This window comes from Enterococcus sp. DIV0175, assembly GCF_050529075.1.
Lineage (GTDB): Bacteria > Bacillota > Bacilli > Lactobacillales > Enterococcaceae > Enterococcus_B > Enterococcus_B thailandicus.
On record NZ_CP172880.1, the window covers coordinates 1,211,103 to 1,326,445 of the forward strand.

The 115,343-nt window shown below is 36.0% G+C and carries 102 protein-coding genes, 5 pseudogenes, 1 CRISPR repeat array and 2 riboswitches (2 of these 110 cut by a window edge); of the genes and pseudogenes, 96 read left to right on the forward strand and 11 right to left on the reverse strand.

Annotation, left to right across the window (positions count from 1 at the left end; genetic code table 11):
• Positions 1-701, reverse strand: partial view of a GNAT family N-acetyltransferase gene (locus IGJ76_RS05765; protein ID WP_430596813.1) — the 5' portion only. It extends 520 nt beyond the left edge of the window; the window shows 701 of its 1,221 coding nt (coding positions 1-701); the start codon lies at positions 699-701; its stop codon lies off the left edge, out of view.
• 147 nt (positions 702-848) lie between these two features.
• Here IGJ76_RS05765 and lepA point away from each other — a divergent pair, with 147 nt between their 5' ends.
• From lepA to IGJ76_RS05880, 23 genes are all read left to right on the forward strand, one after another.
• Positions 849-2,684: a translation elongation factor 4 gene (gene lepA / locus IGJ76_RS05770; protein ID WP_430596814.1), complete on the forward strand. Its 1,836-nt coding sequence runs from the start codon at positions 849-851 to the stop codon at positions 2,682-2,684.
• 195 nt (positions 2,685-2,879) lie between these two features.
• Entirely contained in the window at positions 2,880-3,791 is a 912-nt protein-coding gene (locus IGJ76_RS05775) for a helix-turn-helix domain-containing protein (RefSeq protein ID WP_430596815.1), read from the forward strand.
• A 91-nt stretch (positions 3,792-3,882) separates the two neighbouring features.
• Positions 3,883-7,110 (forward strand): fibrinogen-binding MSCRAMM adhesin Fss3, encoded by a 3,228-nt coding sequence (gene fss3, locus IGJ76_RS05780; RefSeq protein ID WP_311801635.1) that lies wholly within the window; start codon positions 3,883-3,885, stop codon positions 7,108-7,110.
• Between the two features lie 112 nt (positions 7,111-7,222).
• Positions 7,223-7,537, forward strand: coding sequence for a YdcP family protein (locus IGJ76_RS05785; protein ID WP_311801636.1), 315 nt, complete (start codon positions 7,223-7,225; stop codon positions 7,535-7,537).
• 12 nt (positions 7,538-7,549) lie between these two features.
• Positions 7,550-7,924 (forward strand): YdcP family protein, encoded by a 375-nt coding sequence (locus tag IGJ76_RS05790; RefSeq protein ID WP_227326734.1) that lies wholly within the window; start codon positions 7,550-7,552, stop codon positions 7,922-7,924.
• A gap of 9 nt (positions 7,925-7,933) precedes the next feature.
• Positions 7,934-8,269: a damage-inducible protein J gene (locus IGJ76_RS05795; RefSeq protein ID WP_227326733.1), complete on the forward strand. Its 336-nt coding sequence runs from the start codon at positions 7,934-7,936 to the stop codon at positions 8,267-8,269.
• Between the two features lie 68 nt (positions 8,270-8,337).
• On the forward strand, positions 8,338-9,681 hold the full coding sequence (locus IGJ76_RS05800; RefSeq protein WP_430596816.1) for an FtsK/SpoIIIE domain-containing protein: 1,344 nt from the start codon (positions 8,338-8,340) through the stop codon (positions 9,679-9,681).
• Positions 9,682-9,766: 85 nt separating this feature from the next.
• Positions 9,767-10,441: a zeta toxin family protein gene (locus IGJ76_RS05805; protein ID WP_311801638.1), complete on the forward strand. Its 675-nt coding sequence runs from the start codon at positions 9,767-9,769 to the stop codon at positions 10,439-10,441.
• Positions 10,434-10,601 carry a hypothetical protein gene (locus IGJ76_RS05810; protein ID WP_002390863.1) on the forward strand — a complete coding sequence of 56 codons (168 nt, stop codon included), beginning with the start codon at positions 10,434-10,436 and terminating at the stop codon, positions 10,599-10,601. Before IGJ76_RS05805 ends, IGJ76_RS05810 begins: the two co-directional genes overlap by 8 nt.
• Before the next feature lie 78 nt (positions 10,602-10,679).
• Complete coding sequence (locus IGJ76_RS05815; RefSeq protein WP_376168371.1) at positions 10,680-11,822, forward strand: DNA cytosine methyltransferase; 1,143 nt, start codon at positions 10,680-10,682, stop codon at positions 11,820-11,822.
• Positions 11,812-12,102 carry a hypothetical protein gene (locus IGJ76_RS05820; RefSeq protein ID WP_311801640.1) on the forward strand — a complete coding sequence of 97 codons (291 nt, stop codon included), beginning with the start codon at positions 11,812-11,814 and terminating at the stop codon, positions 12,100-12,102. The genes IGJ76_RS05815 and IGJ76_RS05820 overlap by 11 nt, the downstream gene beginning before the upstream one ends.
• A 258-nt stretch (positions 12,103-12,360) precedes the next feature.
• A complete protein-coding gene (mobT, locus tag IGJ76_RS05825) occupies positions 12,361-13,545 on the forward strand; it encodes a MobT family relaxase (RefSeq protein ID WP_311801641.1) in 1,185 nt (394 codons plus the stop codon).
• The gene (locus IGJ76_RS05830) at positions 13,542-13,679 is read left to right on the forward strand and encodes a DUF3789 domain-containing protein (protein ID WP_311801642.1); all 138 of its coding nucleotides are present in this window, start codon (positions 13,542-13,544) and stop codon (positions 13,677-13,679) included. The genes mobT and IGJ76_RS05830 overlap by 4 nt, the downstream gene beginning before the upstream one ends.
• A 4-nt stretch (positions 13,680-13,683) precedes the next feature.
• Positions 13,684-13,905 carry a hypothetical protein gene (locus IGJ76_RS05835; RefSeq protein ID WP_002298822.1) on the forward strand — a complete coding sequence of 74 codons (222 nt, stop codon included), beginning with the start codon at positions 13,684-13,686 and terminating at the stop codon, positions 13,903-13,905.
• Between the two features lie 12 nt (positions 13,906-13,917).
• Complete coding sequence (locus IGJ76_RS05840) at positions 13,918-14,421, forward strand: antirestriction protein ArdA (protein WP_311801643.1); 504 nt, start codon at positions 13,918-13,920, stop codon at positions 14,419-14,421.
• Positions 14,422-14,493: 72 nt separating this feature from the next.
• The gene (locus IGJ76_RS05845) at positions 14,494-16,656 is read left to right on the forward strand and encodes an AAA family ATPase (RefSeq protein ID WP_311801644.1); all 2,163 of its coding nucleotides are present in this window, start codon (positions 14,494-14,496) and stop codon (positions 16,654-16,656) included.
• A 33-nt stretch (positions 16,657-16,689) separates the two neighbouring features.
• Positions 16,690-17,079 (forward strand): conjugal transfer protein, encoded by a 390-nt coding sequence (locus tag IGJ76_RS05850; RefSeq protein ID WP_002297349.1) that lies wholly within the window; start codon positions 16,690-16,692, stop codon positions 17,077-17,079.
• Positions 17,066-19,513, forward strand: a complete 2,448-nt coding sequence (locus IGJ76_RS05855) for an ATP-binding protein (RefSeq protein ID WP_430596817.1) — start codon at positions 17,066-17,068, stop codon at positions 19,511-19,513. Before IGJ76_RS05850 ends, IGJ76_RS05855 begins: the two co-directional genes overlap by 14 nt.
• Positions 19,514-19,517: 4 nt before the next feature.
• Positions 19,518-21,641 (forward strand): CD3337/EF1877 family mobilome membrane protein, encoded by a 2,124-nt coding sequence (locus IGJ76_RS05860; RefSeq protein ID WP_430596818.1) that lies wholly within the window; start codon positions 19,518-19,520, stop codon positions 21,639-21,641.
• The gene (locus tag IGJ76_RS05865) at positions 21,638-22,642 is read left to right on the forward strand and encodes a lysozyme family protein (RefSeq protein ID WP_430596819.1); all 1,005 of its coding nucleotides are present in this window, start codon (positions 21,638-21,640) and stop codon (positions 22,640-22,642) included. Before IGJ76_RS05860 ends, IGJ76_RS05865 begins: the two co-directional genes overlap by 4 nt.
• 18 nt (positions 22,643-22,660) lie before the next feature.
• Positions 22,661-23,572 carry a conjugal transfer protein gene (locus tag IGJ76_RS05870; protein ID WP_227326724.1) on the forward strand — a complete coding sequence of 304 codons (912 nt, stop codon included), beginning with the start codon at positions 22,661-22,663 and terminating at the stop codon, positions 23,570-23,572.
• A gap of 82 nt (positions 23,573-23,654) precedes the next feature.
• Positions 23,655-24,485 carry a hypothetical protein gene (locus IGJ76_RS05875; RefSeq protein ID WP_227326723.1) on the forward strand — a complete coding sequence of 277 codons (831 nt, stop codon included), beginning with the start codon at positions 23,655-23,657 and terminating at the stop codon, positions 24,483-24,485.
• Complete coding sequence (locus tag IGJ76_RS05880; protein ID WP_430596820.1) at positions 24,482-25,285, forward strand: hypothetical protein; 804 nt, start codon at positions 24,482-24,484, stop codon at positions 25,283-25,285. The genes IGJ76_RS05875 and IGJ76_RS05880 overlap by 4 nt, the downstream gene beginning before the upstream one ends.
• A gap of 64 nt (positions 25,286-25,349) precedes the next feature.
• Here IGJ76_RS05880 and IGJ76_RS05885 read toward each other — a convergent pair whose 3' ends face one another.
• A complete protein-coding gene (locus IGJ76_RS05885; RefSeq protein ID WP_430596821.1) occupies positions 25,350-26,876 on the reverse strand; it encodes a helix-turn-helix domain-containing protein in 1,527 nt (508 codons plus the stop codon).
• A 161-nt stretch (positions 26,877-27,037) separates the two neighbouring features.
• Between IGJ76_RS05885 and IGJ76_RS05890 the strand changes: the two genes are divergently transcribed.
• From IGJ76_RS05890 to IGJ76_RS05960, 15 genes are all read left to right on the forward strand, one after another.
• Positions 27,038-27,556, forward strand: coding sequence for a hypothetical protein (locus IGJ76_RS05890; protein WP_159723529.1), 519 nt, complete (start codon positions 27,038-27,040; stop codon positions 27,554-27,556).
• Between the two features lie 41 nt (positions 27,557-27,597).
• Entirely contained in the window at positions 27,598-28,248 is a 651-nt protein-coding gene (locus IGJ76_RS05895; RefSeq protein ID WP_016171833.1) for a hypothetical protein, read from the forward strand.
• An 8-nt stretch (positions 28,249-28,256) separates the two neighbouring features.
• Positions 28,257-28,565 carry a hypothetical protein gene (locus IGJ76_RS05900; RefSeq protein WP_016171834.1) on the forward strand — a complete coding sequence of 103 codons (309 nt, stop codon included), beginning with the start codon at positions 28,257-28,259 and terminating at the stop codon, positions 28,563-28,565.
• A complete protein-coding gene (locus IGJ76_RS05905; protein ID WP_430596822.1) occupies positions 28,552-30,681 on the forward strand; it encodes a hypothetical protein in 2,130 nt (709 codons plus the stop codon). The genes IGJ76_RS05900 and IGJ76_RS05905 overlap by 14 nt, the downstream gene beginning before the upstream one ends.
• A 69-nt stretch (positions 30,682-30,750) precedes the next feature.
• Positions 30,751-31,515 (forward strand): AP2 domain-containing protein, encoded by a 765-nt coding sequence (locus tag IGJ76_RS05910; RefSeq protein ID WP_075492083.1) that lies wholly within the window; start codon positions 30,751-30,753, stop codon positions 31,513-31,515.
• Positions 31,516-31,569: 54 nt separating this feature from the next.
• On the forward strand, positions 31,570-32,031 hold the full coding sequence (locus tag IGJ76_RS05915; RefSeq protein ID WP_075492081.1) for a hypothetical protein: 462 nt from the start codon (positions 31,570-31,572) through the stop codon (positions 32,029-32,031).
• A gap of 52 nt (positions 32,032-32,083) precedes the next feature.
• Positions 32,084-32,491, forward strand: coding sequence for an RNA polymerase sigma factor (locus tag IGJ76_RS05920; RefSeq protein WP_075492091.1), 408 nt, complete (start codon positions 32,084-32,086; stop codon positions 32,489-32,491).
• Positions 32,492-32,573: 82 nt separating this feature from the next.
• The gene (locus tag IGJ76_RS05925) at positions 32,574-32,765 is read left to right on the forward strand and encodes a helix-turn-helix domain-containing protein (protein ID WP_081123249.1); all 192 of its coding nucleotides are present in this window, start codon (positions 32,574-32,576) and stop codon (positions 32,763-32,765) included.
• A gap of 1,892 nt (positions 32,766-34,657) precedes the next feature.
• Positions 34,658-36,502: a DNA/RNA helicase domain-containing protein gene (locus tag IGJ76_RS05930; protein ID WP_430596823.1), complete on the forward strand. Its 1,845-nt coding sequence runs from the start codon at positions 34,658-34,660 to the stop codon at positions 36,500-36,502.
• Between the two features lie 12 nt (positions 36,503-36,514).
• Positions 36,515-36,850, forward strand: a complete 336-nt coding sequence (locus tag IGJ76_RS05935) for a nucleotide pyrophosphohydrolase (protein WP_159723536.1) — start codon at positions 36,515-36,517, stop codon at positions 36,848-36,850.
• Positions 36,851-36,900: 50 nt separating this feature from the next.
• The gene (locus tag IGJ76_RS05940) at positions 36,901-38,643 is read left to right on the forward strand and encodes a DNA/RNA helicase domain-containing protein (protein ID WP_430596824.1); all 1,743 of its coding nucleotides are present in this window, start codon (positions 36,901-36,903) and stop codon (positions 38,641-38,643) included.
• Positions 38,644-38,829: 186 nt separating this feature from the next.
• The gene (locus IGJ76_RS05945; protein ID WP_081129552.1) at positions 38,830-42,519 is read left to right on the forward strand and encodes an ATP-binding protein; all 3,690 of its coding nucleotides are present in this window, start codon (positions 38,830-38,832) and stop codon (positions 42,517-42,519) included.
• A 93-nt stretch (positions 42,520-42,612) separates the two neighbouring features.
• Entirely contained in the window at positions 42,613-43,743 is a 1,131-nt protein-coding gene (locus IGJ76_RS05950) for an FRG domain-containing protein (protein WP_430596825.1), read from the forward strand.
• Between the two features lie 509 nt (positions 43,744-44,252).
• Positions 44,253-44,444, forward strand: coding sequence for a DUF3173 domain-containing protein (locus IGJ76_RS05955; protein ID WP_016171849.1), 192 nt, complete (start codon positions 44,253-44,255; stop codon positions 44,442-44,444).
• Positions 44,444-45,592, forward strand: coding sequence for a site-specific integrase (locus IGJ76_RS05960; protein ID WP_081123808.1), 1,149 nt, complete (start codon positions 44,444-44,446; stop codon positions 45,590-45,592). Before IGJ76_RS05955 ends, IGJ76_RS05960 begins: the two co-directional genes overlap by 1 nt.
• Positions 45,593-45,795: 203 nt before the next feature.
• Here IGJ76_RS05960 and IGJ76_RS05965 read toward each other — a convergent pair.
• Positions 45,796-46,187: pseudogene (locus IGJ76_RS05965) on the reverse strand (tyrosine-type recombinase/integrase); the annotation flags it as partial.
• Positions 46,188-46,262: 75 nt separating this feature from the next.
• Here IGJ76_RS05965 and IGJ76_RS05970 point away from each other — a divergent pair.
• The 17 genes and pseudogenes from IGJ76_RS05970 to IGJ76_RS06050 all read left to right on the forward strand — a co-directional run bounded on the left by IGJ76_RS05970 (position 46,263) and on the right by IGJ76_RS06050 (position 59,173).
• On the forward strand, positions 46,263-46,868 hold the full coding sequence (locus tag IGJ76_RS05970) for a hypothetical protein (protein ID WP_143139918.1): 606 nt from the start codon (positions 46,263-46,265) through the stop codon (positions 46,866-46,868).
• 49 nt (positions 46,869-46,917) lie between these two features.
• The gene (locus IGJ76_RS05975) at positions 46,918-48,300 is read left to right on the forward strand and encodes a DUF6270 domain-containing protein (RefSeq protein ID WP_071868436.1); all 1,383 of its coding nucleotides are present in this window, start codon (positions 46,918-46,920) and stop codon (positions 48,298-48,300) included.
• A 54-nt stretch (positions 48,301-48,354) separates the two neighbouring features.
• Positions 48,355-48,576 (forward strand): hemolysin XhlA family protein, encoded by a 222-nt coding sequence (locus tag IGJ76_RS05980; RefSeq protein WP_071868435.1) that lies wholly within the window; start codon positions 48,355-48,357, stop codon positions 48,574-48,576.
• Positions 48,577-48,588: 12 nt separating this feature from the next.
• Positions 48,589-48,786: pseudogene (locus IGJ76_RS05985) on the forward strand (phage holin).
• 113 nt (positions 48,787-48,899) lie between these two features.
• Positions 48,900-49,178, forward strand: a complete 279-nt coding sequence (locus IGJ76_RS05990) for a helix-turn-helix domain-containing protein (protein ID WP_075492146.1) — start codon at positions 48,900-48,902, stop codon at positions 49,176-49,178.
• A 179-nt stretch (positions 49,179-49,357) separates the two neighbouring features.
• A pseudogene (locus IGJ76_RS05995) lies at positions 49,358-50,020 on the forward strand (IS3 family transposase); the annotation flags it as partial.
• Positions 50,021-50,612: 592 nt separating this feature from the next.
• Positions 50,613-51,170, forward strand: coding sequence for a biotin transporter BioY (locus IGJ76_RS06000; protein WP_157729249.1), 558 nt, complete (start codon positions 50,613-50,615; stop codon positions 51,168-51,170).
• Positions 51,167-52,495, forward strand: coding sequence for an AMP-binding protein (locus tag IGJ76_RS06005; protein WP_270345514.1), 1,329 nt, complete (start codon positions 51,167-51,169; stop codon positions 52,493-52,495). The genes IGJ76_RS06000 and IGJ76_RS06005 overlap by 4 nt, the downstream gene beginning before the upstream one ends.
• On the forward strand, positions 52,477-53,622 hold the full coding sequence (locus IGJ76_RS06010) for a thiolase family protein (RefSeq protein ID WP_311817800.1): 1,146 nt from the start codon (positions 52,477-52,479) through the stop codon (positions 53,620-53,622). Before IGJ76_RS06005 ends, IGJ76_RS06010 begins: the two co-directional genes overlap by 19 nt.
• Entirely contained in the window at positions 53,619-53,966 is a 348-nt protein-coding gene (locus tag IGJ76_RS06015) for a hypothetical protein (protein WP_067481818.1), read from the forward strand. The genes IGJ76_RS06010 and IGJ76_RS06015 overlap by 4 nt, the downstream gene beginning before the upstream one ends.
• Entirely contained in the window at positions 53,917-54,243 is a 327-nt protein-coding gene (locus tag IGJ76_RS06020; RefSeq protein ID WP_140444191.1) for a hypothetical protein, read from the forward strand. The genes IGJ76_RS06015 and IGJ76_RS06020 overlap by 50 nt, the downstream gene beginning before the upstream one ends.
• A complete protein-coding gene (locus tag IGJ76_RS06025) occupies positions 54,236-55,030 on the forward strand; it encodes an SDR family NAD(P)-dependent oxidoreductase (protein ID WP_197485197.1) in 795 nt (264 codons plus the stop codon). Before IGJ76_RS06020 ends, IGJ76_RS06025 begins: the two co-directional genes overlap by 8 nt.
• A complete protein-coding gene (locus IGJ76_RS06030; protein WP_067481824.1) occupies positions 55,023-55,826 on the forward strand; it encodes an NAD(P)H-dependent flavin oxidoreductase in 804 nt (267 codons plus the stop codon). The genes IGJ76_RS06025 and IGJ76_RS06030 overlap by 8 nt, the downstream gene beginning before the upstream one ends.
• Positions 55,827-56,485: 659 nt before the next feature.
• Entirely contained in the window at positions 56,486-57,367 is an 882-nt protein-coding gene (locus IGJ76_RS06035) for a LysR family transcriptional regulator (protein ID WP_218658226.1), read from the forward strand.
• 160 nt (positions 57,368-57,527) lie between these two features.
• The gene (locus tag IGJ76_RS06040; RefSeq protein WP_086270972.1) at positions 57,528-57,941 is read left to right on the forward strand and encodes a cupin domain-containing protein; all 414 of its coding nucleotides are present in this window, start codon (positions 57,528-57,530) and stop codon (positions 57,939-57,941) included.
• A gap of 15 nt (positions 57,942-57,956) precedes the next feature.
• Positions 57,957-58,271 (forward strand): carboxymuconolactone decarboxylase family protein, encoded by a 315-nt coding sequence (locus IGJ76_RS06045; RefSeq protein ID WP_071869340.1) that lies wholly within the window; start codon positions 57,957-57,959, stop codon positions 58,269-58,271.
• 44 nt (positions 58,272-58,315) lie between these two features.
• The gene (locus IGJ76_RS06050) at positions 58,316-59,173 is read left to right on the forward strand and encodes an aldo/keto reductase (RefSeq protein WP_218658227.1); all 858 of its coding nucleotides are present in this window, start codon (positions 58,316-58,318) and stop codon (positions 59,171-59,173) included.
• Positions 59,174-59,351: 178 nt separating this feature from the next.
• Here the strand turns inward: IGJ76_RS06050 and IGJ76_RS06055 are convergent, their stop codons facing one another.
• Complete coding sequence (locus tag IGJ76_RS06055; RefSeq protein ID WP_071869339.1) at positions 59,352-59,942, reverse strand: DUF4352 domain-containing protein; 591 nt, start codon at positions 59,940-59,942, stop codon at positions 59,352-59,354.
• A gap of 1,199 nt (positions 59,943-61,141) precedes the next feature.
• Positions 61,142-61,693, reverse strand: coding sequence for a TetR/AcrR family transcriptional regulator (locus IGJ76_RS06060; RefSeq protein WP_067481836.1), 552 nt, complete (start codon positions 61,691-61,693; stop codon positions 61,142-61,144).
• Between the two features lie 166 nt (positions 61,694-61,859).
• Here IGJ76_RS06060 and IGJ76_RS06065 point away from each other — a divergent pair, with 166 nt between their 5' ends.
• The 5 genes from IGJ76_RS06065 (at position 61,860) to IGJ76_RS06085 (ending at position 69,953) form a co-directional block, all read left to right on the forward strand.
• Positions 61,860-62,561 carry an ABC transporter ATP-binding protein gene (locus IGJ76_RS06065; protein ID WP_430596826.1) on the forward strand — a complete coding sequence of 234 codons (702 nt, stop codon included), beginning with the start codon at positions 61,860-61,862 and terminating at the stop codon, positions 62,559-62,561.
• Positions 62,562-62,571: 10 nt separating this feature from the next.
• Entirely contained in the window at positions 62,572-65,310 is a 2,739-nt protein-coding gene (locus tag IGJ76_RS06070) for an FtsX-like permease family protein (protein ID WP_311798155.1), read from the forward strand.
• 479 nt (positions 65,311-65,789) lie between these two features.
• Positions 65,790-65,957, forward strand: a riboswitch (M-box (ykoK) riboswitch).
• Positions 65,958-66,072: 115 nt separating this feature from the next.
• Positions 66,073-67,221: an FtsW/RodA/SpoVE family cell cycle protein gene (locus IGJ76_RS06075; protein WP_071869336.1), complete on the forward strand. Its 1,149-nt coding sequence runs from the start codon at positions 66,073-66,075 to the stop codon at positions 67,219-67,221.
• The gene (locus IGJ76_RS06080; RefSeq protein WP_430596827.1) at positions 67,193-68,371 is read left to right on the forward strand and encodes an FtsW/RodA/SpoVE family cell cycle protein; all 1,179 of its coding nucleotides are present in this window, start codon (positions 67,193-67,195) and stop codon (positions 68,369-68,371) included. Before IGJ76_RS06075 ends, IGJ76_RS06080 begins: the two co-directional genes overlap by 29 nt.
• Before the next feature lie 16 nt (positions 68,372-68,387).
• Positions 68,388-69,953: a phosphatase PAP2/LCP family protein gene (locus IGJ76_RS06085; RefSeq protein WP_067481846.1), complete on the forward strand. Its 1,566-nt coding sequence runs from the start codon at positions 68,388-68,390 to the stop codon at positions 69,951-69,953.
• A 150-nt stretch (positions 69,954-70,103) separates the two neighbouring features.
• Here IGJ76_RS06085 and IGJ76_RS06090 read toward each other — a convergent pair whose 3' ends face one another.
• A complete protein-coding gene (locus IGJ76_RS06090) occupies positions 70,104-70,853 on the reverse strand; it encodes a MurR/RpiR family transcriptional regulator (protein ID WP_067481850.1) in 750 nt (249 codons plus the stop codon).
• A gap of 120 nt (positions 70,854-70,973) precedes the next feature.
• On the opposite strand from IGJ76_RS06090, the gene IGJ76_RS06095 reads away from it, so the two are divergent.
• The 12 genes and pseudogenes from IGJ76_RS06095 to IGJ76_RS06150 all read left to right on the forward strand — a co-directional run bounded on the left by IGJ76_RS06095 (position 70,974) and on the right by IGJ76_RS06150 (position 88,931).
• Positions 70,974-72,659, forward strand: coding sequence for a sugar phosphorylase (locus IGJ76_RS06095; RefSeq protein ID WP_430596828.1), 1,686 nt, complete (start codon positions 70,974-70,976; stop codon positions 72,657-72,659).
• Entirely contained in the window at positions 72,656-73,813 is a 1,158-nt protein-coding gene (locus IGJ76_RS06100) for a glycerate kinase family protein (protein WP_430596829.1), read from the forward strand. Before IGJ76_RS06095 ends, IGJ76_RS06100 begins: the two co-directional genes overlap by 4 nt.
• A complete protein-coding gene (locus tag IGJ76_RS06105) occupies positions 73,800-75,776 on the forward strand; it encodes a fructose-specific PTS transporter subunit EIIC (protein ID WP_430596830.1) in 1,977 nt (658 codons plus the stop codon). The genes IGJ76_RS06100 and IGJ76_RS06105 overlap by 14 nt, the downstream gene beginning before the upstream one ends.
• Before the next feature lie 15 nt (positions 75,777-75,791).
• Positions 75,792-78,443, forward strand: coding sequence for a glycoside hydrolase family 38 C-terminal domain-containing protein (locus IGJ76_RS06110; RefSeq protein WP_067481858.1), 2,652 nt, complete (start codon positions 75,792-75,794; stop codon positions 78,441-78,443).
• Positions 78,444-78,462: 19 nt separating this feature from the next.
• On the forward strand, positions 78,463-80,181 hold the full coding sequence (locus IGJ76_RS06115; RefSeq protein WP_430596831.1) for a class I mannose-6-phosphate isomerase: 1,719 nt from the start codon (positions 78,463-78,465) through the stop codon (positions 80,179-80,181).
• Positions 80,182-80,362: 181 nt separating this feature from the next.
• Positions 80,363-81,346: a LacI family DNA-binding transcriptional regulator gene (locus IGJ76_RS06120; RefSeq protein WP_270344537.1), complete on the forward strand. Its 984-nt coding sequence runs from the start codon at positions 80,363-80,365 to the stop codon at positions 81,344-81,346.
• A 135-nt stretch (positions 81,347-81,481) separates the two neighbouring features.
• Positions 81,482-82,876: pseudogene (locus IGJ76_RS06125) on the forward strand (sucrose-specific PTS transporter subunit IIBC); the annotation flags it as partial.
• 41 nt (positions 82,877-82,917) lie between these two features.
• Positions 82,918-84,303: a glycoside hydrolase family 32 protein gene (locus IGJ76_RS06130; RefSeq protein ID WP_270492551.1), complete on the forward strand. Its 1,386-nt coding sequence runs from the start codon at positions 82,918-82,920 to the stop codon at positions 84,301-84,303.
• Positions 84,304-84,888: 585 nt separating this feature from the next.
• On the forward strand, positions 84,889-85,458 hold the full coding sequence (locus IGJ76_RS06135; RefSeq protein ID WP_067481867.1) for an RNA polymerase sigma factor: 570 nt from the start codon (positions 84,889-84,891) through the stop codon (positions 85,456-85,458).
• Positions 85,455-86,846, forward strand: a complete 1,392-nt coding sequence (locus IGJ76_RS06140) for a hypothetical protein (protein ID WP_095803608.1) — start codon at positions 85,455-85,457, stop codon at positions 86,844-86,846. Before IGJ76_RS06135 ends, IGJ76_RS06140 begins: the two co-directional genes overlap by 4 nt.
• A gap of 537 nt (positions 86,847-87,383) precedes the next feature.
• Positions 87,384-88,085, forward strand: coding sequence for a YcjF family protein (locus tag IGJ76_RS06145; RefSeq protein WP_270492553.1), 702 nt, complete (start codon positions 87,384-87,386; stop codon positions 88,083-88,085).
• Between the two features lie 486 nt (positions 88,086-88,571).
• Entirely contained in the window at positions 88,572-88,931 is a 360-nt protein-coding gene (locus IGJ76_RS06150) for a YxeA family protein (protein WP_067481871.1), read from the forward strand.
• A gap of 116 nt (positions 88,932-89,047) precedes the next feature.
• Here the strand turns inward: IGJ76_RS06150 and IGJ76_RS06155 are convergent, their stop codons facing one another.
• On the reverse strand, positions 89,048-89,530 hold the full coding sequence (locus tag IGJ76_RS06155) for a MepB family protein (RefSeq protein ID WP_270345488.1): 483 nt from the start codon (positions 89,528-89,530) through the stop codon (positions 89,048-89,050).
• A 495-nt stretch (positions 89,531-90,025) separates the two neighbouring features.
• Here IGJ76_RS06155 and IGJ76_RS06160 point away from each other — a divergent pair, with 495 nt between their 5' ends.
• The 9 genes from IGJ76_RS06160 to IGJ76_RS06200 all read left to right on the forward strand — a co-directional run bounded on the left by IGJ76_RS06160 (position 90,026) and on the right by IGJ76_RS06200 (position 98,659).
• Positions 90,026-90,388, forward strand: coding sequence for a DUF2620 domain-containing protein (locus IGJ76_RS06160; RefSeq protein WP_270345486.1), 363 nt, complete (start codon positions 90,026-90,028; stop codon positions 90,386-90,388).
• A gap of 21 nt (positions 90,389-90,409) precedes the next feature.
• Complete coding sequence (locus tag IGJ76_RS06165) at positions 90,410-91,726, forward strand: YhfT family protein (protein ID WP_071868315.1); 1,317 nt, start codon at positions 90,410-90,412, stop codon at positions 91,724-91,726.
• Positions 91,727-91,741: 15 nt separating this feature from the next.
• Complete coding sequence (locus IGJ76_RS06170; protein WP_413130677.1) at positions 91,742-92,614, forward strand: phosphotriesterase family protein; 873 nt, start codon at positions 91,742-91,744, stop codon at positions 92,612-92,614.
• A 12-nt stretch (positions 92,615-92,626) separates the two neighbouring features.
• On the forward strand, positions 92,627-93,724 hold the full coding sequence (locus tag IGJ76_RS06175) for an aminotransferase class I/II-fold pyridoxal phosphate-dependent enzyme (protein ID WP_284591134.1): 1,098 nt from the start codon (positions 92,627-92,629) through the stop codon (positions 93,722-93,724).
• A 10-nt stretch (positions 93,725-93,734) separates the two neighbouring features.
• Positions 93,735-94,658 carry a GntR family transcriptional regulator YhfZ gene (gene yhfZ / locus IGJ76_RS06180; protein WP_284591135.1) on the forward strand — a complete coding sequence of 308 codons (924 nt, stop codon included), beginning with the start codon at positions 93,735-93,737 and terminating at the stop codon, positions 94,656-94,658.
• A 61-nt stretch (positions 94,659-94,719) separates the two neighbouring features.
• A complete protein-coding gene (locus IGJ76_RS06185; RefSeq protein WP_071868319.1) occupies positions 94,720-95,073 on the forward strand; it encodes a hypothetical protein in 354 nt (117 codons plus the stop codon).
• Between the two features lies 1 nt (position 95,074).
• A complete protein-coding gene (locus tag IGJ76_RS06190; RefSeq protein ID WP_284591136.1) occupies positions 95,075-96,229 on the forward strand; it encodes a YhfX family PLP-dependent enzyme in 1,155 nt (384 codons plus the stop codon).
• Positions 96,230-96,236: 7 nt separating this feature from the next.
• Positions 96,237-97,466, forward strand: coding sequence for a phosphopentomutase (locus IGJ76_RS06195; protein ID WP_430596832.1), 1,230 nt, complete (start codon positions 96,237-96,239; stop codon positions 97,464-97,466).
• Positions 97,467-97,624: 158 nt separating this feature from the next.
• Positions 97,625-98,659, forward strand: coding sequence for an amidase family protein (locus tag IGJ76_RS06200; protein WP_071868322.1), 1,035 nt, complete (start codon positions 97,625-97,627; stop codon positions 98,657-98,659).
• A gap of 167 nt (positions 98,660-98,826) precedes the next feature.
• On the opposite strand, the gene IGJ76_RS06205 is transcribed toward IGJ76_RS06200, so the two are convergent.
• A complete protein-coding gene (locus IGJ76_RS06205; protein ID WP_430596842.1) occupies positions 98,827-99,852 on the reverse strand; it encodes an NADP-dependent oxidoreductase in 1,026 nt (341 codons plus the stop codon).
• A gap of 346 nt (positions 99,853-100,198) precedes the next feature.
• Here IGJ76_RS06205 and IGJ76_RS06210 point away from each other — a divergent pair, with 346 nt between their 5' ends.
• The 8 genes from IGJ76_RS06210 (at position 100,199) to IGJ76_RS06245 (ending at position 104,696) form a co-directional block, all read left to right on the forward strand.
• Positions 100,199-100,582 (forward strand): VOC family protein, encoded by a 384-nt coding sequence (locus IGJ76_RS06210; protein ID WP_270607709.1) that lies wholly within the window; start codon positions 100,199-100,201, stop codon positions 100,580-100,582.
• A gap of 326 nt (positions 100,583-100,908) precedes the next feature.
• Positions 100,909-101,178, forward strand: a complete 270-nt coding sequence (gene rpsN, locus IGJ76_RS06215) for a 30S ribosomal protein S14 (RefSeq protein WP_067481874.1) — start codon at positions 100,909-100,911, stop codon at positions 101,176-101,178.
• Positions 101,179-101,210: 32 nt separating this feature from the next.
• On the forward strand, positions 101,211-101,384 hold the full coding sequence (rpmF, locus tag IGJ76_RS06220; RefSeq protein WP_270607707.1) for a 50S ribosomal protein L32: 174 nt from the start codon (positions 101,211-101,213) through the stop codon (positions 101,382-101,384).
• A 12-nt stretch (positions 101,385-101,396) separates the two neighbouring features.
• Positions 101,397-101,774, forward strand: a complete 378-nt coding sequence (locus IGJ76_RS06225; protein WP_067481878.1) for a hypothetical protein — start codon at positions 101,397-101,399, stop codon at positions 101,772-101,774.
• A 7-nt stretch (positions 101,775-101,781) separates the two neighbouring features.
• Complete coding sequence (gene rpmG / locus IGJ76_RS06230) at positions 101,782-101,946, forward strand: 50S ribosomal protein L33 (RefSeq protein ID WP_256869270.1); 165 nt, start codon at positions 101,782-101,784, stop codon at positions 101,944-101,946.
• A 28-nt stretch (positions 101,947-101,974) separates the two neighbouring features.
• The gene (locus IGJ76_RS06235) at positions 101,975-103,021 is read left to right on the forward strand and encodes a CobW family GTP-binding protein (RefSeq protein ID WP_430596833.1); all 1,047 of its coding nucleotides are present in this window, start codon (positions 101,975-101,977) and stop codon (positions 103,019-103,021) included.
• Positions 103,022-103,034: 13 nt separating this feature from the next.
• A complete protein-coding gene (locus tag IGJ76_RS06240; protein WP_086270960.1) occupies positions 103,035-103,154 on the forward strand; it encodes a putative metal homeostasis protein in 120 nt (39 codons plus the stop codon).
• Between the two features lie 18 nt (positions 103,155-103,172).
• Positions 103,173-104,696 carry a zinc ABC transporter substrate-binding protein AdcA gene (locus tag IGJ76_RS06245; protein ID WP_430596834.1) on the forward strand — a complete coding sequence of 508 codons (1,524 nt, stop codon included), beginning with the start codon at positions 103,173-103,175 and terminating at the stop codon, positions 104,694-104,696.
• Between the two features lie 52 nt (positions 104,697-104,748).
• On the opposite strand, the pseudogene IGJ76_RS06250 reads toward IGJ76_RS06245, so the two are convergent.
• Positions 104,749-105,325 (reverse strand): annotated as a pseudogene (locus IGJ76_RS06250) (TraX family protein).
• Between the two features lie 340 nt (positions 105,326-105,665).
• Positions 105,666-105,966: direct repeats of the CRISPR family, unit length 37 nt; unit sequence GTTTTAGAGCTATGCAGTTTTGAATGCTTCCAAAACT.
• Positions 105,967-106,620: 654 nt separating this feature from the next.
• On the opposite strand from IGJ76_RS06250, the gene IGJ76_RS06255 reads away from it, so the two are divergent.
• Entirely contained in the window at positions 106,621-107,229 is a 609-nt protein-coding gene (locus IGJ76_RS06255; RefSeq protein WP_430596835.1) for a hypothetical protein, read from the forward strand.
• Positions 107,230-107,326: 97 nt separating this feature from the next.
• Positions 107,327-107,584, forward strand: coding sequence for a hypothetical protein (locus IGJ76_RS06260; RefSeq protein WP_430596836.1), 258 nt, complete (start codon positions 107,327-107,329; stop codon positions 107,582-107,584).
• 347 nt (positions 107,585-107,931) lie between these two features.
• On the opposite strand, the gene IGJ76_RS06265 is transcribed toward IGJ76_RS06260, so the two are convergent.
• Both IGJ76_RS06265 and IGJ76_RS06270 read right to left on the reverse strand, forming a co-directional pair.
• A complete protein-coding gene (locus IGJ76_RS06265; protein WP_067481888.1) occupies positions 107,932-109,722 on the reverse strand; it encodes an ABC transporter ATP-binding protein in 1,791 nt (596 codons plus the stop codon).
• Between the two features lie 4 nt (positions 109,723-109,726).
• Positions 109,727-111,445, reverse strand: coding sequence for an ABC transporter ATP-binding protein (locus IGJ76_RS06270; protein ID WP_067481890.1), 1,719 nt, complete (start codon positions 111,443-111,445; stop codon positions 109,727-109,729).
• A gap of 79 nt (positions 111,446-111,524) precedes the next feature.
• Here IGJ76_RS06270 and IGJ76_RS06275 point away from each other — a divergent pair, with 79 nt between their 5' ends.
• The 5 genes from IGJ76_RS06275 to IGJ76_RS06295 all read left to right on the forward strand — a co-directional run.
• On the forward strand, positions 111,525-112,298 hold the full coding sequence (locus IGJ76_RS06275) for a MerR family transcriptional regulator (protein WP_095803616.1): 774 nt from the start codon (positions 111,525-111,527) through the stop codon (positions 112,296-112,298).
• Positions 112,299-112,398: 100 nt separating this feature from the next.
• Positions 112,399-112,761: a hypothetical protein gene (locus tag IGJ76_RS06280; protein WP_430596837.1), complete on the forward strand. Its 363-nt coding sequence runs from the start codon at positions 112,399-112,401 to the stop codon at positions 112,759-112,761.
• Positions 112,762-112,833: 72 nt separating this feature from the next.
• Positions 112,834-113,136, forward strand: coding sequence for a hypothetical protein (locus IGJ76_RS06285; protein WP_095803618.1), 303 nt, complete (start codon positions 112,834-112,836; stop codon positions 113,134-113,136).
• A 43-nt stretch (positions 113,137-113,179) separates the two neighbouring features.
• Positions 113,180-113,245: riboswitch (Fluoride riboswitch) on the forward strand.
• Between the two features lie 106 nt (positions 113,246-113,351).
• Complete coding sequence (gene eno, locus IGJ76_RS06290; RefSeq protein WP_095803619.1) at positions 113,352-114,626, forward strand: phosphopyruvate hydratase; 1,275 nt, start codon at positions 113,352-113,354, stop codon at positions 114,624-114,626.
• A 497-nt stretch (positions 114,627-115,123) separates the two neighbouring features.
• Positions 115,124-115,343, forward strand: the 5' end (the start) of a protein-coding gene (locus tag IGJ76_RS06295) for a histidine phosphatase family protein (protein WP_067481901.1). Its footprint extends 650 nt past the window's final position; the window shows 220 of its 870 coding nt (coding positions 1-220); the start codon lies at positions 115,124-115,126; its stop codon lies off the right edge, out of view.

The following is a 115,343-nucleotide window of genomic DNA, read 5'->3' on the forward strand; positions in this document are numbered from 1 at the left end:
GCAACCCAATAGAACAAGACACCAAGTGGTTCTTGATTGGCTCCATAGTAGACAGCAGCCGTTCGTTCTTCTTCATTTTCAAAGCGCCAATATTCTTCCCAGTGAAAACCACTGCGAAAAAGTGCGCCATGATTTTGACGTGCAAATTTTTCATAGACAGCATAAACATCTTCGTGATCCACTGGTAAGCGTTCAACCATTCCGTTAACGGGAACTTGTTTAGGCAATTGTGTATCACGTATTTTAAAGGAAAGTTTATCTGACATGATTTCCCAACCTTTACGACGATAATACGGAATATTATAAGGGTAAAGATAAGAAATCCATTGTTTCTTTTTTCTCATATTATCTAAAGCAACGACAATCAAGTCTTGCATTAAACCGTGGTTCGCATACTCTGGATAAGTACCGACTCCTGTGACACCACCCATTAAATAAGGCGTACCATGAATGTTGACTTCACAAGGGTAGATAGCGATTTGTGAAATCAATTGGTTATCATAGAACCAACCAAATACTTCGGATAGTTCTAAGATAGGGCGTTTTGATTTGATGAATTCTCGTTTACTTTCAAATCCACTTTCCTCAATATCAGACTCTGTTACTTGAAAAACATAGGACAACAATTCGTTAAATTGATCTACGTTTTCCTCCGTAACTGATTTTAACTCAAGATTTTCTCTGAAATCTTTTTGATCCATTCTTTCATCTCCATTTATTTGATTGATTTAAGTATAACAAAACTTAGGAAAAAAAACTTCTAAACGGTCACTAATGAAAAAGGCTTTAAATTCCTGTATTTCGTTGGTATAATGGAAAGTGCTGATTAAATGAAAAGAGGAGACGCTATGGATATAAATAAAATGAAGCACCGCCAAGAGCAAATTCGTAATTTCTCGATTATTGCTCACATCGACCATGGAAAATCAACGTTGGCCGATCGTATTTTAGAAATGACGCACACTGTGACGTCTCGTGAAATGCAAGATCAGCTGTTAGACTCAATGGATCTCGAACGTGAACGTGGTATCACGATAAAACTTAATGCAGTTGAATTAAACTATACAGCAAAAAATGGAGAAACATATATTTTCCATTTAATCGACACACCAGGACACGTCGACTTCACCTATGAAGTTTCACGTAGCTTGGCTGCCTGTGAAGGGGCAGTGTTGGTCGTGGATGCAGCGCAAGGGATTGAAGCACAAACATTAGCCAATGTTTATTTAGCTTTAGATAACGATTTGGAAATTTTACCAGTTATCAATAAAATTGATTTACCTGCGGCAGATCCAGAACGCGTGCGTAAAGAAATCGAAGATGTAATCGGAATTGATGCCAGTGAAGCTTTACTAGCTAGCGCGAAAGCTGGAATTGGGATTGAAGATATTCTTGAACAAATCGTAGAATACGTTCCTGCACCGACTGGTAACTTAGAAGCACCGCTGAAAGCATTGATTTTTGACTCTGTTTACGACAGTTATCGTGGTGTCGTTCTAAATGTTCGGATCACTGACGGAGTAGTAAAACCTGGTGATAAAATTCAAATGATGAGTAATGGGAAAACTTTTGATGTAACAGAAGTTGGTGTCTTTTCACCGAAAGCAGTTGCCAGAGATTATTTGATGGTCGGCGATGTAGGTTACATTACTGCCAGCATCAAAACTGTGCAAGATACACGTGTTGGGGATACAGTTACACTTGCTGACAATCCAGCTGAGGAAGCTCTTCCAGGTTATCGTAAAATGAATCCAATGGTTTATTGTGGTTTGTACCCGATAGAAACTTCTCGTTATAATGATTTACGTGAAGCATTGGAAAAACTGCAATTAAACGATGCTGCGTTACAATTCGAGCCAGAGACGTCACAAGCACTTGGCTTTGGATTCCGTTGTGGCTTTTTAGGATTGCTGCACATGGATGTAGTGCAAGAACGATTGGAACGTGAATTTAATTTAGAATTAATTACAACGGCACCATCTGTAATTTATCATGTGAACAAGACAGACGGTTCAACGATTGTTGTAGATAATCCGGCTGACTTTCCAGAACCTGTCACTATTCAAGATGTTGAAGAACCTTTTGTAAAAGCACAAATCATGGTTCCTAATGAGTTTGTTGGCGCAGTTATGGAATTGTCGCAACGCAAACGTGGTGAATTTATTACAATGGATTATCTAGATGATTATCGTGTGAATGTTGTTTATAACATTCCATTGTCTGAAATCGTGTTTGATTTCTTTGATAAATTAAAATCAAGTACGAAAGGTTATGCCTCTCTTGATTATGAAATGTCAGGTTATCAAAAGAGCAAGCTAGTGAAAATGGACATCTTATTAAATGGTGAGAAAGTCGATGCACTTGGCTTTATCGTCCATCGTGACTTTGCCTACGAACGTGGAAAAGCAATCGTTGAAAAGCTGAAAAAACTGATTCCAAGACAACAATTCGAAGTCCCAATCCAGGCTGCAATTGGCCAAAAAATCGTGGCTCGTTCGGACATTAAAGCTTTGCGTAAAAACGTCTTAGCAAAATGTTACGGTGGGGATGTTTCTCGTAAGCGTAAGCTTCTTGAAAAACAAAAAGAAGGTAAGAAACGAATGAAACAAATCGGTAGTGTCGAAGTCCCTCAGGAAGCCTTCATGGCTGTTCTGAAAATGGATGACCAGGATAACGCGAAATAGCTTGTTTCCAACGGAAAATCCTATTAAATCAATCTTTTCGAGTGGTGCGAAATTCGTGATTTACCCGTTTAAAAAAGTTTAAACTGTCATACGGTTGTCACGGTAGTATTGAAATTAACAAAAATGGAATATTTTCCTTGAAGGTTTTTAACCGTCAGCGTATGATGAAAGCATCTCATAGGAGGTGCTTTTTTCATGTCTGAAAATATAAGTGGAGAATTTCTTAAATCTTTAAGGAAAGAGAAAAAAATGTCTCAAAAGAATCTAGCCGACTTAGCGGGGATTTCGCAAAGTGCTTTAGTCAAGTATGAAAAAGGAACAAGGAAAATTCCAAAAGATGTAGATGATACACTAAGTAAAATTCTGAATGTAGAAACTCTATTAAAAGATGAGAAGAATAGAGTTGGGCTTCTTATTGATCAACTAATTGCATACAGAGACATGAACAAGTTACTCAATAAAGAGTTGGCTACTAAAGTAGGGACTAGTGAAGTATCACTTAGTTATGTTTTAAACGGAAAGAGAAAACCATCGAAGGAAATGCAACAAAAAATTGCTGTATTCCTCTCTAACGATGGTAAAGAAATTTTGATGGATATAAAACAAGTTGACGGTTCGTTTAAATTACCCATCGTCGATAAAATATCGATGGGAAAACGAATCCAAGAGATTCGGAAAAATCGAGGTGAGACACTGGAAAAATTTGGTAAGAACTTTACTCGACTAGCAGGTAAGAATGTTGTGAATAGATGGGAAAAGGGTGCGAACATTCCTGATATTGAAAGATTAATGAATGTTGCCTATCTTGGGAAAGTGACTGTCCCTTATATTTTGTATGGGGAGACTTTTTGCAAGATGTTGAAAAGGGGAAATACGATTAACCAATTTGAAAAGTTGGATCCTTTCCGAATGGGACTAAGATTCAGGAAGATTCGAAGGGATTATCGTTTAGAAAGAGAAGCCTTTGGAAAGTTTTTTTCACCGCCTATTACAAAATGGTCAATGGACAAATACGAGAACGGAAAAGATATCCCAAATACGGATCGCATTATTCAGTATGCCTATATAGGAAGAGTCTCTTTGGAGTTTTTGATATACGGTATCTGATAATTTTTGAAAAGAATAGTTTTAAACATTCGAGACATTCAGAGGTGGATGTCTCTTTTTTATTGCCCAAATGGGAAAGGAGATTAATTATATGAAAAAGCTGAGATTTAAAAATTGGCGATTATTTGTGACTTTGGCTCTATTAGGACAAACAATTGGCGGAGCGATTGGTCCTACGATTGTTTTAGCCGATGAAATCACACATCCACAAACGGTAACCGTAGAGCTTGATTTGGCACATCAGTATGCTGTCGAAGGAACCTTTAGTGACGGCCGTCCAATGTCAGAAGTCACTGTTCCACATTATGCGGTGTACAACGGTGTAAAACAAGATATTTTCTGTATTGAACCAGGAGTGCCAATTTACAATGAATTCACTCCAGGTTATGAAAAAAATCCATTGCCTGATATGTCGGAGAAAGCGAAACTAGTTTCCGTTTTATGGAAGAAAGCCGGTACAGATGTAGATACCCATATTGTGGCACAGAAGATGATCTGGCAAGAAGTGAATGGGTATACCCTCCACTCAATCAAACGATCGGATGGTAGTACCGTAAATATCGCAGCCATTGAGGCAAAAATTAATCAAGCTATTGCCGATTATCAGAAGAAACCAAGTTTCCATAATAGCACAGCTAAAACTATGTTAGGTCAATCGACTACTGTAACGGATACAAATAATTTGAATTTGTCAGAATTCGATGAGGTTGTGGAAAATACTGCAAACATTGATTATCGTGTCAATGGCAATCAATTGGTCATCACACCGAATGCCAATTCTAAAGAAAATGGTGTGCTGACGCTTAAGAAATCTGCTGGAACTGGAACACCGGTTGCTTATAAGATGGCTGGTCAACAAACCTTGATGGCCGGGGCAATTGATAAACCGAACACTTACACGATCAAAATTGATGTGGAAACGGAGGGTTCTTTAAAGATTAAAAAAGTCGATAAAGAATCAGGTGATGTTGTACCGGGAACGGTTTTCCATTTAGACTTTGGGAAAACTTTGTCTGCGAAAGACGTGACTACCGATAAAGAAGGCATTGCGACATTGGATGGGATTCCCCATGGTACAAAGGTAACCATTACTGAAAAATCAGTGCCGGCGCCTTATACGATTGATACCACACCTATGACTGCTACGATTAAAGCGGGCGAGACCATTTCAGTGACTTCAAAAAATACGCGAGAAAAAGGTCAAATCATTCTGGATAAAACCGGGATTGAAACAGGAAGTGATCTTTGGAACGACAATTACTCTTTAGCTGGAAACACGTTTGCTATTCGCAAGGACAGTCCCACTGGTGAAATTGTTCAAGAAATGACCACGGATGAAAAAGGCCATGCGGAAACACCAAAAGAGATTGCTAACGCGTTGGAATTGGGAACTTACTACGTGACAGAAACCAAAGCATCTAATGGTTTCGTGAATACTTTCAAACCTGTAAAAGTCGAATTGAAGTATGCCAATCAAACCGTGGCCCTCGTTACCAGTAACGTAAAAGGACAAAACCAAGAAATTACTGGAGAAACCACTTTGACGAAAGAAGACAAAGACACTGGGGATAAAACACAAGGCAAGGCAGTCTTTGAGGGTGCTGAATACACCTTGTTTACTGCTAAGGATGGAAAAGCGGTTAAATGGAGTGAGGACTTTAAACCAGAATTAGTGAAGGGAACGAAAGCTTCTGACGAAACGATAACTTTGACTTTAGACGAAAAGAATCAAGTTGCGGTTAAACACTTAGCCATCAACGAGTATTACTGGCAAGAAACCAAAGCACCTGAAGGATATACCTTGGATGAAACGAAGTATCCTGTATCCATCAAAAAGGTGGATGATAGCGAAAAAAAAGCCGTGATTACCCGAGATGTTACGGCAAAAGAACAAGTGATTCGCTTTGGCTTTGATTTCTTCAAATTTGCCGGATCAGCCGCTGGCACTGCCGAAACTGGCTTCAATGATCTAACCTTTAAAGTGTCACCATTGGAAGGAACGAATGAGATTACAGGCGCTGAAGATGAAGCGACCACAGCTCATAACGAGCAACTAGGTTTTGATGGCTATGGCAAGTTTGAAAATCTTCCTTATGGGGATTATTTACTTGAAGAAGTAGAAGCGCCAGAAGGATTTCAAAAGATTACACCATTAGAAATTCATTCTACTTTTAAAGAAAATAAAGAGGATTACGCGAAGAGTGAGTATGTCTTTACCATTACCGAACAAGGTCAAAAACAACCAATTAAAACGGTGACCGTTCCTTACGAGAAACTGACGAACAAAGCATTTTCTGTTAGTTTGAACCGTTTAATGCTCTATGATTTACCCGAGGAAGAAGATAGCTTGACTTCCCTTGCGACTTGGAAAGATGGAGACAAAGAATTGACTACCCTTGATTCTACCGAGCTAGTTGATAAGTTGAGTTATAACTTGCATGAAATCAAAGAAGACTGGTATGTGGTAGCGCAAGCCATTGATGTGGAAGCCACAAAAGCTGCCCAAGAAAAAGATGAAAAAGCCAAACCAGTGGTAATTGCCGAAACAACGGCCACCTTGGCTAACAAAGAAAAAACAGGAACTTGGGAAATTCTGCATAAATTAACCGCCGAGCAAGTTTTGGATAAAACCATTGTTTTGTTCAACTATGTCTATAAAAACAAGGAAGCCTTTGAAGCAGGTGACGAGCCAGTAGCGAAGGATGCTAGTTTGAATAATCAAGCTCAAACTGTCAATTGCACAGTGGAACGTCATGTTTTCATCCAAACAAAAGCGCACTTAGAAGACGGTTCTCAGACCTTTACTCATGGTGACGTGGTGGATATGTTTGATGATGTATCGATTACCCATGATGTACTGGATGGCTCAAAAGAAGCTTTTGAAACAATTCTGTACGCCTTATTACCAGATGGCACGAACAAAGAAATTTGGAAATCTGAAAAAATTGATTACGAAGTGAATGACAAAGAATTTACCAAAACCGTGCTTGCAGAAAAAGTAGACACCGGAAAGTATCCAGAAGGAACCAAGTTTACTTTTGCGGAAATCAATTACGATAAAGATGGGAATATCAATGGAAAACACAATGAAGATTTGAAAGAAAAATCCCAAACCTTAACGCCAAAAAAAGTGCCAACCACACCAAGTACACCGGAACAACCGGAAACACCAACTGTTCCAAGTGACTCTCAAGAATCTAGTCCTACAGTGAAGACATTCCCACAAACTGGGGAGAAAAGTTCCAATGTGTTACTGTTCGTTGGCTTTACTTTGATCTTTGCGACGGCGGGTTATTATTTCTGGAATCGCCGGAACTAAGGTGATGAGATGAAACAAGTAAATTATAAGAAACAACGTGCGCGACCGCCTCCTAAAAAAGTGGTCGCGCTATTTTTGTATCCAAAACTAACAATGAAAAGAGGAAAAGAAGATGGAATTGAAATTTGTTGTGCCAGATATGGCTGAAACCTTTGGAAAGATAAGTTATGCCGGCGAAGGCGAAGTTTTAACAGAAGGATATGGACGGAATACCACAGTAATTGGTCGTAGTTACCATTTGTATTCCAGTAAGCAACGGGCCGATGATATTGAAGTGGTAGTAGCTGCGGAAGCCGGCGAAAAGGATTTTGACCAAGACCAACCGATAAAAGCCGTGAATCCCCACTTGGTTGCCAAAGGCTATGAGATTGAGAATCGTGGGTTTACCGATTACGTGTTGTATGTCGATGATTTAGTGAAAGCATAGGAGGAAAAGAAGATGAGATTAACAGAAGGTATTGTTGTAGATTCAGGACTAACATTTGGGAAGTTGCGCTTTTCTGCATTACGTCGAGAAGTACGGAAGCAAAATGAGGATGGAACGGTTAGTAACGAGGTAAAAGAACGAACTTATAATTTGAAATCCTCCGCGCAAGGTCGAATGATTCAAGTTAGTATCCCGGCCAATGTACCCTTACGCGAGTTTGCTTATGACACAGAGGTAGAGATAGTCAATCCTATCGTGGATACGGTCGCTAATTATGTTTTTCGGGAAGGAACCACCGTTAATTGGTTTATCAAGGCAGATGATTTAGTCTTGAAACGACAACCGACTCAAGGAAATCCTACAAACCAAAATGAAGGAAAGAAATAGGTGAAAAGAATGGAAATTAATGTTGAGCATATTTTAGATTGTCTCGATCGTTATAACAAAGGAGAACTAACCAAAGAACAAGTCAACGATAAATTGACGATAGACGAAAAAGTATTTCTTATTATGAATCAGGATTTTTTTGAAACCAATGAGGAAGATTTTGACGTACGCAAATGGTTGGATGAGGAAGAGTCCTTCTTTATGGTTGTCGAAGTAAATGAAAACTTATGTCGGCAGGCGGAATCTGTCTTGGAAGAAATTGGTGTGGAGATGCCGGATGCCATTGAAGGTTTCTTAACGCAATTGGTTGAAACAAAACAACTCTCCGTAGCAGTAAATGACTAGCATAACTTTTTGAAATTGCCCAATGAAATCCTATTGGGCTTTTTCGACTGGAGGTGGAAACCATTAAAATGTACAAAGGACATCGCATACGCGCAGGAGATCAACACTTGGTTTATCACTTTGTTATTGGCTGGCTAATCGTTTTATTCATCGGTTGGATGGGCGTCTTTTATTTTCAAGAGCTTAGACAACTTGAGACTTCTAAGCTATCACTTTCCACTATTGAAATCGTTTGGTCCATGAAAGATTTAGTATGTCTGCTTGGAAGTCTCGTTTTGTCAGGAAGTATGCTGTTGCTTTATATGTACTTTTTTCAGGACCATTGGCGAAGTTTGTGGCATCGACAAAAGCTAGCCCGGATGATTCTAGAAAACCATTGGTATGAAGTGAAACAAACTCAAAGTGAAGGTTTTTTCAAAGATTTGAATAGTAGTCGGACCAAAGAGAATATCAGTTACTTCCCCAAAATCTATTATCGAATGAAAGATGGCTTACTTTCTATTCGCGTTCAAATTTCACTAGGAAAATATCAAGATCAACTATTGAAGCTAGAAAAGAAGTTAGAAAGCGGACTGTATTGTGAGTTAGTAGAGAAGGAACTCAAAGACTCCTATGTGGAATACATCTTGTTATACGATATGATTGCCAATCGAATTGGAATTGAAGAAGTAGTGGCAGAAAACGGGACTCTGCGATTGATGAAAAATCAAGTATGGGCGTATGATTCCTTGCCCCATATGTTAATTGCTGGTGGGACAGGTGGTGGGAAGACTTATTTTTTACTCACCATTATCCAAGCTTTATTGAAGTCGGATGCCGAGCTTTTTGTTCTTGATTCCAAAAATGCGGACCTTGCCGATTTAGGTACGGTAATGCCCCATGTTTATTCTAAAAAGGAAGAAATTTCTGCTTGTGTGGAAGACTTTTACGAACGCATGATGGCTCGTAGCAAGGAAATGAAAGAAATGCCAAACTACAAAACAGGAGAGAATTATGCGTATCTTGGACTTCCGCCCAACTTTTTAATCTTTGATGAATACGTGGCTTATATGGAAATGTTAACGACTAAGGAGAGTGCGGTGATTTTGAATAAGCTCAAACAAATCGTGATGTTAGGTCGTCAATCTGGTTTCTTTCTGATTTTGGCTTGTCAAAGACCAGATGCGAAATATCTAGGAGATGGGATTCGCGATCAGTTTAACTTTCGTGTAGCTTTGGGGCGTATGAGTGAGCTCGGGTATTCCATGATGTTTGGGGAAGTTGATAAAAACTTCTTTATGAAACGCATCAAAGGTCGAGGTTATGTAGATACAGGGGGCAGTGTGATTAGTGAGTTTTATACGCCATTTGTATCAAAAGGGTATGATTTCTTGGAATCCATCAAACAAGTAACGCAATCAAAAGAAAAATGACAGCTACAGAGAAATTTAGTCTTCTAGGGTATCGGACTAAAAGTATGATAAACTAATGATGAAAGCGTCAGGAGGTGCAATAAAAATGACAGAGGATTATTCTTTACAGTATGCTAAAGAGAACAAAAAAGTATTAATTTCTTCTATTACTGATGGGAAAGAAAAAGAGGAAGAAAAGACTGCCATTTTTATGGCTGGAAGTCCTGGGGCTGGAAAGACTGAGGCTGCACAAACTTTGACGGCATTGAATAGTAATCTTTGTGTAATCGATGCTGATAAATTTCGTGAATTATTCCCAGGCTATGTTGGGAATAATTCAGATGAATTTCAACGAGGATCAGCACTTTTGGTAGATGCGGCTCTCGATTTAGTTCTTAAAAAGGGTTATAGTTTTATTCTTGATGGGACTTTTGCGACTTTTAAGGTAAATCAAAATATTGAACGGGCACTCAAAAAGAATTATAATGTGCTTGTCTATTATGTTTATCAAGATCCATTTATTGCTTGGGACTTTACTAAAAAACGAGAAGAAGTTGAAGGCCGTTTTGTTCCTAAAGAACGTTTTATCAATGCTTTTTTTCAATCGAGAAAAAATTTGATGCAGGTGAAAAAGCAATTTCAAGAGAAAGTAACCATCAATATCTTAGTGAAGGACTTTCAAAATACGATTTCTGATTTTCTAATGGATATTGATAATGTTGAATTAGCATTACCAATCAGTTATACGAAAGAAAGATTGGAGGAAGAGTTACATGACTGAGAAAGAAAAAGTTGAGGAAATTATGGCAAAGTATAACCGCAACTTTTCTACACTACAAAAGAATGCCTCTGCGAAAGAGCTGAAGACAGTCTTTAAATTTGTAGCAGATGAATCCAACCGAAAACAACGGGAATTGATTGGTTTGGATAAAGAAAAATAAATTTGAAATTGAAATATTTTTAAGAGCCAAGAGCAAAAATGTTCTTGGCTTTTTTCTTTGCAATGAATGAGGTGATGTATGACATTTTTAGATTTATTCGCCGGGATTGGGGGCTTTCGCTTAGGTATGGAACAAGCCGGTCACCACTGTATCGGCTTTTGTGAAATTGATGAATTTGCTCGGCGGAGTTATAAGGCAATCCATGATACAAGTAAGGAGGTGGAAATGCATGACATCACAAGTGTATCAGACGAGTTTGTTCAATCCTTCGGACCAGTGGACATCCTTTGCGGCGGATTTCCGTGCCAAGCTTTTTCAATTGCGGGAAAGCGGCAAGGATTTTCCGATACTCGAGGTACTTTATTCTTTGAAATCGCTCGGTTCGCCGCTCTTCTCCAGCCTAAGTTTCTATTCCTTGAGAACGTCCGGGGATTGCTCAATCACGAAGGAGGGGCTACGTTCGAGACGATCCTCCGAACGCTGGATGGATTGGGGTATGATGTGGAATGGCAGGTGCTTAACTCAAAGGCCTACGTTCCCCAAAGCCGCGAGCGGGTCTTCCTTATCGGACATTCTCGAGACGCATGTACCGAACAAGTATTTCCTATCATTGGATCGTCTCCAACACCTGATCAAAACATCAGAAACTTGTTAAATATCAACCCTTCCAATCGAGGAATGGGTGGCCAAGTTTATGGATCAGATGGTGTAGCGCCAACCTTAACCGGTGATGAAGGAATTAAAATCGCCTTACCGGTAAAGGATGGGATTTCTGTAGCGGGTATGCTGTCGGGAAATTTTGAACAAGGTAATCGGATTTATGAGGTAACCGGAACAGCCCCGACCTTGTCAACGAAACAAGGGGGAACGAAGATTATGATTCGAAAAAATAAAACAGAATATCAAGAGGTGAAGCCAGGGGACAGTGTGAACCTGGCTTTTCCTAATTCCACAAGTCGCCGAGGTCGTCTTGGGAAACAAAGTGTTCATACCTTACTAACGGGAGACCAACAAGCAGTCGTCACAGATCAATGTCAGATTCGGAAGCTAACACCCAGGGAGTGCTGGCGACTTCAAGGATTTCCCGATTGGGCCTTTGACCGGGCCTCTCAAGTCAATTCAGATAGTCAGTTGTATAAGCAAGCCGGAAACTCTGTAACAGTTCCGGTCATTTTTGATATTGCTAGAAGATTAAAGGAGGTAAAACTAGTTGATTTATGATGAGTTGATTGGGGAAATCTACTGGGTGATTGGCAAGATTCAGTCAGATCCGGAATTGCAAGAAGAACTGTACCGGCTCAATTTTGATATTCGAAAAAACGGGGTGAAGGTCCCTGGGGATTCGTATGTACTGGATGAGGAAACCGATGCTCGAATTGAGCTGAATCAAGTCATCAGTGAATTGGAACGGATTGCAGACCTTGCCAAAGAACCAGATATCCGCCAATACTTATTTGAGATAAAAGCAGAATTGGAAATTGAGGGCATTACCGCGGAGTAACGGCTAAATAAACCACTACTGATAGGCGCTGACCGCGGGGGATTTGCGAAGCAGAAATCCTCCGTGGTGCTGTGCCTGTTCATGGACGGCGTCAGCCGGCCATGATGTCTCACCCCCCGTATCTAACAGGGGGGTACAAAAACCCAAAAAATAAGCAAGCAACCATTAAGAATAGTTGTCATATCAAGAATAGTAAGCAACTTGTATAGGTGTTAACTCATTTGAAAAAGTTAACACTTAGAATTTGGAGGTGAGAACTTGGCACAACGGAATTTAGATTATCGGTTATTAAAAGACCGACGCAACGAATATGGTGTTTCACAAAATAAACTGGCTACCGCCTGTGGACTCAGTCGTCCCTATTTAAATCAGGTAGAAAATGGCGGCGTGACAGCATCTACAAAGACAATGAGGAAAATTTTTGACCAACTGGAAAGTTTCAATCCCGATTTGCCTTTGACGTTACTGTTTGACTATGTAAGAATTCGTTTCCCCACAACGAATGCACGAAAAATCATTCAAGAAATTCTCCATTTGAAATTTGAGTATATGCTTCATGAAGATTACGCCTTTTACTCCTATCAAGAACAATATGTCATGGGAGATATTGTGGTGATGTTGTCCCATGAAGAAGATAAAGGCGTTCTTTTAGAATTAAAGGGTCGTGGTTGTCGGCAGTTTGAAACTTTTTTACTCGCTCAAAAACGTAGCTGGTACGACTTTTTCGAAGATTGTCTAAAGGCCGGTGGCGTGATGAAACGCTTGGATTTAGCAATCAATGATCGAGTGGGCTTATTGGATATTCCTGAGCTAACGAAAAAATGTCAGAAGGAAGAATGTATTTCCTTGTTCCGTACCTTTAAAAGCTATCGTTCCGGAGAACTTTTAAAAGCTGATGAAAAGGACGGCATGGGCAATACCTTATATATCGGCAGTCTCAAAAGTGAGGTTTACTTCTGTTTGTACGAAAAAAATTATGAACAATATATCAAGTTAGGGATTCCATTAGACCAAACTGAGACGAAAAATCGTTTTGAGATTCGACTGAAAAATGACCGTGCCTATCATGCGATTCAAGATTTGTTAAAAGGTCGTAGCATTGAGAGCACCACGTTTTCCATTATCAATCGTTACTTGCGATTTGCGGATAAGGTGGAAGGAAAACGGCGAACCAACTGGCCCTTGAATGAACAATGGGGGCGCTTTATTGGACGGAATCGGAAGGAAATTCAATTAACTTCTGAACCGAAACCTTATACTATCGAACGAACCTTGAATTGGCTTGGACGCCAAGTCGCCCCTACGTGGAAAATGGCTAAGGAGTTGGATCGATTGAATCAAACAACGTATATCCAGGATATGGTACAGAATGCGCGGTTATCAGACCGGCATAAAAAGATTTTGGAGCAACAAAGTATGGCAATTGAAGACTTGATTATATGAAAAGAGGCATCATCATGGGAATTGTAAAAGATATTTTATTGGTATTTGGTGGCAGTATGCTTGGTGTTACTGTGATGTGCTTGATGCATGCAAGTGCAGCAGCGGATCGAGCAATGGAAAAGAAAGGAAAGTGATGGAATGAATTTCGGACAAAATTTATATCAATGGTTTTTAACCAATGCCCAATCTTTAGTCTTACTGGCAATTGTGGTCATTGGTTTATTTTTAGGATTTAAGCGGGAGTTTTCCAAATTGATTGGTTTTTTGGTGATTGCCTTGATTGCGGTAGGTCTAGTCTTTAATGCTTCTGGTGTGAAGGATGTCTTACTCAATTTGTTTAATCGAATTGTCGGTGCCTGAGGGGGAATCACAATGGAACAGATGCGTGTTTATATTGCGAACCTTGGAAAATACAATGAAGGTGAGTTGGTGGGGGCATGGTTTACCCCACCTGTCGATTTTGATGAAGTGAAAGAACGGATTGGATTAAATAATGAATATGAGGAATATGCGATTCATGATTATGAGTTACCTTTTGAGATTGATGAGTATACGCCAATTGAAGAAATTAATCGGTTGTGTGGCTTAGCAAAGGAATTAGAAGGAACCCCAGTTGGTGAAGTTGCTTTAGAGATTCAACACGCTTTCTTTAATTCTTTTGAGGAAATGGTAGAGCATGTGGATGATATTGTCTATTATCCAGATTGCGATGATATGAGTGATGTAGCGTATTTCTTGATTGTTGAAAATGGTGATTTTGGCGAAGTACCAGAACACTTGATGACGTATATTGATTTTGTTGCGTGTGGTCGAGACTTGGAGATTGGGGGAAATTATTTGGTAACGAGTCGAGGTGTTTTTGAGTATTCTGTTTAAAAGAATCCTTGTTTTTCATTACTGTAAGGGAGATAATATTGTGAAGGAATTTTCAATGTTAGGAGAATAGTCATGACAATTAACAAGATTAAAATTCATAATATTGCAACTTACAGAGATCCTGTCGATTTTGAGCCTAGGAAAATAAATTTTATATTTGGAAGCAATGGCTGTGGTAAAACAACGATTTCAAATTTGCTAGGTGATTATATTAAATCTGAAGATTGTCAAGTTGATAAGGATGCTGACAGTGTTCTTGTTTACAACAAAAAATTCGTAGAATCAAATTTTTCTTCACAAGTGAAAGGAATTTTTTCTTTAGGAGAAGATTCAGTTTCAGTTCAAAGTCAGGTTCAAGAGTTAAACACCCAAATTGAAGAAAAAAAACAAGAAATCAGCAAAAAAGAAAGGAAAATTCGAGAATACCAAAGTGTTATTACAGAAAATAGAGAATATCTTAAAGAAGAATGCTGGAAGATTCAACAAAAATTGGGACCTGTTTTTCCTGAATCTTTAACAGGTGTTAGAAACAGCAAAGAAGCATTTTTATCCAAATTATTGGAAGAAAGCCAAAAGGGTACAGAATATACAGTTAACTACGAAGAATTACAAGAAAGCTATACTCCTACATTCTCGTCTGAGAGAAAAGCATATGAATTATTTAGTCTGATTGATATAAATATAGTTAATGCTTATCAGAGTAATCGAATTTTACAGAAAAAAATCATGGGTAGTAGTGATACACCAACGGGGAAGTTTATAGAGTATTTGCAGAATAGTGATTGGGTAAGGACGGGTATGTCGTTTCTTGCTGAGAGTGATTCTAATTGTCCATTTTGTCAACAAAAACTACCCTCCAATTTCGAAGATGAACTAAATCAGTATTTTGATTTAGCTTTCGAAAAAGAAATTATTGAACTAGAAGACTTTATTTCAGAATATACAATTTTTTTTGATGGAGTATTGAATAGACTTCAACTAATCATTAGTACTGAAATTCCTTTTTTAGATGTTTCTTGTTTGGTTGAAACTGTTGCTCAACTTGAGTCTACAATAAAGCTGAATTATGAAAAACTAAATAATAAAAAGAAATATCCATCCTATTCTATTGAACTTATTTCTGTTACGGATGTTTGTGAGGACGTAAATATATTAATAACTGAAATTAATAACAAAATTTTGAAAAATAATCAGGTTACTGAAAATCAAAAAGATGAACAAATTATTTTTAAACAGAAATTATGGATCCATATTGTTAATCAATCAGAAAGCTTGGTATCTCATTTTTTTAAACTAAAAATGAATACGGAAAAAGGAATTGAAGGTATTGGGAAGAGTGTTAATGCATGTCGGATAGAGGAACAACAAATGACTGCAAAAGTATCAGAACTTGAGAGTAGTTTAACTTCGATTACTCCGACTATAAGAGCTATTAATAGTATTTTAGAAAAATTTGGATTTAAAGGTTTTAAGTTGGGTGAAAACCAAACACAAAAAGGAACATACAAGATTGTTCGCGAGGATGGTAGTGATGCTAAGGAAACATTAAGTGAAGGTGAGTATAACTTCATTACATTCCTTTACTATTATTACTTGGTGTATGGTAGTCATGAAACAACTGGAACGGGTCATAATAAAGCTGTGGTTATTGATGACCCCATTTCAAGTTTGGATAGTAATGTAATTTTTATTGTTAGTTCATTGGTTAAGAAGTTAATAAATGATTGCAGAGAAAAACAAAATGGAATTACGCAGGTAATTATTCTTACTCATAACATGTATTTTTATAAAGAAGCAAGCTTTTTGGGGAGTCGAAAAGATTATAAGGCAGATGAAGTACTTTATGGAATACTAAAAAAAGAAAACGGAGCAACTTTTTTTAAAAAATATGAATGTAATCCAATCCAAACTACTTATGAAATGTTGTGGCAAGATGTCAAGGATGATCGTTGCTCATCGGCCACCTGCTTTAATAGTATGAGAAGGATTTTAGAACACTACTTTCAATTGTTGGGTGGTAAAAATTATGAACAATGTATTGATGATTTTGATGGAGAGGATAAGCTAGTCTGTAATGCATTAATCTCTGCTATTAACGATGGTTCACATTTCATCAATGATGACTTTGTAATTCAGTTTGACTCTGAGAGCATCCAAAAGTACAAAAATGTCTTTAGAAAGGTTTTCGAGAACCTCGGACAATTGGATCATTATGAGATGATGATGAGCAGGTAGAGAAATTCTACCTGCTTTTTGAAAGGAGAAACTATGAAAAAAATAAAAAGCTATACCAGTATTTGGGCAGTTGAAAAAGTCATTTACGCAATTAATGACTTTCAGCTACCTTTTCCTGTGACTTTTAATCAGATGGCTTGGTTTGTTTTATCCTTGTTGTTTGTCATCGTATTTGCCCATGTGCCTCCGCTATCTATGATAGAGGGGGCCTTTTTAAAATACTTAGGCATACCGGTGGCGGTTACTTGGTTTATGTCGCAAAAGACCTTTGACGGTAAGAAACCATTGGGATTTTTACGATCCTTTATCAGTTATCACTTGCGATTTAAGGTCACTTTTGCTGGAAAGAAAGTCAAAGAACAGAAAAAACGATGGGACGAACCCATTACTCTTGTAAGGAGTGTGAACTATGTACCCGATTAAGTATATCGAAAATAATCTTGTCTTTAACCAAGAAGGCGAGTGTTTTGCCTACTATGAGTTAGTGCCTTACAACTATTCCTTTTTGTCACCGGAACAAAAATATCAAGTGCACGATAACTTTCGCCAATTGATTGCGCAAAACCATGAAGGCAAGATCCATGCCTTACAAATCGCGACAGAAAGTAGTATACGTGTCACACAAGAGCGGTCGAAAAAGGAAATTACCGGTAGACTAAAAGAAGTAGCGAAACAACGAATTGATTTACAGACAGATGCTTTAGTATCCATGATTGGCGATAGTCAGATTGATTATCGTTTTTTTATTGGCTTCAAACTGATTGCGACAGATGAAGAGGTCAATCTAAAGAATCTCAAGAAATCTTTCTTTTCTGGGCTTCAAGAATTTGTCTATGGAGTGAACTATCATTTAATGGGCGATTTTGTTTCCTTATCCAATGAAGAAATTCGCCGATATACCAAGCTTGAAAAATTAATGGAAAGCAAGCTAACCCGGAGATTTAAAGTCAGACGAGTTACACCGAGTGATCTGACGTATTTGATTGAACACATCTATGGTGAAAAAGGTACACCGTTTGAAGAATATGAATTTCAGCTACCAAAGAAAAAGCTGAAATCAGAAACACTGGTGAAACGTTATGACCTACTACGTCCTAGTCGTTGTTTGATTGAAGAAAAGCCTCGGTACTTACGCATGGAACACGAAAATCATGAGTCTTATGTAGCGTATTTAACAGTCAATACGATTGTAGGAGAGATGGAGTTTCCTTCCTCAGAACTTTTCTATTACCAGCAACAACAATTCACTTTCCCGATTGATACTTCAATGAATGTGGAAATCGTGACGAACAAAAAGGCTCTTGCTACCGTTCGCAATAAGAAAAAGGAACTGAAAGATTTAGACAACCATGCCTATCAATCTGACAATGAAACGAATTCCAATGTTTTAGATGCGTTGGATTCCGTAGATGAGTTGGAAACTACTTTGGATCAATCGAAAGAATCCATGTACAAACTGAGTTATGTGGTTCGGGTGAGTGCGGAATCAGTGGATGAATTAAAACGCCGCTGTGATGAAGTGTTCGATTTTTATGATGATACCAATGTGAAATTAGTCCGACCTTTTGGCGACATGATGGGGCTACATGAAGAGTTCTTACCCTCAAATAAGCGATATATGAATGATTATATCCAGTATGTTACGTCTGACTTCTTGGCGGGACTTGGATTTGGGGCCACACAGATGTTAGGAGAGTTAGAAGGCATTTACTTTGGCTACAACGTGGATACAGGTCGCAATGTTTACCTGAAACCAGCATTAGCTTCACAAGGGGTAAAGGGTTCAGTAACCAATGCACTAGCCGCGGCTTTTCTCGGTTCTCTTGGTGGTGGGAAATCTTTTAGCAACAATCTCTTGGTCTACTATGCTGTTTTGTTCGGTGGGCAAGCTGTGATTGTCGATCCAAAAGGGGAGCGTGGAGGATGGAAAGAAACCTTGTCAGAAATTGCAAATGAAATTAATATTCTAAACTTGACCAGTAAGCCAGAAAACAAAGGGTTGCTTGATCCCTATGTGATTATGAAGAAAAAGAAAGACTCGGAAAGTCTAGCGATTGATATTCTGACTTTCTTAACGGGGATTTCCAGTCGAGATGGGGAGAAGTTTCCTGTTTTGCGCAAGGCCATACGAACCGTTACCCAAAGTGATCAACGAGGATTACTACAAGTCATTAATGAACTTCGAAAAGAAGGCTCGTCAGTTGCGGAAAATATCGCCGATCATATCGAGTCCTTTACCGATTATGATTTTGCCCATTTACTTTTCTCAGATGGTTCGATTACACAGTCAATCAGCTTAGACAAACAGTTGAATATCATTCAAGTAGCGGATCTAGTTTTACCAGATGCAGAAACGACTTTTGAAGAATACACCACGATGGAATTGCTTAGTGTTTCTATGCTAATCGTTATTTCGACTTTTGCCTTAGATTTTATCCATAGCAATCGAGAAATCTTCAAGATTGTGGATTTGGATGAGGCTTGGTCATTTCTTCAAGTAGCGCAAGGGAAGACTTTATCTAATAAGCTCGTTCGTGCTGGGCGGGCCATGAATGCCGGTGTTTATTTTGTCACGCAAAACAGTGACGATTTACTGGATGAACGCTTGAAGAATAATATCGGATTGAAATTTGCTTTTCGAAGTACCGATATTCATGAAATTAAGAAGACTTTGGAATTCTTTGGGTTAGATCAAGAGGATGAAAGCAATCAAAAACGCCTGCGAGATTTGGAAAACGGCCAATGCTTAATGCAAGATTTGTATGGTCGAGTAGGTGTGGTCCAAGTTCATCCAGTCTTTGAAGAACTCTTCCATGCCTTTGATACGCGCCCACCTGTTCAAGAGAGAATGGAGTGAGGAGATGAAAAAGAAACTTTTTCGGATTGCGGGAATTCTCACAATCAGTCTCTGCACTATTTTTCTTGTTCTCAGTTTGATAGGAACGGTGGCGGAGGCAACAGGTCTGGTTGATGATACAGTTGGAGCCGGAAATCTTTATTCCCAATATTCACTTGGTAACTATCAGTTGGATTTCTTTGTGGATAGTTCGTGGGATTGGCTGCCTTGGAATTGGGGGGATGGCTTAGGAAAGAGCGTAATGTATGGCCTTTATGCCATTACTAATTTTATTTGGACTGTGAGTCTGTATTTGTCGAATGCAACAGGTTATGTGGTTCAAGAAGCCTACCAGTTGGATTTCATTTCAGCCACGGCTGAAAGTATTGGGAAAAACATCCAAACCTTAGCTGGCATTACCGAAAATGGACTCCAGACCTCGGGCTTCTATTTTGGATTTCTATTATTGATGATTTTAGTTTTAGGAGTTTATGTGGCGTATACCGGATTATTAAAACGAGAAACCACCAAAGCAGTTAGAGCCGGGATTAATTTTGTGATGATTTTTCTACTATCGGGTTCCTTTATCGCTTATGCGCCCACCTACATCACAAAAATCAATGACTTTAGCTCAGACGTTAGTGAAGCCGCCCTTAGCCTTGGAACCGAGATCGTTGTACCCAATTCAGAAAGTAAAGGAAAAGATAGTGTGGATTTGATTCGAGATAGCTTGTTTTCGATTCAAGTCCAACAACCCTGGTTACTATTACAATTTGATGATTCTAATATAGAAGAAATTGGCGAAGATCGGGTCAATCAGATTCTATCCGTGAGTCCGGATGAAAATAAGGGCAAGGATCGGGAAGAGGCGGTCAAAACGGAGATTGAAGACAATGACAATGCGAATTTAAGTATTACCAAGACCATGAACCGTTTAGGAACCGTGGTCTTTTTGGTGCTGTTCAATATCGGGATTTCCTTCTTTGTTTTTCTCCTAACTGGGATTATGTTGTTTTCTCAAATTCTCTTCATTATCTTTGCGATGTTTCTTCCTATTAGTTTCTTATTTTCAATGTTGCCGACTTATGAGAGTTTGGGGAAGAAGGCGATTATTCGCTTGTTCAATACGATTATGATGCGAGCGGGAGTGACATTGGTGATTACGACTGCATTTAGTATCTCCACGATGTTTTTCAATATTTCGGCCACCTATCCCTTCTTTATGGTAGCTTTTCTGCAAATCGTGACCTTTGCTGGTATCTATTCCAAATTGGGCGACATTATGAGCATGTTCAACCTTCAAAGTAATGATAGCCAATCAATGGGAAGAAGGGTCATGCGAAAACCGCAAATGTTGATGAACCGTAAATTGCGGCAAATTAATCGAAATGTGGGACGTACTTTGGCTTTTGGTGGAAGTGCAGTAGCTGGGAATAAGTTGGCAAAGGAGCAATCAAAATCTAAATTTAAGCCATCAGGTTCTTCTCTACGAAAGAATTCACGATTACCTAACGATCAGGAGGTAGCATCTGACTTGAATAAGGAAAAGCCAATTTCAAATAATAAGAAACAATCTCGAAAGAATTTAACCGGGAGAAAAATCGGCAAAGTTCTGGATACCCAGGCTTTGGTGAAAGATAAGACTAAACAAGTAAAGGATGGAGTACGGAATGCGCCAACCAACGTGAAATACAACTTCCATAAAGGAATCGAAAAGACGAAAAAAGCACCAGAAGAATTCAAGCGCGGACTGGTCCAAGAAAAAGCAAGTCGAGCGGAGTTGCGAGAAAAACAGCGACAACGTAGAGATGAAAAAATGGCTGAAAAGCGCAAAGTATTGAACGAAACAGGGAATTACCATGGGAAAAGAAGGGAAAATGTTCGGATAAAAGCAGAGGTCCAACCTCAGAAAGATAGTATGCCGAAAAAAGAAGCATCAAAGCGGATTGTGAGAGCAAATCTGAATCCCGAAATCAAACGAAAACTAACTAGTCAAGAAATCATTTCAAAAGAAATAAACCAACTGTCAAATAAAAATAATTCTTTCCAACAAGTGAAGCAGCGGTCTACTCTGCCTAAGAGAACCAATCAAAAAATACAAAAAAGAATGAACCCTCGTCCAAAATCAAAGTCGGGTGAGAAAAAATGAACTTTAAGAAAATAGGTGTCATTTCGTTAACCTTCCTGATAATCTCTTTTATGAGCATCTTGATGTGTGTGGGTTTGTTGTTTGGCGAGGACAGTGAGGGAAGTGGGAGTTCTGAAACTTCTCCTGGAGGTAGTAGTGTCTCAGAAGAAGTTTTGAAACACCGTGCAATGGTGGAAAAGTATGCCAAAGAATCGGATATAACAGAGTATATCCCAATTCTTTTGGCGATTATTCAAGTGGAATCTGGTGGCACAATGGAAGACGTTATGCAAAGTTCGGAGTCAGCTGGGTTACCACCGAATTCATTAAGTACCGAGGCATCCATTAAACAAGGATGTCTCTATTTTGCGTCTTTGGTTGAGCGTTCCAAAGAGCTAGGGTGTGATCAAGATAGTATCATTCAGGCCTACAACTATGGTGGCGGGTATCTGGACCATGTCGCGAAAAACGGGAGGAAGCATAGTTTTGCTTTAGCCGAATCTTTTTCAAAGGAAAAATCGTGTGGTCAAAAAGTTGATTATCCCAATCCCATCGCGATTAAGGAAAATGGTGGGTGGCGGTATAACTATGGCAATATGTTTTATTGCTTATTAGTGAAGCAATACCTAACTACAACACAGTTTGATGATAAGACGGTCCAAGGGATTTTTGACGAGGCGTTTAAGTATGAAGGAACGGCCTATGTATTTGGCGGTTCGAGTCCCGAAACGGGTTTTGATTGTAGTGGCTTGACTCAATGGTGTTATGCCAAAGTTGGTTTGAAACTTCCTCGGGTGGCTCAGGATCAGTATGATGCCATGACCCATATTGATCTAAAAGATGCCAAACCAGGTGATTTAATTTTCTTTCATTCGACTTATGATGCCGGTACTTATGTGACTCATGTGGGTATTTATGCGGGAGATAATCGGATGTTTCACGCAGGGAATCCAGTGGGCTGGACAAATCTAACAGAAAGCTATTGGCAGCAGCATCTTATCGGAGCTGGACGGTACAAATAAGAGAAAAGAGGTAAAAACATGAAGATCAAAATTGAACGGAATCAAAAAGAAGAGAGCCCAAAAAAGAAGAAAGAACGAGTTGTATCCGTAGGGAAGCATCGAAAAATGGTGCTTGCCCTTTGGCTTTTACTCCTTTGTAGCTTATCTTTTGGTATTTACAAGAATTTCACGGCCATTGATCAACATACAACCCATGAGAAAGTGGTTGTAAAAGAGAAGGTAGTGAATACCTTTGGAGTTGAAAGTTTTACGAAGGATTTTGTAAAAGAATACTTTTCATGGAAGAATAACAAGGAAGTAATCGAAAAGAGAATGACTAATCTTGAACAGTATCTTGCAGAAGAAGGACTCGCTTTGAGCCAAGATATGATTCGAGCGGATATTCCTACTAGTTCCGAAGTTCAATCGGTAAGAATTTTTGATGTTGAAAAGGGCTCAGATGATTTTGTCGTTTCATTTTTAGTAGGTCAAAAGATTACAGAAGGGAAAAAAACGCAGCAAGTTTCATCTGCTTACCGAGTGACAATATATGAAGATAAGAAAGGAAACCATATTGTGTCCAGCTTGCCTACTATGATTGGAAAACCAGAAAAGGCGAAGTATAAGACAAAACAAGTAGAAACTGATTCAGAAATTGATGCTAAAACAACGGAAGAAATCACCGAGTTTCTAGAGACGTTCTTCAAGCTTTATCCAACTGCTTCCGAAAAAGAACTTGAGTATTATGTAGAAAATAGTGTCGTTACACCAATAAATACTACATTGAGGTTTATAGATTTTACTAATCCTATTTTCCGACAAAAAGGAGAGAATTATCAAGTTTCAGTGGTAGCAAAGTACCTTGATGATACTACAAAAGCAACAGATAATTTCCAGTATTCTTTTGTTTTACAAAAGTCGGAAAATTGGAAGGTCATAGAAGCATATTAGCTAGATAATAATAAATTTATCTTTTGTAATTTGATATTATATAATAATAACAAAACTATTCATTCATGAGAGGTGAGACTAAATGATTACATTAGATAAATTTATTGAAAAAAGATTGAAAGATGATCAGAAGAACTTATTTGACTTAAAAAAGAAAGATGTTAATCTACAGGATTGTGTAAATTATGTTTTTGAATATTTTAATACTTATATTAACATTGATAAAACTCAATCTTTGCAAATTGAAAACAATGAAAAACTGGAAAAATATCAAAAGCAAGTCGATAAATACTCAACAAATGTCCAGAAATGGCTTATAGAGGTATATTCTCGTTATAACAAAAAAATGAATCAGCAAATTTCAAAATTGCTAAATAAAATGGATACTTTTTTACTAACCAATTCACCTGATAGTTTCAGAAAATATTCATATAAATGCTATTCCTTACTAATTAAAAAGTATCCCTTTATGGAAAACTATATAGATCAACTTTACGAGTATATTGTTGATGAACATAGAGTTTTGAATATTAATTATTTGGGCGAGAATGAGCCAGTGATGAACTTTAATGAAAAAATCAACAATTATATCAAGAAAACAAATGATAAATATAATGTTAATTTACTTATCTGGGCAGAAAATTATGCATCAAATTTTTCTGAATATGAACATATGTGGCCCGCTGGTACGTATGATAATTTAGATTTTGGTAAATACTATAATCCGATGAAGGCTAAGAAAAATAGGTTTAATATAGATGCTATATATTCTCAACTGTCAACTTTGCCATATATCAGGGGAAAAAAGAAAATTTTGGAAATATTGGTTATGTATTATTGGCATAATCAAATTTCACCAATTGAGGAAGAGCTTTACAAAAAATATATGAAGCAAGCTTGTGAATCCATATGAAGATAGAGGAATATATTAAACTTAGAAAAAAATATGAAGGATTTGATGAAACAGAATATAAGAATAAAGAAGATAACATTCGGAAATTAATAGAGTATATTTTTGATTTCTATAAAATCTTAGAGGACGATCAAAGTTCCCAGAAAAATCTACAATTAAAAGAATTGAGAAGAAATGTCAATTATCAGTATGAGATTGACTCATTTAGTGAAGATACGCAGCGGTGGTTGATTAAACTATTTAATCAATATAATGTGAAAGTTAATCGTAAACTTTCTATGGTGTTAGATGATACTGATTACTTTTTACTGATTTCAGATGAAAAAGATTGGGAAAAATTATCGTATAGTTTATTCACTGAAGTGGTAAGAAAACAGGCTTATTTAAGTGAATATCCATTAGAAATATTATCCTTTGCAAAGGACTATTACGGAATTTATAGTAAAAACACTAGTCTATCAAGCTTTAAATACCAAATAAGTTTAAAGTCAAAAAAATTTATTAAAGATGTTCATAATGAATACGGAATTAATCTTGTTGCATGGGCGAAAAGTTACTTAAATTATTTTTATAGCAGAGTTACACTATGGCCAGTCTCTCACAGAATTGAAACAGAAGAAGATGGCAAAAGAATTGTTCAGTATAATATGAATGCTAATAGAAATGTTTTCGCACTTAATGTTGTGCTAGAGAAGCTTTCTGATTCAAATGGTGTTTCTAGTTTATTGAAGAAAAATAAAAAAATTTTAGTAGAATTGCTAAGAGAGGAAAGCAGGCAATTAGAAATTACAAGAAAATAGTAATTCATCATTTCGTTATATAACGTAAAAACGATACTTGAATAAAAATTCAAGTATCGTTTTTTTAATACTTATAAATACTGTTCTGCTTTTGTACTATGGACAAATCAAAGTCTTGCTTATTATTCACGATTTCATTATAGACAGTGAGTATGTTCTCAAAATCTTTTGGAGTAGGGTTTGAATGAATAGATACTACGGTACACTCTGGTACGAACAGTGATGGAAGATTGGTTATCAAAAGATCGTACTTACACATTCTTTCTCTAACTGAGGTAAGGCTAGTAGCGTCAATCAAATCCACATTCAATCGCGTTTTTAAATGATACATAATATCTTCTTTCAAAAAATTACAGTGCTCGTAGCTCGTATTGAAAAAGAGTCCAGTCTTAATAGTTGGCGATTTTTGTTCCAATTGATCAGATAATGAGTCCCATGAAGTGACCACCATAAATAGTAATCGATTAATAACGGAATCATCTACATAAATTGGTAAATCACTATTTAAAAAATAACGAGATACAATTTCTTTGACCCTGTGTGTGAATCCTTCGTAATAATTATTGAGATTGATAAAAAATTCTTCATTAGGATTATAAAGGATTTTTGCAGGTCCCCCAATATAAGTGGTTGCGTTGTATAGATAAAGCATAAGTTCTTCTTTATTTGATAGGATTAGATTTTCCTTTTTAACAATTGAGTTTAATGTATTTTCTATCGCGACACGAAGATGATTAATTTTTGGATTTAAGGAGCATTTTTGATTTAAATCTGTCATTGACCATACATATTTATCATTGAAAAATATGTAAAATAATCGATATATGCTCTTTGAGGTTATCTCAGTGTGGTAGTGTTGAAAAAGTTTTTGAGTTAACTCTTCTGAAAAAGTAAACCCATGTTTTTGATCATTTTGTGATTGGCTTGGAAGTAAATGACCTCTGCGAATGCGTAGAAAATTAATAAATAACATAGTTCTAAATTTGTTTACATAAGAATAGGTTTGGCGTGCAGGTGTTTGTAAAAATGGGTAACAATCCATAAACTCTTGCATGATCTCATCCATCAATTCAACATCGTTCTCAGTAATTACTTTTTCAATGAGTCCATATTTTTCGATTAAGTAGCAAAAATAGAACCAGCAGATTTTTCTCTCATCACCGATTATGTCCATATAAGTACAGTCAATGTGAAAGTCGAAAGGAGCTAAAAGTTCATTGATTGTTCCTATCTTTCTTTTTAATGTAGAAATGCTGAGGAAAAGATGATCAGCTAGAGAGGTCAAGTTGGTATGTCTACTTAAGAAGATTTCTTCAAGTATGGAAAATCTTGCAGACTGATTGTACAGTGCAGAAAAAATAAAAAAAGGATTTTGATCAGGCATGAGAATTAGCCGTACACCAAGTTGTTTACTACTTTCCAGTTTCGCTGGAGTGATGTATCTGTTGATATCTCCAATGCTTTTACGAACTGTACTTTCAGAGATTTGGGTAAATTTCGAAATAGTGCTTATTTTTTCCCAGTCTCTATAAATGAGAAATTTAATGATTTGATAGTGTCGTTGTAAGTTTTTTTCTAATAATGTTTCCATATGGAGCCTCCAATAGTTAACGAACGTTAGATTAAAAATGAACTTTCTCAATGAGAAGTATTGTTCTATAGTTATCACCGTTGTTGGAAACATAGGTAAGCTGACAAGCTACAATTATTATAACAACATTAGAGTAAGAAAAACAATGGAAGGTAAGGAGAATGGAAAGAAAAAAACGATCAAGAATTGTTATCCTTTTAATTTTGTTGATAGCTCTGTTAGTGGGAAGTGTGTACTACTATTTTTTAACTCATCAAACTGCTCCCAATGTAGTTGCCGGCGAAACTGATGGGAAATCAGGTGAGTTTGTTAAGGATATGAGCGAAAAAGAATTTGAAGAGCTTCTTCAAGCGAAGGCTGATAAAAGCGAAGTACGTTTGAAAATGAATTCTGATATGGTTTTTGAATCTTCATCAGAGGTTGGCGAGGTCAGTATATTAAATCCGGCAAGTAATCAATATGCCATACGCGTTCAGACTACAATTGATGGAGAGAATAAAGTTGTTTATGATTCAGGTCTCATTAAGCCAAAACAGTATGTATCCCAAGGTAAATTAAGCACTACCATCAAAAAAGGTGTTTATAAAACTCAAAATTTAGTCACCTATTATGAGAACGATAAGGCACAAAAAAAGGTTGGAGAAACTCTGGTAGTAGGGCAATTATCTGTGAATAACTAGAATATCTAGTTATAAATAATAGAAACAATGGAGGAACAAAAATGAAAAAAACGCAATTTGTAGCACTTTTCGGTGTAGTCGCATTTGGAGGAGCAGCATTATTAGGGCCATCAGCTGCGTTTGCCTATGAAGATGGTCAACCAGATCCGAATACCCAACCACAGGAAGTCAAAAAACAAGATTCTGCTACTATTCCGGCAGAAGGAACATTTAAAGAATTTGACCCAACAGATCCAACAGACCCGACTCAACCAGATCCAGATCCAACAGATCCTGCATGGGTTGATGTTAAAATTCCAACAAAAATCTTATTTGGTCAAACGGATGTAAGTACAGGTATTATTTCTCCACTATATGAAATTGAAAATCTTTCCTCAAAAGGAGTTAAGATTTCTGTTAACGATTTTAAGGATAGTGGTACACCGGGAGGATCTGGAAGTCAAACGGATGCTGAAAAAATTAGTGATAAGTTGACTTTGAACTTAACCAATAAAACTGCAAACAGAGACATTGCTTTGCACACGACAGATCCGCAAAATCCTGCTCAATTCCCGGCGGAAATTGGTACTTTGAATCCAACTGGAGACAAGCTTGAATTTAAATTAAGTGGTGGAGTAGCAACAGGGTTTAATTTTGAAAAGAATGCTTTAAATCCACAATATGATTTAGTTCTTAAGTTTGAAGTTCAATAGGAATTGATATGAAAAAATACTATGGTTTTATAGTGCTATCGTTAGTAATCATTCTAACTTTTATTTGTCCAATCGAGACCTTCGCTGAGTCATCAAGTATTCAGTTTAATCATATTCCGATTGAGGGAATCATTGGCAAAGGAAGCGACCAACATTCTAATGTAATTGATGAAAACCAAAATGATAAGATGGATAAATTACCACAATTAGGCAATGAAGGAGATAATAGTAAATTTCTCTCCTTCATTGGAGTGGTCCTTATGCTTATCGCTTTAGAGCTGAGGTTTCTATTGGGAGGTGCTTATGAAAAAAAGTAGCTTTTCTTTGATTATGGCTTTCGTTTGCATTATTGGAAGTTTGTCATTTCCCACATATAGCTTTGCAAGTGATTCTGGTGATACTGCTAGAGACGTAGCGCAAGATGCAACACAGAAAGAATGGAATGACATGAAAGTCTATTTTGAGCAAACTGTGCTTCCAGCTGATGAGGGTTATACTCGAGGATACCAAACATCTACTGATTTTGAATTTTATTGTAATGATTGGCATAAAAATGAGTATGCATATACTGGACCAGCTAAAAGAATTATCAAAAGCATGACTAGTAGTGATCCAAATACTGTGAGTATTAGCTATAATTCAAATAATATTCAATTAAAAAGAGGAAGTGGCTCCTCACCTAAGGTAACAATAAATATTGAATATCAACTAGATTGGTCTTTTCACGTTAAAGAGAATGTGGCTGGAGTTTGGTGGACAGTAAATGATCGCTTTGGTCCAAGCGGGACAATAAAGGATTCTTTTACAGTGAATGTAGCACAAAAACATCTTACAGTAATTCCAAAACAGACAAATAAAATCCAATTAAATCTATTCGATATCAAGGTAGACGATCCTTTAAGCTTCGTGGATTATAGTGGAAACACAGGTGAAGTATCTTATTACATGAAAGAGAAACCTGATGATACAAAAATAGGGGAAACTAGTGGGAAATTTATTTTTTTTGACGATAGCCATACAGTACCTGTTGATATTCCCTTTACTGTTATTGATACCACTCCTCCAACGGGACAGTTGATTAATCCAATTTTCTTGGAATTGGGCACGAATGCTGAAATCAGAGACTTTCTTGAATATGAGCCTTGGGATAATGACACAAAACCTGTTTCTATTTATTCAGATACTGATCCTAACAGTTTAGGCTTGGGAAATCATCCCTTTGAAATGAAGTTAACAGATAGTTCAGGTAATGCATCTTTATTGAAGTCAACAATTGGTGTACAGGATTCTACGCCACCACTAGTTAACACAAAGGAAAAAATCATTGAGTATGGATCAAAAGTAGATGCAAATGATTTTATTCGTTCAATTACTGATAATGATAAAACCGGAAAAATGAGAACTTCGTTTGATCCTTCAAAACCAGCTCCTGATGTAAAAAAGATTGGAAGCCAGGATGTTTTTCTTGTCGTGAGCGATCCGTCTGGAAACAGTACTAAAGCACAAGCAAAGCTAACCGTGAATCCTGATGCTATTGCACCTATCGGGGATGGTATTTTACAAATGGTGCTTGTTAACGGCAGTATATCAACTAACCCACTTGATGTAGTAAAAAATTTGCAAGATAACGATGATACTTCAAAAATAACGGCAAAATATGTAAAAATACCTGATACATCTAAAATTGGTTTGACGGATGCGAAAGTTGAATTATCTGATCAAAATGGGAATAAGTCAGAAGTGACTGTGCCTGTTTTTGTACATGATCATCATAGTATCTTTGATAATCAATATGTATTGAGTTCGCAAAATTTCACTGCCTATTCTAACCAAGTTCCTGCTTCAAAAATTGAAGAATGGATTTTGCAAGAAAGTCAATCTAAAGCGTGGGAACTTTCAAGTGGAAATGAAATATCTAAGCAAATTAAAGTGATTAAGCATGATGTAAAGCCTCAGTTTGGCTCCTATACTGCTACGATTCAACTTGGCAATCTTACGAAAGATATCACGATTAATATTTTAGATGCCAAAGATTTGATTGATGTTACTATCCCGCAAAAAGTAATTTTTGGATCAACAGATGTTCAAAACGGTAAGGTATCATCACCGAGTTACGAAGTGAAAAATAATTCAACTGCAAAGCTCAAAGTATCTTTAGCCAAAATGCAAGTGGATTCTAGTTCAACGATTGATGTCATCCGGACTAATGATACCGAACCTAGTGGAAAAGATGAGAAAGTAAAATTAAGTCTGAGCTCATTGGAAGATTTTCAGTTTCCGATGATTGAGTTGCATCCGTCAGTAGCAAATCAAGAATTGGGAATTTTAAATTCTCAAGCAGTTGGTGGATTTCAAATTAAAGGAGCATATTACGGAAAATATCAAAATACAAAATGTAACATCCAAATGACCTTCAAATTTGAAGTGATTTAGTAGAGATAACGAGGGTGGTCCCCTGGTTATCTCAGTACATAGATTTCATGAGTAATGAGGCGATGGGTTATGCAAAAAAGATATGGTCATCTGATTATTTTAGATGAGTTAATTCAAAATGGTTATAAAAAGTATCACTGCCTTTGTGATTGTGGACAAGAAACAATTGTTTATCATTCCAATTTAGTCTCGGGTCGAACAAAAAGCTGCGGGTGTGGAAATGTTAAAAATCGGCATAGATATAAGGATTTATCTAATAAAAAATTTGGTGAACTAGTTGCCCTTACCCCAACAGAAGAACGTAGCGAAGGAACCGTTGTATGGAAATGCCTATGTTCGTGTGGCAATGAAATAATGGCATCGGCAAAACGATTGCAACGAGGAGAAATCCGGAGTTGTGGATGTCTTAAGGAAAAACAGTTTCACATTGAAACACAAATATTCGGTAACCTGACCGTCATTGAACCATTAAATAAGAAGTTAGATTGGAAAACAAAATGGAGATGTAAGTGTAGCTGCGGTCAATTATGTGAAGTAAGCTATGGCAACTTATCATCAGGTCACACAAAAAGTTGTGGTTGTTTGAAAAGAGTTGAAAGTAGAACTTGTGTAAAAGGAACAATTGTCGAATGTTTGAAAGCTAAATTGGCCAAAAACAATACTAGTGGCGTAAAAGGAGTTTATCGATGTAAGGGAATGTGGGTAGCTTATATTACTTTCCGTGGAAAGCGACACTATCTGGGTACGTATGACAATCTAAGTGAAGCAGCGCTGGCGAGAAAAAAAGCCGAAGATAAATATTTTTTGCCGTTGTTAAAACAATTTTCGATTTAATGTCCAGTTTTGTGTTCCCTTTTTGTTTTTAGTAGTGAAAGGGGAAGAAAGAATATGGATATTCGTGATGAAAAATGTCGAGTGTACGAACAACTGAGACTATTGATGGAGGAAAGAAGGGAGCTTTCAAAACAGTATTTTGATCTAAAAGAATACTTGATTCATTTAGAAGATAATCAAGACACGACAAATTCTGATAAAGCAATACATCGTGAAGTGGAGCAAATGAATTTAGGAAATGAAAAGGAGCTCCAAGATTACTTTACTCAGCGAAAAGCAATCGACAATCATCATCGATCTTACAAAGATTACGGGTTTATTATTGCATCAATTTTGAAAGAGGCAGGAAAACCATTATCCGCCAAACAAATTTATCACGAGTGGATGGAGTCATATGAAATTTTTCCGGATTATCGCAATTTTGTAAATAATATTCTTCCAAAAATTAATCGAGATGAATCAATCCCTGTTGAACGTGCTATGAGAGGATATTGGCAATATAGACTTAAAACCTAATTTGTCCGTATATCTTTTTCCTTTCGAATTTTCAAAGGAAGAAGTGACAGTGATGAATCAGAATTTTGATTTTGCAAATGATGATGCACAAATTATTAGCTATATTCAAAAAACAGTTCACAATACGGCGATTAATTATTTTGCTAAAAATAGCAGACTAAAAGATACTGAATTTGTTTCTGGACAAAAGATACTAGATTACTTTATCGAGGAGCAAGCAATGTATCCACAAGAAACTGTTACAGTAGTATCTGAAAAATTTCCGCTAGATTTCTCTAATTTTGCCTTAGCCACTGAATTCCAAAAACTGTCTGATAAAGATCAATCTCTACTAATTCAAAAATATATTTTTGGATATTCAGACTATGAGATTTCTATTCGACTATCAATGACAAGACAAGGTGCAACAAAAAAGCGTCAACGTATTCTAGGAAAAATTCGAAAACGTCTAATTCATTAGTTTTAAAAAACAATATGATTCGTGCTCCTCCCTGAAGCACTCGCTGTGAAAAATGAGTGCTAAAAAATGGAGGATGCGTGAAATGAAGTCATTGGCAGAACTCGTTATTCTTGTTCAAAAGGATGATGAAGAGGCGTTTTCTCAGATTGTGAACAGTTTTAAACCATTGCTGATTAAAGAATCTTGTCGTAATGGAAGCTTTGATGAAGATTGCTATCAAGAGTGTATGATCAGACTATATTTAGCTCTTAAAAAAATTGATATTACAGAATAATTATTTTTAAAGATAATTGTGTAGTCAATTTCTTATAGTAGTTCAGAAAGGTAGGGACATAGTTATTGACCTACCTTTCTTTGATGAAAATAAATATTTTTAAGGAGGGATGTTTATGCTCTTGTTTTTATTGGGCTTGTTTATAGGATGTATGATTGGAGTTATTGTAATGAGTTGCTTAGTTGTAGGAAAATTTGATGATATAACCTCCAGAAGAGAGTAGATTTTACAGTGATATAAGTAAGGATGGCAACTGCATTTTGCAGAGGTGGGAGTAAAAATGAAACGAAAATATATTGTGTTGACTTTGTTTGCATTATTTTTATTGGTAGTATATTCTCTTTTGACACCATTTTCTAAGGATGTTGTAAACTTGGTGATAGTCATAATAGGAACCGTTTTGATACTTGTAACATTTTGCTATGTTGCGATTAAAAAAACAACTAAGTAAGTAATGTTAGGACTTAATTTAATAGTCTTTTTATATTCGTTTATCGAGCTATTTACATGGTGAATAATATCAACTTATAATGGATAGAATTTTAAAGTAAAAAAGGAATCTTGGAGGAAATGTCTATGGAGCATAAAGGAAATAGTAAATTGAAATTCAAAAGACTTCAACTTATATTCGTGTTATTGATGTTGATTGCATTGTCTCAAAGAAATTATCTTTTGGCCGTTTGCTGTGGAATTACGTCTACAATTTTTTATATTCTTCAAAATAAGCAATAGTTAAAGTCTTATCTATTTACAAAAAAATAAATGCTTTCAAAATGACAGGATGATGCTAATGGTTTGGGGAGATTTTGGTGATTAAATAAAAGATATGTAGTATTCCGTAGTTTTGGGGATACAGTAATAATGTTCTATCTGCTTTTAGGGATTCTCACAAAGATATTTAGTGATTTTGTTTAGGAGAAAGGTGAGGAGAATTGTTAGAGACAGCTTCTAATGTAACAATTATCATATTTCCAATTTTAGTATGCATGTTTGTAGGTATTGATAGAAAAAAGTGGGGAGCATGGAATAAAAATAAACGAATTTTTTTCTTTATAAGCTGGTTAGTTATAGCCGCTATTTTAATGAGCAATAATCTTTATATCTTTGTTTTAGTATCAATCATTTTATTTTTCACTGAGCTTTACTTGTGATTAGTTGTAGATTTATTGAACAACCTGTAAAGAAATTTTTTATGTCAATTAATAGAAAGATCAGTATTGGATAACTTCAAGAGATAGGAGAAGCGGTGCTAGCAATACTGACTTTATAGTAGACATTGCAGCTTCGTATGTGCTTAGTGGAGAGTATGAGCCTATATGGATTACTGGTTAGAGTTGCCAGTTCTTCAAATATTGCATCAGTATTTAACATATATTCTATATCAAACATTTTGAAAAATATTGGTTTTCATTTTTGGTGAGGTAATTTGCAGGGGGATATTTTTTTCTTATAACCTTTTCAATATTAAGAGTGACAATTAAGGACTTCCTATTAAACTGGGAGCTAGTTTTACCAGCAATATTAATTATACTAACTATTTATTTTGGTAGGAACGCTGTTGGCTACATACTGCAGATAATAGATTGTTTAAGATAAACGTAGATAATTCATAAAAAAGTTAACAACATTTTTCGCAAATGTATGGAAGACAAGTTTGTGTTTGTCATAATAAATTAAAAAAGGAGTAACGAAGTCGGTTTTGCTAGGTCAACGTTTCGTTTGTCCTTTTTTTATTTGTTCATTATGAAATTATACTTTATGAATTTTAGAGGAGTATCATTCTACCTATTTAATCCATCATATGTAAATATAATTCCATCGAGTTAATCTTTTCTGAAAGCGATATGAAGCGTATAATTAAGTATATATATTTTTAGAGAGGAGCAGTTTTAATGGGTTGCTTGCTTAATGGCGAAATATCGGAGTTAGCACGTTTATCTTGTGAAGATTTAGTAGAGAACATGCTTCAAGTCGATATTGATCATTCAATTCAAGAACAATTATCCTGGAAAAATTCCTTATACTTATTGATTCAACTTCTTAATGATCAAGGTTTTGGCAATTTGTGGCTAGTAGCTGAATATTCACTAACTGCAGATAGAAGAATTGACGCTATTATCTTTGGTTATTCTAATCAGCAGCAGCCTACTGCAATTATTGTTGAGTTAAAACAGTGGGAAAAACTTGCGCCTAATATCGAGAAACAAAAAACGAATGTGAATGTTTGTATCGGAAATAGAAATGAGTATAGGTTACATCCGATTTACCAGACAGTGAACTATACACGAGATTTAAAAGCCCATCATGAAATTGTTGCCAATAAAAAAATCGATTTATATGCAATTCAATATTTACATAATTTTATTGGAGACAAAAATGCCTTTTTCTCTGAAATGTATGAAGACTATCAAAAATTATCTGTCGGTTTTTTTGTTAAAGGAGAGGAGCAACTTTTAGTTAATCACCTAAAAAAATATTTCGATGTAACGATAAACGGAGAGCAAGTCGCTACAGAGTTTCTTGAGGGAAAATATATTATTGGACAAGTTGGCTTTAACGGTTTGCGGAGTGTCCTCAATCAAAAAGATAACGCGATTATGTTGGCAGATCAAATTGAAATTTCAGCACAAATAAGCCAGTTATTTAAAGAATTCATTCAAAACCATAGAAATACGGCAATTATTATAAGAGGTGCTGCTGGCACTGGAAAAACAATTATAGGTATTCACTTACTTTTTCTCGCTCAGCAACATGGGTTAAAAACTAATGATATGGTCTTTACTTTTGCTAAAAGTAAAATGTTACGAGAAGTAGTTAAAAATGAAGCAGGTTTGATGCAACATATTCCATATTTGAATGGTATTGCGTTGAAGGACTATTCATTTGTTGTAGTTGACGAAGCGCATAGAGATACTGATATCAATAAGACTATTAAGAGTTTGTTTAGCTACAGTAAAAGCCCCAAAATTGTAGTATTTCTACAAGATGATCATCAAAGGGTTTTATTAGAGGAAGTCGGGACGCTTTTAAATTATCAAAAGGCACTATATAGGTTAGGAATTGAACCAGTTATCTTCAATTTAATCGTTCAAAAGAGATCAGGAAATCAGGGGGATTATGTAGATAGAATTCATAAATTACTGTTTGATTGTAAAAAAGTAACTTCAAGAAACAACACCTTTGATATTGTGTTATCACACTCTTTGAAAGTAATCGATGAGCAATTATTAAAGATGAAAGAATTAGGTGAAACTACAAAATGGTTTGCGCCTTATGATTGGCCTTGGAAATCTAAAAATAATCTTACTATTAGGAATGATATTGAGATTCGAGATAAAGATGGAACGAAATTTCAAAAGCAGTGGAACCCCATGAGGAATCAGTACGATTGGTATAAAGATGCTGACGAAACATCATTTAATCAGGTTGGTTCCGTCTATACAGCACAAGGACTGGATTATGATTACACGGGTTTCATTTGGTATGATGATTTACGGTGGGATAAAAGCCTTAGCAAGTGGGTTTTTGATCTTGCAAAAGTTAAAGATCAAACTTTTGTTAAGCAGGTTGAACGTTTTTTAAGTTCACATAATTACTCTGAAGCAGCATGTGATGAAGTTTTGGAGATTTTTTTAAACCAATACTATGTCTTATTAACAAGAGCAAGAAAAGGGATTTTCTTGTGGTTTAATGATAAGGATACCGAAGACCATGTTATGAGTGTTATAAAAAGATAGGTGGGTTCAATTATGTCAGAGATTCAAGAATTAACCGAATTAATTAATAAATTTCGTGATGAGAGAGACTGGCGGCAATTTCATAATGAAAAGGATTTAGCTATTTCGATTTCTTTGGAAGCTAGTGAACTGTTAGAGTTATTCCAATGGAAAACAGCAGAAGAGGGAACTGAGAATCTGCTTGCTCTAAAGGATGAGTTAGCCGATGTTTTAATTTATTCTTTTATGTTGGCAGATAATTTAAATTTGGACATCGAGCAAGTAGTAAAAGAAAAATTAATCAAAAATCAGCAGAAATATCCAATCAGTAAGAGTAAAGGATCAAAAACGAAATATACTAACTTCTAATTATTTAGTTTAGAGTAAAGAAAATTTGATTATATTAAGGTGGGTATCGGATGGCGAAATATGCCTATATTATGTTGGATGTGGAAGGAACAACGCTTTTTGGATTTAATCAATTACGGAAAGTACAACAAGAAAAATTAAAAAAAGGGGATATTATTTATATCTATAGAAGTACGAAGTCCAATAAAGTGTATATCGGTCAGTCAAAACACTTTAAAACTAGACATGAGCAACATTATAACGGCACTGAACAAAAATTTAATGATGCAAACTTTGATCAAGTTATCGTACTTTTTTCTGCGCTGTTCAATGGCTCTGCTTTAAATGATGTTGAGAATCAGCTTATTACTTATTTTTTAGCTGATAATTCTAAATCAAGAAGAAATTTAGTTGAGTATGAAACCAGTGAAGTAATCAATCTTACTAAGGGGAACGACACGAATAGTTATAAAGAACGTGAGGCTATTGCTACTGAAGTTATTCTACCTTTTTGGGAGGAGCTATATAGTAAAGGTTGGGTAAAAACACCTACTATTGATGAACTTAGAAATCAAGCTTTGGTTAAATATAGTCCAATAAAAGAATTGACCCAACAACAAATGGATCTTATCAATGAAATACTTGCAAACCCAGAAAAGAACTTTGTAATCAATGGAGATGCTGGAACGGGAAAAACGGTTCTATTGACGCATTTGGTTGCAAAATTTTTGGATGAGCAATCTGATAAAACAATTGCTGTAGTTGTACAACCAAATTGGATTAAGACAGCTCAAGAAATTTTCAAAGTGTATGGTATGAATGGAAAAAATCTTACTGTAGCAACTTCTACTCAATTGATTAATCAGAATAAGGACTTTGATGTAGTGGTTGTTGATGAGTCTCATAAGTTATCACGAAAATATGCTAAACAAATGGCTTCGTTCAATAATGTATACAAAGATAGATTCAACTCAGATGATAATCACCTAGAGCCTCTGAAAAAAATTGGTAAGCAACTTATTCTGATGTACGATGTTTTGCAAGCAATTCGACCAGCGAATATGACTCGAGAGCAGTTTAGTAGAGCTACAGAAAATTTCGAAAAGAAATATCTGACTACACAATTTCGAATTCAAGCTCCTGAAGGTAAATCGTATAGTTCAGATGACTATATAAATGGTATTAAATACTTACTATATAAAGATACCGACTTATTATCAGAAACAAATTATAATCCTAATTTTGACCGCTCAGTATTTTGCGATAGGGATATCGATGCCTATTTCGGATTTTTTGAAGATAACCCTCTAGCTAATTTGTTTGATTGGGTAGAAGATGACAGAAATTATCATAGTGATCATGTTAATAGAGTCTTGGGGGGATTGGTTGAACCTTGGAAACAATCAGATGGTAAGGATCCAGAGATTACCCATTGGCACGAAGGGAATCTTCACAAACGATGGAATTCTACACAAGAAAACTGGATTAATTCGAAAGATTCCGATGCAGAGGACCAGATCGGATCGGTTTTTGCTGTTCAAGGAATTGACTTGAATAAAGTCGGTGTACTGATTGGAAATGATCTACAAGTCGATGAGTCAGGACGTCTTTTTGGTAATCCCGATAATTTCCACAATGTAAATGGTAAATTTTCAAAGAATGATGCTAATCCGGAAAACAAAAATGAATTTACACTGTTTGTATTGAACATCTATTATATTTTGCTAACCAGGGGTATTGATGGCGTACGAATAGGTTTTTGGAAGAATGAATCATTTAAGAACTATATGATAACTACACTTCAGCTAAATTGATTTACAACATATGGAATCTATCATTTATATAATATTTTAATGAACTAAAAAGATTGAAATATTTAGGCGAAGTTAGCTACAGTTTTGGTCAATAATATTTGATGAAAAAATGAAATGGGAGGAGGTTCGAAGTAGGGTCATATACAGAAACTGCCTCTTTTTTTTATAAGGAGTTGAAAAACAACCATGACACGAATCAATTTGTTACAACAAAAGATTATAGAAATGGAAGGAGGCGCATTTCAAGGGCTTTGTGATGCTTATTTATATAAAAAATATCATTTAGGAAATATTCACTCTCTAGGTGCTCAAGAAGGAACAAACAAGACAACTATTGGTGTGCCGGACAGTTATGTCCGGCACGAAGATGGAACGTACACATTTATAATGTATGGACATCAAAAATCGTATAAAAGTAAAATTGAAAATGATATTATTGATTGTTTAAAGGATAATTTGAAAAAAGTACCAAGTAGCGACATTCGGAAAATAATTATTTGCCACACATCAACAAATATTACAACTGCTGAGGATAAGAAGTTTAGACAATTGAGTGATGAGGCCGAGATTGAATTAATTGGTTTGGATACAATTGTTCAAGATCTAAATCGTCCGATGTATCAAGGAATAGCTAAAGATTTTCTAGGTATAAAAATTGACTCAGGTCAGATTTTTTTAATTTCTGATTTTGTTGATGCTTATGACAAAGGCGGTATGACTGCACCGCTCAATATTAACTTCAAATTTCGTGATGAGGAATACCTAGAATTAGTTAATGCTATTAAAAAGAATGACGTGGTTTTAGTAAGTGGTCCTTCTGGTGTTGGTAAATCAAAATTGGTACTTGAAGTTTGTAAAAAATTCGAAAATGAAAATTATCATGTTTTTTGTGTGAAAAGTAATGGACAATCCCTTTATGACGACTTCACAATAGCTTCTTCAGAGCCAGGAAAATATTTGTTTTTCTTGGATGATATAAATAATACCACTGATATCCGTGCAATTATTGCTTTTGTACGAGACTTTTCTGGAGCAAAGGAAATTCGTTTAGTGGCTACAGTTAGAGATTATGAAAAGAGAAAGATAAGTAGAATTTTAGCTGAGCACAGTTTATTTCATGAAAAAAAACTATCTAACATGACTAGCGATCAGGTCCGAAAAATTCTTGAAGAAAGTCTAGGGATAACTAATAGAATGTTTCAAGATAGAATAGTTAAAATTTCAAAAAATAATATTCGTTTAGCTATTTTCGCTGGGAAATCTGCAATTAAAGACATAAACAATGTGAATGATCCAACAGGAATATTTAAAGCCTATTATGGACAAATTTTTGATGAACAATTCAACAAATCAAGCTTTCCAGAGGTTCTGCTTGTCATCTCACTTCTTGGTACAGTAAAGATAAATGAAGATGGCTTTGCTGCAAAATTACTTCAAGAATTCAAAATTAGCTGGAGTGATTTTAAAAGAATTAGTTTGGAACTCCACCAATTAGAAATGGTGGATTATTATCTCGATGAAATCGTAAAGGTTAATGACCAGAGCTTCAAAGATTATATATTAGAGTATTCTCTAATAGAAAAAAAATTAATCAGTATTTCACGTCTATTAGAATTAGGATTTAATACTAATAGAAACCAAATTGTTTCTACAATTAATACATTATTCAATATATTTCCTTCACCAGAGACAAAAGATTATTTATCTAGTCAAATATTATCTCAGTGGAATAAGGCATCTGATGATGAGCAGGATCTATATCTTGAAACATTTTATGGTTTGGATTTTGTTAAGTCTCTTAGTATTTTAAAAAATAGAATTAATAATTATCCTCGAAGATCGTTCGAAATATCGGAGGAATATTTCAAGAAAAAAAAGAACTACAAGGTGATAAACTCACCAGATGTATCAATTCTTTCTGGTTATAAAAGATCTGAGTATTTTCAAGAAGCAATTGAGTTAATTATTATTTTGCTAGATAGACGTCCAGATTTCTTTATGGATATTTATTTTGCTTTCGAAGAATTAATATACGATCAATATTCTCATATTACAGATTATGAGGAAGAATATCTATTGCTCAAACAAATTTGGAATCTTCGAAAAACACAAAATAAAAATGTAGATTTTCTATTACTCAAAATAATTGATAAGTGTTTAATGTGCTCAGGAACTTATACAGGTGAAGGCGATTCTTTAAATTCAATAATTGTGGGTCATTTCTTAGTTCTTTTTACAGAGGGAAGTAAAAAGTTGAGGTCTTTGTGTTGGGAAATTCTTTCAGAACTATACAAACATAAAAACTATCAAAATGATATCCATGAAATTCTAAATAAATATCATTGGAATGGGGTTGAAAGTGATATCAATTCTATTTTTGAGTTTGATATGCTAGAAGTAAAAAAATACTTTATTGACACATGGGTAGATTACACTTTTGAACAGAGTCTAATCTCTCATAAATGGGTGGAATATGCTGAAGATTTGAAAGTGATTATTGATGATAGTTTCAAAAAATATGAGAGCAATAAAGATTTTCAATATTGTAAAATAATAATTTCTAATGGCAGATTTGAAAGACTTTCTGAGAATAGGGAAAAAAAATTTAAAGAAATAAAAAACAAAACAAGTAGTTATACTTTAGAAGATTATACGTGTTTATTTTCTGTAGCCAAGAAACTGGAGAGTATTAACTTAGTAGATACTTATTTAGCAGGTGAAAATCTATCAATTATTGTTAGAAATATTAGTAGCTCAAAATTAGTAGATATTTTAACATTATATTTTGAAGCGGGTGCTCCCTTTTCAGGTTATCTATCTGGTGTAACACTTGATTTGCTGAAACTTGTTGGCTTTGATAGAACATACAGTTTTATAAATCAGTTTGATTTTATCAATAAAGGTAGTTGGCTGAATACTATTTGGACTTGTTTACCTGAAGAGCTTATTTCAGCAAGTCAAATTACTCTTATGTTGGAACACATTGAAAAAGAAGGAGATAAGTTAAATCCTAATATTCCAAGATATTCTGATTTGCTAAAATTTTTAAGTGTAGACCAACAGATTGTTCAAAAAGCAAGCAGATTAATTGCTAGTTTATCAGTAAATAATTCCGAAATAGCACATTTATTTTTAATAGAATTTTACAATAAACCTAAGGAGCTAGTTAAGGTCTTCTCTAAGGATATTGATACTCTTGAAAAAATGTATTTTTCTTCTAAAATTGATTTTCATGGAGAAATATTAATGGAAATTATTAAGTTAGATTCAACATTCTGGCAAGTTTATACAAAACAGGTAGATATAACAAATTTTCATGATACTTTTGATAAAGAAATTTTCAAAAAGGTTTGGTTACTAGATAATTATAAAGAACTGATTGATATTGCATATAAGAACATCGTTGCTCCCTTATATGATTTCTATTTTAATCATGAGAAACATGAAACATTTTTCCCAGTTGATAAAGGACAAGACTCAATTAGAAATGATCATATCAAGAGATGGGTACTGAACTTTATTAGCGATAATTCAAATGATTTTGAAGTAATAAGAAAAATATTTTCTGTATTTGTGTCAAACCAAAGTATTGAAGATAAGATTGATTATATTGCTGAATTTCTAAAATATAATAAGAATGTTGAAGATTTCAAGAAACTATCACTCAGTCCTTTATCACATTTTTGGAGTGGGAGTTATGTTCCAATTCTGGATGAGGAGATCAGATTCTGGACGACTTTATTAACTCAAAAATTTCTTATTGGATTAGAGTTTATTGAAATTAAGTCATTTATCGGTGAGAGAATTAGAGCGCTAGAGGGTAGGAAAAAAGCAACGCTTCTTGAAGAATATCAAGATGATTACTTAAACCCCTGATTTACTACTGAAGAAAAAAGTTATCGTTATTCTGCCATGTGGATGAATGAATACATAACTTATATGAAACCATTGTCAGAGGAGACAGTTTTTATGAGGATGCAAAAACATAGTGAAATCCATTTTGATTCTTTTATTGATGTTGAAAGAAAGTATTTTGAAAATGAAGCAGATAGGAGGATTACGGAGAAAGTAAGTAATGAAAAAGAAACAGTTGACCAGTTGAAAAAGGTGTTTGTTAATCAGTGTATCGAACGTGCACACAAGCCTCCCACGGAAACAATGATCGAGGAATTACAAAAAACAAATAACTTTCTACAAGATGAAACGATTAGTAAACATTATTACGTAAAAAATAAATATTTAATTAGAAAAGATGCAAAAATAAATATTATTAATACTGTAGAAGATGCTATTGCTTTTTTTAGTACGAGCGCCCTCTCTGAGTTAGATGATGAAAAGGAAAGAAGTTATTTTTTTAGGGGTCATGAGAATCTAAACTTTCAAGCTATTCCGTCAATAATGAGATCAGAAAAATATTATAAAAACGAAAATGATCTATATTCAGAGCTCCAGACTGTTAGTTCAAAGAACTTTAGCAATTTAAAGAACCACTTGGAAATATTGACAGAAATGCAGCATTTTAGTTTACCTACGCGATTGCTGGATATTAGTTCCAACATATTATCTGCCTTATTTTTTTCTACAACTATTACAGATCAAAATTCGCAATATGTAGATGGGGAAGTACTTGTTTTTTCAGCGCAAAAAAAGGGAATAAAGAAATTTTCAAGTGATACTGTTGAAATCCAAAACTCTTTAGCGTTTTTACCATATGATTTGAAAAAAGAAATTCATGCTTGTGCAAATAAAATATATGAGTTAGATAAAAAGCAAAGAGTAGATAAATTTAAGGAATTAAATTGTGTAAAGAAGCTAATGCACGAAGCAAGAAAATCAGGAGTATTTTTTTCAGATGTTTTAGACCCAAATGATCTTTTTGAATTTAATATATGCTTACCCTTGAAAAATAATGATCGTATTATGAATCAGTCAGGAGCATTTATTAGTTATGGATTTACAAATAAGTCAACGTTTCATAAAAAAATAGAAAAAGAACAATCGGGATATCTACAACGTTTAAACCGTAAATTTGCTTACAAGGTTAATAAAGAATTAGTTAGATATATAGTTCCTTGTTCATCAAAAGCAAAAATTGCGTAAGCAATTGGAAGAAATGGGTATTAACCAAGGAAATATTTATCCAGATATAGAAAAAAGAGCGGCCTATATAAAAGAAAAGTTTAGGTAAGGATATCTATTTGAATTATTTTGTCTATTCTTAATAAGAATGAGGCGGTTAGCAACTTTCTTCCAAAGAGAGTTGCTTTTTTGTATTTTCAATTGTCTTTATTAGTGTAAAGATAATTGATCTTTGAAAATTGAATACAAAAACTACCAGTACTTTCCATTTGCAGGGAGCATTTCTCAATTACGTCATGATGAGTAATCGGAGCGATAAATAATTGAGAGAAGAATCGTCAAATTCGAGCCATGATCTGCAAATGCAATAATGATACTTCTGTAATCAAATTGGCTCGCCATCACTGGGGAGAGGTGAAAATCCTATGTGCTTTTTGACATGAGCAGCTGGTAGATAAATAAATGTTTTTTATAATTTGTAACTTATGTTTTTTCGTGAGGCGCTGACGTAGGAAAGAGAAGGCGGTAGAATGAAGACAGCCACTCGGCAAGATATTATTAAGTTGGGATTTTCACGGTATTACGCTGACAAGATCTTCAGGGAATGCAAAGCTCTTTTAGTCACTAATGGGTATTCTTTTTATCGCAATAGCAAGATTAAAAGGATACCCGTGAGTGTCATTGAAGAGGTCTTACACATTTCTTGGGAGGATGAATACTGATGAGAAGAGTTGCAAATGTGTACAAAGACGAGAAGAGAGGAACGTGGTATTTTTCATTAACTTTGGGTTACGATCGTTTCGGAAAGAGAATTCAACCCACTAGAAGAGGATTTAAATCGCAAAAAGAAGCAAAAGATGCGATGGAGGAATTGAAAAAGAATTATTCTGATTCTCAAGAAATTTATTTACAAGGAATTACTTTTCGTGAATTTTATAAGAAGTATTTTTTTCCATGGTATAAACTTGGGACGATTGAGAAAACCTACGTAAAAACCGATAAGACTTTAAAACGTGCTTTAGCTTATTTTGGAAAAATGCAAATGGAAAAGATTCGACCAATTCATATTCAAGAGTTTCAACAATTTCTTGTTCAAGAATGTTCTGTCACGAATAAAGAAGGGAAAATACGTCCGCTTTCGAACAATTATATTAAACAGATTTTTAATAAGTTACGGATTATTTTTAAACGTGCGGTGGTTTTGGAAGTCATTGATGAGAATCCGGTAGACACTATTGGGAAAATCAGAACCCAGCGATCGGTTGTGGCCTTTTGGACTGTTGATGAATTTAAGAAAGTATACAATTGTTCTTATCGCTGTGATTTCCAAGAAGCCTTTTATAAACGAATGATGCGCTTTTTATTCGTGACAGGACTTAGAAGTGAAGAACTTTTTGCGCTACAATGGCCAGATATTGATTTTCGTAAAGGAACTTGTAGTGTGAGTAAATCACTCTACATTCGAACAAGAACGGATTATGATTTCTCAGATACTAAGAATATTTCAAGTATCCGAACGATTACTTTAGACAAGCAAACGATAGAAGACTTGAGGAAATGGAAAGAGTCTCAAAAAACGATTGGGGATGACTTGGGATTTATTTTTACCTTTGATGGTTTGCCGCCATCTCCAAAGACTTTTTTAGGTCGAGTAAAAAAATTAGCTGAAGTTGCAGGCGTCAAACCGATTCACTTACATGGATTACGGCATTCTCATGTGGCATTCTTGATTGAACATAATAACAATATCTATGCTGTTTCAAAGCGGTTGGGACATTCTTCTGTTAAGACAACTTTAGATAAATATGGGCATCTTTATCCCGATACCAACCAAACTTTAGCAGATGAATTTACCAAATTTGAAGTGTAATTTTTTTTGCGATTTACTGCTGTCAAATTACTGTCACGAGCCGTTTTTAGCCGATTTTTGAATTTTCGATGTTGATATACCGGGTTTTATAGGCTAGTTGTCGGAATCGAAAATGGATGAGGATGAGCCGAAGAAATAGCAAAGGGTCTAGCCATTGGGCTAGACCCTTTTTGTTGCGTTTTTCCACGGCTGTATGGGGAAAATTAAATCATACTGTCTTTTAACATTGTTTCAAATATATCTATAGTATCTTTTTTCATTTTTTTTGTAACATGAGCGTAGGTATCCATAGTGGTTGAGATGCGTGAGTGTCCCAGATGTTCTTGAATAATTTTTGGTTTTATATCATCTTCTAGTAACATGGTTGCGTGTGTATGACATAGCGAGTGGAAATTAAACTTTATGTTCAAATCTTTCTTTATTTTACTTGCAGACCATTTAATAGAATTTGGCGTTACTGGTTCACCGTTTTCTTTTGTGCATACAAAATTACTTTCATAGTAATGATTTCCATATCTTAATCGATTTTCCATTTGTCTTTTTTTGCTTTTTTTAGTTCGTCAACGAGCATATCGTCAGTGCTAATGGTACGGATAGCTCTTGATGATTTGATGGTAGCCGACCGTTGCAAACAAAAAATCCCTTTATGGAAATTTTAGGGTATTCCATTTTGCAATCTACAAGACCAAACGTAAGCTCTAAAATTGATCTGTCTGGAACAGACAAAAATTTATTTGAGACAATTCAGAATCTGACTACGGCAGGTTTTTATTTCATTGTTACGGCAAACACCGTCAAAAATACGCCTTATGGAGCATCTACGTTGACGGGCTGGGTCTACATCCGCTCGACGAGCAATGGAAAAGCTTCGAGAGCGATTGTTGAGCTTACTGATACCTCAAATCGTAAATTTACGGTCAATTTCGATATAAATCGTACACCTACATGGTCAGATTGGGAGCAGACCGGAGGCTTAGCAGTTACTGCTTCTTCTGACATCTCAACGTTAGCCGGATTAACACAGGCAGGAACTTACAGTTTTTCTGCTGCTCTTTCTCGTACTATACCGGACATGCCAACAAAATATGTCAGTTTAGGAACTATGATTATTCATAAACCAATTACATCTTCATTCACGATTCAAGAAGCCTATCGACTAAATGGTGATACGGGACACACATTGCCAGCAAATCGTATTTTGATAGATGGCGTAGTAGCAAAAGGAGAGAGTACAGATGCAAATGGTTGGAGATATTCTAACGAAACGAACTCTTAATTATTTTGTATGATAAAATGTAAATATATATTTTTTAGGAGTTGTTTTTTTGAAAAAAGTTGCGTATAGAAGAAAAATTCAAAATGTTTTTTTTCACGATGATGGTGATACTTTTGACATAGAATATTTTGATGGACATTTAAAAATCAATAATACAAAAAACTTAAAAGAAGGAGATATTCTTGATTTTGAAGATGATGAAGACGATATAAAAGATACAAATAACGAATATTTTGACATAAGTAGTGTTTTTGAAGCTAAAATTTATAAAAATAAGTTTAGCAGTAAATCAATATATATAAGATCTAAAAACAGATTTGTTTTAAAAAAATTTATTGTTGAAGATGATTCTTACCTTTTTCAAGTTGACTTTAATTTGTCTCGAGCAAGATTACCGGTTACCAACTTGTTTGTCTCAATTGAAAATAGTAATCCATCTATGCTGAATTTAAGTATGCTTTTAACACAATGCAATATAAAAAATAACACAATTACTTTCAGTGTAAAAAAAGATTACTTAGATAATTTCTTTACGAATAGTAATCAAGTAGCTAGCTTTTTTGTTGGAGAAAATGAAGCCGCGTATCGTGTATTCTCTCCTAAAGATGAAACTAGCAATATCTCAAAAGGGGTTTTTGGAGAAGCGCTAATTAAGTCAACATATCGAACTAAGATATTCGTTTTAGGTTCTTGTTATAGCAGAAGACTTTTTACGTCAACTGAGTATTTCAATAAAAATTATAAAGATTTTTTTGACGTGACAGGCACACAATTTCAATCATCTTTAATTGCTATTACACAAAAAAAGCAAGTAGAAAAATTTTCCCACGATATTTTTGTGAATCAACCAAAATCAGTTCAAACGAGTGTCAAAAATGAACTTGAAAATTCATTTTTTTACAACCTTAAAAACTTGGACATAGACTATTTAATTTTGGATATTTACGCTGATATAGATAGAGGTATTTGCTTCTTGGAAGGTGATAAAATAGTAACATTTTCAAATTATGTTTCGAATAAAACATCCTTCTTAAACGGTAGAAAGTTTCAAACGTTAGCTCCTCTAAATAGTTTTGGAAAATATAATGAATTATTCAAAAAAGCAGTAGACGAATTCAGAAAAGAAATATTGAATATTCTGCCAGAGGAAAAACTAATTTTGAATCATGTTGTACTTGCAACCGAGTATTTTGATGAGAAAGAGCAAATTAAAAAATTTGTTAAACGATCATCTGAGATAAGAAATAAAAATATTATTTCAGAAGCATTTTTTAATATTTTAAAAAATGAATTTCCCCGTGCCCATATCGTGAAAACAGATAATAGAAAGTATAGGGCTTCAGCGAAATCTCCTGACGGCTTGACTTATAATCATTATGAAACTGAATACTACAAAGATAAAATGACTGAAATAAAAAAAATAATAGAATAAAAATTAAGACGTGCTCAACTGAGTACGTCTTTTTCTATGGAAGTTGGTGAGTAAGTGAAAGATGAGGCAGTGCAAGATGTTGTCGAGCATTTGGTTCGTATTGAAACTAAACTTGATAACTATGAAGCTCTAAGAGAAAAAGCAGAAACTGCAAAAGATCAAGCTGAAAAAGCTTATTCTATTGCTTTGAACAATGCTGATGATATTAGAGAAATGAAAGCTAATAACAAATGGTCTTGGGGTTATATGATTGGCTATTTTTTAACAAAATTATAGGAGGATAGTTTTATGATTTTACCAGACAAATATTACAACGTAATCAAATGGGGCGTACTGACGCTATTACCTGCAGCCTCTGTTTTAGTCGCAACATTGGGGAAAGCATAGGGCTGGCAAGGAGCCGACATGGCAGTTTTAACCATTAATGCGATTGCTACTTTCTTAGGTGTTGTTACTGGTGTTTCGGCATACAATCCGAATAAATAGGAGGTACTATATGAAAAAGAAATTTTTGTTTGATCGGAACTGACACTATAATTAGATACAATTAAAAAAGAGCACCTCAAATTTAGTAAAATAAATTTGGAGGTGTTTTTCTAATGGCAAAGCATAACTATTATCCAGAAACATTAAAAATTCAAATTGTTGAGCGTTTATTGGAAGGAGAGTCACCTTCTTCTCTGCGAGAAGAATTCAATATCCCAGGAAGAGGAACAATATACACTTGGAAGAAGTGGTATTTGAACGGAGAAATTCATCGCTTAAAAGCTTCTTCGGGGCGTCCCATAGAACAAGAACTCTCTATCTCTAAAGTCCTAGAGGAAAAAGAAAAAGAGTTAGAATTGATAAAAAAATTCTTTTCAAAAGAAAGGTGGTGACAAAAGAAAACATTATTCATTTCATTGAAAAGCATAAAAAACAGTTGTCAATCTCTAAGTTGACACGGTTATTTGGATTATCAAGAAGTACTTTCTATAGAAACAGGAAGCTGAAACCTTTAAGTTTAACATCTGTCGAAGAACGAATTCATCAATTGGTTTAAGAAAATCATTTTTTATTTGGTTATCGAAAAATACATGCCCTTTTGAGTCGTGAACTCGTGATTGGTATTAACAAAGTAGCGCGTATTATGAAACACAGAGGCTGGAATTGTATAGCAAAAATCAAAAAATATCGTCATACAGGTCCTCAGCACAAAGCTTTTGACAATCTTATCCAAAAGAATTGGAATGCCAAACGCCCCTTACAAAAATTAACGACAGATATTACGTACCTTCCTTTCGGAAGTAATATGCTTTATTCATCAACGATTATGGACATGTTTAACAGTGAAATCGTTGCGTACAAGATATCTTCACATCCTGATACCAATTTAGCGATTGATACATTTAATCAATTAGACGATCTACCAAAACAAGCTATTTTGCATAGTGATCAGGGATCTACGTATACAGCAAAAAAATTCTGTGATTTAGTCAAACAAAAAAACGTTATCCAAAGTATGTCCCGTAAGGGAACTCCTTCAGATAACGCACCAATAGAATCGTTTCATTCCTCACTAAAGTCTGAAACATTCTACATCACAAAAGAGCCAATAAGCTCTAATACTAGAGTAATCGATATCGTTGAAAAATACATCTATTTTTGGAATAATAATAGAATTTTAGCCAAATTGGGGTATCTTTCCCCCGTTGATTACCGATTATCAAGATCAAATTGAGTTGCTCTTTTTATTTTGTATCAAAAAGTAGTTGCACTTCCCAAGTTTGTTAGTAACTTTTTTTTCATGATTTAAGAATAGTGATTTACTTATGACATTTTTCTATAATTTTGCGTGAGAAAATTTTATTGTGTGACGGAAAGGGGCACTTGTTTTCACTAGCTTTTTCTAGAACTTCTGTCAGATTTCTCTAACGTTGTGCCCAATCAGAATACGCTTGTCTGATCAATTCGATATAGCGCTAAGGGGCGTTAAATCAATTACTCAGCAAGCAAAGTTAAGTTTTTATTTATTCTCACTCAATTACAGCATGTCCAGATAGATTGCTCTACCAAATCCTTTAGGCGGTCTCGATCAATGAGGGGATTACTAATGGAAAGGATAAGTCATTTTCTTTAAAAAGGTTTAAATTCAAAATCCGATTGTCAGCACAGAAAATCTATGCTACTATTTCGTTAACTTTTAATCTTTATTTGGTTAACCAGATGTAACGAACAATAAAAGAAATTTAAAATAGTGCATCCGGAAGAAGAATTGGATTAGGTCAATAAACTTAATATAGAGGAATGTGAAGTGTGATATGGATAAAAAGATGAAATCTACAAGGGAATTTGATGTAAAAATATTGACAAAAATGGCTTTATTTTTAGCCTTAATCATCGTTTCTGGGATGATTGCTATTCCTGTCCCAGCTATTGGAGTTCCAGTTGTTTTACAGAATATGATTATTATGTTGACTGCTGGATTTTTAGGCAAGAAATATGGAACAATCACGATTGGCATGTTTTTAGCCTTAGTATTTATGGGTGTGCCAATCCTTTCTGGCGGTCGTGGTGGCTTAGCAGTTTTATTTAGTCCTAGTGGCGGTTTTTTGATTGGATTTTTACTTTGCGGTTTTATAATTTGTCCCATGTTGGAAAAAATTGGTAGTGACACTTACTGGAAAATATTATTAGCTTTTATCGTAGGTGGTGCCTTGTTCATCAATATTTTGGGGAGCTTCACTTTAGCTTATTTTAGTCATCAGTCTTTGTGGACAGGGTTAAAAATGGCAGCTTTTTTTGTTCCAATCGACATTGGAAAATCGATAATCGCGGCTATTATTTACCAACGACTAAAAAAATATACTGTTTCTGGAGAAGCTAAATGATTCCTTTTTCCAATATATCCAAAGAAAAAACAGCTATCATTTATCATGAGCAATTCATTAATTATGGGAAACTACAACAAATGAGTCGTTCTTATCAGAAAAAAATTCAAAAAGAAGAAGAACGGATTGTTTTTATTCCTATGGATGAGTGTCCGGAAACCGTTTATAAATTAATTGCTTGTATCTTGGCAAAAAAAATTTTTGTTCCTATTTCAAATCAAAGACCAGAAGAACAGGTAAACAAACTTATAGGTGAATTTTCCTCTTCTATTTTATGGACGAAAGAAATTTGTCATTTTCAAACAAATAATAAGCCCATCTTATTTCCAGAAGACACACTTTTTATCGGATTTACTTCTGGAACAACGGGAGAGAGAAAAGGGTTTATTCGTAATCAAAAAAGCTGGCTTAACAGTTTCAACATTTTTCATTCAGTCCCCGTTTTTGCAAAAAAAAACTATGTGACCTGTTTGACGCCACTTCATTATTCATTAGGTCTTTATACATTGTTACAAACATTATGTTCAGGACAAACTTATTTATTAGGAATAAGAAAAATAAGTAGTCTTGCATCAAATCCGGCTGTTCTCAATGATAGTCAAATTTTCTCAGTACCGACGGTTTTTAACTATTGGATTGAAAAAATGGAGAAGCCAATGTTTGGCACATTTGATGTGATTTTGGGTGGGGAGTCAGTCACAGAAAATCAAAGAAAAACGTTTGCCTCTAAATGTCCTGAAGCAAGATTATTTGATTTTTATGGAACATCAGAAACAAGTTTTATTAGTTACAATAATCAGCAGCTTCCAGAAAGAAATTGCCTAGGCAATTTCTTTCCTAAAGTGCAAGTGACGATTCTAGACGCTGACGATTCGATTGGGGAAATTGCTGTGAAAAGTCCCATGAATTTTCAAGGCTATTTAAATAATGGACAGATCATCTTAGCAGAGGAAACGATTAAAACTGGAGATTTGGGGAAATATGAAAAGGTTCTTTTTTACTTTGGACGTAAAGATAAACGTATTAACCGAAAAGGAGAAAAAATATTTCCTGCTTATCTGGAAAAAATAGTCTTACAGTTACCCCAAATTAAGGATGCTTTGATATATGGTGTGTCTGACCCAGAATTGGGCGAACGTGTTTTGGCGGAGGTTGTTTGGAAAGATGAACCTCTTGCATTGAGTGCAATTAATGAATTTATCAAAGCAAACAGTTATCGAAAAGGTAAAATTGATACCTTACTTTCAGTCCAAGAAATTCAATATAACGAAAGTGGAAAGAAAAAAATCTATACAGGAGAAATAAAATGGAACGAGTCTATATAATCGATGGTGCAAGAACACCTATTGGAAAATATGGTGGTATGTTTTCTGAAGTATTACCCGAACTGTTAGGGGGGACATTATTAAAAAAATTACTGAATCGAAATGAATTAACTAGGGTGGATGAGGTAATTACTGGCAATGTCATTGGCGGTGGAGGAAATGTAAGTCGTCGAATTTCTCTGGTATCGGGTTTAGATATCACTGTCCCCGCATTTACTATAGATCGCCAATGTGCTTCAGGATTGGAGAGTATCTTAGTCGCCACTGCAAAAATTAAAAGCGGAATGGCTGAGTGTATTGCCTGTGGTGGTGTGGAAAGTACTAGTCGTGCTCCATGGCTGATTGAGCGACCCACACGTCTCTATGGTCGCAATCCATTCATTTTAGAACGCGCTCCTTTAAGTATTCCAGAATACGGAGATCCTGCAATGGGAATTGCTTGCGAAAAATTAGCTGAAGGTCTACAGATTGATCGTTTGAAGCAAGATCAATATGCTTATGAAAGTCAAATGAACTATCAAAAGGCTAAATCAGCCAAGGTATTCTCAAAAGAAATTATTTCTTTCAATCAATTTCATGAAGATGAGTGTCCTAGACCTAAAACAACTATTGCTAAATTAAGTGCTTTGCCCTCAGCCTTTTGTCAAGGAGGGTCGTTGACTGCAGGGAACAGCTCTCCCCTAAGTGATGGGGCAGCTTTTTTACTTCTCGCTAGTGAACGTTATTGTCTAGAACATCAATTGAATCCTCTATTCGAAATTATTGATGGGGCATCAATTGGTGTTTTGCCTGAAAAATTTGGTTTAGGGCCAATTTATGCTACTGAAAAACTGCTCAAGAAAAATGAAATGACCTTATTAGATATGGATCGGATTGAATTAAATGAAGCTTTCGCAGCACAAGTTTTAGCATGTTTTCAATTAGAAAAATGGCCAGAGAATCGCGTAAATGTATCTGGAGGTGCCTTAGCCTATGGTCATCCTTTTGGTGCTACAGGGACTATCTTGGTCAGGCGTTTAATGAGTGAATTACAACAAAAAGACCATCTAAAAAAGGGACTTGTGACGATGTGTGTTGGTGGTGGACAGGGAACGACTTTAATGCTTAGGAAGGTAAGTTCACAATGAAAGTCAGTAAAAATATTTTAATTGGGAAAGATGAAATAGCTGAATATAAAGCCATAGTTCATTACGAAGGAAAAGAATGGCCCAAGTCTTTCCTATTGACATTGTGGCGCTATTTTTCTGTTTCAGAATTAGAAAAATACGAGCACTTATTAGTAGAACAAACTGTCGTTATCAAAAAGAAAATCATATTAGACCAAACTTATGAAGTTACACTTGAAAAAGTAGAAGTTCAGCAAAAAACGAGCATTGCTTTTTGGACATACTTATTAACGATTAAAAAGGAGGGGATTTTCTATGGAGAATGCCAAACCAAGATCTATGTTCGGACTGCTGGGAACCTTTAGTTTTTCTCTGACAGACATACAAAAATATCAAGAATTTTCTAAGGATAAGAATCCTGTTCATAATACAGGTGTGGTGTTTGGAATTCAATTAATGGCTCGAATTGAAGGCTTGATTGAAAGAAAATTGAACCTAAATATCACTGGAAAATATACTTATTATTTTTTAGAAAAGGTCATGGTTGGCGAAGAAATAAGCGTATATTTAAGTGATAACCAACAGTTCGAGGTATGGTCTTTCAATAAAAAAATAGGAGAAGGTGTTTTTGAACATGAATAAAGTCGCGTTAATAACTGGAGGTACAAAAGGAATCGGCCGTGGATTAGTAGAGACCTATTTGCTAAATGGCTATTCTGTAGCTACTTTCTCAAGTGAAAAGATCAATACCGAATCATTAAGAGAAACCTATGTAGATTTTCCCGAAGACAAGTTGCACGTAAAAACATTAGATATTCGTAATGAAGACTTAAGTCGGAAGTTTGTTCGAGAAGTTATTGAAAAATTTGGCCGAATCGATACATATATTTTTAATGCCGGTATTTGCCAAGACAAATCTTTTGGAAAGATGACAGGAAAAGAATGGACAGAGGTCATTTCCGTGAACTTTACGAGTGCTTTTGGAATGACTCAAGAGGTCTTTCGACAAATGAAAAAGCAAACAGGACGGAAAACAATCTTTTTTATGACCTCTTTATCTGGTTTGGAAGGATCTTTTGGTCAAGCCAATTATGCAGGGAGTAAAGCAGGGTTAATTGGCTTAAGTAAAAGCCTAGCTATAGAAGGAAAAAAATATGAAATCGAAGTAAATGCTATTTCTCCGGCAGCTTTGACAGATATGACAAGCCCAATTATCGAAAAAATTACTCAAAACTGTAAGAACACGGGAGAATTGTTCCCAGACGATTGGAAAATAGGTTCTCCTAAAGAAGTTGCCCAAAGTATTTATGAGCTTTCTAATTATAGCAAGCTGGGTACAGGAAAGATTTTTTCCCTTAATGGATTGAAAATCGAAGTTTATAAACCAAATGCGAAAGTATCGTTTTCTATGGAGAAAGAGAATGATTAAAGACTTATTTGATTTGAAGTATCCAATTATTCAAGGGGCAATGGCTCAAGTTTCTTATTCTTCATTAGTAGCAGCGGTTTCAAATCAGGGAGCTTTAGGCACCTTGTCTTCTTATGGACTTACTGGAGAACAATTAAAAAAGGAAATCCAACAGGTGAGAGAAAAAACAACACGGCCTTTTTCCTGTAACGTAATGTTACAACAAGTGAATAGCGATGAATTAATCGAAGTAATTCTTTCTGAGAATATCCCTATTGTGAGTCTTAGCGCTGGATTTAAACCAGGTCTTATTCAAAAATTGCAGGAAAATAACAGAAAAGTTATTTCGGTTGTAGGTAGCAAACGCCAAGCAACAAAAGTAATTGACAGTGGGACAGATTGTATTGTCGTGGAGGGAAATGAAGCAGGGGGCCATATTGGAAATACGAAACTAGAAACTTTACTTTTAGATACCTTAGCGATGACTAAGATACCAGTTGTTGCAGCTGGTGGCATCATGACAAATAAAGACATACAACAGAAATTGCAAGTAGGAGCGGCAGGCGTTCAATTGGGGACTGTTTTTCTGCTTAGTCAAGAGTCTTCATTATTAGAAAACAGTAAAAAGTTATTGCTGAGTAAAAAGATCAAATCAGAGATATTTACAAAATCTAGTGGGAAAAAATTTCGGGCAGTAAGAGTAAAAGAGAACTATCTACCATGTGGAATTGGCATTGATAGGATTAATCAAATTCTTACTGTTTCTGAGATTATTAAAAAGCTAAATAGTGTCCCAAATAGTTCGTCTGATGACTAATTAAATTTTGAGAAATGGGTATCAGCGATCAATAAATCATTACTATTTATAGAATACACTGTTTTTTCATTCTAAATGAATTGAAAGGTTGTTAAATCATTGTTTCACGCTCAAGTGAGGATTATTGAATAAAGCAAAATATTATCTAGCTGAACAACTTTACATGAAAATGCCCTGTCGTGTATACAATCGAAAAACAGACTCACTAAGGTAACAAAGCAATCAATGTTTTAATAAAGGTGTGCTCCCGATAAAAAAGTACAAAGGAATCAAAAAATTTATGATAGATTAGATGCTTTTGAAAAAAGGACTAAACTTATATCATGAAAAGTAAAAGATATTACCGCTATTTAAAGAATATATTTTGAAGAGCCACAGAGTATTGACGGAGAAATAATTGATAGATGCGGAGTGAAGAAGCAAGATGGATTGTATGCATAAGGAAGATAATAGTTTCTTGTGAAGATTCCCAGTAAAAAAACTACTGTTTTGGAACCGCCTTTTCAAGCATGTGCTTACTTGCTTACGAAAAGGACAGGCTCTTTTGTTCGTCCTATTCATATTTTTTTAAAGATGATAAATAATACATATGATGAAACAATATTTTTATTTTAAAAATCAGATATAATAAAGATGGAAAAGAAAGGTGCGAGTCTATCATGGAAATCAGATTACTAAAGTACTTTTGGACCGTAGCACAGGAAGGGAATATTTCTAGAGCGGCTAAATTATTGAACATTACGCAACCTACTTTAAGCAGACAAATTCGTGAATTAGAGGAACAGGTGGGAATGCCGCTGTTTCAACGAGAAAAAAACCAGCTCTATCTTTTGCCGGAAGGTGTTTTTCTAAAAGAACGAGCAGAGGAGATTCTTCAGCTAAACGACAAATTAGAGCAAGCTTTTTCCAATAAGAAAAAGAAAGAATTGACAGGAACAATTGTAATTGGCTGTGTCGAGGCGGATAATTCTGATACGGTGGCGATGATGTTAGAAGAAATGGTCAGCGATTATCCCAATGTCCACTTTACTATTGTAACAGGAACAAGTGATGATATTAGCGATCGTTTGGAAAAAGGTCTGGTCGATTTAGCTGTGCTATTAGAACCAATTGCGCTTAAAAATACAAAAGTTTTAAAATTACCACGAGAAGAAAAATGGGGATTTTTAGTTTCAAAGGAGTTAGTCATCTCAAATAATGAAAAAATAAAACCAGAAGATATCGCTGGGTTACCTATTTTGTGTTCTAATCGGATGGAAATTCAAAAATTATTGAGTACTTGGAGTGGCACCGCTCTAGAAAACTTAAACATAGTTGGAAATTTCAATTTGATTTTTAATATTTTTTCACTGGTAGAAAATAAAGTAGCTGCCGCTCTCACAATTGAAGGGGCTGTTTCCAAAAGACGGCTAGAAAATTCAGTATTTATCCCTATGGAACCAGAAGTGAAGACCAACTGTGTGTTAGTGTGGAAAGAACGGATTCAAACACCGGTTATTCAAGAATTTATTTCTCGTTTCAAACATGCTTTTGGGGCATAGAGGTATATGCAATAAGCATTAGACGCAAATAAAAACGAGTTGTACGATGAATTTATCAATCGTACAACTCGTTTTTATTTGGAAGTAGGAATTTGGCAGTTTGAAACCCAAGAATCATTGGCTCATAAAATTGTTGAATGTTTGAATGGAGGAAACAAACATGGTGAAACATGAAGAAGTGAAAAATGGTGTAATCTTTCCAATTGGCGAAAAAAATGATGCTTATGCACAATATTTTATTGGACAAAGTTACTTACAAGGATTAATTTCTGATCCAAAAATTAGCGTAGGTGTAGCCAATGTGACTTTTGAACCGGGCTGTCGGAATCATTGGCATATTCACCATGATGGATTCCAATTATTACTCGTAACTGGAGGAGAAGGTTGGTATCAAGAAGAAGGAAAACCTGCAAAACTTTTAAAAGCTGGTGATGTGATCACGACACATGACGGTGTTAAACATTGGCACGGAGCAACGAAAGATAGCTGGTTTGAGCATCTTGCAATTACTGCCGGCACTCCAGAATGGTTAGAACCAGTGGACAATCAATGGTATGAAAATTTAACTAAATAAAGGAGGAATACTCTGATGAAAAAGCAGACAGCAGGAAGAGAACAACTAGGTGAGTTTGCACCACAATTTGCAGCATTAAATGATGATGTACTTTTTGGAGAAGTGTGGGCAAAAGAAAACGAATTATCTGCCCATGATCGCAGCATGATTACTTGCTCCGCGCTTTTAGCATTGGGCGCTCCTCAGCTAGAAGCTCATCTCAAAATTGCCAAAGAAAATGGTGTCACAAAAGAAGAAATCACAGCGTTGATTACGCATCTGGCTTTCTATGCTGGTTGGCCTAAAGCGTGGAGCGCCTTTTCAATGGCAAAAGAAATATTTGGCAGTTAAATTTAAAATAATCGTCAAACTAGAAATTTAAAGGAGAAAAAATAATGATTTTACAAGAAAATTATCTGTTAAATAATGGGATGAAGATACCTAAAGTTGGATTTGGTACGTGGATGATTGATGATAAAGTCGTAACCCAAGTAGTAGGAGATGCCTTGGCATTAGGGTATCGCCATATTGATACGGCTCAGGCTTACGGAAACGAGCGTGGAGTTGGAGAAGCAATTCGGGATTCTGGAATTGATCGTTCAGCTATTTTTTTAACAAGTAAAGTAGCTGCTGAGCATAAAACGTACAATACAGCAGCAAAATCAATCAATGAATCTTTAGCAAAACTAGAATTAGAAACAATTGATCTCATGATTATTCATGCCCCTCAACCATGGGATGAATTTCGAGAAGCAAATTATGATGAAGAAAATATTGAAGTCTGGCATGCGTTAGAAGAGGCGGTGAGAGAAGGAAAAATTCGCTCCATTGGATTGTCCAATTTCAACCAGCATGATATCGAAAATATCTTAAAACATGCAACAATAAAACCAGTAGTCAACCAGATTTTAGCACATATCTCAAATACCCCATTTGGCCTCATTGATTTTTGTAAGAAAAACGATATTTTGATTGAAGCTTATTCTCCTGTAGGGCACGGTGAATTAATGAAAAATGTGGAACTAAAAGAGTTAGCTGAAAAGTATCAAGTTTCGGTTCCTCAACTTGCGATTCGTTATTGTTTGGAACTTGGTCTGTTACCTTTGCCAAAATCTGCCAATAAAGAACATATTAAAATGAATGGAGAACTTGATTTTAAGTTGTCAAGTAAAGATCTGGAAAAGTTAAAATCAGTCAAAATGATGGATGACTATGGTGAATCAAGTAATTTTCCGGTTTATAGTAAAAAATAGAGTGTTCATTTTTTGTTGCAATCATATTTTGATGTCTCTAAATTATTGGTTGATACGTTGTTTTCAAATCAGTTTATTTTTTCTAATGAAGTAAGGTTACTTTCAATAGATATCGAAATTGAATGTATGTTCTTTCTAGATAAAAAAAGAAAAGCCCTGAGGCTTTTCTTTTTTTTCATTAAACGGCCGCTTTAAATTTAGCCGCTTTCTCAAATGAAACTAGTGGGCTAAAATGAACCTCAATTTCTCCGTTCTGATTTAAACCAAAGTGAGCAGTACAGTCCATTGATTTTCCAGGAGCAACAGAACCCATAGTGTTATCATTTGGATATGTCGAAGCTTTTTTATTGTCAGGACCGTAAACTTCAACATCCATGCCAACAGGTAAGTCTTCATCACCGTTATTTGTCATTGTATAAGTAATCTTAACTACTTGAGCTGGCTGTGTTTCATCAAATTGATTTCGTTCATCTGTAAGTTCAACTGTATTTAAAGTATATTCAGCATCGCCAACTTTAACGGTATCACCAACGTTGTAGAAATTTTCTGTTTCTTCTTTTGAAGCAGATGTTGAAGAAGAAGTTTTCTCGACTTTTTCTCCACCGTTCTTGCTGGCAGCTTTTTTATCATTTCCACCGCCTAATGCACCACCAACGATAAATACAACAATCACTACTAGAATCCAAAACCAAACTCTTTTATAGAATGGCTTTTTCTCTTTCATAACGTATGTTTTACCATCTTCACCTGTAACTTTGTTCTTTGCCATTTTTTCTCCTCCAAAAATATATTACTCCCGTTTATAGGCAGGCAGCGATAGTCGCCTTTATAATTAAAGAAGTACATACAATTTAACTTTCCCCACAAAGTTTTGAATATAATTCTTAACTACCAAAATTAAATTGAAAAGCTATATACTGATTTTAAAAGACAATTGTAGAGAAAAAATGTAACTTTCCTTATCACTATCATTTTTTAACTCCCAGAATAGGGCAGTCGAGTCGGAACATCTTTAGTATGTTGTTTTTACTCAGGTAAAAGAGTTTATGCCATATACGATACTAACCTTTGAATCATGCAATTGTTCAAGTTCAACTAGACTTTTTAGCTGCCCGTTCAAGTGCCTAGTTTATATCTAGCAAGTAATCAGTAGTAACTTCAAAAATATCGGCAAGTTTTTGAAGTTTTTCTGTAGTGACTTTTCTTGGAACGCTTTCAATCTTATTTCTAACAAATTCTTTCCTGATTCAGTTTGAGTTCAACTCATTTACTTAAGTCAGATTATGTTATTGATTAAATCATGATTATCCCTAAGTAAAAAGCCTACCAAGGTTGTTTTTTCCACAATTATTATACCATCAACATAAAAGGAAAAATATAAAAATATGATTTTTATACGGATATATCGATTTTTTTTTTTGAGTTTAATAGATGAAATTGTTGAAAAAGAAAAGTGACAGTCGTACGATATAGTGTTTGGCTTAATATTTTAAGAAAAATCCAATGATGTTATTTTCTTAAAATATAAATCAAAAATTATCATTTTATAGATTCTAACGGTTATAGGTTCAAACATTTCCTTGAAGTGTTTGATTAAGAAAAGTATCGGCGAAGGTTTCATATAGATTGTGAAGATTTGAAACAATTTCTTGAACATTTGAGTGATTGATCATTACCTTCGAATAAAAATAAAATTTGGCTATGGTTAATATTAAGTGCCATGAACCGTAGTAACCTAAAAATACTGACAAAGTTGTCCGATTAGTTGATAGGATAACTATTGGATGGTGTTTCAAGTTTCACTAAAGAGCTTCTTGTTTTGGCTCCTCAACTGAGTGTTCAAGAGGTCATAGTTGGTTTGAATATTCTCTCATCTTATATACAGGTAAAATAACATTAATCTAAAAAATTCTTTTTGATCTGATAAGCATTTGCTAATGACTTATTAGTAGATCAAAAAGAATTTTTTTATTCTTCCGAAGGTAAAACTTGGGCCAAAACTCGGCTCAGATCATCGGCACTGGTTCCATCATCGTTAATCAACCATTCCTCGACTGTTCCCAGAACACCTCTGACAAAATAAGTGAAATAGTATTCAAGCAATCGTGGATCGTCTTCATGGTATCTAGTGGCAAAACTCTCAATGGCTACCTCGTGGACCTCTTGAAAAATAGCTTTGATTAGATGACTATTCTGATAATTACGGGTCAAAATAGAAGAAAGTGGTTGTGCTTCTTTTAAGATAGTGATTAGTCGACTTAGCCATGACGCCAACTCTTCATCACTGTCAATTTTAATTAAGGGAAGGATTTTTTCGATAAGTTGTGCTTCGATTTGGTGGAAAAGATCTATCGTATCTGTGTAATAATTGTAGAAAGTCCCGCGATTCACATCTGCTCTTTTACAAATATCGGTAACAGTAATTTTTTGGAGTTCTTTTTCGGACAACAATTCCAAAAAAGCTTCTTTGATTATCTTTTTTGTATAAATAGTCCGACGATTATTTTTGATTCCAGCCATGAGCATACATCCTTTCATTTTTCATTTATTGAACAATTCAATATTTTTTGTCTACTCAATGACAACTCCAAGATCTTTGCATATTGTCATGAGTTCTTGAAACGATTATACTAACAACAAAGTATATAATCAACAGGGTGTTGAAAACATGACGAGGTGAATAAACATGAGCTATATTGAAGTGAAAAATGAGTCTAAACGATATCAAATGGGAGATACAACCATTACAGCTAATAAAGACATCAGTTTCTCAGTTGAAGAAGGTGAATTAGCTGTGATTTTAGGTCCTAGTGGTGCTGGTAAATCAACGGTATTAAATATCCTAGGTGGAATGGACACTCCTGATGAAGGTCAGATTATCGTTGATGGGATGGATATCGCCAATTTTAATAACCGACAATTGACAGAGTTTCGGCGAACGGATGTAGGATTCGTCTTTCAGTTTTACAATCTAGTTCCCAACTTGACTGCAAAAGAAAATGTAGAGTTAGCTACTGCTGTATCACCAGACGCCTTAGATGTGGAAGAAACGTTACGCCAAGTTGGCCTTGGTGAACGAATGAAAAATTTTCCAGCTCAGCTTTCCGGTGGGGAACAGCAACGGGTAGCAATTGCCCGTGCGTTGGCAAAAAATCCTAAAATTTTACTCTGCGATGAACCGACAGGAGCGCTTGATTATGAAACGGGAAAACAGGTGTTGACGTTGTTACAAAATGTAGCTAAAAAACAAGGTCGGACGGTACTTTTAATTACTCATAACTCGGCAATCGCACCTATAGCAGATCGAATTATTCGGATCAATGATGCTAAAGTCCGCTCCGTGGAAATTAATAAAAATCCATTGCCTGTGGCTGAGATTGAGTGGTGAGGTTATAAAAATGAAAAATCTCTATATTCGTAGTATCTTTCGAGATATTCGTCAAAGTCTAGGACGTTTTATCGCGATCATTTTGATTATTTTCATGGGTGTCTTATTATTTGTAGGAATCAAGTCTATTGGACCGAATCTTGAAAAAACTGTCCAAGAATTTGTTACTAGCCATAACGTTTCGGATTTGCAAATTCAAGGAACAGCTGGTCTGACAAATGAGGATTTGGCTATTGCCGAAAAAGTTGCGGGCGCCAAGGGAGAACTAGGCTATAGTTTTCCTTATGTGGAAGAACAGCAAGATCGTAATTTACAGATTTATTCTTATGCTAAGGATAAAAAGCAAAATAAACTGACGCTACTGCAGGGAAGTTATCCCAAAAATAATCAGCAGTTGTTGATGGATGAGAGCTTAAAAGAACAATACCCCCTGAACAGTAAGATCACGATCAAAGATAACCAATTAAAAGATGAGACTTTTACAGTCACAGGTTATGTGGCTTCTCCCATATATGTGGATAAAAAAGAACGCGGCGTTACGACTGTGGGAGATGGGATGATCGATGGTTACGTCTATTTACCTGAAACAGCTTTTGCTAGTGAAACCTATTCTATTTTGTATTTGCGTTTCTCCGATTTGAAAGAGACAGACATGATGTCCGATGTTTATAAGAAACAGATGATCGATAACGAGGAAAAATTACAAAAACTTTTTGATGAACGCAAAGAGCCACGAAAAACTGAGTTACAAGATATGGCTAATGAAGAGATTGTCAAAGGAGAGCAAGAGTTACAAGAAAATCAACAAAAACTGAGTGATGGGCAAAATGAACTGAACACAGCGAAAGAACAATTGAGCAGTCAACAACAACAGTTGGAACAACAAAAAGCACAACTTGAGATACTTTACGGTCAAACTGTCGCTGATAACCAGTTAGCCTCAGCACAAAGCCAACTGGAACAGGCAGCCACAACACTTGCTGAAAAACAGGATGAGCTTACGGAAAACCAACAAAAATTAACAGAAGCGCAAGCGAAGATTGACGAATCGAAAAAAGATGTCGCAGCCATTAAAACACCCAACTACATTCTGACTCAAAGAAGTTCAAATCCTGGTTTTACAGAATTTACTAGTCTATCTGACCGAATTGATGCGATTGGAAATGTTTTTCCAGTTTTTTTCTTTTTGATTGGCATCTTGATTACATTTACTACTATTACACGTATGGTTGAAGAAGACCGAAAAGAGATTGGTACTTTGAAAGCGTTAGGCTATCGAAATAGTGAAATCTCACAGAAATACTTATTGTACGCCTTAATGACAGGGACTATCGGAACGGTTTTTGGAGTTATTGTGGGAACGAAAGGACTGCCACCTGTTGTTTTCACTATGCTGAAGAAAAATTATGTTTTTGAAAACTACCCGACTGATTTTTGGCCTTGGCCGATTTTAGTGGCAATACTTGCGGCTCTTTTTGCAACCGTTGCTGCCACTATTTATATCTTGATCAAAGATTTGCGGGAAAAACCTATGGCACTTTTGATGCCTAAAGCACCAAAGCCCGGAAAAAGAATTCTTTTAGAATACATTACACCTTTATGGAGCCGATTGAGTTTTAACCAAAAAGTGACGTACAGAAATCTTTTCCGCTATAAAGCTCGAGCAATTTTGACGATTCTTGGGATCGCAGGCTGTATGGGCTTAATGGTTGCTGGATTTGGTTTACAAGATTCTATTGGTGGTGTTGTGGATGTTCAGTTCAAGCAACTGAGTCACTTTCAAGGAATCGTTACTTTGGAAGACGAAGCAAATGTCCAAAAGGCGAATAAAGTGCTGACTGCTGATGACAAAGTCAAAGAAAGTATGAGTGTTTTTGCTGATCAAGTGAAATTTAAAAAAGAAGGGGCCAGTGATCTAAGTGCATCGTTGTACGCGTTTAAGAATACGGATCGTGCCAAGGATTATTTCACCTTGAAAAAAGCGAATAAAAAAGAAGCTGTAAAGATTACCGATGATGGCGCAGTTGTCACGGAAGGTATTGCGAAAGCTTACGATGCTAAAATAGGCAGTAATTTGACGATTCAAGATAACGAAGGAAAAAAAATGAAGATAAAGGTTAGTGGAATCGTAGAAAATTACCTTGGTAATACAATCTTTATGGATCAAAATTACTATCAAAAAGTAACTAATAAAGATTTCACTGAAAATACTGTACTCTTCAAAAGTCATGAGATGTCTTCTCAAGAGGAAGAAAAATTAGCAAATCAATTGCAAGACACTAATCAAGTGACAACAACGACTTTTATGAGTACGCAAGCAAGCAAACAAGCTTTTGCTAGTGAGAATTTACGACCAGTTGTCTTGATTTTTATCGTTTTGTCAGGCACGTTAGCTTTTGTTGTTTTGTTTAATCTGACGAACATCAATGTGTCGGAGAGGGAACGAGAGTTGGCAACAATCAAAGTTTTAGGTTTCTTTGACGGAGAAGTTACGATGTATATCATTCGAGAGAACGTTATCTTTACTCTGGTAGGCATTTTATTAGGATGCGGTGTTGGTAAGGTCTTGACCTGGTTCATTATTACGATGGCTAGTGCCGATAATATGGCTTTTCCACTTTTGATTCCGGGAATGGGTTATTTCGTTTCGGGCGCATTGACGGTCATCTTTTCTGCTATCGTGATGTTTATCACCCATAAAAAGTTAAAAGAAATTGATATGATTAGTGCTTTGAAATCGAATGAATAAAAGTAAAAAGTTTTGTAAGTAGCTATTAAGTCACTTACAAAACTTTTTTTGTAACGTAAAGTTGCGTTTAAAAAAGCAAAAATGTGTGAGTGCTGGATTGGTTATGAATGAAGGACATCAGATAAATTAATTTGATACAAAATAAATCTTTTAGGTTTTAAACAGAAGTTCATCTGCTACTTGGAAGAACTTAATCAAGTTGATAACATAAATGCAAAAAAGAATTGCCAGTTTAATTATAGGCTGCTGGACTGACAACAGTAGAAAGATACACTTTGACAGAATCAGAAGTAGCACACCTGCCTGTTCTTTTAAAGTCATTCACTACAAATTCGTCTGTTTATGGTCTCATTTTTGATCAAATATAAATTTTTTCTAAATGATTTCATAAGCAACTCTAAAGAAAATTCGTTTTTTTACGATTTATTTTGATATTCCTTGAAAAAAAAAGTAAGCTTTTTATGAAATTAAATAAATATAAGTAAACTTGTTAGGTGAGGCTCCTAAACAAACACAGGCTATTGCGCAGAAACGTCGAAAGACGCCAATGTGTAAAATAGGAATTGTCGGATTAAGGCTTTTCATAAAATAGCTAAGAGAAATTCTTTACGTTGTTTAGTGCTAAAACTCAGACGATGAGATTAATTGTGTGGGACACCAGATTTGTTAGTTTTTTTAGCTAACGTTTGGTGTCCTTTTTTTGAGGCTATTTACTGTTTCTCTCCCGTCTTAACCAAGTGCTTAAAAAGGAGAGAGAACATTGTGAGAAAAAGAAAAACGATCGACTGGCTATTATTATTGCCCTATTTGGGAGTGAGTGTAGTCGGGCTCTTACTTGTGTTCAGTGCAAGTTCGTACAGACTGACAGCTGAGGGGCAAAATGCATTATCGCTATTTTATAAACAAGCTATTTTTATGGGGATGAGCTGGTTTGTGATTGCGGGAATCTATCGGCTAAAAAAGAAAATTTTATTAAAAGGATTCCTTGCCAAAAGTCTGCTAGGCTTGGGAATCGTTAGTTTGATTTTGGTTTATGTCATTGGCGTAAATATCAACGGAGCACAGCGATGGGTTTCATTAGCTGGTATTCAATTTCAGCCTTCTGAAATAACGAATGTAGCATTGATTCTTTATCTGGCGTATTTTTTTCGGATTGAACGGACGAAGAAGGAAATGTGGGTACCTTATGTTTTAGTTTTATTTAGTGGACTATTGATTTTATTTCAACCAAAAGTGACAGGAGCAATCATTCTTTGGGGAATCGCACTAGTAATCATTACAACAGCACAATTGCCTTATCAAGTTTCAATTGGCCTTTTTCTAGCAACAATTGCAGGAGTTGCAGTGGTAGGTGGAATGATCCTTTTTCTAGGTAATCATGATCTTTTACCAAATTTGTTCATGCATACCTATGACCGTATTCAGTTAGTGAGAGATCCATTTTTAGATCCGTATGGAAAAGGATTTCAGATGAGTAACTCCTATTATGCGTTATATAATGGTGGCTTCTTTGGTCGAGGGTTAGGAAATAGTATTACAAAAAAAGGTTATCTACCAGTGGCAGAAACAGATTTTATTTATTCGATTTTAGTAGAAGAACTGGGAATGATCGTCGGACTAATTGTTTTAGGACTTCTTTTTTTAATCATTCTTCGATTGTTTATGTTAGCAGCAAAAGAAACCAGTCAACAAATTAGTCTGATTTATTTTGGCGTTGGCACTTTGTTGCTCTTACAAACGAGTATCAATATTGCAAGTATCTTAGGGCTGATTCCGATGACTGGAATTCCACTACCGTTTATCAGTTACGGAGGAACAAGTTATTTGTTCTTATCGATTGCTTTAGGAATCTGCCTAAAATTTTCCTCGGAGGTAAGTGTAAATGATCAAGCGTTTGAGCAACGAGTTTAACTATTCTCTGTTTTTGCCGATTTTCATTTTTTATTTGATGAGTATAGGAGTGCAAGCGATAGCTGCTGATTTGGATGGGGTTGATGTCAGGCGTGTTATTCTAAAGCAAACGATTTTTTGTCTTGTCTCGTTTATCCTGCTAGTTGTCACCAGCAGGATTCCTGTATCAACCTTACTAAGATATGCACCGATTTTGTATGTGTTATCACTTGGATTAATGGCTCTCTTATACTGGTTTTATGATCCAGCAATGTATGCTTTAACAAACACAAAACGGTGGTTGCGAATTGGCTCGTTTTCTTTTCAGCCTTCTGAGTTGATGAAACTAAGTTTTATTCTTTTTATGGTACGGCTGACAGTTAGTTATGAAATGGAATCGTCTCAAAAAAATTTAACTAGAGACTTGAAAAGTGATTTGCGTTATTTAGTCAAGATTGCTATGTACAGTTTGCCAACCTTTTTGTTGATGTTTATGCAGCGAGATTTTGGAACGAGTTTAGTCTTTATTGCAATCCTAGGTGCGTTGTTTATTATTGCTGGCGTGCATTGGAAAATTTTGACGATTATTACAGGTATCGGTGCAACATTAGGTAGTACATTGTTAGTTCTGGTGTTCAGCGAATGGGGAAACAAGTTACTTTATTCCTTACATTTTAAGACCTATCAATTAGACCGTGTTCGTGCTTGGATTGATCCATTTCAATATAGTGACACGATTGCATATCAGCAAGTTCAAAGTCTTTATGCGATTGGTAGCGGTGGATTATTTGGACGTGGGATTAGCGGAATCTCTGTGTATGTGCCAGTTCGAGAATCAGATATGATCTTCACTGTAGTTGGTGAGGGCTTTGGTTTTATGGGCGCGGCATTCGTCGTTTTTCTGTATTTCTATTTGTTTTATCAAATACTTTCTGCGGCTTTGAGAACCAATAATAAAGCGAACCTTTACCTTGCAGTGGCGTTTGTTTTTGGATTGATGTTTCAAATTTTTGAAAACATCGGCGCAGCAATTGGTATTTTACCACTAACTGGGATTCCATTACCCTTTTTAAGCCAAGGCGGCACTTCGTTGATTGTGCTGGGAATTGGGCTGGGCGTCACGATGGGATTCAAGAAAAAAGAGCTTGTTATGAACAAAATAAAAGAATAAAAAGTGAGGATACTTTATGCGAAAGAAATTGTTTTTAAATAGCACTGTTGCATGGATTTTACTAATCATTGTTACAACAGGGGTTATGATGAATGCATCATGGCTTAATCATGTGGATCAAATCTTCATCCAATATCGATTACCAGACAATACTTATGTAACTGTTTTTGTAGGCATGTTAGCGAAAGTGGCAACAATTGTTCCAATGGTACTCATTTTTGGTGTAATAGCAATTTTCTTACTAAAAACGAATCGCAAATCATTAGCAATCTGGTGTTTTGGAAATCTTATATTGGTTAGTGGTATTGGTTATGTCTTAAAACAGTTGATCCAAAGGGCACGCCCAGATCAATTACAATATCTTGCACGTTCTTCTTATAGTTTTCCGAGTGGCCACTCTGCGTTGATCATGACATTTATTTGTTCCATGATTGTGGTTTATGCTTTCAGTAGTCAAAAGATTCCTCTATCAATCAAGCTGGGTTTCTGTTTCTTATTCGTTATGATTGCTGGTGGTCGCATTTATTTGGGTGTCCATTATTTCAGTGATGTTTTTACTGGATTGTTGCTTGGATACGGTACTACTTTTGGAACAGCCGGACTTTTTTATCCATACTTGCGACAAGAAACATTAACTATTCAACAAACTAAAAAAGGTCATTTTTCAACGTGGCAAAAAATTTTACTAAGTCTTGTTACTGTTCTAGTTATCATTGTTTCTGGTTTGAGTGTCTTTGCTTTGCGCTTTTATCACAGTAGTCAAAAGATGGCAGACTCAATGTATTCGCCCGTTGAACGAAAAGGAAATACAAAGGCACCAGAAGCTTCAGAACCAATGAGTATTTTGCTGTTGGGAATTGCGAATGATTCGAAAAGAAAAACCGACTACAGGGCAAATACAATTATGGTGGCAACCTTGAATAATCAGACAAAGAAGACAACTTTAGTCAGTATTCCACGAGATTCGTTTGTGGAAATCGTTGGAGCAGATTACGAGGATAAAATCAATCATGCACATTCAATTGGCGGACCAGAAATGATTATGAATACGGTTGAAAAGTTTTTAGACATTCCAATTCATCACTATGTGTCGGTCAATATGGACGGGTTGCAGACACTGGTAGACGCAGTGGGTGGAGTCACTGTGGATAATGATTTTGCTTTTTCGGCTGAAGGAATTGATTTTCCAAAAGGAAAGCAACATTTGGATGGCTGGGAAGCCTTACAATATTCGCGAATGCGTTATGAAGATCCTACAGGTGATTATGGGCGTCAAGGTAGACAACGAGAAGTAATGGAATTGTTGATCGACAAAATGTTATCAACGAAAAGCGTTTTTAGTTATCAGAAAATTATGGACGGTATTGGAGAGAATGGGAAGACGGATCTGACCTTCGATCAAATGCAAAAAATCTTAACAGGTTATTATTCTTGCTTAACAACTATTGAAAGTGAACAAGTCCAAGGTGAGGGCTTTACGGGAGATGGAATCACTGGAAATGATGGAATATCTTATCAAAGAATACCAGAAGAAGAAGTCCAAAGAGTAAAAGATTTATTGCATAAACAATTGAACATGTAAGGAAGAAATTTTAGCGGAGGTCAGTGAATAAAAAGTAATTTCTTAAATTCCCCACGAAAAAGCTAGGTAACGCCTATCTTTTTCGTGGGAATTTTATTCAGTAGATAACTTTATTGATTAATGAAAGGAATCTAGACTAACTCTCAATAATTAAAAATAAAGCCCCAAATAAGTTTCAATCAATAAATCAGCTTGAAGCATTAGTGCAGAGCGAGAAGTAATGTCATAGTTTTCATAAATATTTGTTGGCATGGAAGAGCTTAGCGTAACATCAGTTAACTTAGCTAGCGTACTATTACCATTATTCGTAATAGAAAAAAGATCAACTCGTTCAACGTAGTTCATCTTTTTTACGGCTTGAATAATTGTTTTTGTTTCACCGCTCATCGATAAAAAGAGAACAATATCATCCTTTTTGGTAAACGTTGGCATCAACTCAATCAGATGTGATTCATAGGTATAAAGTGTGGACTTATTTAGCTGTAAAAATCGCTTGGCGACGTACTCTGCAATCGGCTTTGTTATGCCAACGCCGGCAACATAGAGTGTGGAAGCGCCATGGATTTTTTGCGCAATGTACGTTAATTTGTCTAAATCGGTACCGGTTATCACCGCATCTAGATAAGAGCGGTATCGTTCAGCCAGATCCTTTTGCGGAACAATTTGTGTGTCGCTGACAATTCTTTCTACTAAGTATTTAAAATTGGAAAAGCCATCTAGCCCAAGTTTTTTGGTCATTCGAATAATCGTGGTATTTGATGTGTTTAATTTCTCAGCAATTTCAGATAAAGTAAGTTTTTTTACTAGATTAGGATGTTCGTCCAAATAATAAAAAACATATTTCTCAGTTTCAGATAGATTTCCAATATCAGTTACAAAATAATTTTCAATAGCACCCATCTTGTATCTCCCCCTTGGCGTATAATTATACGCTTTCTGAACTTTTTTTAATACGGTTTAGTGATATAACTGTGTTTGTAATAAATGAAAGGGCTTTTAATTATTTGTTGAGGTGGATTTATGATAACAGAAAAAATAGCAACACATCTAGAAAAAATATACACAAGTAAGCAAGATCTCGATCAAGCGAATCAACTTTTTACTGATTTATTAGAAAAATACGCTACGAAAAAATTTACTGAAAATCCAGCAATCGATCAATCAAATGCATACCTAATCACTTATGGTGATAGTTTTCAACATGGTAATGAAAAAGGACTAAAAGTGTTAAGGGAGGTAGTCCAGACATATCTGGATGGCAGTATCACAGATGTTCATTTGCTACCTATGTTTCCATTTACCTCAGATGATGGTTTTTCTGTGACGGATTATTTAACAATCAATCCAGCGCTGGGTGATTGGGATGACATCAAAAAGTTAGCGCAGAAGAAACGTTTGATGTATGACTTTGTTGCTAACCATATGTCAGCTAAGAGTGAATGGTTCAAAAAGTTTTTAAACAATGACATAGGTTTTGAACAAAGTTTTGTTGAGTATCAAGAAGAGTTTGATACCACAAATGTTACTAGACCAAGAACTTCTCCGTTGTTCCATGAGTATTCAACTGATAAAGGAGAAAAGAAGAAGGTTTGGACCACATTTAGTGATGATCAAGTGGATGTCAATCCAAAAGATCCAATCATGTTAGCACGTTTGTCCGAAGTCTTACTTGAATATACGTTTCGTGGTGCGTCGTCCATTCGTTTAGATGCCATTGGTTTCTTATGGAAAGATTCGGGAACGACTTGTATGCATTTACCCAAAACACATGAAATCGTAAAAATGTGGCGAACACTCTTGAATCACTTTTCACCAAATACACAAATTATTACTGAAACAAATGTCCCTCACAAAGAGAACATTTCGTATCTAGGTGATGGTCATAATGAAGCGAATCAAGTGTATCAGTTTCCATTGCCGCCGTTAGTTCTGTTTTCGTTTATTCAAGAGAATACACAAAAGTTAGCTGAGTGGGCGAGCACAATCCATGCTCTTTCAGATGAAGCAACGTTCTTTAATTTTTTGGCTTCACATGATGGGATTGGGATGCGACCAGTGGAAGGAATCCTAGATGATACCGAGCGAGAAACAATTGTTGAACGAGTGTTGAACAATCAAGGGAAAGTTTCGTATAAGAGTAATCCTGATGGGTCACAAACAGTTTATGAATTGAATATCAATTATGGCGATGCGTTACGTTCGTCAGAAGATACAGATCAACTCGCAGCCAAAAAGTTGATTGCCGCACACAATATTTTGCTTTCCTTTGTAGGCGTCCCCGCAATTTATTATCATTCTATCTTTGGTTCGCGTGGGGATTTACAAGGTGTTGAGGAATCAGGTATTAATCGGCGAATCAATCGACAAAAAATTGAGACAAAACAATTAGCTACGAAATTAGACATAGATTCTTATCGCAAAACAGTTTATGAAGGAATCACGAGACTGCTGAAAGAGCGTCAGAATTATGAAGCATTTTCTCCGTATGGGGAACAGGAAGTACTACATTTAGATGAGCAAGTGTTTGCACTCAAACGAACGGCTAAAGATGGCTCTGAAATTATTTCTTTGACCAATGTAACTGGTACTGAAAAAATAGTCGAAGGCTTAAATGGAATCAATGTTCTAACTCAGACAGAAGTGGACAACAATTTTAGATTAGCACCATACGGCATTGCTTGGATCAAAGTTGGTGAACAACAATGAAGGTTCTCATAGCTATTGATATCTTCAAAGGAAGTGCTAGCTCAATTGAACTGAATCGTGCTGTTGCTGAAAAATTGAATCAACTTGATTTTGTGGAAAGTACAACAGAAATTACGATTGCAGATGGTGGCGAAGGTACATTAGCAAGTGTTCAGCATTCTTTAAACGGGAAAATTTTAGAAATACCAACGATTGATCTAATGGGAAAACCAATCAATGCCAAAGTGCTTAGTTTTAGAGCAGAGGGAAAACGGCAGGCACTAATTGAGTCTGCTGATACGATGGGTTTGGACTTGATTAAACCAAGTGCTGAAACAGTCAAAGCAGCTTCGTCAAAAGGGCTCGGGTTACTGATTAAAGAAATAGAGCAACGTGGTTTTCAAAAAGTGATTATCACATTGGGCGGATCGGGCGTTACTGATGGTGGCTTGGGATTGCTGAAAGAATTTGGTGCGACATTTCTTGACAGGCAACAAAACGATTTAGAAGAGGGAAACTTATTACTGGATGCCAGCGAAATTGAAATTTCAACAATCAGATTCCCCAACATACCAATTATTGTGGCAAATGATGTAACCAATCCTTATTTTGGTAATCAAGGGGCATTTCAAGTGTTTTCTCAACAAAAGGGCGCAACAGCCGAACAGATACGGCAATTAGATGCAAATGCAGAAAAATTGAGTCAAACGATTCTCAAAGAATTAAACATTGATTTAGCAACTTTGCAAGGTGCAGGAGCTGCCGGCGGCTTGGGAGGAGCACTGGCTATTCTTGGAGCAAAAATGGACGCAGGATTTAAATTGGTTACGGAGTTGATTGACTTTAAAGACAGGCTGAAAACAGCAGATGTGGTGGTGACCGGAGAGGGAAGTATCGATCAACAGAGTTTGTTTGGTAAAGTACCTTTTGCTATCGCAGAACTAGCTAAGAAGTATCAGAAACCAGTGATTGCTATTTGTGGCAAAAAAAGTATAACTAATAATGAATCTTCGTCATTTTCTGGCATTTTTTCGATTCAAACAAAGCCAATTTCTTTAACGGATGCGATGGAGAAAGCAACAACCTTGAAAAATGCTGCTGAATTGGTATCTGAAATTTTTATTACTGCTTTTCAACTATCAAAAAATGGAGGAATAGGACATGGATTTAAGTAGTATTACAAATGAATCATTGATTTTTATTCATCAAAGTTGGCAAACGCAAGCGGAAGTCTTCGATCACTTGATTGATGCTTTTGTTCGTAATGACATCGTTACTGATAAGGAAGCTTTTTTAGCAGCTGTCCGTGAAAGAGAGGCTATTTCTGAAACTGGAATGGAGAATGGTTTTGCTATTCCACATGGTAAATCAACAACTGTTTCAAAAGCAGCCGTAGCCATTGCTACTTTGGACAAAGCGATGCCGGCAGGAGCTTGGCCGTCAATTGACCCATCAAATCAAGTTGAGCTGATTTTCTTGCTAGCCATTCCAGACGCTGAAAAAGGACAAACTCACTTGAAAATTTTATCTGAGCTAAGCGTGAAATTAATGGATCCTGTCTTAGTAGACCAACTAAAAAAAGCAAGGACAAAAACAGAAATACTGCAATTATTATCGAATCAAAACAGCGAAATGGAGGAAGTAGTCCCAATGACAGCGAAAAACATCTTAGCTGTAACTGCGTGTGCGACCGGCATTGCCCATACTTATATGGCAGCTGAAGCATTACAAAAAGCGGCTAAAGAAAAAGGAATCACGATCCATGTAGAGAAACAAGGTGCTAATGGCATCGAAGACGGAATTACATCAGAGATGATTCAAGCTGCAGATGGCATAATTTTCGCAACGGATATTGCACCAAAAGGTAAGGAACGTTTTAAGGGGCTTCCCTATATTCAAACAAAAGTTGCAGAACCATTGAAACATGGACCTGCGATGATTGATCGATTGATTACGACACCCGACGGTAGAGTCAAAGCAGCCGACGATCTGTCTAGTAGTGATGCTAGTTATGGACCAAAAAAAGCTTCCGTAATGAGTACATTGATGCAAGCAGTTATGACTGGTATTTCATACATGATTCCAATCTTAGTTGCGGCAGGTGTAATGATTGGGATTTCGCAAATTGGTGCTAGTTTCTTCGGATTGAGTAAAGAAATCGGTAACGCCGAAATGGCTACAAATGCAAATCAACTCATTGTCTTGCTTCATTATATTGGGCTTACGGGAAACATGACGATGCGTTTTATGTATCCAATTTTCACAGCATTTATGGCGTATTCAATTGCTGATCGCCCAGCACTAGCTTCTGGTTTTATTGGTGGTGCATTTGCCGCAGGGTTACATCAAACTTTATGGGGTGTAGAAGGTGGCATTCCTTCTGGCTTCTTTGGCGCATTGATCTTAGGAGCAGTTTCCGGCTATGTTTGCAAATTCTTGAATGAACATGTGAAATTACACAAGAATTTACAAGCGATGAAACCAATGTTGATTATTCCTGGTCTATCCATTTTGGCAGTCTTCTTTGTCAATTATCTCTTGGTCGACCCAGTATTTGGTGGATTGAATGGTTGGCTACAGCAGATGGTTATGCAATATCAAGATTCTGGTAAAGTAGTGCTTTCAACAATCATTGCTTGCTTAACAGCGTTTGACTTAGGCGGGCCAGTGAATAAAGCAGCCGGTGCAGTTGCAATCGGAATGGCAGCTGATCAAATTTTCCCATTGACACCAAGAGTATTAGCGATCGTAATTCCACCAATCGGTATTGGTTTAGCAACTATTTTAGATAAATATATCGTTGGTCGTCGTGTATTTGATGATAATTTACGCGTAACAGGCCGAACATCATTGGTTCTTGGTTTTCTAGCAATTGGTGAAGGCGCAATTCCGTTTGCTTTGCAAAATCCATTGATCACGATTCCTATCAATATGATTGGCGCATCGATTGGGGCAGTTTTAGCTGTTGTTTTAGGAGCAGTTCAGTGGTATCCACTTCCTGCAGTTTGGGGTTGGCCACTGGTTGAGAACTTTTGGGCATATGCTGTCGGTTTGATTGCCGGCGTTTTATTCATCGCCTTAGGAAATATCTTTATTCGATTTTATTTGATTAAGAAAAAAGAAGCGAAAAAAGCTTAAAAGTAGGGGAAACTAATGACAAAAACAGTATTCGTAGTGGCACATTCACATTGGGATCATGAGTGGTATTTCACACAAGAAGATTCCGATATTATTTTAGTAGAAAATCTTGATTATTTAATTGACACATTAGAAAATGATCCGGCATTCACTTGTTACTCTTTTGATGGGCAATTTTCTATTGTTGAAAAATATTTGAAAATTCGTCCAGAAAATAAAGAGCGTTTGTTAGCTCTTGTCGAAAAGAAGCGCCTTTTCATTGGGCCTTGGTACACTCAGGCAGATGCATTGCTTGGGATGACTGAGTCCGTTATTCGTAATTTATTGTATGGAGTGAAATATGCAGAAAGCTTTGGCCATTCCATGAATATCGGTTATGCACCAGATATTTTTGGGCAACATGCTTATTTACCATCAATTTACTCTCGTTTTGGCATGGATTATTCCATTTTTCAACGAGGTGTTTATAACGAACAGGTTGCAAAGAACTTGAACTTTTTGTGGGAAGCTCCTAACAAAGAGACAATTAAAACAAATAATATTTTTTATGGTTACGGTCCGGGAAAATTTTTAACAACAGAAGAGAACTATGTCAATCAACGTTTATTACCTATTCTGGATGAGCTAGCAAGGAAAAATCAGGATACCAATGCTATTTTGCTGCCGGCTGGTGGTGACCAAGTCATTATCAATCAAGCGTTTCCTGAGACAGTGAAACAATTAAATGAATTAGATTCAGCATATGAATTCCTACTTAGTGATTATGAAACCTTTATGGCAGCTGCTTGGGATGAAAATAATTTCCCTGACACGATTTCTGGGGAATTGCTCGCTTGTCAAAAATCACGTATTCATAATACATGTCGTTCCGAGCGTTATGATATTAAACGTTTGAATTTTGAAGTTGAGGAACTGCTGATCCATGAACTAGAACCATTATGTTTGATTGGTCAACAGCACGGAATCAAGTTCCCGCAAAATTGGTTGGATCAAATTTGGAAAAAAATCTTTGATAGTCAAGCCCACAACGGCATTGGTGCATCAAATTCGGATGATGCGAACCATGATATCGTTGTTCGCTTAACCAGTGCTTTACGTCAAGTAAAAGACTTGATCAATTTAGTCAAGCGTCAACTGGTAGGAGCTATCAGTAGCCAATTAGGAACAGAAGATGTCGTAACGTTATTTAACACAGATATCAAAACACAAACTTTTACACGTGAATTAGTCCTGTTTAGTTCAAAACCGTCTTTTGGTATCAGAACGGTGACGGGTGAAGCAATTGAATATGTAGTCAAAGAACAAATCAGTCTCGATGGAGGTAAAAGAATCATTGTGACGTCAAAAGGGGAGAAAGAAGAAGAGGTCCCTCCGTATTATCGCTCAACTATTTTGTTGAAAGACGTTTCAGTTCCTGCGATGGGATACACTACTCTCCTAATGGAGGACCAATCAGGAGTAACAATCGGTACAACGGAAAAATCAGCTACAACTTCCATTGAAAACGAGTCGTTCAAATTTAATTTTGCTGACCGCCTAGTGATTGAAAATTTACAAACGGGAGAAAGAATAGAAGACCCATTCCATTTTGATGATACTGCGGATGCAGGAGATTCTTTTGATTACTCACCGTTAAAAAGTGGTGATGAAGCAATCATCATTAGTGACTATGAGAGAGGTACTGTAACTAAGAATGACTTGTGTCAATCTGTGGAGTTAACGCATACAGTGAAATTGCCAGCAAAATTAACTGGTGAAAAACGGTCAACTGAAAAAGTAGAGTTTGTTATCCAAACGAAAGTCTCGCTTTACACAGGTGAAAACTTTATCCGAATCACTCACCAAATGAATAATCAAGTATTAGATCATCGTGTCCGTGTTAACTGGAAAACAGGTGTTACAGATTTAGCAAAACACCATGCAGATCAAGGGTATTCAGCGTTAGAACGTTTGAGTACTAATCCATATCAAGAAAATTGGCGTGAATTAGGATTTGTTGAAAAGCCAATGCCAATCTATCCATTAGAAAGTTTTGTTGCGTTATCTGATGAAAAGGCACATTTTACTTTCCACACAGGAATGATAAAAGAATATCAAGTGGAACCTGAAAAAGAACGATTGTCAGTAACTTTATTCCGTAGCAATGGGTTGTTAGGTCGAGATGATCTTGCATGGCGTCCAGGACGTGCTTCTGGAATTAATAATATGGTGGTTGAAACACCAGATGGACAGATGCTGACGGAAATGTCATTTGACTATTTCGTAAGTTTTGGGGAAGGACGCTTTGATCCAACTGAAGCCTATGAAATTTCGAAAAAATTATTTACAACGCAAGATTTTTATCAAGTACAAAGCTTGAATTCTTATTTGAATCGGGTAGATCGTTTTAATATTCCACCGCTAACTAACGTTGTTCCTAGCGAAGATTCATTGCTGAAATTAGAAAATAAACAGTTGTTTATGAGTACTGCTAAAAAAGAGTGGGCAGGGGATGGGATGATTATTCGCTTGTTCAATCCAAATGAGACAGACGAAGCCATCAAATTAATGAACTTGGATCGATTTGACTCAGTTAAGGTTGTCGATTTAGCAGAAAATGTGTTGAATGATTTCGTTCAAGGACAAACTTTAGGAGCAAAAGATTTTCTAACACTTTGTCTAAAATAAGTAAGGGAGTTAAGGAATCATGACCTACGATTTAAGACCAACAATCAAGGTACAAGAACATGCTGCAGCAGCGGTCGGAATCACTGAGATTGTTGCAAGTTTAAAAGAACAGATAACTAAAAAAAACGCACAGATCATTTGTTTCGAGACATACCCGGGAATAGATCAGCAACTTTTAAATCAACTGGTGGCTGAACTTGTACCAGAGAAGGTGATTCACAGTGAAATATGTACTCGACCAAGAAAAGAAATCAATTGTGAGTTGGCAAAAGAGTTGACAGAAGATCGTGTCTTCGGCTTGATGACCCATGCAGAAATGAACGATTATTTTGATTGTTCCGCAATTACTGAAGTACAACAGGAAATCAAAGCAACAAATGGATTAGTTATTGTATGGGGTGTAGGGGCTGCTTTGGTAGCTTCTTCACCTGACATAACTGTTTATTTCGACATCACGCGTTGGGAAATCCAAAAACGATTCAGAAAAGGGTTGAACAACTGGTTGGCGGAGCCTGAAACAGATGCGCTCAAGAAATTTAAACGAGGCTATTTTTTTGAATGGCGAATTGCGGACAAACTAAAAAGTCAGTTGCGTTCACAAACGGATTTTTATATTGATGGTACAAAAAATGAAAAGTGGACAATGATTGATCGTGCGACGTACGAAACAATTCAAAAAAAAGCTGTACAGCGACCATTTCGCTTAGTGCCCTACTTTGATCAAAGTCCATGGGGTGGGCAATGGATGAAAGAAAAATTTGAGCTTCCAGATGAAATCCCAAATTATGGCTGGGCATTTGATGGAGTGCCAGAAGAAAACAGTTTAATTTTTGAATTAGAAAATGCGCAATATGAAATGCCGGCAATCAATCTCGTACGAAATTACCCAAGCCAACTGTTGGGTGAACGCGTATATGCTTTATTTGGCACAGAATTTCCAATCCGCTTTGACTACCTTGATACAATGGGCGGCGGAAATTTAAGCCTGCAGGTTCATCCTAAGGTGGAATACATTCAAGAAAAGTTTGGGATGGTTTATACGCAAAACGAAAGCTATTATATTTTAGATGCGAAGGAAGATGCTTCAATCTATCTTGGGCTAAAAAATAATACTGACATAGACGAGCTGTTTAACGAACTAGAAAAGGCCAGTAAAGATAGCAACTATAGATTTGATGATACCAAGTATATTAATCATTTTCCTGTTCAAAAACACGACCATTTTTCGATTCCTGCAGGAACAATTCATTGTGGTGGCACAAACGCGGTTGTACTTGAAATCAGTGCTACTCCATATATCTTCACGTTTAAACTTTGGGATTGGGGTCGTTTGGGGTTAGACGGTAAACCTCGACCAATTCATTTAGAACATGGACGAAAAAATGTCGATCGTCGATTTGATGAGGATTATGTTCGAGCGAATCTTTTTTCACCAAATGAGATTCTTTCAAGCAACGAGCAAGCTCTTGTCGAAAAAACTGGGCTATGCGACTTAGAATTTATTGAGACTCGACGACATACGTTTACAGGTGAAATAAAGCTAGAAGCACATGATTCGGTAAATATGCTTTGTTTGGTTGAAGGGGAGTCCATTGAGTTATTCAGTGATGATGGTGAATTCGTTCCAATCACTATTCATTACGGTGAAACCTTTATTATTCCAGATAATTGCCAGAACGTATCCTTTAAGAATAACGGGAAAAATCCTTCAGTAGTAATTCAAGCTTTTATCAAATAAGAGAAGAGCCTATTGCAAATGCGGTAGGCTCTTTTATTATGTACTCTGGACAAAAAAATAGTATAGGATGGAAACTATTTAGGTTTGGCATAAAATTTTTTAGGCAAACAAATGACAATCTAAGTGATTTGATCAATCATTCTTATGGTATCATAAAGAAAAACAGGAATAAGGAGAAATAATGGTTACTATCAAACAGATTGCTAAAGAATCCGGAGTCTCGAAGAGCACGGTTTCTCGTTATTTAAATAACGGATATGTTAGTGAAGCAACAGCAAAAAAAATCGAAAAAATCATCAGTAAATATAATTATTCACCTAATGAATTTGCCCGTAATCTAAAGATTCAAAAAAGTAATTTTATCGGAGTGATTTCCCCGCGATTAACTTCGCCATCAATCATGGCAATTTTGAATGGGATTGATGAGGTTGCACGGAAAAATGGATTTCAAATGCTGATTTCTAATACTGAATTGGCAATCAAACGCGAGATTGAGAGTATCTACAGTCTAGTGCAAAACAAAGTAGCTGGTATTATTTTATTGGCAACCGAAATTACGGAAGAACACATCAAAGTAGCGAATTCAATCGACGTGCCAATCTTATTTGTCGGGCAATCTAATGAAGCGGTCTATTCCGTAGACCATGACAATTATCAAGCAGGTGTGAATCTTGCTCAAGCTTTGTTGGAATATGGTCACAAAGAAGTATTATATGTCGGTGTACCAGAAAATGATTTGTCAGTCGGAATCAATCGAAAACAAGGGGTTGTGACAACTTTTCTTGAAAATGGAATCACACCTCAGATCGTTCCTTCAACTTTTTATCCAGAAGATAATTATCAGTTAGGATTAGAATTGCTACCTCAAAAGAATGCCAGTTTGATTATCTGTGCGACAGATAGTATGGCGATGGGGGTAATCAAAGCTGCAAACCAATTGAATATCGCTATTGGTGTCGAACTTTCGGTTGCTGGATTTGGCGGCTACTCCTTTGGTGAGTACCTCTATCCACCGTTAACGACAGTTGACTTTCACCATCAACTTGTCGGTGAGAAAGCAGCGTGTTTAATGATTGAGCTTTTACAAGGAAATGAGATTGCGCGACAAACAATTGTTGATACGACAATGATTATCAGAAATAGTGTATGTGCTGTTAAAAAGTAGTTGACAGCGCATACATCTACGTGTTACGCTGTTTTTGTTATTAGGGGAACGGTTCCATAAAGGGTTGAGTTTTTATTTATTATTTTTTTAAGCAAAAACGGGAACGGTTCCATAAAAATGAGGAGGAAGAACAAAATGGAAAACCGAGAGATTGCAGCAGAAGTGATTAATGCCGTTGGTGGTGCAGAAAATATTCAAAGCGTTGCGCATTGTGCAACTCGATTACGATTGATGGTCAACGATGAAAGTAAAATCGATAAAAAAAAGGTAGAAGACATTCCAAAAGTCAAAGGAGCATTTTTTAACTCCGGACAATATCAGATTATTTTTGGAACGGGAACTGTTAATAAAATTTATGACGAGGTTATCGGTTTAGGCGCTCATGAAACGTCCACAGCTGAAATGAAATCAGAAGCAACAAAAAATGCAAATCCTTTTCAACGAATGGTTCGTACGTTTGGAGATGTCTTCGTACCGATTATTCCTGTCTTAGTTGCAACTGGTTTGTTTATGGGACTCCGTGGATTGATTACTCAGCCTCAAATTTTGCAACTGTTTGGTATGACACCTGATGCAATCAATTCGGACTTTCTTTTATACACGCAAGTCTTAACTGATACAGCGTTTGCCTTTCTACCAGCTTTAGTTGCTTGGTCAACATTTAAAGTCTTTGGTGGTAGTCCAATCATTGGGATAGTTTTAGGACTAATGTTGGTTAATCCTGCTTTACCAAACGCTTATGCAGTAGCCTCTGGAGATGCTACACCGATTATGTTACTTAATTTTATTCCGATTGTGGGGTATCAAGGAACTGTTTTACCAGCCTTTATTGCCGGCATCTTGGGTTCAAAATTGGAAAAAAGATTGCATAAATCCGTACCAGATACCTTTGATTTATTAGTCACACCTTTTGTTACATTATTAGTCATGAGCTTACTATCCTTGATGGTAATTGGCCCCATTTTTCATTCTTTTGAAACGGTGGTCTTGAATGGCACAGAATTTGTTTTGGCTTTACCATTTGGTTTAGCTGGTTTGATTATTGGTTTTTTAAATCAATTAATCGTCGTAACTGGTGTACATCACATCTTTAATTTCTTAGAAGTCCAGCTATTGGCAAATACAGGTGTGAACCCATTTAATGCAATTATTACTTGTTCTATTGCAGCACAAGGTGGCGCAACTTTAGCGGTTGGCTTCAAAACGAAATCGAAAAAATTAAAGGCATTATGTTTTCCTTCTGCTTTATCAGCCTTTTTAGGTATAACAGAACCTGCAATCTTCGGGGTAAATTTACGTTATGTAAAACCATTTATCATGGGGCTGATTGGTGGCGCTGTGGGTGGTTTTGCAGCTAGTTTGTTGCAATTGGCTGGTACTGGAATGGCAATTACAGTTATTCCGGGAACGTTGCTTTATTTAAACGGTCAATTATTGCCTTATTTATTTGTAAATATCTTAGCAATCAGTGTAGCTTTTGTCTTGACGTACTTGTTTGGCTACCAAGAAAAAATGGAAGAAGAGCTAGAACAAGCATAGACAATTGGCTTTAGTAAGGAAGTGAAAGTTAGATGTTAGATGGTAGAGTAAAGGACAGCCGTTATCCATTGAGTTTCCATTGTACACCAGAAGAAGGGTTACTGAATGATCCCAATGGATTGATTGAATATCAAGGAGCGTATCATCTCTTTTATCAATGGAATTCCAAAGACTGCTCACATGATTATAAATCCTGGGGACATGTTGTTTCTCAGGACATGATTCACTGGAAACGTTTGCCGGTGGCATTGGTTCCTAGCGAGCCTTATGACAAAGACGGAATTTATTCTGGATCAGCGATTGAAAAAGATGGCAAATTATACTTATTCTATACTGGAAATGTGATTAACCCTGATAGAAGTCGAAGTAGTTTTCAGTGTTGGGCAGTTTCAGAAAACGGTGTAGATTTTAAAAAGTTAGGCCCGCTTTTTGAACATCCGCAAGGGTATACACGTCATGTGCGTGATCCAAAAGTCTGGTTTGATAATGAAACACATCGATGGCGTTTAGTGCTCGGGGCTCAAACTTTAGCAGAGCAAGGAACAATTCTCTGTTACTCGTCCGCTGACTTTAAAAAGTGGCAATTTGATGGCGAACTTTTTGATTCAAATGAAATGGATAAGATCTCTCAGAGAGGCTACATGTGGGAATGCCCTGATCTTTTTCAGGTGGATGGTCAAGAACTCTTACTTTATTCGCCACAAGGATTGACGGCGGAGAGAGAACAGTATCAAAATATTCATCAAACGGTCTATCTGCCACTGACGAAAGAATGGCAGATTGCTTCAGAAAATAAGTTGGTAGAAATGGATTGGGGATTTGAATTTTATGCACCTCAAACGTTTGAAACAGCTGATGAACGACGCATACTCTATGGTTGGATGGGCGTAATGCCACCTGAAAAGGAACAAGCACAACCAACAGTTGCAGAAAAGTGGGTGCATTGTTTAACGATTCCTCGTGAATTGAACTTCCATGAAGGTCGGCTTTATCAAAGACCCATCCGAGAATTACAACAGTTGCGCGGAGAAGAGTCTACTTTTGGGTTGATGGGAGACTGGAAATGTCCTTTGGCGAAATTTGGTTCAGAAATTCTTATGACCTTTGACTCTTTTGCTGAAGATTTCCAAGTAGAAGTAACGACTGGTTTTTCTTTACTATTTGATGCTAAAAAATCGCTGATGGAATTGAGTCGAACGAATTGGGAAGACGGCAAAAAAGAATTTCGTCATTACCATTTAGATGAACCATTGAAAGAAATTCAGTTGATGATTGATGGATCCGCTGTAGAAATTTTTGTAAACCATGGAGTAGCAGTAGCTTCAGCCCGTTTTTTCGCCCTTGAGAAACCATTACTCAAATATAATGGAAAGAATCAAGGACGTGGTGTGCATTTCAGCTTGCTTGATTGCCGTTAAAAGAAAAGGGATTGGGACAAAACGAAAAATCCAGTTGTTCTTAACACATTTTTCAATTCAAAAAAGCCTAAAATCACCGTTTTCAAAAACGAAGTTTAGGCTTTTTTTCTATTTAGACTATTTTTGCCCCAGCCCCTTTTTGTGTGAAGTGAGGATGTTCTTTAAGAGGTAGTAGTTGAAATTTTAGCGCGAATGGTAATTCCTGGTTGGCTTTTTATTCGTATGATTGCACTTAAATATACTGGGGAATTTTTGTACATAACTGGGTATGATGAGTATTAGAAGTGAATGACGATGATTTAGAAAAATTTATTTTTATGCGAGGAAATTGTTCCTTATGATTTGTACTATATGTGAAATCAAAAATGTTGATGATGAAGATATGTTGAATTTGGGAGAGCTCTTTTATGTGAAGCGTTATATTTTGAGAAAGTCAGTTAACTTAATAGAAAAAAGAACTAGTTCCATCGAGTGTATTCATCAAAATAATGATTGATTTCGTTTTTTTATAGGAGAGAATAGGACAAGATAGTGAAGTGTGTGCTAATAGTGTTCTTGAAAAGTACTAGCGTAGGTGGTGGAGAAATGGAAGAAATCGAAAATGAACTTTTTTATCAACGATTAAAAAAACGTGATGATGATGCATTCGATTATCTAATTACAGCTTATAGTAAATTATTATGGGCAGTGGGTGCTCGCAGTGGTGTTCATAATAACATGGATCTGGAAGAAATAATCAGTGATGTTTTCTTACGATTTTGGCAACATCCTGAAAAATTTAATCCAGAAAAAGGTAGTCTGAAAACTTATTTGTGTATTATGACAAAGAGTATGACCAGAAATAAATGGCAAAAAGTCCAAAAATTTAAACAAGAACCATTGACGGAAATAAATGAAGATGCACAACAACTGATTAGTGATGAACTTGATGAGAAAGAAGCATGGCAAGAACTGTATAACTTGATTTTGACGTTTGACGAGCCCACACGTCAATTATTGTTTTGGCGAATCTTTTGTGATTTATCTCCTCTGGAAATCGCAGAGCGCACAAAACTCACGAGTAAAGAAATTGATAATTATTTGTATCGAGGGCGTAAAAAGCTTCGTCATTTAGTGAATGAAAATTCTTTTTTTAGAGAGGTGGAAAATAGATGAAAAAAGATCCTTTAGAATATTTAACTGAAGAACAGTTAGATGAATTACTGAAATGTACTGATCAACCCTTTCACGAAAAAAATAAAAAAGAAATCAAGAATAAATTTGTAACAAAAAAGAATATGTTTAGAAAAAAGAGACAACAAAAAAGACGTTGGATAATTAGTGGATCAACGGCAGCATTAGGTTTACTATTAGTAGGATTTACTTTTCGAGATGATTTGTCGTTAGCTTATAAAAAAAGGTTTGGTACAGATACAGAAATCTTATTGTTAAATTCAGATAAGCTAAGTCAAGAAGTAACGGATCAAGGATTACGGCTAAAAGCTGTTGCCTCTTTTAAAGATGGGAATAATCAATACTTGGTTAGCCAACTAACTGATTTAACTGGTAATCGGCTAGCAAAAGATACAGTCATCGAGGATTGGGAAATGTTTAGTGGTGGGAATACCCAAGTGGTCAATTATGACGAAGGAACGAAAACGGCTACATTAGTTACCAGCGCGATTGGTGCAGAGGCTACGCCAATTTCCGGGTTTCAAATCCGTTCTTTTGCAAGTCAAGAAAAAAACTTTATAAAAACTTTTACTCCAAAATGGGAAGAAATAGTAAAACCAGCTAAAACTTGGATTGATTTAACAAAACAAGAAAGCCAAGGTGGTGGATTTGATGAAAAAGAAGCCAAAAAACTAGGCGTTACTTGGGACGAGATAATCAAGGAAGGATTAAAACCATTGGAGGTCAATGAAAAATTAGACCGAAATTTTACGATTTCCAATATTGCTTACAAAGATAATTTATTACATGTCCAACTAAAAATACCAAATGAACCTAAGATGGCAGCTGTTTTTCCAAGTTTGGCTATTGGTGAAAAAGAAATAGAACCAATCGTAGACTTTAGTATTGATGAGGGGACGCATAATAATCAAACTGGCAGATCTGATTATCAAGAATATGTTTTTGCTATTTCAGAAGCAGACTTAACTCAAGCAAAACTTCTTTTAAACGGGTGGAATTGGGGTGTCTATCAAGAAGGGAATTGGCTGATACAATTGAAAGAGGCGAAAGAATTACCAATCACCAATTTGCCTGATCAAGAAATCGATGGGGCAACGGATAAAGTATTCTTAGAAAATATTACTTTATCGCCGCTGGCACTAGACTTTGACTATACGGGGAGTTTAATCAATGTTCCGATTATATTGACTTATAAAGATGGGACAACTTTCAGATTAGATGAAGACAGGAGCCATTTCCAAGAAGGCAAAAAAATGCATTCTCGTTATGAATTTGGATTAAAAGATAACGAAGAAATCCAATCAATTAAAATTGGAGCGAGTGAATTAAGTTTAGATTCCAAGGACTCAGCAACTTCTGAAGAGAAGTAAAGAAAAATTAATGTGAAAAAGTGTTAATCAGCGAACTACTAATTGGCACTCGGATCAATTGTTCCTTAAATAATTCAACTAGCTCAGGCTAACTACGAAAAATTTTTTCAAAATAAAAGGTGCTTTCAAATGTCTAACTTTTGGAAATTGAAGGCACTTTTTATGTATGTTCCAGCTCCTTTTTCTGTCAGTTAATGAGTGTGCTTTGGAGCGTAGTAAGGAATAATAGAAGATAAAAACGCTACGGCTAAAGAATGGTTCTCCCAGCTTTTATTTTAAAAATGAAGACTGGGAGATTTTTTGTGTTCAGACAGGAGTTGCTTGAAAAAGATAGGAGTGAACAGTTTCAGCTTTATCTATAAAGAATATAGTTACCACATAAATGAATCTTCTGGGAATGCACGTTAAACGTGTGCTTACTTAAATAAATGATAAACTTTTGGTAGTAACAGGCATGTACTGAACGTTTTCTTGTTGCCAAATTGTATTCCGTGCTACAATTTCTTTAGTAATTTTTTGATAAAGGGGTCATGAAAGATGTTAAGGAAAAAGGATAAACAAAAAAAGAAACAGCTTGAGGTAACAAATGAAAAGAAACGGAATGAAGTAGCTGAGTTGGAGACACAGGAAGAACAAGAAGAATTTCAATCGTTCTTTAATGATGTGTTGAAACAATTTCCAAGTAAAATCTCTACTGCCATCATGAAATCTTTTGATAGTACAAAGACTAAAGCATTAAAGTTGACGGCTGCTAGTCGAAGTCGTTTCGATGGCGTTTTTGATGAATTTTTGACAGATGTCGATCAAGAAACTCGTAAAAAATGTCATACAACGGTTCATGTGGCATCCTTAACAGCAGCAATCATTGGTTTATCACCTATTCCGTTTTCCGACGCGTTTTTATTAGTTCCAGTACAGTTAACGATGATGGCACGTTTACATAAAATATTTGGACAATCTTGGTCGGAAAGTTTGGGTAAAAGTTTGACTAAAGAACTGGTAGTTGTCAGCTTTGGCCGTAGTGCAGTAGGCAATATCTTAAAATTTATTCCGGTAGTTGGAACAATTAGTGGTGGTGCGGTCAATGCGGTGGTTGCGATGGCAATTACAGAATCTCTTGGCTGGGTGACGGTCAAAATGCTGAATGATGGGGAAGATATCTTTGATCAAGTAATGTCGTTTAAAGGCCAGTTTGATACTTTGTTCAAGGCGATTCAAGGAGTAAATAAGAAAAAATAGCCAGAAGAGGTTGTGGCTCCAAGCGTCCAGCTTCGAAAAGAAGAGACTATGACACTTTTTTTGTCATAGTCTTTTTTTCTCAATTGGAGAATAATCGAAACAATCGCTAAATAAATTTGATTTTTGGAGATCATCAATCTGAAAAAATTTTCTGATCCAGTACTCAGTCAAAAAATGATGGGCGAGAGATTTGCGGTAAAGCCAAGTAACAATGGTTGCGGTGATTAAGCAAGTTTTTCTAATTCCAGAGAACGCGAAAAGCCCTCCTTCTTCTAAAATAAGAAGGAGGGCTTTATGATGCTTTCAAGCGGTTCAAGAGATGAGTACTCAACTTGGAAGACAAATCTGACCGAGAAATTACCAATTACATAATGATAGTTATATTATTCTTTCAATAGTGTTAGCTCTTACATTCTCAATTCAATGTTTACTTGAACGAAAATGAATTATTATTTGAATAGATTAACTATAGGAGGAAGTAAGCCATTGAAAAAAATATTTATTACACTTACTTTAGCGTTAGCAAGTCTTTTTGTTATGTCAGGATGTCAGTTTTATGATAGAGAACTAAAAAAAGAAGTCTACTATACAAAAATCACGACAACTCCTGAAAAACAAACAGATAAAGAAGGTAGCTCATATTTTGAGTATAATCAAGTATTTGTCAATAAAAATGGTGAGAAAATCGACTTAGAAATGAAAGAATATCGAAATAAACCATTAAAAAAAGACGCCTATTTGAAAGCAAAAGTAACGAAAAGTGACGGAGTGAAAAGTTGGGAAGAGGTAGAAAAGAGTAAGGTTCCTGACAAAGCTTTAGATACTATAGAGAAAAATGAACCTTGAATTAGCTATTCAATGAAACATTTAGGACTAATTTCTGATTGATAAATGACCTAAAACTAAGTTAGTTATCTCTTATTTTTTGAGATAGAGCTGACTTAGTTTTTTTAAAATTCTCCTCATTCAAAATAAAGAGAGTTAAACATTTTTTTGTCAACAGTTATTGAAGTATCAATAAAATGATTCATTTGCCATTCTTGTGTACGAGCGGCAGTCTTGTTTAAATCGTGTACCCAAGTGGGATAAATTCGCATCGCGATTTTCCCATTTGAAGTTTTGCTTTTGAGAATCCCTTTTTTTAGTAACACCTCTTTCGGAAAAATAAATTGCCCGGATAGTTGTCCGTCAAGAATAGTAATAATCAGTTTGTCGGGGCTATTTTCGTATAAGAATGGTTGATTTTTATCAGTAATGTCCTTTTCCCAGAACGCAACAAAATAGCCTTTTTTCTTGGGGGTTGATTTGGCGAGTCGACTACGAAATGTGTGGGTATTTATTGAAAAAGTTGTACCTTCATACTCTTCATTTTGTCTTTCATAGTGAAGATTTTCAAAAGAAAAGTCATTCAATTTTTCAGTGATGAAACACAAAGATTTATACAACGGTGGTCCTCCCTAAATGTTTTTGTAACTGAAATTCTCTCATAGAGGGAAAGACATTACAATGTTAATGCCTCGAGTGTAACTTTTATTTTTTCTTTCGCTCACCAAGGAAAATAACGTATCATTAATTAAATAAAAACTAGTATCAGCAAATGGATTCACAAGAAGACCGATTCAGGAGCTTAAAAAATCAACGGTTATCAAACTGAAACCAGATTCAAAGTCCTTTATTCGTTAGTTAATTCAAGAAAAAATGAATGAAACTAGCATTAATGAACGGCAAAAAAGAAGGTGATGAATTTGGTTTGAATAAAGAAAAATGATTCAGGTAAAATAACTCAAAACGATTTTAAAGGTAGAAAAGAAGTGAGTAAATAAAAAACATTTAAAAAGAAAGGGCTTGCATTTGTGTTCAGGCACAGTTACAATCTGTTTGTAATTATTAATTACGTATCAATATACAAAAAAATGTACATTCATTTAGGAGGACTTTTGATGAAAAAAATCGTAGTAGGTGGCCAAATTGATAAAAGTGAAGTGAAAGAATTAGTTGAAAAATTCAGTGATGGAAAGTACGAAATCACAGTGAAAAATGATTTGGATGCAGCGATGGCTGTAAAAAATGGTCAAGCCGACTATTATGTGGGGGCTTGCAATACTGGTGGTGGTGGAGCATTAGCAATGGCGTTAGCTTTATTAGGTCATGACAATTGTGTAACCGTTTCAATGCCAGGGAAAGTAATGGCTGAAGAAGAAATTCGCGAGAATGTTCGTTCTGGTAAACAAGCGTTTGGCTTTACTGCCCAACACAAAGAAGTAGTTGTGCCAATCATTATGGATGAATTAAAAAAACAATAGAATGATCGTGGGGGAAAGAAGATGGATTCGTCAAGAATAATTGAATTAATTGCTATCGCATCATTGGGTGGTTTATGTGCGGTATTAGCGAACAAGGGAATTGCTGTCTTTAATGATGGCTTGCGCCCAATCGTACCAGAGTTTTTAGAGGGGAAAATTGGGAAAAAAGAAATTGCTGCGACAAGTTTTGCGTTAAGTTTTGGTTTGGTTATCGGATTTGGGATACCAGTGTCGATTGGTGCATCAATTTTATTAGTTCATAGTGTGTTATTGATGACAGATATTATCGGCTCTTGGGCACCCGAAGGAAAAACAGGCGTAATCATTTCGGCAGTGGTGGGTGCACTTTATGGGGTTGGTTTAGTTTTAGGACTTCAAGCGGTCGTTGATTTATTCGCGATGATGCCGGTCAACTTTATGGATGCACTTTCTTCGGTCGGGGCACCTGTAGTCATTTCCTTTAGTATTTTCCCGGCAGTAGCGATTACAAGCCAACATGGATTTAAAAAAGGCGCAATCTCTTTTGGTGCGACATTATTAACTTTATTTGTTGTTAAACGTTTCGGTACATTCAACTTAGGAAATGGAGCAACTTTGACGCTTAGCGCAGAAGGTATGTCTTTACTTGTCGGAATGATTTTTATGATTGTTTACGCAATTCAGGTCAAGAGTGATGGTAGTAATTCAAACGAAAGTTTAGTCAGTGTCTTTTTGGAACGTGTGAATCGTATCAAGAAAAATTGGATTTGGCTATCCATTACAGGTGGTTCTGTAGCGGCTGCGACTAGTTTAATGATTATCGCTGGTGATCCAATTTCATTGAATTTACTTTCTGAAGGAAAAATGAGTGAAGCAGCTTTAGCCGCATTTGCTAGAGGAATTGGCTTTATTCCATTGGTTTTCTCAACAGCAATCGTTACCGGCGTTTATAGTCCGGCTGGAACAACTTTTGTTTTTGTAGCAGGAATATTATTACATGATAAGCCAATCCTTGCGTTTATCGTTGGTGCGTTATTGATGTTTGTCGAAGTACAACTTTTGACATTGATGGCAAAAGCTTTGGATAAATTCCCGGGAATTCGCGAAATGGGTGAATATATTCGAACAGCAATGAACAAAGTTTTAGAGGTTGCTTTACTAATTGGTGGGGCAATGGCATCCGAACAAATTGCTCCCGGCATTGGCTATTTCTGGGTGATTGGCTTGATGCTGTTGAACAGAAAAGCAAAAAAACCAGTAGTAGAGTTAGCAGTTGGTCCAATTGCCGCAATTAGTTTAGGCGTGATTGTTAATATTCTTTACTTACTTGGTCTATTTGTGCCAGTCGTTGCAAATTAGGAGGAATCAGATTAGATGTTACTTGATGGAATTACTTATATGCATGAGCACACGACAATTGATTTGTCTCGCTTAAAGAATATTGATGATACAAATCTGAATTGTTTTGAAGAAACTGTTTCAGAATACAAAAAATTGTATAATAAAGGTGTACGCAATATCGTGGACGTGACCAATATGGATATGAAAAGAAATCCAGCGTATGTACAAAAGGTTGCGGAATTATCTGGAATAAATGTCGTTCAAGCAACGGGTTTTTATCAAGATAAATTTCTTCCAGAATTTGTCACTGATGCAACGATTGATGAGTTGACAGAATTTATGGTGAATGAAATTGAACACGGAATTGCAGGCACTGCAATCAAAGCACAAATTATTGGTGAGATAGGAACAAGTAAAAACTTGATGACTACACGTGAACGAAAAGTTTTTACCGCTTCAGTCATCGCACAAGAACAAACCAATGTTCCGATTACGACCCATACAACATTAGGAACTTATGGTCATGAGCAAGTAGCTTTTTTTAAAGAGCAACATGCGAATTTAGAAAAAATCGTTATTGGTCATGTAGACTTAACAGGAGATATTAATTATATTTTGGAGATGTTGGATCAAGGAGTCTATGTTGAGTTCGATACGGTTGGCAAAGAAAACTATCAGCCAGATTTAGTCAGAGCCAAAATGTTAAAAGAAATCGAAAGACGAGGATACGAAGACAAAGTGTTTCTTTCAATGGATATTACTCGCAAATCAAATTTAACCTATCAGGGTGGAATTGGTTATTCCTACTTGTTGGATCAATTTGTTCCATTGGCACTTGAAAATGGGGTTTCTGAACAATTCATCCAGAAGATGCTACGTTTCAATCCTCAAACCTTTATGAAATAGGAGTGAAACTTAATGGAAACATTTCCTTTACCAAGTTTATCGCTTGATGAAGCGATGGAGCTACAATTCAAACTAGTTGAAGCTGTGACCAATCATTTTTCTGGCGCTGAGATCTTGACTCGTGGAGATCTTGGAGTAGTGAAAGGCTTGAATCAGCCAAAAACAACGAATAAAGTTGAAAAAGTTCTTGCAGAATTTTTCGAAGCAGAAGCTGCAATGCTGGTTCGCGGATCAGGAACGAATGCGATTCGACTTGCACTTCACGCGAGTGTGGGTACGGGGAAAACGTTGCTCGTTCACGATGCACCTGTTTACCCGACAACACAAGTTTCAATTGATATGCTAGGAATTAAGCTAGTATATGCTGATTTTAATGACTGGGTTAACGTTGAAGCAGCATTAAAAGAAAACCAAATAGATGGTATATTAATTCAAGTAACACGACAAAAGATGGCTGATTCCTATGATCTGCGTACATTGATTACCCAAATTCGTTCGCTGGATCAAAAAGTGAAGATTCTAACGGATGATAATTATGCTGCTTTAAAAACGAATGGCATTGGGTGCCAATTCGGTGGCAACTTAGCTTGTTTTTCGACATTCAAATTATTAGGCCCCGAAGGAATTGGCTGTATTGTCGGTGAAAAGTCACTGATTGACCAACTGAAAACTGAAAATTATTCAGGTGGTGGACAAGTTCAAGGTCACGAAGCAATTGATGTAATAAGAGGAATGGTTTACGCACCTGTTTCATTAGCCATTTCCGCTCAAGTAGGTGAAGAAGTCTGCCAACGAATCAATCAACAAGAAGTTGTCGGATTGAAAGAGGCATTTGTCGTTAATGCACAATCGAAAGTAGTCGTAGTGAAGCTAGCAAGTCCCATTGCAAAAAAGGTCATTGAATCAGCAACCCAATATGGTGCCTTGCCAAATCCAGTTGGAGCAGAGTCAAAATATGAATTTGCCCCGTTGATTTACCGTGTATCAGGTACTTTTAGGAAGGCTGATCCAGATGCAGAAGACACCATGATCCGTATCAATCCAAATCGAGCAGGAGCAGAAACGATTATCCGTATTTTGAAAAAAGCAATGGCTAGTGTTCAACAGTAAGGAGTTTACTATGGGAGAAGAATTTTTAAAGAAAAAAGGAATTATCGTGAATTTTTTAGCTTCTGATTTATTACAGAAGAAAAAGGGTGATCGAGTACCGAGCGTGACTGACTATCAAACCAAATATGAAGTAGCACGAGGGACGATTCAAAATGCGTTGTCTTTCTTAAAGGACAGAGAAGCAATCAAAGTAAAAAGTCATGGACACCTTGGTACCTTCATTGAAGAAATCAACTATAGCATTTTACAGGAGTATGCGTTGTCCGATACGATTTTAGGAACGATGACATTACCGTATTCGAGACTGTATGAAGGTTTAGCGACGGGTATTTACGATGTGTTTAAAGAAAATAATATCAAATTAAATCTCGCCTATATCCGTGGTTCGAAAGAAAGAGTACGTTCAATCGTTAATAAAACCTATCGCTTTGCAGTTATTTCAAAATTTGCGGCAGAGCAAGCAATCTCAACAGGTGAACCAATTGAGATTAGTCTGGACTTCGGGAGCCGTTCTTACTTAAGCAAACATGTTCTCTTGTTCCGAGATAAGAATCAAAACCAAATCGAAAAAAATATGAAGATTGCTATTGATTATAGCTCAATTGACCAACAATTATTAACCAAATCTATTATTAAAGACGAGCAAGTCGAATACGTTGAAATGCAAGGACATCAGATTATCTCTGCACTACAAAATGGTCAAATCGATGCGGGAATCTGGAATTACGATGAAATACGTGATAAAAATCATCAGGGATTACATCATGTTTTATTGGAAGACAGCCAGATGGAAAGAGATATGAGCACTTCTGTCATCATTACACATGTAGATGACGCTTCAATGAATGCTTTTTTCCAGAAAAGTGTAGACAAAGAAAAAATCTTGTCCATTCAAAAAGATGTTTGTGCTGGAAAAATCATTCCACAATACTAATTCTTCTTACTAAAAAAAGCATCAAAAAATAAAAACTTTGTTGAAATTTAGGGGGCGTAACATGATTCGAGAGAAATTAACGATATTGCTAAGTTCAAATGTCATCGACCAAGAAACACATGAGTATGTCTTACATGTGTTAGATTACCTATTAAAAAATGAAATCATTCAAAATGAACAAAGAGCAGATGTGTTTTTGACACATCTGGCAATGGCTGACATGCGTCGGAAAACAAGTGAAACAATCAATGATTTGGAATCTTTTATTCGAGTAGAAATCGAAGCAGATACGAAATATCTTCATTCAAAAGAGTTATGGCAGGATTTACAAAAAATGGCTAAGGAAAAGCAGTTTACCAATGCTGAGTTGGACTATTTTTACCTTCATATCATTAATATGTTGAGGGAGGAATAGGATGTTTTTAGATGTTACTACCCGAAGAAATCCCAAATTAATTGAAGCAGCAGTTAACTTACATCAAGAAGGACTGATACTTCCTGATACGTATATTTTGGATCTCGATACGATTGAAAAAAATACGAAAAGTTTAGCACGTGATGCCAAGGAACAGGAAATCGAACTGTTTTATATGACGAAACAATTTGGTCGAAATCCTTACGTTGCACAAAAAATCCATGATGCAGGAATTGAAAAAGCAGTTGTTGTAGATTTCAAAGAGGCGCTAGTTATGATGGAACAAGGATTACCCTTAGGAAATGTTGGTCATCTTGTCCAAATACCACAACAATTGTTAAAAAAAATCATGAGCTATGGAACAGAGTTTATCACGATTTACTCACTGGAAGCCTTACGCCAAATTATTGTTATAGCAACTGAATTAGTCATCAAACAAAAAATTTTAATCAAAGTGATTGAACCCGATGACCAAATTTACGAGGGGCAGTTTGGAGGTTTTCATCTAGCTGAGCTGGCTAGTGTTGCTGAACTAGCAAATGAAACCGATTTAGTTGAAATTGCAGGAGTTACTTCATTTCCTTGTTTTTTATTTGATGGTGTTTCGCAATTAGTCCCAACAAAAAATAGCGGAACCATTCGAGCAGCAAAAGAAATTTTACAACATGAAGGAGTAGTTATCACAGAAGTGAATATTCCATCCGCAACTTGTCATAAGACCATTCCTTTGATTAAAAAAATGGGCGGAACACAGGGAGAACCTGGACATGCCTTGACAGGGACAACGCCTTTGCATGCGAAGTTGAATTTGCCTGAACTACCAGCGATGGTATATGTCAGTGAGATTTCTCATAATCTGGATGGCCAAGCATACTTTTATGGTGGAGGTTATTATCGACGAGGAAATTTGGGCTCCGTGCTGATTACCGAGGAAGACGAGTTACTAAAAGATGACGTGATACCTTTTAGTAATGAAAACATTGATTACTATTTAGCAACTGCTCAAGAACATGCAGTTGGTTCGACCGTCATCGCCGCTTTTCGCACACAAATTTTTGTTACCCGAAGTGACGTTGCCGTGGTTTCTGGTATCCAAAAGGGGATGCCGAAAATCGAAGGAATTTATGATAGCTTGGGAAATTTAATTAGAAGGTGAAAGAAGAATGGGAAGATTTATTGTAATTGTATTAGATAGTTTTGGTATAGGTGCAATGGCTGATGTGGCAAAAGTTCGCCCTAGAGATTTGGGTAGTAATACCGCTGGTCATATTATTGAAAAAAACGAAAAAATCCATCTTCCAACATTAGAGAAACTTGGTTTAATGAATGCTTTGGGGTATGAAATAGGGCATCATAAGTTTTCAAAAACAGCAAACTACGGAACCAGTAATTTAGCACATTATGGAGCAGATTCTTTTTTAGGACACCAAGAAATTATGGGCACAACACCAAAAGTTCCATTGATTCAGCCGTTCAATCAAAAAATCGATGTTGTTGAAGAAAAGCTTCGAAAACACGGGTACAACGTCAGACGAGTAGGCGAACTGGGAACGCAGATCTTAGTAGTCAATGAAGTTGCTACAGTGGGCGATAATTTAGAAACAGATTATGGGCAAGTTTACAATGTATCCGCTTGCTTGGATCTGATTTCTTTTGAAGCTTTGACTGAGTTGGGTCATGCTGTTCGAGAGGTTGTCCAAGTTTCACGAGTAATTACCTTTGGTGGGCAGCAAATTACTTTAGCAGATTTGTTACGAGCAAGAAAAATCAAGAATAATGAAATTGCAGGTGTAGATGCACCTGAATCAGGTGTTTATAATCATGGTTATCAAGTTGTTCATTTAGGTTATGGGATAGATAAGAATGTCCAAACACCAACGATTTTAGATAAAGCTGGAATCCCAGTATCCTTTCTTGGTAAAGTTGCTGATATTATTCAGACAAATAGTAAGCGCTTATCTCCTGGTGTGGATACAGAGATGCTGTTTGATTCCTTGATTAACGAAGTGAAAGCAATAACTCATGGTTTTATTGCTCTGAATATTCAAGAAACCGATTTGGCGGGTCATGCTGAAGATGTAGAAAAATATTCGGATCGTCTAGAGGTCAGTGATCGACGAATCAACGAATTACTTTCTTACTTGAATCAGGAGGATATATTGATTGTGATGGCCGATCATGGGAATGATCCAACGATTGGTCATAGTAACCATACGCGAGAACGTGTGCCGTTACTGATTTATAGTCCAGAAATGCAAGGAAAAACGATTGGTGAACGAACGACTTTAGCAGATATTGGAGCGACAGTATCCGAGTATTTTCAAGTGGATGCACCACAAAACGGTCATTCATTTTTAAAAGAGTTAATGTCAACTGAGCATAAATCTGACTAAAAAAGTTAAATGCCAGTCTTCTTTTAATGATTGATCGATAAGTAGCATTTGCAAAAGAAGAAATGACTATTTAGCAAAAATGTGAGCAATAATTTCGAAGCCAGTAGTTTATTTTTGATGCTAGTCACCGGTTATTCCTATGTTATGGAGGTTCAGGTATGGAAATGAAAAGAATTCAAGAATATTCAAGTAAGACCAGTCTGGCAATGGCAAATGTTTATCACTCTGTAATGAAAGTTTACCCCAACTGTATTTCTGACATCAATTCTGATAAGGATTATTATCTTGGTGTCAAACAAGCCACATTGATTTCGCCTGCCTTGCTAGCATTTTTAGGAGAAAATGGTTTTCATTTTCATACATTAGATAAAGCGAGCCACAAAGGACGAGGAATTGATTTTCAGTTGAAAAATCCACTAACGGGCAAAGCAATGACGGGTTCTTCTAGCGGAACAGCATTGAATGTTTTTTTAGGTATCAATGATATTGGTATAGGAACAGATGGTGGTGGCTCTGTGCTTTCACCTGCAGCGACGTTGAATTTAATAGGAATGATTCACCCAGCATTTGGCGCAAACTGGGTCGATTTTCAAATGTATAAAAAAGTTTCAACAGATAACATTGTTTTCACTCCATCCATTGGCTTTATCAGTCGAAAATTACAGTTGGTTGAAGAAGTCGCCACTTTATTTGTTGAAACAGAAATGGAAAAAAATGAAGTGAAAGTAGCGATTGATGCTGATATCGAGAAAGAAAAGTGGGCATCGTGGAAAATAGCCGCAGACATTCGTTCAAGAAATTTTGCGTATAAATACGAAGCAAGTAGGGAAGAACTGATTGATGAGGTGGAGGCACTTTTTACTGAGGTAGATATTATTGTTTCAAAAGAGGGGCCAATTGATGTTGATGGCATGGGTGAAACCCTTTTCGGCCATTTTGATACCCAGACAAGAGCGACACAAGTCCAAGGAAAGAAAGGCTTTGTTCGCGTCATAAATATGTGCAACGCTATGGGGTTGATTGTCCCTGTTGGCGAATTGGCAACAGGGTATCTAATTATCGCTAGACCACAACATGGGCTAGAAAAAAAGGTCTTTCAATTGGCTGAACTGCTGATTGCAAAAGAAGATCCGTTGGTTGCTAATTATTTTTTAGATCATCATGCCTATTTTGAAGAGGGGTATAGTTCATAATAAGGGGTCAAGAATGTTGCTTTACTAAAACGAAAAAGCTGGAAACAAGTGATTGTTTCCAGCTTTTTTTGTACATGCTAATTTAGAAGCAGCTTAACTAGCTGTTTAAAAAGTGATTCTTCAGTGATGTCTTGGATGATAATTACCTTTGCAAAAAATAAGTCGAGTCATGAACGGATCTCATTTTCAGAATCACCGGTCATCTGCAAAATGATTTTTCCAGTAGCGCGACCAGATTGCGAATAGCTGAGAGCTTCTTTTACTTCAGACAATGGAACAATTCGATCAATCACCGGTTTAATTATTTCTGCTTCAATCAAGTGCCGTAAGACATCTAGCTGTGTACCACTTGGTTTCATGAAAAGAAAAGTATAAGAGGCTTGTGTTTGCTTTTCTAATTTTGTTAGGTTACGTGTCACCATTTTGAAAGCAAACTGTTTCCAAAGAGGGACACCGTATTCTTTACCAAAGCGATAGTTAGGTAATCCTGCGATGCTGACGACTTTTCCACCAGGCTTGATAATTTTGAAGGCAGCTTCTAATGTTGCACCACCACGTGTATCAAATACATAATCGTAATCTTGCAAAACTTCTGCAAAGTTTGTTGTTTGATAATTAATTGGATAATCAGCACCTAATGATTTCACGAGATCAAAATTATTTGCAGAAGTAGTCGTCGCAACATAAGCGCCTAAGTATTTTGCAAGTTGGATCGCAATCGTTCCAATCCCACCAGATCCACCTTGAATCATGACTTTTTGTCCAGGCTGAATCTGCATAATATCATGTAGCGCTTGGTAACTTGTCAGTCCGACCAAGGGGATAGAAGCAGCTTCTTCAAAATTGATATTTTTAGGTTTGAGGGCGATAGCTCCTTGATCGACAGCAATGTATTCGGCAAAGGTTCCAATTCGATTTTTTTGAACGCGACCATAGACAGCATCTCCAATTGAATAGTTGGTCACTTTTTCGCCAACGGCAGTGATGATTCCAGCAAAGTCACTTCCCATAATAATAGGCATATCGTAGCTAAGCAGCATCTTAAGTCCACCGTCTTTGGTTTTGATATCAATTGGATTGATGCTCGCAGCAACGATTTTTACTAAGACATCATTCGAGCGAATGTCTGGGATAGGAACTTCTTCTATTTTAGGCGTCGGTTGTTTGTAAGTATCAATAACAGCGGCTTTCATTGTGTTTTTCATGGTTATTTCCTCCAATTTATACGTGTTTCATTTAATCGTTCAATTTTTTGAACGATTCACTTTCACGAGTTTAGTTCATTGGTTTAAAAATGTCAACCAATAATTATCGACAACTAAGAGACCAAAAAAACGAGCCACCTATACAATTTCATCTAGGTGGCTTGTTTCGTTAGATAGTTAGTTTTTTTTAAGGCTTATGAACGTTTTGAAGGAAACTATTTTGAAAGAAAAGGATTCCCCTTTATACTTATCAAGAGAGAGGAGCTTGCGGTGACTAATTGAGGGGAACAGTGGCAATAGATTCAGCAAAAAAAGTTTTTTAGGAGGGCGAAAGATGAAATTAGATATGATGGGTATCATTACTAAAGACATGGAAAAATCAATTGAATTTTATGCGTTGTTAGGGTTCATCGCGAATGGAGCTACTACCGAAGAATACGTTGAGCTAGCACATGAAGGTATTCGAATTTCTTTAAACACTAGCAAAATGATTGCTGGTATTTATGGATACGAACCGCAGACAATTGGAGACAAAATCGAATTAGCTTTTTTGTGCGACTCTGTGGCAGATGTTGATGAGATGTATCGAAAAGTAAGTGATGCTGGCTATGAGACTTTTAAAGAACCATGGGATGCTTTTTGGGGTCAACGCTATGCAATTATTAAAGATCCTGACGGAAATCTCCTCAGTTTATTTGCGAATTTTCCGACAAAATAGTGAACGAAAAAGAATAGAAATAAAAAAACAACTTTAGTTCAGTGCTAAGGTTGTTTTTTGTTTATTCAAAGTAAAAATCCACACTTTTTTTGGACTAATTGTATAAAGTTTATCAAATCATCAGCAAACAATGTTTTTCTATTTCTTGTATCTTGATAAAAATAACTATCAAGATGGGCATATACATGTGCGAATCTTCATTTGAATAAATTTTCATGTTATTTTTATGTTGACAAAGTAAAACTTACTTGATAAAGTGTCGTTGTCAAATCGTAATGATTACGTTTTGCTATAGACAAATCGAAAAAAAAGGAGTGTCAACACTTATGGCTAAAAAAGCAAAAATGGCGCGAGCAAGGAAACAACAAGAGTTGATTGAGCAGTATGCAGAAATCCGACTTCAGTTAAAGGCTGCCAATGATTATGAAGGTTTGGCAAAGCTACCCAAAAATGCGAACCCAAATCGCTTGAAACGACGCGATCGAATAGATGGCAGACCTCGGGGGTACATGCAAAAATTTGGTATGTCCAGGATAAGGTTCCGAGAATTAGCGCTTCAAGGTTTGATACCTGGAGTAAAAAAAGCAAGTTGGTAAAAAAGAAGAAAAGAAATCTGGAGGAATAAAAAATGGCAGTTCCAGCAAGAAAAACATCAAAAGCAAAGAAAAAATTGCGCAGAGCGCATTTAAAAATAGTAAAACCTGAAATTTCATTTGATGAAGAATTAGGCGATTATCGTCGTAGCCACCATGTTTCACTTAAAGGTTATTATAAAGGACGTAAAGTAAGCGGCAAAGAATAAGGGAGGATTAGAATGAACATTATTTATCCACCACTAGTTGAACAAAGCTTCCAATTTTATCAGAAAAATAGTAACGAAGACTTCAGTAAAACGGATCTTTATCGTTCAATGGTCGCTAATCAGATTATTACTGAGAATGGTAATCCAACAGTCGAAGCAATTGAAAGAGGACTTGTTCGAGATTTTTATGAGGAACAGGATCTTTCGTTTGAAGAATTTTTAGCAATTTATCCAATTTTTACTACGTATGAAACAGAACTTTTTCAAAAAATTGATGGTTTTTGGGAGATACCAGTTTCATTGAAAAATGAATTGATGATCCAACTTGAGCAAGGGAAATTTAACTATGATGAACAGGTTCAAGTTGAACAGTTTTTATCAGAAAGATAAATCAGAAATGAAGGTGAAACGATTGAGACAAACAATTATTCTAGCATGCGAAGAAACAGGTGAACGAATTTATTTAACAAGTAAAAATAAACGAAATACACCTGAACGTTTAGTACTAAAAAAATATTCACCTAAATTACGTCGGCGTGCAATTTTTAAAGAGATGAAGTAAGCATTTTTGAAGAAGAGAGGTGATTTCTTTGGGAATACCGATAACAATCGTATCCGGCTTTTTAGGAGCTGGAAAAACAACCTTGATTAATCAGGCATTAAACGCGACTGAGCTACCAAGAGAAGAAATAATTATTATTGAAAATGAGGTTGGCCAAACAGGAATCGACCATGAACTCTTACTGCACACCAAGGAACATGTCCTGCAATTAAACAACGGTTGCATGTGTTGTAGCCTGAGAGAAGATTTGATAACAACGTTAGCAAGTATTGAAGAAGTAACCAAAGAATGGCAAGTTCCTTTGTCACAAATTATTGTTGAAACAACAGGAATTGCTGATCCTCAGCCAATTATTCAAACTATTTTAACTACACCTGTTCTGCGAAATACCTATTATATTGATAGTCTTTTAACTGTTGTGGATAGTCAAAATAGTTCGATGTATCAAAATGAACCTGTCAGTCTGAAACAAATCGCATTGGCGGATCGAATTTTCTTTGCTTTAAAAGAAGGAGATACTGTCAGCAATTGTTCAGAAATACTAGCAAGATTGATCGAAATCAATCCATTAGCTGATTTTATTTATTTTTCGGAAACAGCGCCGATTTCTGCAACCGACTTTTTTCACTTAGACAAATTTCAGGCGACCGAAGTGTTAAACGAGCCGATAGCAACCCAAACTGAAATGGAATTGACGAATGAGTCGCATCACAGAGAACATCACCACAAAGATCATTTACAGGGTCACACACATGCAACAACTGTTCATCAACAGAACAATCATGGTTTTCAAACCGTTTTGTTGACTGCAAATAGCGAATTAAATGAAGCCGCATTAATACGTTGGATTGATTGGTTATTATTTTTTAATCAAGAGTTGTATCGTTTCAAAGGAATTGTTGCGCTAGAAAATCGTGAATTGGCAGCTGCTGTACAAGGCGTTAATCAGCAAGTTCGCTTTCAACTGACTCCACTAGAAAAATCAACGACAAAAATCGTACTCATTGGAAAAAATTTAGCATCAAAAGAAATAGAAGAAACCTTTAATCAATTGTGCATTGCTTATAAACAGTAAAAAGGAGAAATCAATGGAAAAAACAGACATTTCAAGTGCGTATCGACGATTAAAAAGTCCAAACATCAAGACAAGAAAACGAGCATTAAAGATTATCAAAGAATATAAACGAAATAAACAGCGAGCTAGTTGAATGAAAAGGAGAAATCGAATGAAAAAATGGAAAGTTGGTTTATTTAGCCTACTATTGGTAAGCGTGCTGGGTGCGTGCAGTACGAATGGTCAAACTAGTAAAGAAACCGGAAAAGAAAAGCTATCAGTTATCACAACTTTTTATCCCATGTATGATTTCACGAAGAACATTGTAGGTGATGAAGGTGAAGTCAAGTTGCTGATTCCAGCTGGAACGGAGCCACATGATTATGAACCATCTGCTAAAGAAATTGCAAGTATTCATGATGCAGATGTTTTTGTTTATCATAATGAAAATATGGAAACTTGGGTGCCACAAGCCGAGAAAAGTTGGAAAAAAGGTTCACCCAATGTAATTAAAGGAACAAATGGGATGGTGTTATTACCTGGAAGTGAAGAAGAACACGATCATGACCACGGCGAAGATGGGCATCATCATGAGTTAGATCCGCACACGTGGGTTTCACCTAAGATGGCGATTAAAGAAGTGACATCAATCAAGGAACAGTTAGAACAACTTTATCCCGAGAAAAAGAAAACTTTTGAAACAAATGCAGAAAAGTATCTAACAAAATTAAAAGCACTAGATGAAGAGTATACAGAAAAATTAAGTGTAGCTAAGCAAAAAAACTTTGTTACGCAACATGCTGCTTTTGGCTACTTAGCCTTAGATTACGGATTGAATCAAGTTCCTATAGCAGGTTTGTCTCCAGACCAAGAGCCTTCACCAAGTCGACTAGCTGAGCTAAAAAAATATGTTCAGGAAAATGAGATTAAATACATCTACTTTGAAGAAAATGCTGAGGATAAAATTGCAAAAACGTTAGCAGATGAAGCGAAAGTTAAACTCGAAGTACTAAACCCTGTCGAAAGTTTAACTAAAGAACAAATAGCAAATGGAGAAGATTATCTCTCGGTGATGAAAGAAAATCTGACGGCTTTAGAAAAAACAACAAGCGTTGCAGGCAAAGAAATCAAACCAGAAAACGTAACAGAATCGACTAAGACGGTTGCCAATGGTTACTTCAAAGATGAGGCAGTCAAAGACCGAACACTAGCTGATTATGCAGGTGAGTGGCAATCACTTTATCCTTTGTTAAAAGAGGGCGCTTTAGATCAAGTTTTCGATTATAAAGCAAAATTAAACAAAGATAAAACTGCGAAAGAATATAAGTCTTATTATACAGCTGGTTATAAAACAACTGTTGATAAAATGACGATCACAGATCATACGATTGACTTTGTTGTCGATGGCGAGCACCATCAATATGAATACAACTATGCTGGTTACAAGATTTTAAATTATGAAAAGGGAAATCGTGGTGTACGTTTCCTTTTTGAAACGGCTGACAAGGATGCTGGGGAATTTAAATATGTGCAATTTAGCGATCACAATATTGCACCAGTTAAAGCGGAACATTTCCATGTCTTTTTTGGTGGAGAGAGTCAGCAAAAGCTTTTCAATGAACTAACTAACTGGCCCACTTTTTATCCAGCTGATTTGACTTCGCAAGAAATCGCACAGGAAATGATTGCACATTAAGACCTATTTATGACAGAAAAAAACGAGGACTTTTGAGGTCCTCGTTTTTGTTTTAGTGTGTGTATAAGAATGCAGATAAGAGATACAAAATAGCAATATGTGCAGGGTAGAAAATATAGAAGAAATACTTCATTCCTTTTCCTTTTTGACCGTTGTAGAGCAAAATCGGAATGATTGCAAAAATCATCATCCATTTGATTTTGGATAATCATGGGGCTTTCCATTAATAGTGGTAATAAGAAAGAAAACAGGATTGGAAGAATAAATAGAATCGTCCCGCCAAGCATTTTTTTCAAATTAGTTGCATGTTTTCCTTCGACAAAAAGATCAATGGCAAACATCATCAATGTACCAATAAAAAGATCTCTAAAAATATTGTTCATCAAAACAACTTGATCATATCCAACAAGTTTTTCGAGAGCAAAAGTAAATAAGGTCATCAGAACCATCGACAGGTAGAGTCTTGACATATATTTTTTCTTGTTGTGCGTATGACTAAAGCCAATAACACTGACAAAAAAGAAAATTGTTGCGACAGGTCTACCAAACCAGTCTAGCCAGTTAGGTGCGCCAAATGGAACAAACATCTGATGGATATGATCAATAAACATTAAGACAATGCCTAACATTTTTAAATCAAATGTTGATAGGCCTTTTTTGGGTGTATCAATCGTCAAAAATAATTCCTCCTAACTAATAATAACTATATGTTAACAATATGATTGATTGAAAGGCTAGTGAAGTAATATAGAACGAGCGAACAATTTTGTCACAAGAGATTTTTTTGTTATCGATCATATACTGGTCTTTATGAGGAAAGAGTTGGGTAGTTGGGCTAGTGAATTCATGGTATACTAATAAAAAAGATCCTTGAAATCTAAATAAATAGATACCAATAGAAGCATCCAAACTGAAGCCTTGCTATGGGCAAATAGTGCGAGTACGGAACCTCAAAAATTTTGAGCCGAGGTTTTAGAGCTATGCAGTTTTGAATGCTTCCAAAACTGACGGTAAAAAGAAAAAGATTACTCAGAAGTTTTAGAGCTATGCAGTTTTGAATGCTTCCAAAACTCCACACCGTTCACAAGAACAACATGGTGCGTTTTAGAGCTATGCAGTTTTGAATGCTTCCAAAACTGGCGTATTAAAGAAAAGTGACTATAGGCTGTTTTAGAGCTATGCTGTTTTGAATGCTTCCAAAACACGATATGAGTCACTTATTTCTTTTAGAACGTTTTAGAGCTATGCTGTTTTGAATGCTTCCAAAACAATAGAAAAGAAGGTTTTTCAATGCTCTACCTGTGTATATTTAGGGTATACTCAAAATATATGATAATGTTCTATTTATTGATAATTATCTTCCTTAATTTTGAAATGGCAGAAATCGATATCAATGAGAGGATAGATTTTTTCTTAATCCTAAAAAAATTGAACAACAATTTCCGGAGTTTTTTAAAATCTCTGAGTTGTACTATTTGAAGGGAAAAATATGTTGGATACTAGAGAGTATGAGCTAAAGCTGCAGCAGCCGTAGATTTTCCTTGTAAAAAGGTTATTAAAGGTTTAAAAAGAACGCTTGAAAGAAATTGGAATACCAGTTCCAGAAATATATCAAGATAAAATAAAAAAGATGTAGCCGAGCAAATGCTTTGAAGAGGGTATAAATCCTGAAGATTATTAGGCTATAAGATTATATAGTTAAATATTAAATGTTATTTTTTGTGAGTGTACATACTTAATAAACCTTGTTTTTTAGCGTGTTTAGGTATTGAAATTGAATTATCAATAAATTTTAAAAACGTTATCGTAATGACGCCGATTTATAATTATCCCTTTTTCTAAATATCATGCATACATTTCCAAATTAGTTTGTTATACTTTTTGTGAACGTTTACAAACTAAATGAATGAATGGAGAATATCAAATGAAAAACGATGTTGGTAATTATTCTAAAAGTGTCTATGCTTTATTTTTCGCAATTCTTTTATGTTTAGGTATATTTTCACCCACGGTATCAATAGTGGTGGCTGCAGATGAACTTACTGTACCTGAAGCAAGTTCAACAGAAGTGGTAAAAAATGCAAAATGGGTTGCATTAGAACAAGAAATGGCTACACCACAATATCAAGTAGCTTCAAAAGCTAACCCTGAAGGCACTGCAAGATATATTCTTAATAAATATGAGGGAGCAGAAGCATTCGCTGCGGGATTAGGTCAACGTATACAAAATGGCGGTTGGAATGTATATTATAATTCAGCTTCGGGCAAGCAAACTGCTCGTACATCTTATAACGGTATGTATGTTGCAGCAGCAGGAGCCGGTAGTCTATCTATCGTATTAGCAAAATTTAGTGCTTCTGGTGGTGCAGTAATTGTTGGAGCTGCAGCTCTTTTAGCAGGTATAGCAATGGGTGCACTTAGCGTTTACTCGAAAGATTGCAGAGATAACATTGATAATCATGGAAATACTGGTACTGCACGGATTACACTTACTGAATCAAGATGGTCTTCACAATATGATCATCGTTGGTAAATTGATAATTTAAACTGGAAAACAATCTCTGTCTTCATTTATTGTTGCAATAAATAGAATAACAGAGGTTGTTTTTAATATAATGAGGAGGTGGGCGATGAAATCTTTGGGTTTTATTAGACTTTTTCAATTTTTTCTTTTAATTGCAAGTCTTTTTTTTGCTATGAAACACAATTTATTGTTAGCTTTGTTTATCTGGGCGCTATCTGGTGGGTTAAGTTTCACTGTCCCCCCAAAATATCGTTTCCCTTTTTGGTCACCTTATAAAGGCCTATTATTTCCAGTATGGATTGAAAATATTATGGATTTAGTCATAACAATAGGCGTGCTATTATTGGTAATATTTTTTTCATGATTTGTTTTAGAGCTATGCTGTTTTGAATGCTTCCCAAATAATAATAGCTGTGTTTATCAATGGTACCCAACTGAGCCATTTGAAGGAAACGAGTTTGCAGTAATTATCCAATATTCGTCAGAAACGTATCAACTGATTTTTTGATACCAATTTCAACAAAAAACCACCAACTAGTTGGTGGTTTTTTGTTGGGTAAATATTTGGGAATAACTAACATGAGAAGATATCATACGAATAAATTGAATTGGAAGATAGGGATAATTTATTAGTACAATATTATTATAACGCATTAAAAACGCTTTTATAATTTGTTTTTGCTATAGTTATTATTATCTTTTTTACTTAAATCAAGTTGCCTGAAATTGGCTATTGTAAAGTGAACGATAGAGTGTTGGACGTTTCAACAGTTGCTTATGCGTTCCTTTTTCAATGATGTCGCCCTTATCCATCACTAAAATCAAATCAGCATTTTCGATGGTGGAAAGGCGGTGAGCAATGACGAAACTTGTCCGATTTTGGGTCAACGAGTTCATTGCTTCTTGAATTTGTAATTCTGTGCGAGTATCCACACTAGAAGTTGCTTCATCCAAAATAACCACTGGTGGATTTGCCAAAATGACACGAGCAATGGTCAACAATTGTTGCTGCCCTTGTGAGAGGCCCCCACCATTATCACTTGTGACGATGGAATCATAGCCATTAGGAAGCGTCAGGATAAAGTGATGACACTGAGCGATTTTAGCTGCTTGGATAATTTCTTCTCGTGTTGCATCCATTTTTCCATATGCGATATTTTCAGCAATCGTACCTTCAAATAACCAAGTATTTTGTAGGACCATTCCAAATAGGGAGCGAAGATTTTCTCTTGGAAGATCAGTGGTTGGAATGCCATCGAATTCGATTTGGCCAGATTCGATGTCGTAAAATCGCATAAGTAGATTGACTAGCGTTGTTTTGCCTGCGCCGGTTGGTCCAACAATGGCAATCTTTTGGTTTGCTTTCGCATCAAAGTCAACTTTTTTCATCAATGTTTTGTCGGGGGAGTAGCCAAAGCGAACATCCTTGAATCGGATATTTCCAGCAGGATGTTGAATGGTTGTTCGACTTGTATCTGCTTGTTCTTCTTCATGATCCAAAATATAGAAAATCCGTTCAATCGAAGCCATGGCAGCTTGAATCGAGTTAATGACGTAAGAAGCTGTTGAAATTGGTTCGGAAATTTGATTGATATATTGTAGATATGCTTGCAAGAAACCAATCGTGATTCCGCCACTTAATACGGTCATTGCACCAAATATCGCACTAAAAATAAAAGCTGATTGGTTAATAACACGGGATAAAGGGTAGATAGCAAAGTTCAAGAATTGAGCACGTTTAAATACAGTATAATGTTCATCAATTGTTTGACTGATAGCCTCTGTTTGTTGATTTTCTTGGTTAAAGGTTTTTGAAACAATGACACCAGAAAGATATTCTTCCATTTCATTGTTGATACTACCAAGTTTCACCTGTGCTTTATCGGCCACTTCTTTATTGATCATTGAAAATTTGTGTGTTACCAGTCCGCTAAGAACCAATAAACCAATCACTAAGATTGACATTTTACTGTCGATGTAAATCAACATGATTCCCGCAAAAAGAATGGTAACGACGGATGTGAATAGTTGGTTAATACCGGTCAATAATACTTGAGAAAGCTGATTCAAGCCTGTAGTCGTCCGACTAATTAGATCGCCAACTTGATGATTATCAAAAAAGGACATCGGTAATTTTTTGATTTTTTTCGTAATTAGTTTTCGAGTATTCAAAGTAAGTCGTTCACTCAATGTCGCCATTGCTCGTTCTTGCACGTAGGAAAGTCCACTACTGATTAGCGAAAACAGAATTAACAGTAAGACAGTTGGAAGCAATTGTTCTGTGAGTAAGTCAAGTGTTACTGACAAAGATTCTTTCAATTGAATGACCGCGACGATTTTATCAATTCCTAGCGCCATCATGAAGGTCATTGCAACCACTAAAATATTTCCAACCAAACTACAAAACATCAATAGATAAAAATATTTATGTTCAAAACGATGTAATTTCCAAAAGCGATACATCAGATGTTTTTTATTCGGCATCATGTTGTTCTGTTTCATATTATCACTCCTTCATTCCTTGCGAAGCTGCAATTTCTTGATAAATTTTGTTGGTACATAACAATTCTTGATGTGTGCCTTCACCAGCAATCTTGCCATTTTCCATGAGGATGATGTGATCGGCATGGGCGATTGTACTCAAGCGTTGGGCAATGATTACTAATGTTTTGTTCGACAGTTCTTTTGTGAGAGCTTCTCGCAAAGCGGCATCTGTTTGATAATCTAAAGCAGAAAAACTGTCATCAAAAACATACATTGAAGCGGGCTTGATTAACGCTCGCGCAATACAAATTCGTTGTTTTTGTCCACCAGAGTAGTTACTGCCTCCCTGTGCAGTGAATGACTCATATTTATCGGGTAAAGTATCTACAAATGATTTTAACTGAGAAATTTTTGCTGCTTGGTCAATTTCAGCTGGTGTGGCATCTGCTTTTCCCATTAAAAGATTTGATTTAATTGTTCCTTTGAATAAAAATGCTTTTTGTGGAACATAAGCAACCTGTTCACGAATACTGCTTTGTGTCAAAGCAGTCGTTGGGACATCATTCAATTTGATTTCACCACTTGTAGGGTCATTGATTCGTAAAAGAAGCTTCATTAACGTGCTTTTTCCAGAACCAGTTGCGCCAACGATAGCGGTTGTTTTTCCAGCTGGGATTGTAAATGAAATTTTTTCAATCACTGGATTGCTTTCTTTTCCGTACGCAAAAGAAACGTTTTGATAGCTTGCAGCACTAGCATCTCTGATTTGAAAAGAAAACGGCTCAGGGTCACTGATTGACGGTTCAAAATCCATCACTTCTTCCAGTCGTTTCAATGAAGCAACGGAACGAGGGATGACCACAAAAACCATTGCTGCAAGCATAAGGTATGAGAGTGCCAAAAGCGCATATTCCGTAATTGCTGCGATGTTTCCAATTTGGATGGTCTGATTGCCCACGAGGTAACCACCGACCCAAAGAATGGATGCATAGACAACACCCATAATCAGAAAAGCGGTAGGAGTGATAAAAGCAAAAATTTTATTCACTTGAATCATTTGATTCGCGTAGTTGGTAAATGATTCATTCGTTTTCATTTCTTCATGGTCCTGATTGTTGAATGCACGAATCATGTTGATTCCAGTAAAAAACTCTCTTAGTTTAGTAGTGATTCGATCCATTTTTGGTTGAATACTTAATGCAATGGGTGTTCCTTTTTTCAGTAAAAACAATAATACGACCAAATAAAAGAGGATAGCTACCAGTGGAATCCACAACAAGTTTGGCGCATTGAGATACGTCATGGTCAAAGCAAAAACAGCAATGATTGGAGCAGGTAGGATCAATTGGCAAAACATCACAATCATTTGTTGCACATTGTCCACATCGTTCGTCATACGAGTGAGCAGAGTGCTAGAACCAATTTTATCAATATCAGAAATGCTTAGTTCCTGAAATTTTTGGAAAAACGATTTTCTGATTTGGCGACCGAAACGTCCGCCAAGAATTCCTGACAGATAGCTACCAATCACGGCGGCAATCGTACCTAAAACCGTAACGATAATCATTTGAATGGCAATAAGCTTGATTGCGTCAAGATCATTTTTTAAAATGCCAAGATTGATTAGCCGTGCTACTAGCATAGGCACGCCTAAGATTCCGATGATTTGTAAAACAATAAAACTGCTAGTCAGAGCAACAATGCCCTTATTTTGTAACAAGAAATTTTTTAGTACTTTCATAAGTCATGCCTCCTTAGTTTTGACAATAATGGAGTATACAGGTTAAAGTAGCTTTAAGGTCAAGGAGGTTTTAAAAAAAATGAATGAAACATTTTCTATTGGTGAAGCTGCGAAATTTTTGAACTTGCCAACATCTACGATTCGTTATTGGGATTCAATTGGTTTGCTAACGAACTCCCGAAATGAAGCCAATGATTATCGGACATTTACCTATGATGATTTATTTGCATTGTATGATGTCAAATTCATTCGAAGTTTGGGTTTATCAACCAAAGATGTTCAAGGCATTTATCGAAAATCAGAAAAAGAAGTTTATGAAGTTCTGGAGCAGACAGAAAAACGTTTGGCAGAAGAAATTGAAAGATTAAAAGGCGAAATGGCACAAATCGAGCAACGAAAACGACATCTTTCATCCACTGGGTTTGATTTGACTGGAACACATGATTTGAAAATCGACTTTACGAAAATGGTTCGTGCTGATTTAGATGAAAACTTTACTGCACGGAAATATTTAGAAAAAAATTGTAACTCAGGGATTATTTGGCAACAAAAAGGTCAATCGCTAGAATATGTTTTTTGTATCGGCACATCTTTTGAAGACGAAATTGAAGAAGAAATCCTTTGGGAATACAACTCAGCGTTTGATTATCAACCAGTAATCATTGAAGTAGATCCTGCAGATAACGACCGAAATAATCTTCAAGAGGTCGTTCGTACGTTAACAGCTAAGGGTTATGATATTCAGCAAGTTATTGGCGAGTTTCTCGTAAGAAAACAATATGAGCACACTTCTGATAAGGAGTATTATTTATCTTGGATTGAAATCAAGAACAAAGGGAAACAAAACAAATAGTAGACAATTCGATAAGTCTGTCTAAAAGTAAGATTCGTAAATTTGCCTTATTCGTTGTAGGATAAAAGAAACAAATGAGTTATGATGAAGAAGGGATAAGATGGTTAAACACAAGCAAGAAGCTGAGGAACCTGTTGATATCTGGAGACGAAGCCCTTTACAACTGTACGAAAAAATTGGAACCCCTATCAAAAGGGCAACAACAAGTATGAATCGTTCAAGTAATGGCGAATTAATCCATGATTATTTTGTCGTATTTACTGATAGAAAACCGGATGTACGTGGCTACCGAGAATTGTTGCAAGCAGCTGAATGGATCAACTATGGCACAAAAATCTATCGAATCAGCACGACTAATTCTTTCGCAACAATTGAAAAATTAGTTGCAGAAACATTTGATATTCAAATCAAGACAGATTTCTTTGTTTCTAATTCAACCGTTAATCCGAGATTCATCAATTAGTGTGACTGTTACTATGAGAATTGGACTGATAAGAAATTGTTACTGTTTTTATAAGTGAGGAGCGTGTTTGTAATGAAAAAGAAGATTTGTTTTGTCTTAGCGGTAGACGGTGGATTGTCTTATTCCGCACTCCCTATAGGCTTAAGAAATCAGCAACATTTAAAAGAGTTCTTTTCTAAAGACTATGATGTTTCGCTGAATTACCTTCGAGATAAAGAGCAGGTAGACTATCTGATTGTACCGAGACAGTTAGCACCATTCATCAATGAAAAAAAGCTACCAATTATTGAAGTGCCATCAAATCTCTTTGTAATCAAAGATTATCAAGGAATAAAAGCAATCATCGATTACTATTTTAAGCTGGAAAATGAATGATAGAAGTGTTTCTAGTTGAAACAATTATCTAAACGTGCTAACGTTATGTGTGAGGGATGGTGCTCCCTCCTAAACGCTGAGTAAATCAGCTGATGGCGCCTATTGTAAACTAATTACTTGTCCAAGAGTGTATTTGTTGTACTCTGTTTTTAAGTAGTTGCTTTACAATAGGCGTTTTTTTGTTGCATTTTTGTAAAAACTAGGAGGAAAAAAAGATGACAGTAGTAATTGAACAAGTAAAAGCAAGAGAAATTTTTGATTCACGCGGAAATCCAACGGTGGAAGCTGACGTGATTTTATCTGACGGAACATTAGGCAGAGCCGAAGTGCCAAGCGGCGCCTCTACTGGTGATCGTGAAGCCGTGGAATTACGTGATGGCGGTACTCGTTTATTAGGAAAAGGAGTTAGTAAAGCTGTTGCTAATGTCAATGGAGAAATCAATGATGCATTGAAGGAAACTTCACCTTTTGACCAAGCAAAAATTGATAAAATGATGATTGATTTAGACGGAACACCAAACAAAGGACGACTTGGAGCAAACGCGATTCTTGGTGTTTCAATGGCGGTTGCTCGCGCAGCGGCACAAAGTAAAAAAGTTCCATTGTATCGTTATCTTGGTGGCGTTGATTTAGAGCTCCCTCAACCATTTTTCAATGTAATCAACGGAGGTGTTCATGCAGATTCTGGTATTGATGTGCAAGAATTTTTGATTACGCCCATTCAACGAACAACTTTCCGTGATGGCGTAGAAAAAATTGCTAACATTTACCATACATTAAAAAATATTTTAGCAAAAGACGGCTACGAAACAGCTGTCGGAGATGAAGGTGGCTTCGCACCAAAACTAGGAAGTACAGAAGCTGCGATTGAAATGCTTTATCGTGCAATTGAAGAAGCAGGTTACGAACCAAAAACGGAAATTGGTATCGCACTTGATCCAGCTTCCAGTGAATTCTATGAAGATGAAACAAAAAAATATCATTTTGAAGGAAAAGAATTAAGTTCTGATGAAATGCTTGCTTATTACCAAAATTTAGTTAAAAAATATCCAGCAATCATTTCTATTGAAGACGGATTTTCAGAGCATGATTGGGACGGATTCAAAAAAATGACGGATGAAATGGGTCAAACCATTCAACTAATTGGTGATGATATCTTTGTAACTAATCCAACGATTTTTGCTGAAGGAATTGCCAAAGGTGTTGCCAACTCGATTTTAATTAAACTAAATCAAATTGGAACAGTGTCAGAGTCCATTGAAGCCATCAAAATGGCACGAAAAAATGGCTACACAACGATGATTTCTCATCGTTCTGGTGAAACAGGAGACACATTTATTGCCGATTTTGCAGTTGCGATGAATGCTGGTCAAATTAAAACTGGTTCGATGGCACGCAGTGAACGTGTTGAAAAATACAATCAATTTTTACGTATCGAAGAAGAGCTAGAAGGCTACGGCGCACTTGCACAGTTTCCTAAAGTCCAATAAAAAACAAAGAATTAGCTAAATTTAATTAAAAAAGGGGTTCAAGCGAGAGAAAGTTCACTTGAACCTCTTTTTTCTTTTTTCAGCTATTATGTGAGCAGCAAACACGCTTGATTCGTTGAAAATGCTAACTAAAAGCAAAAGAAAGTCTGAGATAGAAAAAGAAAGAACAAATCGTATTGACAGCGCTTTCTCTAAATGGTAATTTATTTGTATAGTAAATTGAATAAGCAAAGAATAATAGGATTGTTATTATTAAGTTAAGCAAGACCTGACCAGTTTCGACTGGTTAGGTCTTTTTTTGTGTAATTCTATCTGAGGATAGTTGGTAATAGAATTACTAGTTGCTAAAACGAAATTTTAGTAACAAGTAGCTTAAAGAAAGGAGCATTTTGATTATAGCAACTCGCTATCACTAAAAAAGAATGTATTAAGAAGTACATTGTTAAAACGTTCGTTGGAATTTTTTGACATGTGCTTAAAAATGGAAGGGGATAGAAATGAAAAAGTGGTTGAAAGTAGTAGGAATGATTGGATTGATGTTTTCTTTATCAGCTTGTCAAGAAACAAACTCCGCAACAAGTACTGAAAAAGAGGCAAATAAAGCACCAGATCAAGTAGAAATTTATTTAGCAAGACATGGCAAAACTATGCTGAACACAACGGATCGCTCGCAAGGCTGGATCGATGCACCGTTAACACCGGCAGGCATCGCTGTTG

Coding starts and splice junctions, on each gene's coding strand:
- IGJ76_RS06185 (WP_071868319.1), top strand. CDS start 94,720: ATGATTCGAGAGAAATTAACGATATTGCTAAGTTCAAATGTCATCGAC.
- IGJ76_RS06105 (WP_430596830.1), top strand. CDS start 73,800: ATGGATTTAAGTAGTATTACAAATGAATCATTGATTTTTATTCATCAA.
- IGJ76_RS06000 (WP_157729249.1), top strand. CDS start 50,613: ATGAAATCTACAAGGGAATTTGATGTAAAAATATTGACAAAAATGGCT.
- IGJ76_RS06255 (WP_430596835.1), top strand. CDS start 106,621: ATGAAAAACGATGTTGGTAATTATTCTAAAAGTGTCTATGCTTTATTT.
- IGJ76_RS05905 (WP_430596822.1), top strand. CDS start 28,552: ATGAAAAAAAGTAGCTTTTCTTTGATTATGGCTTTCGTTTGCATTATT.
- IGJ76_RS06115 (WP_430596831.1), top strand. CDS start 78,463: ATGACCTACGATTTAAGACCAACAATCAAGGTACAAGAACATGCTGCA.
- IGJ76_RS06205 (WP_430596842.1), bottom strand. CDS start 99,852: ATGAAAGCCGCTGTTATTGATACTTACAAACAACCGACGCCTAAAATA.
- eno (WP_095803619.1), top strand. CDS start 113,352: ATGACAGTAGTAATTGAACAAGTAAAAGCAAGAGAAATTTTTGATTCA.
- IGJ76_RS05850 (WP_002297349.1), top strand. CDS start 16,690: ATGAAAAAAATAAAAAGCTATACCAGTATTTGGGCAGTTGAAAAAGTC.
- IGJ76_RS06145 (WP_270492553.1), top strand. CDS start 87,384: ATGTTAAGGAAAAAGGATAAACAAAAAAAGAAACAGCTTGAGGTAACA.
- rpsN (WP_067481874.1), top strand. CDS start 100,909: ATGGCTAAAAAAGCAAAAATGGCGCGAGCAAGGAAACAACAAGAGTTG.
- IGJ76_RS05940 (WP_430596824.1), top strand. CDS start 36,901: ATGGCGAAATATGCCTATATTATGTTGGATGTGGAAGGAACAACGCTT.
- IGJ76_RS05835 (WP_002298822.1), top strand. CDS start 13,684: ATGAATTTCGGACAAAATTTATATCAATGGTTTTTAACCAATGCCCAA.
- IGJ76_RS05845 (WP_311801644.1), top strand. CDS start 14,494: ATGACAATTAACAAGATTAAAATTCATAATATTGCAACTTACAGAGAT.
- IGJ76_RS06210 (WP_270607709.1), top strand. CDS start 100,199: ATGAAATTAGATATGATGGGTATCATTACTAAAGACATGGAAAAATCA.
- IGJ76_RS06130 (WP_270492551.1), top strand. CDS start 82,918: ATGTTAGATGGTAGAGTAAAGGACAGCCGTTATCCATTGAGTTTCCAT.
- lepA (WP_430596814.1), top strand. CDS start 849: ATGGATATAAATAAAATGAAGCACCGCCAAGAGCAAATTCGTAATTTC.
- IGJ76_RS05880 (WP_430596820.1), top strand. CDS start 24,482: ATGAAGATAGAGGAATATATTAAACTTAGAAAAAAATATGAAGGATTT.
- IGJ76_RS06090 (WP_067481850.1), bottom strand. CDS start 70,853: ATGGGTGCTATTGAAAATTATTTTGTAACTGATATTGGAAATCTATCT.
- IGJ76_RS06010 (WP_311817800.1), top strand. CDS start 52,477: ATGGAACGAGTCTATATAATCGATGGTGCAAGAACACCTATTGGAAAA.
- IGJ76_RS06025 (WP_197485197.1), top strand. CDS start 54,236: ATGAATAAAGTCGCGTTAATAACTGGAGGTACAAAAGGAATCGGCCGT.
- IGJ76_RS05945 (WP_081129552.1), top strand. CDS start 38,830: ATGACACGAATCAATTTGTTACAACAAAAGATTATAGAAATGGAAGGA.
- IGJ76_RS06085 (WP_067481846.1), top strand. CDS start 68,388: ATGCGAAAGAAATTGTTTTTAAATAGCACTGTTGCATGGATTTTACTA.
- IGJ76_RS06040 (WP_086270972.1), top strand. CDS start 57,528: ATGGTGAAACATGAAGAAGTGAAAAATGGTGTAATCTTTCCAATTGGC.
- IGJ76_RS06015 (WP_067481818.1), top strand. CDS start 53,619: ATGAAAGTCAGTAAAAATATTTTAATTGGGAAAGATGAAATAGCTGAA.
- IGJ76_RS05865 (WP_430596819.1), top strand. CDS start 21,638: ATGAACTTTAAGAAAATAGGTGTCATTTCGTTAACCTTCCTGATAATC.
- IGJ76_RS06270 (WP_067481890.1), bottom strand. CDS start 111,445: ATGAAAGTACTAAAAAATTTCTTGTTACAAAATAAGGGCATTGTTGCT.
- IGJ76_RS06135 (WP_067481867.1), top strand. CDS start 84,889: ATGGAAGAAATCGAAAATGAACTTTTTTATCAACGATTAAAAAAACGT.
- IGJ76_RS06140 (WP_095803608.1), top strand. CDS start 85,455: ATGAAAAAAGATCCTTTAGAATATTTAACTGAAGAACAGTTAGATGAA.
- IGJ76_RS06160 (WP_270345486.1), top strand. CDS start 90,026: ATGAAAAAAATCGTAGTAGGTGGCCAAATTGATAAAAGTGAAGTGAAA.
- IGJ76_RS06260 (WP_430596836.1), top strand. CDS start 107,327: ATGAAATCTTTGGGTTTTATTAGACTTTTTCAATTTTTTCTTTTAATT.
- IGJ76_RS05990 (WP_075492146.1), top strand. CDS start 48,900: ATGGCAAAGCATAACTATTATCCAGAAACATTAAAAATTCAAATTGTT.
- IGJ76_RS06045 (WP_071869340.1), top strand. CDS start 57,957: ATGAAAAAGCAGACAGCAGGAAGAGAACAACTAGGTGAGTTTGCACCA.
- yhfZ (WP_284591135.1), top strand. CDS start 93,735: ATGGGAGAAGAATTTTTAAAGAAAAAAGGAATTATCGTGAATTTTTTA.
- IGJ76_RS05830 (WP_311801642.1), top strand. CDS start 13,542: ATGAAAAGAGGCATCATCATGGGAATTGTAAAAGATATTTTATTGGTA.
- IGJ76_RS06245 (WP_430596834.1), top strand. CDS start 103,173: ATGAAAAAATGGAAAGTTGGTTTATTTAGCCTACTATTGGTAAGCGTG.
- IGJ76_RS06070 (WP_311798155.1), top strand. CDS start 62,572: ATGAAAAATCTCTATATTCGTAGTATCTTTCGAGATATTCGTCAAAGT.
- IGJ76_RS05935 (WP_159723536.1), top strand. CDS start 36,515: ATGTCAGAGATTCAAGAATTAACCGAATTAATTAATAAATTTCGTGAT.
- IGJ76_RS05955 (WP_016171849.1), top strand. CDS start 44,253: ATGAAGACAGCCACTCGGCAAGATATTATTAAGTTGGGATTTTCACGG.
- IGJ76_RS06035 (WP_218658226.1), top strand. CDS start 56,486: ATGGAAATCAGATTACTAAAGTACTTTTGGACCGTAGCACAGGAAGGG.
- IGJ76_RS06175 (WP_284591134.1), top strand. CDS start 92,627: ATGGAAACATTTCCTTTACCAAGTTTATCGCTTGATGAAGCGATGGAG.
- IGJ76_RS06095 (WP_430596828.1), top strand. CDS start 70,974: ATGATAACAGAAAAAATAGCAACACATCTAGAAAAAATATACACAAGT.
- rpmG (WP_256869270.1), top strand. CDS start 101,782: ATGAAGGTGAAACGATTGAGACAAACAATTATTCTAGCATGCGAAGAA.
- rpmF (WP_270607707.1), top strand. CDS start 101,211: ATGGCAGTTCCAGCAAGAAAAACATCAAAAGCAAAGAAAAAATTGCGC.
- IGJ76_RS06190 (WP_284591136.1), top strand. CDS start 95,075: ATGTTTTTAGATGTTACTACCCGAAGAAATCCCAAATTAATTGAAGCA.
- IGJ76_RS05900 (WP_016171834.1), top strand. CDS start 28,257: ATGAAAAAATACTATGGTTTTATAGTGCTATCGTTAGTAATCATTCTA.
- IGJ76_RS05895 (WP_016171833.1), top strand. CDS start 27,598: ATGAAAAAAACGCAATTTGTAGCACTTTTCGGTGTAGTCGCATTTGGA.
- IGJ76_RS06055 (WP_071869339.1), bottom strand. CDS start 59,942: ATGGCAAAGAACAAAGTTACAGGTGAAGATGGTAAAACATACGTTATG.
- IGJ76_RS06195 (WP_430596832.1), top strand. CDS start 96,237: ATGGGAAGATTTATTGTAATTGTATTAGATAGTTTTGGTATAGGTGCA.
- IGJ76_RS06265 (WP_067481888.1), bottom strand. CDS start 109,722: ATGAAACAGAACAACATGATGCCGAATAAAAAACATCTGATGTATCGC.
- IGJ76_RS06165 (WP_071868315.1), top strand. CDS start 90,410: ATGGATTCGTCAAGAATAATTGAATTAATTGCTATCGCATCATTGGGT.
- fss3 (WP_311801635.1), top strand. CDS start 3,883: ATGAAAAAGCTGAGATTTAAAAATTGGCGATTATTTGTGACTTTGGCT.
- IGJ76_RS05870 (WP_227326724.1), top strand. CDS start 22,661: ATGAAGATCAAAATTGAACGGAATCAAAAAGAAGAGAGCCCAAAAAAG.
- IGJ76_RS05790 (WP_227326734.1), top strand. CDS start 7,550: ATGAGATTAACAGAAGGTATTGTTGTAGATTCAGGACTAACATTTGGG.
- IGJ76_RS06030 (WP_067481824.1), top strand. CDS start 55,023: ATGATTAAAGACTTATTTGATTTGAAGTATCCAATTATTCAAGGGGCA.
- IGJ76_RS06065 (WP_430596826.1), top strand. CDS start 61,860: ATGAGCTATATTGAAGTGAAAAATGAGTCTAAACGATATCAAATGGGA.
- IGJ76_RS06225 (WP_067481878.1), top strand. CDS start 101,397: ATGAACATTATTTATCCACCACTAGTTGAACAAAGCTTCCAATTTTAT.
- IGJ76_RS06080 (WP_430596827.1), top strand. CDS start 67,193: ATGATCAAGCGTTTGAGCAACGAGTTTAACTATTCTCTGTTTTTGCCG.
- IGJ76_RS05775 (WP_430596815.1), top strand. CDS start 2,880: ATGTCTGAAAATATAAGTGGAGAATTTCTTAAATCTTTAAGGAAAGAG.
- IGJ76_RS06120 (WP_270344537.1), top strand. CDS start 80,363: ATGGTTACTATCAAACAGATTGCTAAAGAATCCGGAGTCTCGAAGAGC.
- IGJ76_RS05930 (WP_430596823.1), top strand. CDS start 34,658: ATGGGTTGCTTGCTTAATGGCGAAATATCGGAGTTAGCACGTTTATCT.
- IGJ76_RS05890 (WP_159723529.1), top strand. CDS start 27,038: ATGGAAAGAAAAAAACGATCAAGAATTGTTATCCTTTTAATTTTGTTG.
- IGJ76_RS05795 (WP_227326733.1), top strand. CDS start 7,934: ATGGAAATTAATGTTGAGCATATTTTAGATTGTCTCGATCGTTATAAC.
- IGJ76_RS05815 (WP_376168371.1), top strand. CDS start 10,680: ATGACATTTTTAGATTTATTCGCCGGGATTGGGGGCTTTCGCTTAGGT.
- IGJ76_RS05910 (WP_075492083.1), top strand. CDS start 30,751: ATGCAAAAAAGATATGGTCATCTGATTATTTTAGATGAGTTAATTCAA.
- IGJ76_RS06020 (WP_140444191.1), top strand. CDS start 53,917: ATGGAGAATGCCAAACCAAGATCTATGTTCGGACTGCTGGGAACCTTT.
- IGJ76_RS05915 (WP_075492081.1), top strand. CDS start 31,570: ATGGATATTCGTGATGAAAAATGTCGAGTGTACGAACAACTGAGACTA.
- IGJ76_RS05950 (WP_430596825.1), top strand. CDS start 42,613: ATGAGGATGCAAAAACATAGTGAAATCCATTTTGATTCTTTTATTGAT.
- IGJ76_RS06280 (WP_430596837.1), top strand. CDS start 112,399: ATGGTTAAACACAAGCAAGAAGCTGAGGAACCTGTTGATATCTGGAGA.
- IGJ76_RS06110 (WP_067481858.1), top strand. CDS start 75,792: ATGACAAAAACAGTATTCGTAGTGGCACATTCACATTGGGATCATGAG.
- IGJ76_RS05885 (WP_430596821.1), bottom strand. CDS start 26,876: ATGGAAACATTATTAGAAAAAAACTTACAACGACACTATCAAATCATT.
- IGJ76_RS06050 (WP_218658227.1), top strand. CDS start 58,316: ATGATTTTACAAGAAAATTATCTGTTAAATAATGGGATGAAGATACCT.
- IGJ76_RS05800 (WP_430596816.1), top strand. CDS start 8,338: ATGTACAAAGGACATCGCATACGCGCAGGAGATCAACACTTGGTTTAT.
- IGJ76_RS05805 (WP_311801638.1), top strand. CDS start 9,767: ATGACAGAGGATTATTCTTTACAGTATGCTAAAGAGAACAAAAAAGTA.
- IGJ76_RS06100 (WP_430596829.1), top strand. CDS start 72,656: ATGAAGGTTCTCATAGCTATTGATATCTTCAAAGGAAGTGCTAGCTCA.
- IGJ76_RS05855 (WP_430596817.1), top strand. CDS start 17,066: ATGTACCCGATTAAGTATATCGAAAATAATCTTGTCTTTAACCAAGAA.
- IGJ76_RS06240 (WP_086270960.1), top strand. CDS start 103,035: ATGGAAAAAACAGACATTTCAAGTGCGTATCGACGATTAAAAAGTCCA.
- IGJ76_RS06285 (WP_095803618.1), top strand. CDS start 112,834: ATGAAAAAGAAGATTTGTTTTGTCTTAGCGGTAGACGGTGGATTGTCT.
- IGJ76_RS05810 (WP_002390863.1), top strand. CDS start 10,434: ATGACTGAGAAAGAAAAAGTTGAGGAAATTATGGCAAAGTATAACCGC.
- IGJ76_RS05925 (WP_081123249.1), top strand. CDS start 32,574: ATGAAGTCATTGGCAGAACTCGTTATTCTTGTTCAAAAGGATGATGAA.
- IGJ76_RS06170 (WP_413130677.1), top strand. CDS start 91,742: ATGTTACTTGATGGAATTACTTATATGCATGAGCACACGACAATTGAT.
- IGJ76_RS06060 (WP_067481836.1), bottom strand. CDS start 61,693: ATGGCTGGAATCAAAAATAATCGTCGGACTATTTATACAAAAAAGATA.
- IGJ76_RS05875 (WP_227326723.1), top strand. CDS start 23,655: ATGATTACATTAGATAAATTTATTGAAAAAAGATTGAAAGATGATCAG.
- IGJ76_RS05785 (WP_311801636.1), top strand. CDS start 7,223: ATGGAATTGAAATTTGTTGTGCCAGATATGGCTGAAACCTTTGGAAAG.
- IGJ76_RS05920 (WP_075492091.1), top strand. CDS start 32,084: ATGAATCAGAATTTTGATTTTGCAAATGATGATGCACAAATTATTAGC.
- IGJ76_RS06275 (WP_095803616.1), top strand. CDS start 111,525: ATGAATGAAACATTTTCTATTGGTGAAGCTGCGAAATTTTTGAACTTG.
- IGJ76_RS05960 (WP_081123808.1), top strand. CDS start 44,444: ATGAGAAGAGTTGCAAATGTGTACAAAGACGAGAAGAGAGGAACGTGG.
- IGJ76_RS06005 (WP_270345514.1), top strand. CDS start 51,167: ATGATTCCTTTTTCCAATATATCCAAAGAAAAAACAGCTATCATTTAT.
- IGJ76_RS05860 (WP_430596818.1), top strand. CDS start 19,518: ATGAAAAAGAAACTTTTTCGGATTGCGGGAATTCTCACAATCAGTCTC.
- IGJ76_RS05840 (WP_311801643.1), top strand. CDS start 13,918: ATGGAACAGATGCGTGTTTATATTGCGAACCTTGGAAAATACAATGAA.
- IGJ76_RS06200 (WP_071868322.1), top strand. CDS start 97,625: ATGGAAATGAAAAGAATTCAAGAATATTCAAGTAAGACCAGTCTGGCA.